The following is a 115,343-nucleotide window of genomic DNA, read 5'->3' as shown; positions in this document are numbered from 1 at the left end:
CGGCACCCGCGGCGCCGTCAGCACCGAACACTTCGGCACCCTCGACCTTTCCGGCGACGTGGAACTGGGCGGCTTGCGCCACGAAGTGCTCACCGGCGTCGACCACGAATACCGAAAAATCTTCCGCTCCGACCTGCTGCGCCAAACCACCACTGTGCGCTTCGACACCCAGAACCCGGTGTACGGCCAGGTGCCCGAGCCCACCACCGTGTCGGCCAGCGACAGCGACCAGACCGACAAGGTCTACAGCCAGTCCGCGTTCCTGCAAGACTCCATCCACCTCAACGACCAATGGATTCTCGTCGGCGGCGCGCGCTACCAGCTCTACGACCAACTCGCCGGCAAGGGCCGACCGTTCGTAAAAAACACCGACATCAACGGTCAGAAATGGCTGCCGCGCGTGGGCGTCGTGTACCAATGGAACGACGAATTTTCCCTCTATGGCGGCTACAGCGAATCCTTCAAACCCAACTCCACCATCGCCGCCCTGAGCGGCACCGCCAGCATCAACGGCCTGGACCCTGAAGAAGGCAAAGCCTGGGAAGTGGGCGCCAAACTCGACATGCCCAGCCGCCTGACCGGCACGCTGGCGCTGTTCACCATCGACAAAGAAAACGTCATGGTCACGCAGACCTACCGAACGCCCTCTGGCGCCACCGACACCTTCGCCAGCGCCGCCGGCGCCGTCACCTCACGCGGCCTGGAACTGGACATCACCGGCCAGCTCACCGACCAACTCAGCCTGATCGGCACCTACGCCTACCTCGACGCCTGGGTCACCAAAGACCCGGCATTGCAAGGCAACGACCTGGCCAACGTCGCGCGCCACACCGGCTCGTTATTCGCCGTCTACGACTTCGGTCAAGTTCTCGGCGGCGACCGCCTACGCCTAGGCACCGGCGCCCGCTACGTAGGCGAACGCGCCGGCGACGCCGAAAACACCTTCACACTCCCCGACTACACCGTCGCCGACGCCTTCGCCAGTTACGACACCAAACTCGGCGGGAAGAACGTGAAGCTGCAACTCAACGTGAAGAACCTGTTTGATAAGACCTACTACTCGTCGTCGACCAATGCGTATTTGATTTCGATTGGGGATGCAAGGCAGGTAGAGGTGGCGGGGACGGTGGAGTTTTGAAGGGGGAGAGGCGACCACTGAGTATTTGGACGGTGCGGTGTAAAGAGGCGTGCGACGCTTCTGGTTAATCGTGTAGTCCCGTGTAACTCGCGGAGCGGGTTGCTAGCTGTGCGGTCTCGAATGGCGCAGAACCTCGTTGCTGCTCGCGAGTTCGGTGAAGTCGAACCCTGTTGCGACCGAGAACCGCCCTCCTGCTTAAGTGCATCCACGGTTAGGGTTGCGCCCAAGTGGCAGTGCCTTTCGCTAGAGAAAAAGTTGGTGCTGCCCCAATCCAACGGATTTTTGAGGGCGATGCACATGACTGAACCTGCCGTTTCGGCTGGCGCCACCCATGCACGTTTCGACGAGGTACTTGCCCTTATCCAGGGCGCTCGCCAGCAGGCATTGAAAGCGGTTAATACCCAGCTTATCGAGCTGTACTGGCAAGTGGGCGCTTATATCAGTCGCAAGCTGGAGCGGGCTGAGTGGGGCGACTCTGTGGTGGCGCAACTGGCTGAGCATCTGGCGCTGACCCAGCCCACGCTGCGAGGATTTACTCGCAGCAATCTGTTTCGCATGCGCCAGTTTTATGAGGTTTATCGCGATCAGGAGAAAGTCGCGGCACTGCCGCGACAATTATCGTGGACTCATAACTTGATCATTTTCGGCCAGAGTAAACGCCCGGAAGAACGAGAGTTCTACCTGCGTATGTCCATTCAGGAAAAGTGGTCCAGTCGCGAATTGGAGCGACAGTTCAAAGCTGCCCTGTTCGAGCGCAGCGTCACCCAGCCGCCTCACGTCTCGGGAATGTTGAGACAGACCCAGCCCGCTGCGTTAGAGGTGTTCCGCGACGCCTATGTGATCGAGTTTCTAGGTTTGCCAAGCGGGCATGCCGAGAGCGAGGTACACGACGGGTTGCTCGCGCGGCTAAAGGAATTCCTTAGCGAATTGGGCCGCGACTTCTGCTTCGTCGGTTCCAAATATCCCCTGCAGGTTGGCAGCCGCGATTTTGCCTTGGACCTGCTGTTCTTCCATCGCGGTTTGAATTGCTTAGTGGCAATCGAATTGAAAGTCGGCCGCTTTGAACCGGAATACCTCGGCAAGCTCGATTTCTACTTGGAGGCGCTTGATCGCGACGTACGCAAACCCCACGAAAACCCAGCCATCGGCGTGCTGCTTTGCGCGAGTAAGGAGGACGAAGTGGTTGAGTACGCGCTGAACAGATCGCTATCGCCCGCGCTAATCGCCGAGTACCAGACGCGTCTGCCGGACAAGCACCTGTTGCAGGCGAAGCTGCATGAGTTTTATGCGTTGGATGCGGCGAGCAAAGAGGAAAAGTAGAAAGGGCTCGCTGGAGAGAGTCACCAAATCCCGCCCAATAAAAAACCCGCACTAGGCGGGTTTTTTGTCGTCCAATTACCAGTTACAGCGCTTGGAAACTTTAAGATGGTGCCCAGGGACGGAATCGAACCGCCGACACGGGGATTTTCAATCCCCTGCTCTACCGACTGAGCTACCTGGGCCAACGGGGCGCTATTAGACGGATTTGAAGCACCTCTGTCAACACGCTTTTTTAAAAATATTTAATTAATCCGGGCGCTTACGATTTTTTCTCGGAATCGCTAGGCGCGACGTAGCCTTCGGCTTGGGCGTATTCCTCGCCGGAGAGGAATTTGTCCATCTCGGCTTGGAGGAATTTGCGGTCTTCGGCATTCATCATGTTCAGGCGACGCTCGTTGATGAGCAGGGTCTGGTGTTTTTGCCATTCGTCCCAGGCTTGCTGGGAGACGTTGTTGTAGATGTCTTCGCCCTTGGCGCCTGGGTACGGCGGGCGGGTGAGACCCGGCAGGTCTTGTTTGTGTTTGCGGCAATGTACGGTGCGGGTCATGTCGGTTCTCCAGCGTTCAATTCGTCTGCGGCGCGTTTCAGTAGTTTTTTTACTGGCGCGGCAAGCCCCAGGCGGGGCGGGGTGGCGAGGTTATACCAGAGCCAGTCGGCCTCGGCCACGCTGGGAGTATTGCTCTCGACGTGGATGAGCCACGGTTCGATGGCCAGTTGGAAGTGGCTGAAGGTGTGGGTGATGCCGGCCAGTTCGCGGCGGCTGCCAAGGGTCAAGCCGCGTTGGAGGGCGAAGGTTTCCAGGGCGGCGGGCTCGCTCAGTTCGGGCAGGCTCCAAAGGCCGCCCCACAGGCCGGTGGAGGCGCGACGGTAGAGCAGAATGTCGCCGTCGCGGTTGGCGAGTATCGGCATCACGGTGTGTTTTTGCGGCAGGGTTTTGCGCGGCTTGGCGATGGGGTAGCGAATCTCCAGGCCGAGCATGTGCGCCTGGCAGCCACTTTGTAGCGGGCAGAGCAGGCAGCTGGGTTTGCTGCGGGTACAGAGCGTGGCGCCCAGGTCCATCATCGCTTGGGTGTAGTTATTGACGCGTGCATGGGGCGTGAAGCGTTCGGCGACGTCCCACAGTTGTTTGGCCACTTTCGGTTCGCCGGGGTAGCCCTCTTGGGCGACGTAGCGGGCCAGTACGCGTTTGACGTTGCCGTCCAGAATCGGCGCACGCACGCCCATGGATAGGCTGGCAATTGCGCCTGCGGTCGAGCGGCCGATGCCGGGCAGTTCGGTGAGCTGTTCGACGCTGCGGGGAAACTCACCGCCATGCTCAGCCATGACGATTTGCGCGGTCTTTTGCAGGTTGCGGGCGCGAGTGTAGTAGCCCAGGCCGGTCCATAGGTGCAGCACTTCGTCTTCGGGGGCTTCGGCCAGGGCTTTTACGGTCGGCAGGGCGGCCATAAAGCGGTCGAAGTAGCCCAGCACGGTGCTCACCTGGGTTTGCTGCAGCATGATTTCCGACACCCATACGCGGTACGGGCTGATGTTGTGCTGCCAGGGCAGGTCTTTACGGCCGTGGCGGTCGTACCAGTCGAGTACCGCGCTACTGAATCGCTCGGGGTTCATCGTTTGAACAGGCCCTTAAGTGCATCTTTGAGTTCTGGACTGACTTTGTCGCCGAGCTTCTCTTCAAGTTTTTCATTGAGTTTGTCGCCGGCCAGTTTGGCGGCCACTTTGCCCATGTTGTCTTTGTCCAGGCGGCAGGCTTTGGCGCCCAGTTCCAGCGGACCACGGCAGCGCAGCGGCCATTCGATGTCGACGTAGCGTTTGTTCACTTCGCAGGCCGGGTCGGGCATGTCGCTCTTGTCGCCATCGATGATGATGCCCACGCGGTAGTCCATGCCCAGCACGCGCAGGTCGATGTCGCCGTTGCCGTTTACGCGCAGACCCGGAATGCGCACTTTCAGGTCGGGGTTGTTGGCCACGCCGTTGCGTACGCTGAGGGTGCCGTCGAGTTGTTCGAACGGAGTGTCTTTGCTGCGTGGCTCGCTGCTCAAGGACTTGCGGTTGAGGGTGGCGATGCCTTTGCACAGTTGCTGTTCGAGGTTGGCGTCGATCAGCGCACCGTCGCTAAGGGCAAAGCTGGCGTTGCCGTTGAGGGCTTCGATCCAGGTTTTTTCGCTGTTGCCGCTGGTGCTGAAGTCGGCGTTGAGGTCGAGCAGGCCGCGCACGGGCGGTTTTTCTTTTTGCGTGGCGAGGAGTTTTTCCACCGGTACATGGCTGATGCGTTTCTGCACTCTCAACAGCGGCACAGCCGGGCGCACATCGAGGCTGGCGGTGGCGTTGAAGTTGCCGTTGTAGAGATCGCCTCGCACGTTTTCCACGGTCAGCAGGCCGTCTTTGGCGTTGGCTTTGATGCTGGCGTTTTCGATTGGCAGCTTGTCGACGGTAAGCAGGCCCAGGGCCACGTTGAGGTCGGCGGTCACTTTGCGCAGTTGGTCGATGGGCAGCACCGGCTCTTCGCTCCAGGCTTGCTGGCTCGGCGGGTTGGGCAGGTCGCTGTTGCCGTCGCGGCCAGCGCTGGCGAGGGTGCCACTGACTTCGTTCTGGCGGTTGCTGCGCGGCTCGTCTTCTTTCTTTTTCGCTGGCAGGTAGTTGTCGAGGTTGAGCTTGTCGCCCTTGAGCTGAACGCTTAAGGCCTGCTTGGCGATGTCGGTGACGGCCAGGCTGCCGGTGAAGGCGCTTTCGTCGACTTTCATTTTTAGCTCGTTGAAGGCCAGGCTGTTGGCGTTGCCTTGCAGGCGGGCGACCAGCTCGACTTTGCTCAGGGCGTTGGCATCGGCGCTGGCAGGAACCGGGTGGCCGATGCCGTCGAGGAATTCACGCAGGTTGAATTGGGCGATGGACAGGCCGCCGGTGAGTTGCGGTTCTTTGTCCAGCTCGCGCACGTTCAGCTCGCCGAGGGCGCGCAATTGGTTGGCGGAGAATTTCAGGCCGTTCCATTCGGCCACTTGCGCGCCTTGGTCGAGCAGCAGTTGGCCTTGGGCGGCAAAGGTGACGGTTTTGCCGTTCAACGGCTCGCCGGAGGCTTCGCCCGAGAGTTTCAGGTCTTCAAACTGGTAGCGCTTGAGGGCGCGGTCGAAGCGCAGTTCACCGGCCAGTTCGGTTTTGGCGCGCAGCACCGGTTGGTTGGTGCCGAGGAAGGCGGTGAGTTTCAGCGGAATGTTGGCACCTTCGCGGATGGCGCCGGTGGTGAGTTCGATGCCTTCGGCGCTGAATTGGCGGCCGGTTTTGGCGTCTTTGTAGTCGATGCGGGTGTTGGCCAGGGTCAGGCTGTCGATGTCCAGTTTCATCGGTTGCGACGGCTTGGTGTCTGGCGTGCCTTCGTTGGCTGGCGGCGTTGTTTGCGGCGCTTGGCCGGCGTCGGCGGGTGCGGCCGGTTTCGCCGGACGGCCGATGTCTTGCCAGTTGCCACGGCCTTGTTCGTCGCGGGCGAGGGTCAGGTTGAGGCCGTCGACTTTGATGTCGCTCATTTGCACTTCGCGGCGCAGCAGCGGCAATACGCGCACCGACAGGCCGATCATGCGCAAGTCGGCAAATGGCTGGTTCGGCGTGGTGGCGCTGGCCAGTGTGGCGTCATGCAGTTCCAGGCCTAGCCAGGGGAACAGGCTCCAGCCGATGTCGCCATTGAGCGTCAACTCGAGGTTGGCCTTGTCACGGGCGATCTGGCGGATTTCGTCTTTGTAGTCGTTGGGATCGAACAGGTGGGTGAGGGCGAAGCCCAGCGCCACGAGGATCAGCAAGACTCCGAGGAAGAACAAACCCAGGATTTTGCCAAACGATTTCATGGACGATTCCTTGTTGGTGAGGGCTGAAAAGCAGCGCGAAGGCGGGAAAAAACGATGCCGGAGTATAACGCCGACCAGCGGTCGCAGTGGCTGGAGGATTGGATGGGCACGCGCGGCGGTGGTTCCGCTGCTGTGCCCGGCTGACGCAGAGGGTTTACAGCGGGTGCAGAACCAAGCCGGTTTTGGCGGCCAGCGCTTGGCTTTCGAGGTGACCTTGGGGGGCGGCCAGGTGCAGTGGTTTGCCCGCTGCGTCTGCCAAGCGTTGCACTTCAGCCAACAAACGCCGCGCCACCCCACGCTTGCGGGTGACGGCACGCACGCACAGGTGCGACAAGCGCCAGACGTTTTCGCCTTTTTCCAGCAGGGCCGCGCCCAACAGTCGATCGTTGAAGCGCCCGGCGATTAGTTGTCGCCGGCTGAGGGCAGTTTCGATGAGCTCCTCGCGGCTGGCGAATGGCGCCAGCAGCCAGTCGGGTGCGTCCTGATACACCTTGTTCAGGTCGGTTAAATCCTGACTTGAGGGTTCATTTATTTCTTCTACAAGTACCGGCATGCCTGGGCTAGAGCCTCGCGGGAAAGATTGATGTGGGTCAAATGTGCGTTGTTCAACAAATGGTACGCGCAAACCTAGTCGTCGTACGTCTGTAGGCGATATCCTCTTGCGTTCTACCGCTTCACCTATCTGCCCATACTAAAAAACATAGAGAGATCCTCGAAATGACTGACGCCCTTGCAGTGGCCAGCGGCGCAGCTAAGTCTGCGTTTCTGTCCAAGGAGCGCATCATCGCTGCTCCTGGCTTCAACCGCTGGCTAGTGCCGCCTGCGGCTCTGGCTATTCACCTGTGTATCGGCATGGCGTACGGCTTCTCCGTATTCTGGCTGCCGCTGTCCAAGGCTATCGGCATTACCGCGCCAGTGGCGTGTGGCGCCGATCTGGGCTTCTTCCAACAAGTATTCGCCAGCGATTGCGACTGGCCGATTTCGATGTTGGGTTGGCTGTACACCTTGTTCTTCGTATTCCTCGGTTGCTCGGCCGCCATTTTCGGTGGCTGGCTGGAACATGCTGGCCCGCGTAAGGCCGGTGTGGTTTCCGCTGTGTTCTGGTGCGGCGGTCTGCTGATTTCCGCGCTGGGTGTGTACACCCACCAAATCTGGCTGATGTGGCTGGGTTCGGGCGTGATCGGCGGTATCGGCCTGGGCTTGGGCTATATCTCGCCGGTATCAACGCTGGTGAAGTGGTTCCCGGACAAGCGCGGTATGGCTACGGGTATGGCGATCATGGGTTTCGGTGGTGGCGCCATGGTTGGCGCGCCGCTGGCTGCACAGCTGATGGGTTACTTCGCTGGCCCGGACGGCGTCGGCGTATGGCAAACCTTCGCTGTCATGGCCGTTATCTACTTCGTGTTCATGATGGGGGGTGCACTGGCCTACCGCGTTCCGCCGACCGGCTGGAAGCCTGAGGGCTGGACGCCGCCGGTGAAGAAAGCCAACGACGAAATGATCACCAAAGGCCACGTACACGTCAGCAAAGCCTGGAAAACTCCCCAGTTCTGGCTGGTGTGGGCCGTGTTGTGCCTGAACGTGTCGGCCGGTATCGGCATCATCGGCATGGCGTCTCCGCTGCTGCAGGAAGTGTTTGCCGGTCGCCTGATTGGTACGCACCAGAGCTTTGGTGAACTGAGCCCTGAGCAACTGGCGCAGATCGCAATCATCGCCGCCGGCTTCACCGGTTTGCTGAGTCTGTTCAACATTGGCGGTCGTTTCTTCTGGTCGTCGTTCTCCGACTTGATCGGCCGCAAAACCACCTACTTTGTGTTCTTCGCCCTGGGCTTCATGCTCTACGCGCTGGTGCCGTGGACCGGTCACCTGGGCAGCGTGGCGTTCTTTGTGTTCAGCATCTGCCTGATTCTGTCGATGTACGGTGGCGGTTTCGCCACGGTGCCGGCTTACCTGGCGGACTTGTTCGGTACGCAAATGGTCGGCGCCATCCACGGTCGCCTGCTGACCGCCTGGGCGTTCGCCGGCATCCTCGGCCCGGTTCTGGTGAACTACATCCGCGAATACCAACTGAGCGTTGGCGTGGCCAAGGCCGATGCCTACGACATCACCTTGTACATTCTGGCGGGTCTGCTGGTGGTGGGCTTTATCTGCAACGCGCTGGTGAAACCGGTTGCGGCCAAGCACTTTATGACCGACGCCGAACTGGCGGCCGAGCGTGCCATTGGTAACGACAACGCCGTGCAGACCGCTGCCAATCTGGAGTGGACTGCGGATCCGAAGAGCAAGCCGTTGGTAATTGCTGCATGGCTTGCAGTAGGTATTCCCCTCGCCTGGGGTATTTGGGTGACCTTGCTGAAGACCGTGGTCTTGTTTAGCTAACCGGCTTCCGGGGCGTCGACCAGGCGGCGTTGCGTCCTCGCTTTTAATGCTCACGTACTGGAGTACGCTGCGCTTAAAAGCTCCGGGGCGCCTTGCCTGGTCTTAGCCCCGAAACCCTCCACCGCGTGTTAACGAAGCCGACCTTGCGTCGGCTTCGTTGTGTCTATCGGGTCGATAAAGTCGGCGCCGTGTTTTGGCTTCATCGTTTGGCCCTTGTCGGCCTATAATGCGGGCCCTTTCGCATTAAGATTCGTGGAGCTGGTGATGGCCGAACGTACGGCATCCGTCGAACGCAACACTCTGGAAACCCAGATCAAGGCGTCTATCAATCTGGATGGCACCGGCAAAGCACGCTTTGCCATTGGCGTGCCTTTTCTTGAGCACATGCTCGATCAGATCGCCCGTCACGGGTTGATCGACCTGGATATCGAAGCCCAAGGCGATCTGCATATCGACGACCACCACATGGTGGAAGACGTCGGTATCACCCTCGGTCAGGCGTTTGCCAAGGCCATCGGCGACAAGAAGGGCATCGTGCGTTACGGCCATTCCTATGTGCCGCTGGACGAAGCGCTGTCGCGCGTGGTGATCGATTTCTCCGGTCGCCCGGGCCTGCAAATGCACGTGCCGTACACCCGCGCCACCGTTGGCGGCTTCGATGTCGACCTGTTCCAGGAATTCTTCCAGGGCTTCGTTAACCACGCGCTGGTCAGCCTGCACATCGACAACCTGCGCGGCTACAACACGCACCACCAGATCGAAACCGTGTTCAAGGCCTTCGGCCGCGCGCTGCGCATGGCGGTGACGCTGGATGAGCGCATGGCCGGGCAAATGCCATCGACCAAGGGCTGCCTGTAATGCAGACGGTAGCCGTCATCGATTACGGCATGGGCAACCTCCACTCGGTGGCCAAGGCCCTTGAGCACGTAGGTGCCGGCCGGGTGCAGATCACCAGCGATGCCACGGTAATTCGTGAAGCCGACCGCGTGGTGTTCCCTGGCGTTGGCGCGATTCGCGATTGCATGGCTGAAATCCGTCGCCTGGGCTTCGACAGCCTGGTGCGTGAAGTCAGCCAGGACCGTCCCTTTCTCGGCATTTGTGTCGGCATGCAGGCTTTGCTCGATCACAGCGAAGAGAACGGCGGCGTCGACTGCATCGGCCAGTTTCCCGGTCAGGTGCGCTTCTTCGGCAAAGACCTGGTCGAAAACGACGAAGCGCTGAAAGTACCGCACATGGGCTGGAACGAAGTGGCGCAAACCGTCGACCACCCGCTGTGGCACAGCATTCCTGATCTGGCGCGTTTCTATTTTGTGCACAGCTTCTATATCGAAGCGGCCAATGCTCGTCAGGTGGCTGGTCGCGGTCACTACGGCGTCGACTTTGCCGCCGCCCTGGCCGATGGCTCGCGTTTCGCTGTGCAATTCCACCCGGAAAAGAGCCACACCCACGGTCTGCAGCTTTTGCAGAATTTCGCCGCCTGGGATGGTCGCTGGTAATGAGCCGCGGCAAACAGAAAGCCCCCAGCCTGACTCTGGAACCGGCGCAGGAAGCTGCGGCGGTGGCCGTACTCAAGCGCTTTCTGGAAGACCGTTTCGAGCTTGAGCTGGGCAGCTTTGAAGCCCAGGAAGTGCTCGAGGTGTTTACCCGTGAAGTGGCGCCGCTGTTTTACAACAAGGCGATTGCCGATGTGCAGGCGCACCTGGCCGACAGGTTCATGAGCATCGAAAGCGACTTGTGGGCACTCGAAAAGAGCTGACCCGTTTCCCCGAATTTCAAGACTTGAGCAGGTTCGACTGATGCTGATTATCCCCGCTATCGATCTTAAAGACGGTGCCTGCGTGCGCTTGCGCCAGGGCCGGATGGAAGACTCCACCGTGTTCTCCGATGACCCGGTGAGCATGGCCGCCAAATGGGTGGAAGGCGGTTGCCGGCGTTTGCACCTGGTCGACCTCAACGGCGCCTTCGAAGGCCAGCCGGTGAATGGCGAAGTGGTGACCGCCATTGCCAAGCGCTACCCGAACTTGCCGATCCAGATCGGCGGCGGTATTCGCTCGCTGGAAACCATCGAACACTACGTCAAAGCCGGCGTGAGCTACGTAATCATCGGCACCAAGGCCGTGAAGCAGCCGGAGTTCGTGGCTGAAGCGTGCAAAGCGTTTCCGGGCAAAGTGATTGTCGGCCTCGACGCCAAAGACGGCTTCGTTGCTACCGACGGTTGGGCCGAAGTGAGCACCGTGCAGGTGATCGATCTGGCCAAGCGTTTCGAAGCCGACGGCGTGTCGGCCATCGTTTATACCGACATCGCCAAAGACGGCATGATGCAAGGCTGCAACGTGCCGTTCACCGCCGCGTTGGCCGCTGCCACCAAGATTCCGGTGATTGCCTCTGGCGGCATCCACAACCTGGGCGACATCAAAGCCCTGCTGGACGCCAAGGCGCCCGGCATTATCGGCGCCATCACCGGCCGTGCGATTTACGAAGGCACCCTGGACGTCGCCGAAGCCCAGGCTTACTGCGACGCCTACAACGGCTGAGGACTGAACCATGGCGCTGGCCAAACGCATCATCCCTTGCCTCGACGTCGACAACGGCCGCGTGGTCAAAGGCGTCAAATTCGAGAACATCCGTGATGCCGGCGACCCGGTGGAAATCGCCCGTCGCTACGACGAGCAGGGTGCCGATGAAATTACCTTTCTCGACATCACCGCCAGCGTCGATGGCCGCGACACCACGCTGCATACCGTCGAGCGCATGGCCAGCCAGGTGTTTATCCCGCTGACCGTGGGCGGCGGCGTGCGTACCGTGCAAGACATTCGCAACCTGCTCAATGCAGGCGCCGACAAGGTGTCGATCAATACCGCCGCCGTGTTCAACCCCGAGTTCGTTGGCGAAGCTGCTTCGCGTTTTGGCGCGCAGTGCATCGTGGTCGCCATCGACGCCAAAAAGGTTTCGCTACCGGGCGAAACACCGCGCTGGGAAATCTTCACCCACGGCGGCCGCAAGCCGACCGGGCTGGACGCCGTGCAATGGGCGAAAAAGATGGAAGACCTCGGCGCCGGCGAAATTTTGCTGACCAGCATGGACCAGGACGGCATGAAAAACGGCTTCGACCTGGGCGTTACCCGCGCCATCAGCGAAACCGTCGGCATTCCGGTGATTGCTTCGGGCGGCGTGGGTAATTTGCAGCACCTGGCCGACGGCATTATCGAAGGCAAAGCGTCGGCGGTGCTGGCGGCGAGTATTTTCCACTTTGGCGAATACACCGTGCCTGAGGCGAAGGCCTATATGGCCGCCCGGGGCATTGTGGTGCGCTAAGGCGCACCCATTTCCGGCAATTCCTGTACAGGCCTGTCCTGGCTGCTAAGTTGCATAGAGCTTCGCACAGCCCGTTACGAAGCTACCGGGACTGCGCGTTACGCCTCACATACCTTCAGAAGTAGAGATTCCGAAATGTTCAAACGCCTGCTGCTTTCGCTGGTCAGCACCGTATTGGTGCTCGCTGGCAGTGCTCGTGCCGAAGTAGACCCGGATTACAGCATCGTGCTGTTGACCGAAAACTTCCCGCCTTACAACATGGCCATCAACGGCAAGAACTTCGCCCAGGAAGACAACATTGATGGCATCGCCGTCGACGTGGTCAAGGAGATGTTCAAGCGCGCCGGTATCAAATACAGCCTGACCCTGCGCTTCCCGTGGGACCGCATTTATAAGCTGGCGCTGGAAAAACCCGGCTACGGCGTATTCGTCACCGCGCGTTTGCCGGAGCGCGAAGATTCCTTCAAATGGGTCGGCCCCATCGGCCCGGACGACTGGATCATGCTGGCCAAGCCTGACAGCAAAATCACGCTGAGCAACCTTGAAGACGCCAAGCAATACAAAGTTGGCGCCTATAAAGGTGACGCCATCGCCGAGTACCTGACCGAGCACAAACTCGACCCGATCCTGGCGCTGCGCGATCAGGAAAACGCGCAAAAGCTGCGCGATGGGCAAATCGACCTGTGGGCCACCGGCGACCCGGCCGGCCGTTATCTGGCCAAGCAAGAGGGCGTGAGCGGTTTGCAAACTGTGCTGCGCTTCAACAAAGCCCAACTCTACCTGGCGTTGAATAAAGAGACCCCCGATGAGGTGGTACAGAAGCTGCAGGGTGCATTGGACAAGATGCGCAGTGAGGGCTTCGTCGACGAAATCCTCAACAGCTATCTGTAGGGCCGAATCGGCCGCGCTACCCACGGTGCGCGGCCAGACGTTCCCGTTGCAACATAGGCATTCCAAGAAGAAGAGCATTGCAACGCGGGCCACAAGCCTGCCGAGCACCGACCTATATTCTCGAGCCACGCCACGAAACGAACAGCGGCCTAACCTGCCGTGTGCCGGGTCCGTGCATGCACAGGTGAACGCTTAGCGATGCCGTCCGCGGTGTGATCGATGCGATCGCAGACAGGACAAAATCATGCTGAAAGTGTTCACCCGTTCGCTGTTGTTGGGCCTTGCACTGGCTGCAAGCACGCTGGCCCATGCCGAGCTGCCGTATGGCTACAAAGTGGTGTTGCTGACCGAAAACTTCCCGCCTTTCAACATGGCCATCGACGACAAGAACTTCGCTCGTGACGATGGTATCGATGGCATCAGCGCCGAGATCGTGCGCGAAATGTTCAAGCGCGCCGGCATCGAATACTCGCTGAGTTTGCGCTTCCCCTGGGACCGTCTTTACAAGCTGACCCTCGACAAACCCAACTACGGCCTGTTCTCCACCACCTACACCGAAGAGCGCAAGCCGCTGTTCAAATGGGTCGGCCCGCTGGCCAAAACCGGCTGGGTATTACTGGCCAAACCCGGCAGCACACTCAAGCTGAGCAACCTCAAGGAAGCGAGCAAATACACCGTCGGCGCCTACAAAAATGACGCCGTCAGCCAGCACCTGGAAAGCCAGGGCATGGCGCCGGTGAATGCGCTGCGCGACCAGGAAAACGTCAGTAAATTGATGGAAGGGAAGATCGACCTCTGGGCCACCACCGACCCGGTCGGCCGCTACCTGGCCAAGCAGGAAGGTGTGAGTGGTTTGTCCACCGCCCTGCGTTTCAACGACGCGCAGCTTTATCTGGCCATGAACGTTGATACGCCGGATGAGGTGATTGAGCGTTTGCAAAAGGCGCTGGATGAAATGCGCAAGGACGGCTTCGTGGACGACGTGACCAATAATTATCTGTAGGCCCCAAAAGCATCGCGGCTAAAGCCGCTCCCACACGCACAACTGTGGGAGCGGCTTTAGCCGCGATTCCCTGGAAGCCGTCTATCTCGCCCCTGCCACTCCCGGTCGCTATCTGCCGCTAAACGCTCGCTCCGCTCTGAGCGCTGTGTCACAAATTTCTCCAACGCTCCCTGTACGATTGCGCGCTTGCGCCGAAGCTCGGCTGCTCACAATAAAATTGTCGATAGGACATCACACCATCATGCTGAAGTTAATCTCCCGTTCGCTGTTGCTGGGCCTGGCCCTGACCGCCGCCGCTGCCCATGCTGAATTGCCGGAAGGCTATGAAGTGGTGCTGCTGACCGAGAATTTCCCGCCCTTCAACATGGCGGTCGACGACAAGAACTTCGCCCGCGACGAAGGCATTGATGGCATTAGCGCCGATCTGGTGCGCGAAATGTTCAAGCGCGCCGACATCAAATACAACCTGACCCTGCGCTTCCCCTGGGATCGTCTCTACAAGCTGACCCAAGACAACGCCAACTATGGGCTGTTCTCCACCACCCGCACCGAAGCGCGCGAAACGATGTTCAAGTGGGTGGGCCCGCTGGCCAACACTAGCGCCGTACTGATGGCCAAGCCCGGCAGCACGCTCAAGCTCAGCAGCCTCGAACAAGCCAACGCCTACAAACTCGGCGCCTATAAAAACGCCTCGGTCAGCCAATACCTGGAAGGCAAAGGCATGACGCCGGTGAACGCGCTGCGCGACCAGGAAAACGTCAGCAAATTGATGGAAGGTAAAATTGACCTGTGGGCCACTACCGACCCGGTGGGGCGTTACATGGCCAAGCAGGAAGGCGTGAACGGCTTGGTGACCGTGCTGCGTTTCAACGATAACCAGCTGTTCCTGGCGATGAACCTGAACACCCCGGACGAGGTGATCCAGCGTTTGCAGAAAGCACTGGATGCGATGCGTGCCGATGGCACCGTGGACAAGATTTCAGCTAACTATCTGTAACTAGAAAGCATCGAGGCTGAAGCCTCTCCTACAATTAATCTTCTGAGCTTCTGAGCTTCTGAGCTTCTGAGCTTCTGAGCTTCTGAGCTTTTGATCTCTGTAGGAGCGGCTTTAGCCGCGATGCTCTTTTGCCAGAGCACTCGCGGCTAAAGCAGACCGTTACTCGCTACGCGTAACGTTCAACCCTTTCAACAGGCTCAACGCCTGGCTCAACTGGAAGTCCTGATCTTGCAGGTTGGCTTTGCCGCTCTGCGCTTTCAGCTCGCTGCTGGTTTTGTCTTTGCCACCGTTGCCGTTGCCCAAGTGCCCGGCGAGGTCGGCTTCTTTGTAGCTTTCGCCGTCGTCTTCGCGGGTAATTTTGGCGCGCGCCACTTCGATGTCCGGCACGATGCCTTGCGCCTGAATCGAGCGGCCGTTAGGCGTGTAGTACAGCGCAGTGGTGATTTTCAGCGCACGGTCGTTGCTCAGCGGCAGCACGGTTTGCACCGAGCCTTTGCCAAAGCTGTTGGTGCCCATGAGGATGCCGCGTTTGTGGTCTTGCAGGGCGCCGGCAACAATCTCCGAAGCCGAGGCGCTGCCGCCGTTGATCAATACCACCAACGGCACGCCTTCGCTGGCGTCGGCCGGGTCGGCGGAGAAGCGCAGTTCGGAGTTGGCGATGCGGCCTTTGGTGAACACGATCAGGCCTTTGGTAAGGAAGTGGTCAGACACTTCCACAGCTGCCTGCAACACGCCGCCCGGGTTGTTGCGCAGGTCGAGTACCAGGCCGCGAAGTTTTTTACCGTCGTTGTCCTTCTTCAGCTTGGCCAGCGCCTTGCCGACTTCGTCGCCGCTGTTGACCTGGAACTGAGTGATGCGCAGGTAGCCGTAACCCGGTTCGAGGGTTTGGCTCTTCACGCTCTTGACCTTGATGACGGCGCGCGTCAGTTGCACGTCGAACGGCTCACCACCGTCGCGCACCAGGGTCAGCTGAATTTTCTCGCCGGCTTTGCCGCGCATCTTGTCGACGGCTTCCATCATCGACAAACCCTTGGTGGGCTCGCCGTTGATTTTTACGATCAGGTCGCCGGGTTGGATGCCCGCTTTGGAGGCAGGCGTGTCGTCGATGGGCGACACCACTTTAACGAAACCATCTTCCAGGCCCACTTCAATGCCCAGGCCGCCGAATTCGCCGCTGGTGCTTTCTTGCAGCTCCGCGAAGTCTTCCGGGCCCAGGTAGGCGGAGTGCGGGTCGAGGTTGCTGAGCATGCCTTTGATGGCATTTTCCAGCAGGGTTTTGTCGTCGACCGGTTCCACGTAAGCCGCTTTGATGCGGTCGAGCACTTCGGCAAAGGTGCGCAGCTCGTCGAGCGGCAGCGGCGCCTTGTTCGCGGCTGGCGCGCTGGCCGCAGGCGGTGCGGTGGCGGCCTCGACGTCAGTGGCGGCGTGCAGGAGCGGGGCGCCGAGCGCCAGCGCGATAGCCAGGGCCAGGGAATTAAGGCGAGACAAATGCGGCATATCGAACGAGCTCCACTATTAAGAGGTACTGGGCCTATCCCTGCGCCCGACACCATTGCGCAGGGTCGCTGGGGCGGCCCTGCTGACGAATCGCAAAATACAGCGCGGGGGTGTCCTGGCCGCCACTGGTGCCGACAGTCGCAATCGGCTCGCCAGCTTTGACGATGTCACCCGCGTCTTTCAATAAGCTTTGGTTGTGCCCGTACAGGCTGAGGTAACCGTTGCCGTGGTCGAGAATTACCAGCAGGCCCGAACCGCGCAACCAGTCGGCAAATACCACACGGCCACCGTGCACGGCGCGCACCTGGCTGCCGGCGGCGGCGCCGATTAGTACGCCGTCCCATGTTGTACGAGCGTCGTCGCCGCGTTGGGTTCCATATCGCGCAACGATGCGGCCATTGACCGGCCACGGCAGCTTGCCACGGCTGCCGGCAAACGCGCCGCCATACACAGCGCCATCGCTGGAAACTACGGGGCCGCTCGGTGCGCTGACCGGCTTCTGGCCAGGGCCGACGCGGCGGTTGGCCATGGCCAGTTGCTGTTCTTCCTGGGCACGCTTGCGCGCTTCTTCCGCCGCCTTGGCTTCACGGGCTTGGCGGGCCAGGGTTTCCTCAATGGTTTTCAGCACATTGCCCAGCGCCGCTTGTTCTTGCCGGCGGGCTTTGAGTTTCTGGTCGCTGTTTTTCGAATCGCTGTTGAGCTTGGCCAAGGCTTGCTGCCGCTCTTTGCGAACCAGAGCAAGCTTGTCGCGGCGCTCGTCCAGGGAACCTTTGCGCTCAGCGAGTTGGGCTTTTTCCGCCGCGCTTTCGCGTTCGATATTGGCCAGTTGGCGCAGGGTTTCGTTGAAGGTGTTGAGCTGGTCGAGGCGGGCTTGGCTGACGTAGTCGTAATAGGTGAGGGTGCGGGCGAATTTTTCGGGGTTTTGCTGGTTGAGCAACAGCTTCAAGTATTCCTGTCGCCCGCTCTGGTAGGCCGCCCTGGCTTGTATACCGATCAGCCTCTGCTGCTCGATACGCGCGCCCTCAAGTTTTTTTTTCTCGCCTTCGAGCCGCTGAATCTCGGTCTCGTTGTTCTTGAGCTGCTGCTCAAGGGTATTGATCTGCTTCTCCAGATCGCCCATTTCGGTTTCCGTGCCACGCAGCTGCTTTTGAATGCCGGACTTGTCGGCTTCGATTTTCTTCAGCAGTTTTTGCAGTTCGACAACGTCGCGCTGGGCAGCGTCGAGTTGCTTTTGCGCATCCGCGCGCTCGTCGGCTACGGCCGGGCATAGCAGCAGAGCAAGAACAATGGCAGTCAGGGTGCGAAGCATGGGGCGGGCGATACCGGGATGAAGACGGCCTAGTATGCCCGCGGTGCGCAGCAAAAAAAACGTCCGCGCAGTGCCGGTGGAATAAATGTCGAGTGGGCGGCGGCGTTGAGCTTCGCTTTGCTAACCGAGCCAGCGGATAGCTCACGATCAGGCAACGTCGTGCGCGCGAACGTGGGGAACCAGGCTCGTGATGCGCAGGAAGCTCGTCCGGTCACCCCAACATCGCCTTCAGTACCCCGGCGAAGTCCTGCGCACTGCACTGCTCGTCAATGTGTCGCCCTTCGCGCACCACCCATTTCCCGCCAACCATCACATCGCGCACTTGCCGATCACCGCCGGCAAACAGCCACCGGTTCAGAATGGCGTCCTGTTCGGCGCAGGCGATGTACGGGTCGGTGCCATCCAGCACGACGAAATCTGCTCGTTTGCCGACGGCCAATTGGCCAATCGGCTGACCCAGCGCTTGCGCGCCGCCGAGCCGAGCGGCGTCGTACAGGGTGCGGCCGATCATGGGCTGATCGCTGCGGTAGAGGCGGTTGCGTTTCTGGTCGCGCAGGCGCTGGCCGTATTCGAGCCAGCGCAATTCTTCGGCCACGCTCACCGACACGTGGCTGTCCGAACCAATGCCCAGCCGTCCGCCTTGGGCCAGGTAATCCACAGCCGGAAAAATACCGTCGCCCAGGTTGGCCTCGGTGGTCAGGCACAGGCCAGCGACGGCTTGGCTGGCCGCCATCTGCCGCACTTCTTCTGCGTTGGCGTGGGTGGCGTGCACCAGGCACCAGCGGGCGTCCACCGCGACGTGGTCGAACAGCCATTGCAGCGGGCGCTGGCCGCTCCAGGCCAGGCAGTCGTCCACTTCTTTTTGTTGCTCGGCGATATGGATGTGCACCGGGCTGTCGCTGGCGCTGGCCGCCAGCACCTGCTCGATTTGTGTCGGCGTAACGGCGCGCAAAGAGTGAAAGCACAGGCCCAGGCGCTGGTTTGGCTGATCGGCCAGGGCAGCCTGAAGACGTTGTTGCAACGCGAGGTAGCTGTCGCTGCTATGGATAAAGCGCCGCTGGCCTTCGCTGGGCGGCAGACCGCCAAAACCCGCGTGGGCATACAGCACGGGTAGCAGCGTCAGGCCGATCCCGCTGTCGCTCGCCGCCTGGCTGATGCGCAAGCCCAGCTCAGCCGGATCGCCGTAAGGCTGGCCGTTGACGTCGTGGTGCACGTAATGGAATTCGGCGACGCTGGTGTAGCCGGCTTTGAGCATTTCGATATACAGCTGGCGGGCAATAATTTGAATCTGCTCGGGGCTGAGTGTGGCGACCAGGCGGTACATCAGGTCGCGCCAGGTCCAGAAGCTATCGTTGGGGTTGCCGGCCACTTCCGCCAACCCGGCCATCAGGCGCTGAAACGCATGGGAATGCAGATTGGGCATGCCCGGCAGCAGCGGGCCATTCAGGCGTTCGGCGCCCTCGTCGGTGGCCTCGGTTTGAATCTGTTGCAGCACGCCATCGGCGCCTACGGTCAGGCGCACATTGCGCGCCCACCCATCGGCCAGCAAGGCGCGCTCAGCAAAGAAAGCAGGCATGTTCCGGGCGCTCCAGGGCGAATTCAGGTTGTATATACATATACAGAGGCAAACGTGAAACGTAAACTCTCGCCACCGTCGCGCCAGTCGCGAAGTTTTGCCGAGGAGATTGCTGTGTCCGCTCCACAGTCCGAGATGGCCACCCTGGCCGCGCAACTGGGCGACGAACCTGCGCCGTTGTACGCGCGCGTCAAGCAGATGATCAGCGCGCAGATTCACACCGGCGCCTGGCCGCCCCATCACCGCGTGCCGTCGGAAAGCGAGCTGGTGGCGCAACTCGGTTTCAGCCGCATGACTATCAACCGCGCCCTGCGTGAACTCACGGCCGACGGCCTGTTGGTGCGCATGCAGGGCGTCGGCACTTTTGTGGCGGAGCCCAAAGGCCAGTCGGCGCTGTTTGAAGTGCACAACATCGCCGATGAAATCGCCGCTCGCGGCCATCGCCACCATTGCGTGGTGGTGCGCCTGGAAGAAGAAAAAGCCGGCGCCGAGCGCGCCATGGCGCTGGACGTTCGCGAAGGCGAGCGGGTGTTTCACTCGGTGATCGTGCACTACGAAAACGACGTGCCGGTGCAGATCGAAGACCGCTACGTAAACGCCAGCGTCGCCCCGGATTACCTGACCCAGGATTTCACCGTTGCCACGCCGTACGCCTACTTGATGCAAATCGCCCCGATGAGCGAGGGCGAGCACGTGGTGGAAGCGATTCTGGCCGAGCCGAGCGAATGCAAGCTGCTGCAAATCGAACGCGGCGAGCCGTGCTTGCTGATTCGCCGCCGCACGTGGTCCGGACGCCGCACCGTGACGGTTGCGCGCCTGCTGTACCCAGGCTCGCGCCATCGTCTGGAAGGGCGCTTCGCCTCATGAGTTGGCAGGTGCTGCGCGCCGCTGACTACGTGCGCATGCCGTGGAAAAACGGCGGCGGCAGCACCCTTGAAATCGCCCGCGATGGCGACGGGCTTGAGGCATTCGCCTGGCGCCTGTCCATCGCCGACGTCACCCAGCCGGGACCGTTCTCGGCATTCACCGGCTATCAACGCATCATCACCGTGCTGGAAGGTGAGGGCATGCAGCTTGAAGTGGATGGCCAAATGGGCCGCCCGCTACAGGCGTTGGATGCGTACGCATTTTCCGGCGACAGCCAGGTGCAGTGCAGCTTGCTTGGCGGGGCGATTCGCGACTTCAACCTGATCTATTCACCGCAGCGTTGCAGCGCGCGATTGCAGTGGATGGCAGCGGGGGAGAGCAGCGTGTTCACCTCGGCGGCGACCGTGCTGGTGTTCAGTGCCGGGGATGGGTTGCGGGTAGACGTGAAGGGCGGGGAAGTGGAGCTGGGGCGCTACGACTGCTTGCAGGGCGGCGGTGGCCGGCTGCAAACGTTGCGGTTTCGGGCTGACTATCCGTATTGCTTGATTGAGCTTCAGTCGATCAAAAATCGAGGCTAAGCCTCTCCCACAGGGGCATATCTATTGTGGGAGAGGCTTCAGCCTCGATGCTGTTAATACAACCGATCAAACGCCAGCCACTGTCCAAACGCACCGTTTTCCACCCACGCCCGTGCGGCGGCGATGTCCGGCGCGAAGTAACGGTCTTCATCGTAGTGCGGCACTTCGCGGCGCACCATTTCCAGCACTTCAACCAGCAGCGGCGAGGTTTTCAGCGGCGCGTGCAGGTCAACGCCCTGCGCGGCGCCGAGCAGTTCAATCGCGACCACGGCGCTGCTGTTGCCGGCCATGTCGAGCAGACGGCGGGCGGCGAAGGTAGCCATGGATACGTGGTCTTCCTGGTTGGCTGAGGTCGGCAAGCTGTCGATGGAGGCCGGATGGCCAAGGGTTTTGTTCTCGGAGGCCAACGCTGCGGCGGTCACCTGGGCGATCATGAAGCCCGAGTTCAAGCCGCCTTCGCGCACCAGAAATGCCGGCAGGCCGGACAGCGCCGGGTCGACCAATTGCGCAATGCGTCGCTCCGACAGCGAACCGATTTCGGCAATCGCCAGGGCCAGCACGTCGGAGGCCATGGCCACGGGTTCGGCGTGGAAGTTGCCGCCGGACAGCACGTCGCCATCGGCGCTGAAGACCAAAGGGTTGTCGGAAACGGCGTTGGCTTCACGCAGGAAAATGTTCGCAGCAAACCGCAGATGATCCAGGCAGGCGCCCATCACTTGTGGCTGGCAGCGGAGGGAGTAGGGGTCTTGCACGCGGGTGCAGTCGGCGTGGGATTCGCGAATCTCGCTGGTGCTGCCCAGCAGCTCCCGGTAGAACGCCGCCACATCAATTTGCCCGGCCTGGCCGCGCACCGCTTGAATGCGTGGGTCGAACGGCACCGCTGAGCCTTTCAACGCCTCAACGCTCAAGCTGCCGGCCACGACGGCGGCGCTGAACAATTTTTCCGTCGCGAACAAACCGCGCAGCGCCAGCGCCGTGGACACCTGCGTGCCGTTGATCAGCGCCAGGCCTTCCTTCGGTCCGAGCACCATCGGCGTCAGGCCGGCAATGGCCAGGCCTTCAACGGCGTCCATTTCACGGCCGTTGTGACGAACGCGGCCGATGCCGATCAGCACGGCGGACATATGCGCCAACGGCGCCAGGTCGCCGGAAGCGCCCACGGAACCTTGCGAGGGAATGCACGGGTACACCTGAGCGTTGTACAGCGCGGCGAGGGCTTGGATCACTTCCCAGCGGATGCCGGAAAAACCGCGCGCCAGCGAGCCCACTTTCAGCGCCATGATCAGCCCGACGCTGGCGTCATCCAACAGCGGGCCGGTGCCGGTGCAGTGCGACAACAGCAGGTTGCGCTGCAATTTGGCCAGCGATTCAGTCGGGATCGAGGTGCGCGCCAACAGGCCAAAGCCGGTGTTGATGCCGTAAACCGTGCGCTTGTTGTCGATGATTTCCAGCACCGTGCGGTTGCTGGTGTCGACCACTGCTTTGGCGGCCGGATCGAGTTCGACAGGGCATTGCTGCTGATAAATAGCGCGTAGCTGTTCGAGGGAAAGTTGGCCGGGCTGAAGCAGCAGTGGATTCGACATGGAAGACGTCCTGGAAAAATGCCGGTGAAAGGATGACGAGCACCTATATACACTTGTATATACAGGTTAGGCAAATGGCGAGTCAAAGTCTCTTGCTTAAAGCTTTCCCACAGCAAACGCAGCAAGTTGCGCTTGAAATCACAGACGTTTCTGATCGCCACGGCGCGTTCGGGCTTTGGCGCCACGCTCGCGCCCAGCGCTACGCAGCGGCTATAATCCCCGGCTTTATCAGGCGACCCTCGGTTTGCCGTCCGACTTTTCGCGCAGGCATTGGTCCTGCGTCGTTGCAAGAGGTTTCCCGTGGCATTGACGATTCTCGGCCTTTCCGGCGCCCTCAGTCATGATCCTTCCGCTGCGCTCTATATCGACGGCAAGTTGATCGCGGCCGCCGAAGAAGAGCGCTTCGTGCGCGACAAGCACGCCAAGAACCGCATGCCCTACGAATCGGCCAAGTTCTGCCTGGAACAGGCTGGCATCAAACCGTCGGACGTCGATGTGGTCGCCATTCCCTTCGCGCCTATCAGCATTTTCGGCAAGGCGCGCTGGCACTACGCCAAGCGCTACTGGTACGCGCCGGACCGCTCGCTCGACGCCATCCTGATGGGCAATCGTCGCTACAAGCGCTACCGCAACAAGATCGTCTGGTGCCTCGAGCAACTGGGCTTCGACCCGAAAAAAGTCAAAATCGAGCCGGTCGAGCATCACCTGGCCCACGCCTCCAGCGCCTACCACTGCTCGGGCTTCACCGAGAAAACCGCGATCATGGGCATCGACGGTAAAGGTGAGTACGCCACCACCTTTTTCGGCTATGGCGAGAACGGCAAGATCCACAAGATCAAAGAATTCTTCGACCCGGATTCCCTCGGCGGCCTGTACGGCGCGATCACCGAGTTCCTCGGTTTCGAAATGCTCGACGGCGAGTTCAAGGTCATGGGCATGGCGCCGTATGGCGACGCCAGCAAATACGATTTCTCGCGCCTGGCCAAATTCGAAAACGGCGAGCTGATCATCAACACCGAATACGCCAACGTCATCGGCCTGCGTCGCTATAAAGAGAACGGCAAGGGCTTCTACTTCTCGCCCAAGCTGATCGAGTGGCTGGGTCCGAAACGCGAAGGCGACATCGCCGACGATCCGTACATCCATTACGCCGCCAGCATGCAAGCGCTGTTCGAAAAGCTCGCGCTGCAAATGATGGATTACTACCTGGGCGACATCCTCAAGGAAACCGGCAAAATTGCCTTCGCCGGCGGCTGCGCGCTGAACGTCAAACTCAACCAGCGCATCATTGCCCGCCCGGAAGTCAAAGAGCTGTTCGTGCAGCCGGCCTCCGGTGATGCCGGCACCGCCGTTGGCGCCGCCGCGTACATCTCGCACAAGCGCGGTGTGCCAGTGGAGAAAATGGAACACGTTTACCTCGGCCCTTCGTACTCCAACGAAGACGTGATCGCCGCCTGCGCGCGCCACGTGAGCAAGCCGAAGTGGAAGCAAATCGACAACATGCCGCAGCGCATCGCCGAAATCATGGTCGCCGGCAACCCGGTGGCCTGGTTCCAGGGCCGCATGGAGTTTGGTCCGCGTGCCTTAGGCGGTCGTTCGATCATTGGCTGCCCAAGCATTGCCGGCGTGGCCAACCGCATCAACGAACAAATCAAGTTCCGCGAGCGCTGGCGCCCCTTCTGCCCGTCGATGCTTGATACCGTCGGCCCGCAGATGATCAAGGTCGATCACCCGGCACCGTTCATGACCTTCACCTTTGAAGTGGCGGAAGAGTGGAAAACCCGTGTGCCGGAAGTGGTGCACGAAGACGGCACTTCCCGTGCCCAGGTGCTCAAGCGCGAATACAACCCGCGCTACTACGACATGATGAAGGCCCTGGAAGGCCTGACCGGCAACGGCGTGTCGCTGAACACGTCGCTGAACCGTCGTGGCGAACCGATGATCTGCTCGCCCACCGACGCGCTGAACATGTTCTTCGGTTCGGACCTGCAGTACCTGATCATGGAAGACATTTTGGTGATCAAGGAAGGCGCGGACGGGTATGACACGCTCAACTGAACTGCGCGTTCTGCAGTTCTGCCATGGTTATGACGGGCCGTTTCTGGACTGCGCCCGTCAGTACGCCAGTCTCTTTGACGGCACGCCTTATAAAGTCACCACCGTTTACCTGACCGGTGAACCGAGCGCCGCCGTGGAGGCGGGGTCGGGGTCGGACGAAGTGATTTTTCTCGGCTACCACAGCGCCGAGGTGCGTGGCCTGAAGTTGGCGGCCATTCGCGACATCAAACGCATCACCCGCGAACGCCAGTTCGCGTTTTGCATCGCCCACCGCTTCAAACCGGTGTACGTCGCCTTGCTCGGCAGCAACTTGCCGGTGATCGGCGTGCACCATGCGTTTGGTGACTATCGCCGGCGCTCGCGTTTTCTTTTCGCCAACTGGTTCAAACGCCGCCTGAGCTTGCTCGGGGTGTCTGACGCTGTGCGCGATGACCTGCGCGAAAGCCTGCCAGGCTGGCCGGCTGAGCGCATTGAAACCCTGTACAACCGCGTAGACCCGGCCGCCATTCAAGCCGAGCTGCTCAGCCGCGAGCAGGCCCGTGAAGCCTTGGGCCTGGCAAACGATGCGTGGATTGTCGGCAACGTCGGCCGTCTGCACCCGGACAAAGACCAAACCACGTTGCTTCGCGGTTTTGCTGAAGCCTTGCCAAACCTGCCGGCCAACAGCCTGTTGGTGATCATGGGCAGCGGCAAGCTCGAGGCTCCGCTCAAGGCGCTGGCGCAGCATCTGGGCGTGGCCGAGCAGGTGCGTTTTCTCGGCCAGGTGGCCCACGGTCGCCGCTATTTTCGCGCCTTCGATGTGTTCGCCTTGAGCTCCGATCACGAGCCGTTCGGCATGGTTTTGCTGGAAGCCATGGCCGCCGACGTGCCGGTTATTTGCACCGACTGCGGCGGCGGTGCGGAAGTGGTGGCCGGTGTCGGGCTGTTGTTTGCGCTGGGCGACGCTGCCGAGTTGGCGCGCCAGCTGCAACGCCAGGCGGCGGAAGCTGAGCGCCTGCCTGAATGCCGTGCGCGCATGGCCATGCGGTTGCGCGAGCGCTTCACCGATGAAGCCGTACGCGTGCGCTTTTGGGCCTTGCCAATGATGGCCGGGAAACGATGATTTCTCGCCCCACCGAAACCCTTTGGGCTGACCGCGCACGCGCGCTGGACCGTTACCGCTGGGAGCTGCTGCGCGAGCGCTACGGCGTAGTCGGCAGCGCGTTACGGTTCGCTCGCGAGGCGCTGGCCGACCTGCGCTTCGGCTGGCGTGCCAGGCGTTGTCTGGCCGCGCAACACGCCGCCGAGCCGTGTGACTTCTTGCTGTTGCAGTCGGCCCCCAAAGTGATCGCTTTTGCCCGCAAAAAAGCCTTTATTCAGGCCATGCGCGAGCGCGGTCATTCGTTGATCGAAACGGCGTTGCAGAGCCCACGAATGATTTGCCGCGAGCGCTTGCTCAACGCGCCGCCGCAACCGCTGCCACTGCGCTATTTCGGTTATGCCGCCTACGCGCAATGGCTGGTCAATCACCATCAGCCAGCGGTGCTGCTCAACGACCGCAACGGCAGCCTGTATTCGCCTTTTCTGCGTCTGGCCATGAACACGCGCGGCCGGCCGCTGGTGCAGTTGGCCCATGCCTCAACGGTGGAAAGCTCACGCCGCCTGGGCATGAACGACTACGACTATTACCTGCTATTCGGCCGCAGTTCGCTGGAAGCGCTGCTGGCGCGGACGTTGCGCTTTGGCGACTCGACCGCCGTGTTGGCCGGCTCGCACATGATCGACAGCGCGTATGACTTACCGTTTGCCGACCCGCAACAAAAGCGTCTGCTGGTGCTCGGCGTTGGGCCGGACAAAGAGAAAGAGCCCGGCTATCAGCGCACCTATGCCTTGCTCCGCGATTGGGCCGCTGCCAACCCGAACTGGCAGGTGTTGATCAAGCGCCACCCGCGCAGCCAGGCCGGTTATTGGCGGCCCGTGGCCGATGAGTTGCCCAACGTGCAACTGCTCGCCGCCGAATGCTCATTGGCCGAGGCGCTGGGCCAGGCGTCGGTGGTGGTTAACATCATGTCCAATGCGGTGATTGAGGCTGGCTTGGCCGGTCGCCCGGTGCTGTACGCCAACCTTAGCGAGGATGGCGACATTTTCGCCCAGGAGCGCTTTTTCGGATCGCGGATCGAAACGCCGGCCGCGCTCCAGCAGCGCCTTGAGCAGATCGTCGGTGCTTACGACGAACAGGTGAAAGTCGCTCGCGCCTTCGCGCTGTTTCATCTGTCTCATGGCTCGCAAGGCTTGGCGCAGAACGTGCGTGTCCTCGAGTGCTTGCTGCGCGATCAGCCCCTACCCGACGACATCGAGCACGCCCCTTTGAATGGCACGGATCGACCATGACCCAGTTTCTTTTTTTCTCCCTGGCCAAGCACCAAAGCATCTATTTCCAGCGCCTGCTCAACGAGACGGACCTGCAGGGCAAGGTCGTGGTGCCGGGGCAAATGCCGTGGCCGCGTCCTTGGCAATTGCCGGCCATTATTTCGCGTATCGATTGGGCGCATCTGGTGGAGGAAAAATGCCAGGAGCGGCGGGTCAAAAATAAATACGAAGGCTCGTTTTATCGCGCCTTGCTGCGCCTGGAATTAGCCTGGATCGCCCTGCGCGCCAACGCCTTGCTCAAGCGCGAAAAGCCGAAGAATTTGGTGATGTGGAACGGCTCGCACCGGTACTGCCAATTGCTGCTGGCGCTGAAGCCAGCCACCTGTGGCACGTTCTTCTTTGAAAATGGCTTATTGCCCGACACCACCACGCTGGATGCCAAAGGCGTGAACTTCCGCAACTCTGTGCCGCGCGATCAGGCGTTCTATCTCAACTACCCAGAGCCCGAGGCGGCCGACGGTGAGGACGAGGTGACGCTGATTCCACGCAAGCCGCGCGTGAGCGACCTGGTGCCTATCGAGCTGCCGCCGCGTTACGTGTTCATTCCCTTCCAGGACGACCGCGACACGCAAGTGCGCCTGTTTTCCCCGTGGGTCGGCAACATGCGTGAGCTGTTTGCTTTGGGCGAACGGCTGGCTGCGCAAACCGGCATGACCGTAGTGTTCAAAGAACACCCGTCGAGCCGCGAGGTGTACCCCGATTTGCACCAACGCACCCATGAGCGCCTGTTGTTTGCCAATGGCAATGCCACTCAGCAGTTGATCGAGCAAAGCCAGTTCGTGATCACGCTCAACTCGACGGTGGGGCTGGAGAGTTTGTTGTTGGGCAAGCCGGTGCTCACCCTCGGTCAGGCATTTTTCAATATTCCCGGCGTGGTCATGCACGCCGACTCCGCCGACGAACTGGTGGCGGCGGCCACAAGCTTCCCGGATTGGCCGCTGGATGAACGCGTGAAACGCAACTTCCTGCGCTACCTGGCGCATGACTATTGCATTAAAGGCAGCTGGCAAAACGCCGACGCTGCGCAGTTGAAACGAGTGGCACAGCGCATGTTGAACAAGGGTTGATGGATGAAAGGTATTGCAATACTGCGCAAGGTTTCGTTGCCGAGTTGGGCATGTCTGGGGTTAACGGCGCTGCTGTGCTTCGCCTGGTTTCTCCCCACTAAGCACTACCATCAGGCAATCATTACGCTGTTGTGGCTGCCGGTCATTCCGGCACTGTTTCGCGCCGATTTTCGCGCCGCACTGAAGCAACCTGAGCTGGCATTGTTCGGCTTGTTCATGGCGTGGACCTGGCTGGTGCTGGCCATTAAAGGCAGCGATGACCTGATCGGCGATTACAAGGTCACCCTTTACGTGACGTTATCGCTGCTGGGCATCGTACTGGCCTCGCAAGCACGCATCCGCATCGAGACGTGGCTGTTCGGCGCTGCCCTGTTTGGCGGCGTGCTGTCACTGGCCTCGGTAGCGCATTTCCTTTTGAACCCGCCGCCTTTTGGGCGTGTGGTTGCCTTGGGCGTTTGGAATACCGCGATCATGGCGGCTCATGCCGTGGGCGCTCTGGCACTGCTCGCCTATTTCCTGCGCCCAACGCAACGCTTGCCGATGTGGCAGTTGGGCCTGCTGGCCGTGGCAGCGCTGGGCTATGTCGCGTTTCTCGTCATCAACCAGACGCGTGGCGTCTGGCTCGCCTTGATACTGACCTTTGTTGTGATGGTGGTGGCACTGCGTTCTCGCCGCGGTTACGCGCTCATTGCACTTGGCGTCATTACGATCGCCGTTGTCGCTGTGATCTGCCCGGATGTGCTGACCCAGCGTGGCGCCTCGGCGCGTCCGACGTTGTGGGCTGGCGGTCTGAACCTGATGCTGGGCAATGGGGTGTTGGGCTACGGCTTCAACGAATACGGCATTTTTGTGCCTGAGCTGAACCGCACCTTCAAACACCCGCACAACTTGTTCCTGAACATCGGCGCGCGCGAAGGTGTCATCGGCTTGGCGTTGTACCTGACGTTGTGGGCCAGCGTGGCCTGGCGCGCCTGGGGCCACCGCGCCGAACCGCTCGGTCAGGCGGTCCTGGCGATCTGGGTGTTTGCGACGGTGTCGCTGATGACCGATGGCATCGGCGTGTGGCTCAAGCCCAATGCCGATTGGTTGGTGACCTGGCTGCCGATTGGCCTGAGTCTGGTGCTGGCCAGCCGAAAGTTGGGAAGAAATAAAACAGTCTGAACCCCTCGCTGTCACCTTTATCGAAAACGATAGGGGTGTGCGTCGACTCTCGACGCCTCATGCGAAGAGGGACGCCTTGGATGGGCGAGTTTTACCTTTCTAATAAATCGGTGCCGTTCGAATCATTCGACGCGTGTCGTAACAGCTGCTCTGGTCCGGTATTTATCGTGGCGTCCGGGCCGTCCACTAAAAATTTCCCGCTGGAGCAATACGGCCAGTTCCCGATGATGGCGTTGAACGGCTCGATCTGCCGCTTCACCTCTGTCGGCATGGCGCCCGATTACTACCTGTGCGACGACAGCAGCTTCGTTCGCAACCGTCTGCCATTGATGCTGCAAGCCGTCGAGCATGCTCGCCACCTAGTGCTTTCCCCGCGCGTGATTGAAACCTTGCTGGGCACCGTGCCGGACGCGTTGGAAGGGCGCTCGGTATTTCGCTTCGAGCGAGCAGGGCGCTGCGACGAGGCGCACCGTCATTTGAGCCCACGGCAATTCGCGCGGGCGATGCGCAACGACGACGAGATCGAGTGCAACTATTCCTGGTTCCGGCAAAAGCCCAACCGCATCGGGTTCAGTCGCAATCTACAGAAAGGCTACTTCAACGGCCGCACCGTGCCCTATGCGGGCATCCAGTTGGCCTATCACTTGGGATTTACCCAGGTGCTTCTGGTGGGTGTGGACTTGAACACCAAGGCCGGCCGCTTCTATGAGGACGGCGAAAAAGCGGTGCCCAGTCGCCTGGATGGCGACTTCGATGACTACATTCTGCCGAGCTTTCAGCTACTGGCTGAGCGTGTGATCAAACCGCAATTTCAGGTGTACAACCTGTCCGCCCAAAGCCGTTTACCGGAGCGTTTGATTCCCAAGCTACAGCGCGATCAGCTCGACGCGCTGCTGGCCCGCGCGTAAGCCGCAAGCAAATCGTCCCACGGGAAACCTTCGACCTTGCGCCGCTGTAAATAGCCGCGCAAGTGCTCGAAGTTTCGCCGCACCAGGCGCTTATTCAGCGGCGCGCGCTTGAAGCGCAAGTCGAGGAAATCAATTAGGCCGAAGTCGCCATCGGGCGTGAGCAAGATGTTGCCCAAGTGCAGCGAGCGAAAGTAAATGCCGCGCTGATGCAGGCGATAGATATAAGCCGCCAACTGCGGAAGCAGTTTCAGAAACCGGGGTTTGTCGTGGCGGAACAGGCTATCCAGCGGCTCGCCGGCCAACGGTTGATACAGGCAAGCGCTAACGGCTTTTTCGCGGTCGATCCACACGCTTTCATCAATGATCGGGGTGGCGATGCCAGCCTGTTGCAAGCGTTGCGCATTGCGGCTGAAACGTTGTGCCGAAGGAAGCAAGCGGGCCAGTAGCGGCGTGCGGCGACTGCGCATGATCTTGAGCAAGCGGCCGTCCGCCAAGCGCACCACCTTCGGCCCAAAACTGTCTTTTTCCAGAAGCTCGCCGTGGTCGAGCCAATCTTGCAATTCGTTCGCTGCTACAATCCGCATCTTTTCTCTCAAGCCAGTCGTATGAGGCGTGCCGAATGGCCAAAACCAGTGAGCAATCCAGTCTGAAAGTCTATTTGAGACTGCTCAAGTATGTGCTGCCGTATTGGGGTGCTTTTGCGATCAGTATTGTCGGTTTCGTGATTTTCGCGTCCAGCCAACCGTTGCTGGCCGACATGCTCAAACACTTTATCCGCGCCCTGGAAGGCACCAACGACACCAAGTTTCTCGGCGTTTCAATGGTCCTTGGCGTGCCGTTGTTGATTGTACTCATTGCCGTCTATCAGGGCATAGGCTCATTTCTGGGCAACTACTACCTGGCAAAAGTCTCCCGTGGCTTGGTCCACGACCTGCGGGTAGCGCTGTTTAACAGTCTGCTGACGCTGCCGAACCGGTACTTCGATAACCACAATTCCGGCCACCTGATTTCGCGTATTACCTACAACGTGACCATGGTCACCGGCGCCGCCACCGATGCTATCAAGGTGGTGATTCGTGAAGGCCTGACCGTGGTGTTTCTGTTCGGCTATCTGGTTTACAGCAACTGGAAACTGACCTCTGTATTGCTGTGCATCCTGCCGGTTATTGCGATACTGGTGACAACAGCCAGCAAGAAGTTTCGCAGCCAAAGCAAGAAAATCCAGGTGGCGATGGGCGATGTAACCCACGTGGCCTCGGAGACCATTCAGGGCTATCGCGTGGTGCGCAGCTTCGGCGGCGAAACCTACGAGAAAACCCGTTTTCGCGAAGCCAGCGAAGACAACATGAACCGCAGCCTGGGCATGACGCGCACCCAGTCGATCTACACGCCAAGCCTTCAACTCGTCATCTATATCGGCATGGCCGTGTTGATGTACCTGGTGCTGTACTTCCGTGGCGATGCCTCGCCCGCCGACCTGGTGGCCTATATCACCGCCGCCGGCCTGCTGCCCAAGCCGATCCGCCAACTGTCAGAAGTCAGCGCCACCATCCAGAAAGGTCTGGCCGGTGCGGAAAGCATTTTCGAGCAGCTTGATGAAGAGCCTGAAGTGGACGCCGGCACCGTGGAGCTGGAACGCGCCACTGGCCTGCTGGAAGTGCGCAATCTGAGCTTCCAATACCCTGGCACCGAGCGTGAGGTACTGAGCAACATTTCCTTCGTCGCCAAGCCTGGGCAAATGGTCGCCCTGGTGGGCCGCTCGGGCAGCGGCAAGTCGACGCTGGCCAATTTGATTCCGCGTTTCTATCACCACAACCAGGGCGAAATTTTGCTCGATGGTCTGGAAATCGAAACCTTCAAGCTGACCAACCTGCGCCGTCATATCGCGCTGGTGACCCAGCACGTCACCCTGTTCAACGACACCGTTACCAACAACATCGCCTATGGCGATTTGGCCGGCGCGCCGTTTGATGCCGTGCGCCAGTCGGCTGAAGATGCGTATGCGGCCGAGTTCATCGAGAAGATGCCGCAAGGCTACGACACCTTGGTGGGCGAGAACGGCGTGCTGCTGTCCGGTGGCCAACGCCAGCGTCTGGCCATTGCCCGTGCGCTGCTGAAAAACGCGCCGCTGCTGATTCTCGACGAGGCCACCTCGGCGCTGGATACCGAATCCGAACGCCATATTCAGGGCGCCCTCGACAAGGTCATGCAGGGCCGTACCACGCTGGTGATTGCCCACCGTCTGAGCACCATTGAAAAGGCCGATCTGATCCTGGTCATGGACCAAGGCGAGATCGTCGAGCGCGGCAGCCACGACGAGTTGTTGGCCCTGAACGGCTACTACTCGCGCTTGCACGCCAAGCAGTTCAAAGACGGCGACGAAGCCGAAGCCGAGCTGCTTCCGGCATGATCGGCCGCGTGTGGCGGGGCTGGCGTGAACGTGGCTGGACCCCGATCGAAGCCGACGCTTACGCCGCCGCCTGGAACCGCTTCGGCGGCAGCGTGGCCACTCATCCGCAGGTCATCGAGCGCCTCGCCGGCCTGGCGGGGCTTCCCGTGCGCTACCTCGGTTGGTTCGCCGGCGCTGAACTGGTCGCCGCCGTGCCGTGCTGGGGTCGCCACTTGGCCTTGTCCAAAGACGTGCTCAAGGCCAAGGGCAAACGCGGGCTGTTCGATCTGGGCAATGCCGAGATCATTCTGCCGGTGGCGCCCGATGTTCAGGTGCCGGTGCGCCAGCGCATGCGCTATGTCTCGGAGCTGAACAGCGGCCGGATCGACACGCTCAAGCCGCAACCTGAAGGCTTGGCGCTGGCCCGCGCCCCCGAGGATTATTCGAAAAAATTCCGCTACAACCAGCGCCGTGAACAGCGCTTGCTGGAGGAGGCGGGCGGGGTGATTCGGCCGATGCTTGATCTGACGCCTGCTGAACAGGCGAGCATTTACGCCGACCTGTTCCAGCGCCGCTGGGGCTTCGAGGCGACCGGCAAGGCGCATTTGGCCGAAGTGTTTGCCCTGCTGCGTGAATTCATGACCGGCTCGCTGATTTACCTCAACGACCTGCCCGTGGCCATCCAGGTGCTGTATCAAGTGCAGGCGCCGAGTTGGGTGAGCCTTGAATACATCAACGGTGGTGTCGACCCGCAGAACCGCGAGTTCAGCCCCGGCAGCGTGCTCAGCTTCGTCAACACCCAAGACGCCTGGGCCGCCGCCCGCGCATTGAATAAACCGCTGCGCTACTCCTTCGGCCGCGCCGACCGCGAATACAAAGACCGCTGGTGCCATAGCGTGCCGGTGTTTCAGGTATAGAGCCCCAGGTTTCCCCCATGAGCACACGCAAGCAGCAGCTTCTTAAACAGCATCGGCGCAACAAACGCCTGTTCCTCGCCATTGCCCTGGTGGTGCTGGCGCTGCTGGGACTGATCGTCGCTTGGTGGCTGGTGCCGCTGTTGCTTGTACTGGGCTGGATCGGCCACGAAGCGTGGTTTGCCGACCATTTGTTCTACTCGCCCAAAGACGATTACCTGTACCGCTTTCCCGCCGGCACGCCACGTTTTGCCGTCACGCTGGCCGACGGCACGGTGCAATTGCGCGATGCGGTGGTCGAAGGCGATACGCTGATTTTGTCGGTACGGGTGCGCGCCACGTTGCTTGGTCGCTTGCTGGATCCGCACGTTCTGGTGGGCGATGACCGCCAGGACTTCGAGCGCGGCGTGGCGGGGCGGCGTTATCTCAATGTGTCCGGTCAGGCCGCCGCCTTGGCGCAAGGACAGCTGACCATCAAGGGCCGCTTCTGCCGCCTGGCATCGGCGGGCGAGCTGTACTGCCTGAGCAACCCGGACTACGCCGAAGAGCCGGTAATGATCCTCGCGCCCCATGCCGACGACGCCGAGCTGGCCGCCTTCGGCCTCTACAGCCGCAGCAAAAATGTCAGCATCGTGACCCTGACCCAAGGCGAAATCGAAGCCGAACGCTTCCAGCAAATGGGCCTCTCGCCGGAAAACGCGGCGCGGCTCAAAGGCCATTTGCGCGCCTGGGACAGCATTACGGTGCCGCAGTGGGGCGGCGTGCCCGCCACCCATTGTCTGCAACTGGGTTATTACTGCCTGCAATTGCCGGCGATGGCCGCCGAACCGGACCAAGCCTTTGGCTCGCGCGAGTCGGGCGAAAGCGATGTGCGCAGCGTGCGGCGGCTCAATCCGCTGCGCTTGCCGAGTGACAGCGATGGCGTGCCGAGCTGGAGTAATTTGCTAGCTGATCTGGTGTTTGCCCTGGAGCACTTCCGCCCGAGCGTTGTGGTTACGCCGCACCCGGAGTTGGATCCACACGCCGACCACGTCGCCACCACCGAGGCCCTGCGTCAGGCTATCGCCCGTAGCACCTGGAAACCGCACACCCTGTTGTTCTACGCCAACCACCTGCACGACAACGACCGTTGGCCCATGGGCCCGGCGGGCAACGGCATTGCTTTGCCGCCCGCCATCTACGCGCTGCCGGCGGACCTGCTGTGGAGCCCGGTACTGAGTGCGGCCACGCAGATCGACAAAGCCATGGCGCTGGGCATGCAGCACGATTTGCAAGGGCGGCCGCCGCTGAAAAAGCGCCTGCGCCGCGTTATTCAACAGCTCCTCGCCGGGCGCCGCTGGCCGGCCACCGGTGAGGATGAGTTCTTTCGCAAAGCGGTCCGACGGCACGAGCTGTTCTGGGTCCGCCGTTTACCTGATTGAGGCGCAGCGCCCGGCCGCTTGAGGCCGGGCGCGTACCTCGCTGTGCTATATTTTTTGCCGCGTTTAAGCGTCCCCGGAGAGTCCATGAAGTTGTCCATGCCCCGTTTTGATCAGGCCTCAGTTTTAGTGGTCGGTGATGTCATGCTCGACCGCTACTGGCACGGCGGCACCTCGCGGATTTCCCCGGAAGCGCCGGTTCCCGTGGTGCGCGTTGACCAGATCGAAGACCGTCCCGGTGGCGCCGCCAACGTTGCGCTGAACATCGCCGCCCTGGGCGCGCCGGCTCGTCTGGTGGGCGTGACCGGCGAAGACGAAGCCGCCGTCAGCCTTGCCGACAGCCTGCAGGCCGCTGGCGTGAGCGCCCAGTTCCAACGTATTGCCGGCCAGCCGACCATCGTCAAACTGCGGGTCATGAGCCGTCATCAGCAACTGCTGCGCATGGACTTCGAAGAACCGTTCAGAACCGACACCGTGGCGCTCACCGCCTCGGTCGAAAGCCAGCTCAACGGCATCAAAGTGCTGGTGCTATCGGACTACGGCAAAGGCGCGCTGAAGAACCACCAGGAGCTGATCCAGGCCGCCCGCGCACGCAACATTCCGGTGCTGGCCGACCCCAAGGGCAAAGACTTCGCCATCTACCGTGGCGCCAGCCTGATCACCCCGAATCTCAGCGAATTTGAAACCATCGTCGGCCGCTGCGCCGACGAAGCCGAGCTGGTCGCCAAGGGCGCCGAGCTGATGCGCGAACTGGAATTGGGCGCCTTGCTGGTGACCCGTGGCGAGCACGGCATGACCCTGCTGCGTCCCGATCATCCGGCCCTGCATCTGCCAGCCCGCGCCCGTGAAGTGTTTGATGTAACCGGCGCCGGCGACACCGTGATTTCCACCTTGGCCGCCTCCATTGCAGCCGGTGAGGAACTGCCGCAAGCCGTGGCGTTGGCCAACCTGGCCGCTGGCATCGTAGTCGGCAAACTGGGCACCGCCGCCATCAGCGCACCCGAACTGCGCCGCGCCGTGCAGCGTGAAGAAGGCTCCGAGCGGGGCGTGCTGACCCTGGATCAACTGCTGACCAGCATCGACGACGCCCGCGCCCATGGCGAAAAAATTGTCTTCACCAACGGCTGCTTCGACATCCTCCACGCCGGCCACGTGACCTACCTCGAACAAGCCCGCGCCCAAGGCGACCGCCTGGTGCTGGCAGTGAATGACGACGCGTCGGTTAGCCGCCTGAAAGGCCCGGGTCGGCCGATCAATTCGGTCGACCGCCGCATGGCCGTGCTCGCCGGTCTGGGCGCCGTGGATTGGGTGGTGTGCTTCAGCGAAGACACCCCGGAAAACCTGCTGCGTGCGGTTAAACCGGACGTGTTGGTGAAAGGCGGCGACTACGGCGTTGAGCAGGTTGTCGGTGCCGATATCGTCAAAGCCTACGGCGGCGAAGTGCGGGTGTTGGGGTTGGTGGAAAACAGCTCCACGACGGCCATCGTTAATAAGATTCGCGAGCGCAAATAATCCGTTGGCCGAGGTGCGCATGGCGCAGCCCACCGAGGGGCCTCCCCCCCTACGTCATTCCCGCGAAAGCGGGAATCCAGGCGCGGTGATTGACTGGTTTACTCCGAATCGCTTTTGCGCAGGCGCACCGCATCGCGGCTAAAGCCGCTCCTACAGTAGATCTGCACATCGGCAACGAATCGGTGGTGCCTGGGCAGCTTCAGCCGCAAGGCGCACTGCGTCCTCCCTTTGGCTGACCTGCCAATCACCCCCGGCGTAGCGGTCATAGGCGCGGCGTTTTGACGCGCGCATGCTGCGGGCATCTTCATCCTGGACGGAAAGATGCCCATGAATGCCGATGTACAAGGCCGCGCTCTGGCCCTTCTCAATCGCATGGCGCAGGCCGATTGGCCTGATCGCCTGAACCTGCGCAAGCCCTTTGAAAAACTCGTTTACAGCGGCAGCCGTGCCAGCTTTCGCATGGCCGCTGACCGCGCGCAAAAAGGCGGCAGTCGCACGCCGCGCAAGGTCGACCCGGACGCGCTGTTTGATTTGTCCCTTAGCGAAGAGCAGCAAATGCTCGTCGATATGCTCGCCGGTTTTGCCAGCGACGTGCTGCGCCCAGCCGCCCACGACGCCGACGCCAATGCTGCCGTCCCCGCTGAATTGCTCAATCAGGCGCAAGACCTGGGACTGACGTTTTACGGCGTCAGCGAAGCCCACGGCGGCATGGCCGGCGAGCGCACCACGGTGAGCAATGCCTTGATCGCCGAAGCGTTGGCCAAGGGCGATATGTCCCTGGCTGCCGCGTTGCTGGTGCCGTTGTCGGCCGCCAATTGCATTCGCCGTTGGGGCTCGCCTGAGCAGCAGCAACGCTGGTTGCCGGCGTTTGTGGGCGAAGCCAGTGCGCCGGTGATGGCCATTGCCGTCAACGAGCCCGAGGCGCTGTTCGACCCGCTCAAGCTGGGCACCAAAGCCAAGCGCAAGGGCAAGCATTACACCCTCAGCGGCGAGAAATGCCTGGTGCTGCGTGGGTTGGACGCCAGCCACTTGATCATCGCCGCGCGCGCCGAAAATGGTCCGGCGCTGTTTATCGTCGAGGCCGGCAGCAAAGGGCTGCAACGTTTCCCCGAGCCGGGCATGGGGCTCAAGGCCGGCGCCACGGCGCGGGTCAAACTCAAGGGCGTGAAAGTGCCGGCTGAACAGCGCCTGAACGCCGAGCACTTCAGCTACCAAAGCTTTCTGGACCACGCCGCGCTGGCCTGGTGTGCACTCGCCGTGGGCACTGGCCAGGCGGCGCTGGAGTACGTGACGACCTACTGCAACGAACGCATCGCTTTTGGTGAACCCATCAGCCACCGCCAGGGCGTGGCGTTTATGATCGCCGACATCGCCATTGAACTGGACGCCATGCGCATGTTGGTCTGGCGCGCCTGCGCCCGCTCCGAGCAAGGGCTGGAATTCCACCGTGAGGCGTACCTGGCGCGCCTGTTTTGCGCAGAAAAAGCCATGAAAATCGGCACCGACGCCGTGCAGTTGTTAGGCGGCCATGGCTTTACCAAAGAACACCCAGCCGAGCGCTGGTACCGCGACCTGCGCGCCGTGGCCGTAATGGCCGGCGGCCTGCAACTGTGAGCAGGGAGTTACGCACATGAACCTGGAAACCCCGAAAAAATTCTCTGGCCTGGTGCATCAGGCGCACCAAGTGGCGGCCAACTATTTCCGGCCGATTTCGCGTAAATACGACAAGGCTGAACACGCCTACCCGAAAGAACTCGACCTGCTCGCCGCGCTACTGGACGGCATGAACGCTGGCTCGCCAGACGCCATTGGCGCCACCTCGGCGAGCAAGCGCGGCGCGGCTAAATCGGTGGAAGAGGGCGTGAAAAACGGCGGTAATCTGTCGGCGCTGCTAGGCGTGATGGAGTTGTGCTGGGGCGACGTCGGCTTGCTGCTGGCCATGCCGCGCCAAGGCTTGGGTAACGCTGCCATTGCCGCTGTGGCCAACGACGAACAGTTGCAACGCTTCAACGGTACCTGGGCGGCGATGGCGATCACCGAGCCGAGCTGCGGCTCCGACTCCGCCGCCATTCGCACCACAGCGCGCAAGGACGGCGACCACTACGTGCTCAACGGCGAAAAAATCTACGTCACCTCCGGCGAGCGGGCTGACTCGGTGGTGGTCTGGGCCACCCTGGACAAAGCCCTGGGCCGCGCGGCGATCAAGTCATTCGTGGTCGAACACGGCACGCCCGGCATGAGCGTGACGCGGCTGGAGAAAAAGCTCGGCATCAAAGCGTCGGACACCGCCTCCATCAGCTTCAACGACTGCCGGGTGCCGGCTGCCAACCTGCTCGGCAATCCGGAAGTGGACGTGCAGAAAGGTTTTGCCGGGGTGATGGAAACCTTCGACAACACGCGGCCGCTGGTGGCCGGCATGGCCATCGGCGTGGCAAAAGCGTCGCTGGACCGCACGCGCGAATTGCTCAAAGACACCTTTCGCTTCGACTATGCCAAGCCCTTGCTTGCCGTCAGCCATGCCGAGGCGACGCTGTACCGCCTGGAAGCCGAGTGGGAAGCCGCGCGGCTGCTCACCTTGAAAGCGGCGTGGATGGCCGATAACAAGCTGCCCAACTCAAAGGAAGCGTCCATCGCCAAAGCCAAGGCCGGACGCGTGGCGAACGAAGTGACGCTTAAATGCGTGGAGCTGGCGGGTGCATTGGGCTATGGCGAGGACGAGCTGCTAGAGAAATGGGCGCGGGATTCGAAGATTCTCGACATCTTCGAAGGCACCCAGCAGATACAACTGCTGATCGTGGCGCGGCGGTTGCTGGGGAAAAGCTCCAGCGAGTTGAAGTAGCGCGTTAATCAAAAGCATCGCGGCTAAAGCCGCTCCCACAGGTCGTGCGTTTCTGTGGGAGCGGTTGGGCGGCATTCCGATTAGCCGCGAGCTTTTCAGCTAGCCACCGCTCTCGCCTGGGGCTTTTTTGCGCCCAATCCTTGCTGGGCAACCCAGTCTTTCCAGCGAACCCGTTCTTCTCGCACTAACCACCCTTCCTGCGGGGCAAAGCTTTCGGCGAGGAAAATACCGCGCGTGCTGGCCGGCACCAGCGCGCCTTGCTTGAGGGTAAGCAGCTCCGCGCTCGGTTTGCCCTGGTTCAAGGGAATCAGATAGAGGTCGGGTTTGGTGCGGTCGAGGCGGGCGACCAGTTTGCCGTCTTCCAAACGCTCGTCGACGTGAAACAGGCTGAGCTGACGCGCCTCTTTCGGCAGTTCCAGGCGCAGGTCGTAAACCAACTGCAACGACGAAGTCGGCACGTGCACATAGGCGCGCGGGCGTTCGATCAGGGTCAGGTTGCCACAACGAATCGGCCGCGCCGCGCCGGATAACGGACTTAGGCTGAAGCTCGTCGACTCGCGGTAACGCAGGGCGCTGTGATATGGCGTGGGCAGCCAGGTATCGCCAAAGCGCCCACCCAACCAGCCTTCCGGTGTTTCCAGCAAGCATTCTTCGGCGACTTCCTGAATGGCGGTCAGCAGCGGCAGGTTGAGTTCGTGGGCCGGCACGTAGCCGGAAATCAGCTTGAGCACCACATCGCCACGGTCCAGACGGCGCTGGCGAACCAGTACCCAGTAATCGCGGCCTTGCCAGTTCAGCGTCAGGCGAACAGACACGCCCAAGTTGGCCAGATCGACTTGAAACCGCTCGGCGTTATCCAGCGGCAGGGGCTGGCGGCGATCCAGCACCTGGGAAAAATTCAGCGGTGGGCCAATGCCCTGGTAGCTCAGGCCGGTGGCGCTGGCTTCGACATGCAGCGCCAAGGTTTTGAAATCAGTGGGGGCCTTGCGGACGAGGACCTTCGGCATATCGGCTCCTTCCTGGGGACAGCTACTGCGCATGCTCGCTGATGATTGTTACGGCTCAGCGAATGGCGGTCGTTATTGTTTTAACCCCGCCCGAGAGAGTGGATAACGGACGCGGCTGTAGAGACGTTGTGTGACAGGTGCAGCGGATTGATGGTTCCGACTATCGCGCTGGCGACAGCCGGGTGCGCAAAGGCCAATTCGAAGCTGGCACGCACCGGATCAATGCCCGGTTCCAGACATACATGCCCGCTGGCCAGGGCTTTCTTCAGCAGAATGCCTTTGCCGTGCTGCCAAGCGTAGTCGAGCACCGGACGTTCGCCCTGCTCATTGAGGTTGTAGGTGACCATGGCGCAGTCGCCGTGCTCCAACGCCAACAAGCCGCCTTCGACGGTTTTGCCGGAAAAGCCGTAAGCGCCGATTTTGCCCTCTGCCTTTAGCGCCGCCAGGGTTTGATACACCTCATGTTGGTGCAGCACGTCGAGGTCGTTGCCGTCGGAATGCACCAGCACCAGGTCGATGCGGTCGGTTTCCAGGCGCGTGAGGCTGCGCTCCACCGACAGTCGGGTGTGGGCGGCGGAGAAATCATGATGCGAAAGGCCGTCGGTAAATTCTTCGCCGACCTTGCTGACAATCACCCATTCATCACGCTGGCCACGCAGCAGCGGCCCCAGCCGCTCTTCACTGCGGCCATAGGCGGGCGCGGTGTCGATCAGGTTGATGCCCAGCTCGCGCGCCAGGCTCAGCAGCAGGCGCGCTTCGTGGTCGTCGGGAATCTGAAAACCATTCGGGTATTTCACCCCTTGGTCGCGGCCCAGCTTGACGGTGCCCAGCCCTAGCGGCGACACCCGCAGGCCGGTGCTGCCGAGCGCGCGATGCAGATCGTGCAGGGTTTTCTGGCTCATGGCAGCAGCGCCTCCCAGGCCGTGGGCGCCACGGATGGGCGTGGCAATTCGGGCAGGGCCGGGTGATTGCCGGGCTGCACGTTGTCGCGTTTCAGCGCAGCCAGCACGCGGTCGGCGAAGTCGGGGGCGAGCGCCAGTTTAGTGGGCCAGCCGATCAGCAGGCGTTTGCTCTCGGTGAGGAAGGCGTTGTCGGGGCGAACCAGACCGCTTTGCGCAGGCTCGGCGCGGTCGACGCGCAAGGTGGCCCAATGCGCTTGACTGAAATCGACCCACGGCAGCAGGTTGCTCAGCTCTTTCTGCGCGGCGGCAATTTGCGCCTGGCCGTCGCGAGCCACGCCGTCGGCTTCGGCGAGGTCGCCGCCCAAGTACCACAGCCATTGGCCATCAGCGGTGGGGTGGCTGGTGACGGTGACGCGCGGCTTGGGCCCGCCGCCGAGGCAATGGGCGTACAGCGGTTTGAGTGTCGGCCCCTTGACCATCACCATGTGCAGCGGCCGGCGCTGCATCAACGGTTGGCTCTGGCCGAGCGCCGTGAGCAATGCGGCGTTGCCGGCGCCAGCGCTGAGCACCACGCGTTGGGCACGTATTTCACGCCCGTCGACCGTAAGGCCCGCCAGCTCGCCGTTTTCCAGCAGCGGTTCGATGTGTTCGCCGCTGAGCAAGCTGTCGCCCGCCAGTTCGGCCAGGCGCTGGATCAGGCTCGGCACATCCAACACCAGCTCATTGAGGCGGTACACCTTGCCTTTGAATTTGGGGTCTTGCAGGGCGGGCGGCAGGTCGGCGCCTTTGACTTGATCGACGCGCGAACGCACGGCTTTGCTGGCGAAAAAACTGGTCAGGTTGCCGGCCAGGGTGCCGGGAGACCACAGGTAATGCGCGTTGGAAAGCACGCGCGCGCCGCGCAAGTCCAGCTCGCCGCTGCCCTCCAGCGCCTCGCGCCAGCGGCGCGGCATATCGGCGATGGCTTCGGATGCGCCGGTCAGCGCGCCGTGTAACGCGTACTTGGCGCCGCCGTGAATGATGCCCTGCGACTTCACGCTCTGCCCGCCGCCCAGGCTGGCGCTTTCAACCAATAGAGTGGCGAAACCTTGTTGGCGCAAGCGCGCATTGAGCCACAGGCCGGCAATGCCGCCGCCAACGATGAGAATGTCAGTACTAAGGGCTTGGGACATGGGAGCTGCCTTCAGAAAAACAGGGCGGCAGTATAACGCTGGGTTTCGAGGGTAGGGCGGCTTGCTATTTCCGTAGGAGCGAGCTTGCTCGCGAAGCACTTCTGGCACGAGGCCCATTCGCGAGCAAGCTCGCTCCTACAAAAGCGCGTTGGCGTCAGTGCCCGGTCGTGCTGGAAAACAACTGAATAACCACAACCCCCGCCACGATCATGGCCATGCCCAACATCGCCGGTACATCGAGCTTCTGGCTGTAAATAATCGCCGCCGCGATGCTCACCAGCACGATGCCCAACCCGGCCCACACCGCGTACGCCACGCCGACCGGAATGCTGCGCACCACCAGCGTCAGCATCCAGAAGGAAATGGCGTAGCCAACGATCACCAGCACCAATGGCAGCGGCTTGTTGAAGCCGTCGATGGCTTTCATTGAGGTGGTGGCGATCACTTCCGAGGCAATGGCGATGCCGAGGTACAGGTAACCGGACATGGCGGCGCTCCTTATATAGGCGACTGTTTCGATGGCGGGATTCTAAGCGCTGTGGCGATGGGATAAAGTCATTAGCTATCGGGTTTGGAGATAGGTTGCCGCCATGCAGTGGAACTTCGAGCAGTTGCGGTTGTTTGTCAGCGTGGCGGAAAGCCAGTCGTTCTCGGCGGTTGCCCGGCGTTTGGGGCGTGCGCAGTCGGCGGTGAGCAGCGCTATTGCGCTGTTGGAGGCCGACTTGGGCATGTTGCTGTTCGACCGCAGCAGCGGCCGTCAACCGCGTCTCACCGAGGCCGGACAGGTGCTGCTGGAAGATGCGCGGGAAATCTTGCGCCAGTGCGAGCGCTTGGAAGGTCGCGCGATGGGATTGGTAAAGGGCGAAGAAGCGTGCCTTCGTCTGGCACAAGATGAGGCCATGCCCTACCAACCTGTACTCGATAGCCTTGAAGCGCTGGCCCGGCAATTTCCGCGCCTGGAAGTGCAGTTGTCCAGCGGCGCGCAGGGCGATGTGGCGGGGAAACTGCTGGACCGGCGCGCTGACCTTGGCTTGCTGTTCCACCACGAAAACATGCCGCGCGCCTTGGAGCGTCAGCGCCTGGGCACGATCGAGATGGTCACCGTGTGTGGCGCCGGGCACGCCCTGGCCAAGGCGCACTACGTTGACCGACATGCGCTGGCGCAACACCGCCAACTGCTTATGGCGCCGCAGGAACGGCACTACCCGGGCGGCGAGCAAATCAGTCCGGCTGTGTGGCGCACCGACAGCTTCTATTCCATGGCTGAGCTGGTGATGCGTAACTTGGGCTGGGCCTGGCTGCCGCGCCACGTCGCGCAATACCCGACCTATCTCAATCAATTGGTGGAACTGCGCAGCGACTGGACGCCGCCACCGCTGGTGGTCGAATTGGTCTGTCGCCGCGACGAAGCCTTGGGGCCCGCCGCCGTGTGGCTGGCCGACTGCTTTGCTGAGCACCTGCAAGCAATCGGCTAAGCGAGGCGCTTCATCTTGATGGTGAACTCAGTAAACTGCGCGGCATGAATAGAACCCTCTACACCGTACTGTTTCACCTGGCCCTGCCGCTGATTGCGCTGCGTCTGTTGCTTCGCGCCCGCAAGGCGCCGGCCTACGGCCAACGCGTCAATGAGCGCTTCGCTATCGGTTTGCCGCCGCTGAAAACCGGCGGCATATGGGTGCACGCCGTGTCGGTGGGCGAGAGCATCGCCGCCGCGCCGATGGTGCGCGCTCTGCGCCAGCGTTATCCGCAGCTGCCGATCACCGTCACCTGCATGACGCCCACGGGCTCCGAGCGCATTCAGGCGCTGTTTGCTGGCGACCCGCTGATTCAACATTGCTATCTGCCGTATGACTTGCCGTGGGCGGCGGCGCGTTTTCTCGACCGCGCGCAGCCGAGGTTGGCGATCATCATGGAAACCGAGCTGTGGCCCAACCACATTCACCAGTGCGCGCGGCGGGGCATTCCGGTGGCGCTGGCCAACGGGCGCCTGTCTGAACGGTCGGCGCGCGGCTATGGGCGTTTCGCCAAGCTGACTGCGCCGATGCTGGCCGAAATGAGCTTGCTGGCCGTGCAAACCGACGCCGAAGCCGAGCGCTTTCGCAGCTTGGGCGCGCGGCCTGAATGCGTAACGGTTACCGGCTCGATCAAGTTCGACCTCAGCATTGACCCCGAACTGCTGCAACGCGCCCACGCGCTGCGCATTGAATGGCAGGCCGAAGGCCGTCCGGTGTGGATCGCCGCCAGCACCCATGCCGGCGAAGACGAAATCGTGCTGGCCGCCCACCAACGCTTGCTCGCCGAGCGCCGCGATGCGCTGCTGATTCTGGTGCCGCGCCATCCTGAGCGCTTCAACAGCGTGTTCGAGTTATGTGGCAAAGCCGGTCTGAACACCGTGCGCCGCTCCACCGCCGCGCCGGTCAACGACACCACGCAAGTGCTGCTCGGCGACACCATGGGCGAGCTGCTGTTTCTCTATGCCCTGGCTGATGCCGCGTTGGTCGGCGGCAGCCTGGTCGCCAGTGGCGGGCATAACCTGCTGGAACCGGCCGCGCTCGGCAAACCGGTATTGAGCGGACCGCATCTGTTCAACTTCCTCGATATTGCTGCGCAATTGCGCGATGCCCAGGCCTTGCGCGAAGTGAAGGACGCCGAGGCGCTGGCGGAAGCGGTCGGCGAACTGTGGCAACAACCGCAGCAGGCTGCGCAAATGGGCGCGGCGGGGCTGGCAGTGATGCAGCGCAACAAGGGCGCGCTTGAGCGGTTGCTTGTCGGCCTGGGCGCGTTGTTGAAGTAAGACGGTGGCCAGGCAATCGCATCGCGGCTAAAGCCGCTCCTACAGGCTGTGCAACCTGTGGGAGCGGCTTTAGCCGCGATGCTTTTTGACTGCTCCAGCCGCCCGTAAAAAAACCGCCCATCTCGGGCGGTTTTTTTCTTCTTAGAAGCGGAACACTTCAGTCTTGGGAATTTGCGGCGGCTCTGGCGGTGGCCAGGCAATCGCATCGCGGCTAAAGCCGCTCCTACAGGCTGTGCAACCTGTGGGAGCGGCTTTAGCCGCGATGCTTTGTGACTGCTCCAGCCGCCCATAAAAAAACCGCCATCTGGGGCGGTTTTTTTTCTTCCTAGAAGCGGAACACTTCGGTCTGCTGCCTAACCGGCGCCGCCTTCGGAATTTGCGGGGGTTCCGGCGTTTTGGCCGGTGTGGGCACCGCCGCTGGCTTACGCGTTTCTTCGGCGATGGGCTGCTCCGACATCGGCTTGATGGCCGTCGCCAATTGCTCGGCCAAGCGCCGCAGCACCACGCTTTGCGCCCGCACCTGATCGGCCGAGCCGCCCAGGTGGGGTTCTTCGATATGAATCAGGCGGCTGTCACGCAGTTGGCCGCGACGGTCCAGCAAGCGCCACTGCGCATCCAGCACCGCTGGCTGCAGCGGGCCTGAGTCCATGCGGCTGATGGTCAATTCCACTTGAACGTCGGGCACGAACCCAGCACCGCCAGGCGCCATTACCAGGCGTTGGGTTTCCAGGCGCGAGGCCAGTTGGCGCAGCAATACTTGATCGATATCCGCGCCCAGCGCTCCGGCCCAGCGGGCTTCAGTGGCGGGCGTCAGGCTGCCGTCTGGTTGGCGTTGCAGCAGGGTGGGTTGTTGCAGGTAGTCGGCGATGGACACCGGCCCCAGCAGCACCGCGACGCCTTTGTTGGCGACGGGCATTTTCGGGTTGCCACTGTCGAGTTGGTACAACGTCACTGGTTGCTGAGCGACGCAGCCGACCATGCTCAACAGGCTGGTCAGTAAAAGCAGCGAGGAAATTCGCAACGAAATCATCTATCTCATCCAGGCAGCGGCGCGGGGCCGCTTGCAGTCAAAACACTGGGCCAAGGCCGGCTATCATCCGACAAAGCTGCCTGTGACTCCAGCCTTGCGAAGGTTACGGCGTGCTTCGCGATGGCGATTTAGAGCGGTGCAGGGAGGCAAAACGCGCCGATCTGGTAGCGAACGGCGCGCTTCAAGCGGCAATGCGCGCCCTTCGTGTAGTTACGCCTCGACGAGCAATCCATCGACACGCTGGAAGCCACGGGGCAGTTTGTTGCCGCGGCGGCCGCGTTCGCCTTTGTAATGCTCCAGATCGTCGGCTTTCAGCGACAGGGTGCGCTTGCCGGCTTGCAGCACCAGCGTGGCGCCTGCAGGCAACACGGCCAGTCCGGTGACGAACTCTTCGCGATTGGCGACGCGATCACCCGGTACGCCGATGATTTTGTTGCCCTTGCCTTTGCCCAGTTGCGGCAGGTCGGCGACTTTGAACAGCAGCAGGCGGCCTTCGGTGGTCACCGCCGCCAGCCAATCTTCCTCGCGGTTCGCCACCGGCTGCGGCAGCAACACTTTAGCGCCGTTGGGCAGGCTGAGCAGGGCCTTACCGGCCTTGTTCTTGGCTTGCAGGTCTTCACCTTTCACCACGAAGCCGTAGCCGGCGTCGGAGGCGATGACGAACAGTGCGTCGTCCTCGGGCAGCAACACGCATTCGAACGTGGCGCCTGGCGGTGGCGTCAGGCGGCCGGTCAACGGTTCGCCCTGGCCCCGTGCGGACGGCAGCGAATGCGCCGCCAGCGAGTAGCTGCGCCCCGTCGAGTCGATAAATACCGCGTACTGGTTCGAGCGCCCCGGTGCCGAGGCTTTGAATTCGTCGCCGGCTTTGTAGGAGAGCGAGGTGGCGTCGATGTCGTGACCTTTGGCACAGCGCACCCAGCCTTTTTCTGACACCACCACGGTGACCGGTTCGGTGGGCATCAGCTCGGTTTCCGACAGCGCTTTGGCTTCGGCGCGCGCCACGATGGGCGAGCGGCGGTTGTCGCCGTAGGTTTCGGCGTCGGCGATCAGCTCGCTGCGCACCAGTTTGCGCAGCTTGGTTTCGCTGCCCAGCAGGGCCTGCAGCTTGGCTTGTTCTTTGGCGAGTTCTTCCTGTTCGCCACGGATTTTCATCTCTTCCAACCGTGCCAATTGGCGCAGGCGGGTGTCGAGGATGTAATCGGCCTGGGTGTCGGTCAGCGCAAAGCGCTCCATCAGCACCGACTTGGGGTGGTCCTCGGTGCGGATGATATGAATGACTTCATCCAGGTTGAGGAAGGCGATCAGCAAGCCGTCCAACAGGTGCAGGCGGCGCTCGACTTTATCCAGACGGAATTGCAGGCGACGGCGCACGGTGCCGATGCGGAACACCAGCCATTCGCTGAGCAGGTCGCGCAGGTTTTTCACCTGCGGTTTGCCGTCCAAGCCAATGATGTTGATGTTCACCCGGTAGCTGGATTCCAGCTCGGTGGTGGCAAACAGGTGCTGCATCAGCTCGTCGGCATCGACGCGGTTGGAACGCGGAATGATGACGATGCGGCACGGGTGTTCGTGGTCCGACTCATCGCGCAGGTCAGCGACCATTGGCAGCTTTTTCGCCTGCATCTGGCCGGCGATCTGTTCCAGCACTTTGGCGCCCGACACTTGGTGCGGCAGCGCGGTAACAACGATGTCGCCATCTTCCACGCGGTACACCGCGCGCATACGCACCGAGCCTTTGCCGGTTTCGTAGATTTTCAGCAGGTCGGCGCGCGGGGTAATAACTTCGGCTTCGGTCGGGTAATCCGGGCCGAGGACGTGTTCGCAGAGCTCTTCAACCGTGGCCTTAGGCTCATCGAGCAGGCGAACGCAGGCGCTCGCCACTTCACGCAGGTTGTGCGGCGGCACGTCGGTGGCCATGCCCACAGCAATACCGGTGGTGCCATTGAGCAGCAGGTTGGGCAGGCGCGCCGGCAGTACAGCGGGTTCGTCGAGCGTGCCGTCGAAGTTCGGCACCCAGTCGGCGGTGCCTTGGCCCAATTCGGTGAGCAGCACTTCCGAGTAACGCGACAGGCGCGCTTCGGTGTAGCGCATGGCGGCGAAGGATTTCGGATCATCCGGCGCGCCCCAGTTGCCCTGGCCGTCGACCAGCGTGTAGCGATAGCTGAACGGCTGGGCCATCAGCACCATGGCTTCGTAGCACGCGGAGTCGCCGTGGGGGTGGAACTTACCCAGCACGTCACCGACGGTACGCGCCGATTTCTTGTGCTTGGAATCGGCGTCCAGGCCCAGCTCGCTCATGGCGTAAATGATGCGCCGCTGTACCGGCTTCAGGCCGTCGCCAATGTGCGGCAGGGCGCGGTCCATGATTACGTACATGGAATAGTTGAGGTAGGCCTGCTCGGTGAAGTCGGCCAGGGAGCGCCGCTCCACGCCGTCCAGGCTCAGGTCTAGAGAGTCGCTCATGCGTGCCTCATTGTGTGGTGGTCTGGCGCAGCACCAAGGTGCCGTCGCGCTGGGTGAATTCCAGTTGTTTGAGTGCGCTCATGCCCAGCAGCACTTCGTCGCCCTGCATGCCGGGCGCCACCAGGGCGCGCACGTTGTGCAGCACGATCTCGCCCAATTGCAGGCTGTCGATTCGGGTGCGGTAACCGGTGCTCATGCCGTTGGCAGTGCTCACGGTTACCGGCGCGCCGCGTTCCAGTTTGAGGCTGTCGGCTATTTCGCCGGGAATGGCCACGTCGGTGGCGCCGGTGTCGAGCATAAACAGCACGGTGTTGCCATTAATGGCGCCGGTAGAAACAAAGTGGCCTTGGCCATTTCCGGCCAGGCGCACTTCGATAAAGCCCTGGCCGTGGGACGAGCTCGGCACCTGGTTCGGGTTGTGCTTTTTCTCTTCCCACTGCCCGAAAAAGTGCGTGGCCAACGCCAGGCCGGCGCCCCAGAACAGCACCCACATCACGCGACCGGCGCGGCGGCCGACGGTTTGTTCGGTCACGGCTTGGCGCTCCAGCCATCAGCCGGCGCGGCAAACCGCCAGACGATAGGGCGGTCTTCACCGTCGCCACGGGCTTTGTTGCCGTTGTCGACGCCGATCCAGGCACCTTTTTCGTCGATGGTCAGCGCTTCAGCCATGCCCCACGGCTCGTCGTACTTGCGCGCATCGGTCAGCGCTTCGCTGGCGAACGACCAGCAGCGCTCGGCTTCGCCGGTATCCACGGCGCGGCGGCAGATGCGGTGGGTCAGGCGCTCTAAGGTGTACAGATGGTTTTTGTACAGGGCCAAGTCGCCGAAGTCTTTGGGCATGGGTTTGGTGCCCATTTGCGGCGGCGGCAACTCGTCGCCGCCCTCGCTCATCAGCACACAGCCGCCGGCACATTTCCAACTGCCTTCGGATTTGTGCAGCACCAGCAAACCCCGGCGCTCGCGCTCGGCCGCCAGCCACAGACGCTCGGCCTTGGCGTCGATGGCGAGGCCTTCAAACAAGGCGTTGAAATGCAGCAGCATGCCGCGAGCCCGGGCCTGTCGAACCAGGCTCGGCGGCAGGTTGAGCCATTCGCCGGTGCCGGCCGGTGGCAGCATGAGCACCGCCGACGCGGCCTCACTGACCAGGTAGCGATTGCCCTTGGCGTCGCAACTGATGCCTTCGAAATCCAGCGCGCCGCCACGGGTCAGGCTGGCGAGCCAATTACGTACGCGTGTGCCCCAGGGCAGCGGGCTTTGCGGCGCGGGCGGCGCGTCGAACAGTTCCACCTCGGCCTGAAGCACGGCGCCTTTGCTGGTGAGACGGTAAACGCGATCATCGTCGCGGTCGGACACCGTCCATAACGCATCGCCGCACCAGGCCAGGCCAGATAAATTGCCGGTTGGCATGCCGTCCACCGCCTGTTCGCTGAGCAGTTTCAGCTCTTCGAAAGGCGGCGTAGGGGCCGGCGCTTGCTCGGGTTCGGCGGCATCCATGGCCACCACCGGTTGCGGCTTGGCGGCCGCAGGTGGAGGCGAGGTTTGCGCGAAAACGGGAGCAGCTATCAGCAGCAGGGCCGCGAACAGCTGGCGCATCAGGTCAGAACCTCGGCCAGGTCGCCCTTGGATTCCAGCCAGGTTTTGCGGTCGCCCGCGCGTTTTTTCGCCAGCAACATGTCCATCAATTCCTGGGTCAGCTCGAAGTCTTCCAGGGTCAACTGCACCAGGCGGCGCGTATTGGGGTCCATGGTGGTTTCGCGCAGTTGCGGCGGGTTCATTTCACCCAGACCTTTAAAGCGCGTGACCTGCGGCTTGCCGCGTTTTTTCTCGGCCACCAGGCGGTCGAGAATGCCATCGCGCTCGGCTTCGTCGAGGGCGTAGTAAATTTCTTTGCCCAGGTCGATGCGGTACAGCGGCGGCATCGCGACATACACGTGGCCGGCATCGACCAGCGCGCGGAAGTGCCGCACGAACAAGGCACAAAGCAAGGTGGCGATGTGCAGACCGTCCGAGTCGGCGTCGGCGAGGATGCAAATTTTGCCGTAGCGCAACTGCGAAAGGTCCGCCGCGCCGGGGTCGACGCCAATGGCGACGGCAATGTTGTGCACTTCCTGGCTGGCCAGCACTTCGCCGCCGTCCACTTCCCAGGTGTTCAGAATTTTGCCGCGCAGCGGAAGAATGGCTTGGAATTCTTTGTCTCGCGCTTGCTTGGCCGAACCGCCAGCGGAATCACCTTCCACCAGAAACAGCTCGGAGCGCATTGGGTCCTGACCGGCGCAGTCGGCCAGCTTGCCAGGCAACGCCGGGCCTTGGGTGATGCGTTTGCGTTCGACTTTCTTACCGGCTTTCAGGCGGCGCCCGGCGTTGCTGATGGCCAGTTCCGCCAATTGCAGACCGAGTTCCGGGTGTTGGTTCAGCCACAGGCTAAAGGCATCTTTGACCACGCCGGAAACAAAGGCCGACGCTTCACGGGAGGACAAGCGCTCTTTGGTCTGCCCGGAGAACTGCGGCTCCTGCATCTTCATCGACAGCACAAAAGCGATGCGTTCCCACACGTCTTCCGGCGCCAGCTTCACGCCGCGCGGCAGCAGGCTACGGAATTCGCAAAACTCGCGCATCGCATCCAGCAGGCCTTGGCGCAGGCCGTTTACATGGGTGCCGCCTTGGGCGGTAGGAATCAGGTTGACGTAGCTTTCCTGCACGCTTTCGCCGCCTTCGGGCAGCCACAGCAAGGCCCAGTCAACGGCTTCTTTATTACCGGCCAGGCTGCCGCAGAACGGCTCGTTGGGCAGACGCTCAACTTCAGCGACGGAATCGGCCAGGTACGAGCGCAGGCCATCTTCGTAGAACCATTCAATTTTTTCGCCGCTGGCTTTGTCTTCAAAGCTCACCGACAGGCCCGGGCACAGCACGGCCTTGGCCTTGAGCACGTGCTTGAGGCGGCTGACGGAGAATTTGTGCGAGTCGAAGTATTTGCCGTCGGGCCAGAAATGCACGCTGGTGCCGGTATTGCGCTTGCCAACGGTGCCGATCACTTCCAGATCAGTGGCTTTGAAGCCGTCGGCGAAGGTCATGCGGTATTCGTTGCCGTCGCGTTTTACCCGCACTTCCACGCTGGTGGACAGGGCGTTGACGACCGAAATACCCACACCGTGCAGGCCACCGGAGAACTGGTAGTTTTTGTTCGAAAACTTACCGCCGGCATGCAGTTTGGTCAGGATCAGCTCAACGCCCGGCACGCCTTCTTCAGGGTGGATGTCCACCGGCATCCCGCGGCCGTCGTCGCACACTTCCAGCGAGTTGTCTTCGTGCAGGATTACCTGCACCGATCTGGCGTGGCCGGCCAGGGCTTCGTCGACGCTGTTGTCGATCACTTCCTGGGCCAGGTGGTTGGGACGGCTGGTGTCGGTGTACATGCCCGGGCGCTTGCGCACCGGATCGAGGCCGGAAAGGACTTCGATGGCGTCTGCGTTGTAAGAGCTGGAACCTTGCTGGGCCATGGGGTCTCGTTCGTCAGTCGTTAAATGTCGGAAAAGTCGAAATCGCGCCAGGTGCTCGAGGCAAACCCGGCAAACGCCAGCAAGGCCGGCAGGCGCTGGGCAAAACCCTGGAAGCCATGGTCGCCACCTGCCTGAATGCGCAGGGCGCAGTCCCGGTAGAAGGTCTGGGCGTGCCGATAATCAAGGGTTTCGTCGGCGGTCTGCAACCACACCTGATAGCGGGCGGGGTCGGCGGGCGCCGGCACTTCCAGTTCGCTCAAAGCGGTGACGTGGTCGAGGGTCAGTTCCCAGGTTTCGCCGGTGTAATGGTTGGTCTGGGTGCCCAGATGGCCGGCGAACAGGCGGTGAGGGTTGACCGCCGGGTTGATCACCAGCGCCTTCAAACCGTGGCGCTCGGCCAAGTGGGTCGCATAGTAGCCGCCAAGGGAGCTGCCGACCAGCGTCGGGCGGCCCAGCTCCATAATGGCTTCCTCCAGCTGCGCCATGGCCTGGCGCGGGTGGTGATGCAGCGCAGGCATACGCACCTGATCGGCCCAGCCGAGGCGCTGCATGACGCCACTCAGCTGGCTGGCTTTGTGCGACGCCGGGGAGCTGTTGAGGCCGTGTATATAAAGAAGGGTGGGGGTGTCGGTCAGCACGCGGGCGACTCCATAAAACCGTAGCGGCGCACTTTAGCAAAGATGGTGTGGGCGTTGGTTGGGTCGTTGTGCGTTGGGCTGTCGCGCCGCGCGGCGGTCAGTAACCCTTGATGGTGTAATCGACCACGAAATGAATGCCGGTGACGCGGGAAACGCCGGTCTCCAGGCGGCCATCGTCGTGCAGGCGCAGCCAGCGGTAGCCCGGCGCGGTGTCGTCGACCTGAAACTCTTCGCTACCCGGTGCAAATTGCACACAGGTGGACGGCGAGGCCAGCAGGCGCACGTCGTTGCGCATCTGGTCGAATTCCTGGTGGATGTGTCCCCACAGCACCGCCTTCACTTGTGGAAAACGGTCGAGCACCGCGAACAGTTCATCCGGATTGCGCAAGCCGATCGGCTCCATCCAACGGCAGCCGATGGACACCGGGTGGTGGTGGAAACACACCAAATGATGACGGTCCGGGGCTTCGCTCAGGGCATTGACCAGCAGGTTCAGTTGCGCTTCTTCGAGGTAGCCAGGAACGGCGCCAGGAATGGAGGAGTCGAGCACCGTCACGCGCCAATTGCCGACATCCAGCACTGGCGCCATCAGCTCGGTGCCTACGCAGGCCTCTTGCATGGCCGGCAATTCGTCGTGGTTACCCGGAAACCAGCGCGCGGCGCCAGCCAGCACGGCGGTCATTTCACGGAAGCGGTTGTAGGATTCCAGCGTGCCATCTTGAGAAAGATCGCCAGTGGCAAGCATCAAATCGATGTGCGGCTGCTCGAGCTGCACGCGTTCGATGACTTTTTCCAGGCTGTGACGGGTGTCCATGCCCAGCAGTTTGCCGTCCGCTTCTGCAAATAAATGGCTGTCGGACAGCTGCACCAGCAGCACCGACGAATCAGCAGAGGGAATGGACGAGCTCGGCAAGGCCGTCTCCTTGAGCGGTTTGGTGAGAATTATGATTGTTTAGCACGCTACCGGTAAAGGCAGGATGCGGACATGGGTCACAGTTAAGTGGCGCGGTAGAGCGAAAAGTTCTCTTTCGAGAACGTCACTGCGTGACGCCGCATGGGCTAAACGCAGGGACGTCTACCGCACAGGTTCCAGTTCGTGACCGCAAGCCAGGCAATGACTGAGCCATTCGCCGAGGAATAGGTTCAACTGGGTTTTCTCATCCGGCTGATGCATCGCCGCATTGGGGTACGCGTAAATGCTGCGAAACCGCCGCGCATTCTCGGCGCTAACCACTTCGGCCATGCGCGCATCGTGGTACACGCGCACTTCGAGCCGTGGAATCGGCAACCACGGCAAGCTGTGTTCCTGCCTTACCTGCAACGTGGTGGTGTAGGGGCAAGCCTCCAACACATCCAGCGCCAGCACACCGAGCAAGCGTTCGCCCTGGCTCAACGCCACGCGCCGCGAGCCGCGCTCGTCGCGCATGGCCGGCAGCAGCCGCATCAGCCGCGCGTAGTTGGCCTCGCAGGCGGCTTGCAGTTCGATCAGGTCGACGCGGTAGCGGTCGCGCAGCAGGGTTACGCCCACATTCCCCTCACTTCAGCACGGTTAAGTGCCAGCCATTGAATGGCAATGATCGTCGCCGCGTTATAAATCTGCCCATCGCGAACCGCCGCCAGGGCGTCTTCGAAGGGCACTACGTGCACGCGTATGTCTTCGCCTTCTTCTTCCAAACCGTGCACCCCGCCGGCATTGCTGCTGTCGCAGCGACCGATGTACAGGTGCACTTTTTCATCCGAACCGCCTGGCGAAGGGAAGTACGAGGGCAGGGGCCACAAGGCACCCAACTCCAGATTGGCTTCTTCCACCGCTTCACGGCGGGCGACTTCTTCGGGCTGCTCATCCTTGTCGATCAACCCGGCCACCAGTTCCAGCAGCCACGGATTGACGCCTTTGGTCATGGCGCCGACGCGAAATTGTTCGATCAGCACCACGTTGTCGGCCTTGGGGTCGTACGGCAGCACGCAGACCGCGTCGTGGCGCACGAACAGCTCGCGGCTGATTTTCGGGCCCATCTCACCGGAGAACTGGCGATGGCGCAGGTGCAGGCGGTCGACCTTGTAGAAACCCTTGAAGCAGTTTTCCCGCTCAATGATTTCTACGTCATCCGGGCCTGGCGTGAAGGTCTTGGTCATCGGTTACCTATTCGCTACTGAAACGTCGATTGCTGTCATCCTAGCTTGCCTCGGCGAGCACCGCAGCCCCTTTCAAGAATGCCGACGGGCTGAGAGGATAGCCGCCTGCGCAAAAGCCACAAACGCCGAACTCATGTCGGCAACGGCAGTCGAAGCCCGACACTTGCTGTTTTCCACCCGCGTAAATTTGCCTCCGCCAAGGAATGCCATGTCCCTGTTGAAAGCCTGTTCACCGCTCGCTCTGGCCCTGCTGCTCGGCGGCTGCGCCAGCCTGTTTCAGCCCGACTTGACCGACAAGCTGGACGTTAAACGCACGGCCTGGGAACACACTCAGCCGGGTTGCCAAGGCAGCGATTGCCCGTTGGTCAATATCGACACCGTGAGCTTTGCCGACGAGCCGCAACTGACCGCCTTGATTGACCAGCGTCTGCGCCAGATGACCATCAACACCCCCGACGCCACCTTGCCGGCCACCCTGCAGAGCTACGAAAAAAGCTTTCTGCAATCAGCCGAGCCGGGTTGGTCGAGCTACCTGCAAGCCAAAGTACGCGAGCAGCATGACGGCCTGGTGATTATCGAATTGTCGAGCTACCTGTTCACCGGCGGCGCCCACGGCATGCCAGGTCGGCAGTTGATCAACTACGACCGCAAATTGCACAAAGTGCTGACCCTGCAAGACATTCTGATTCCGGGCCAGGAAGCGGCCTTCTGGCAAGCGGCCGAGTTGGCGCACAAAGGCTGGTTGATGGCCAACAAGCTCGACCAGGATCCTGAATTCATCAAAACCTGGCCGTTCCTGCGTACCGACAACATTGGCCTGACCTTCGGCGCCGTCAGCCTGATGTACGACGTGTACAGCATTGCGCCGTACGCTTCCGGGCATCCGGAGTTGAAAATTCCGTACCCGCGTTTGAATGGCATTGTTAAGCCGCAGTATTTCCCGGGTCGCGGCTAACTCGAAACGCATCGCGGCTAATCGGAATGCCGCCCAACCGCTCCCACAGGAACCGCAAACCTGTAGGAGCGGCTTCAGCCGCGAGCTTTTTACGCCCGCGCTGCCACCATTCTGGCGCTCACGCTGCCCAACGCAAACTGCAACACGCCCGCCACGATCAGCGCCGGTAACGTCGCGCCCAGTTCTGGATAGAAGTTAGCCAGCAGATGGTAAGTCGCCACGCCACCCGCCCACGCTGCCAACGCAGACCAGCGCAGAGCGTGCTGCATAACCGCGCTGGCGCGGCGACGCAGGATGAAGTGGTCGACCAGCACCACGCCGAACAGCGGCGCAAATACCGAACCGATCAACAGCAGGAAATTCTGGTACTGCGCCAGCGGGGCCACGCAGGCGATCACGGTGCATATCACGCCGATGGCCAGCGCCAGATGCTCCACTTTCACGCGCACAAACGTGCCGCTGGAAACGGCAGCCGAGTGAACGTCGGCGAACGCGTTTTCCGATTCATCCAGCAAAATCAGCAGCAACGGAATACCCAGGCCTGCCCCTGCCAATGCCAGCAGCAGCGCGTTCGCTTCACCGCTCGGCGCGAACGCCAGGGTGTACGCCACGCCCAGGCCCATCAGCCACACGTTGCCAATAAAGAAACCCACGGCGGTGCCGCCGAATACGCTGCCGGCGCGTTTGCCGAAGCGCGAGTAGTCGGCAATCAGCGGCAGCCACGACAGCGGCATGGCGATAGCGATGTCGAAACCAAGGGCGAATGGCAACGTGCCGTCACCGCGCTGCGCCCACAGGGTGGCGAGATCGGCTTTGGCGAACAGGTTCCAGGTCAGCCAAACGCAGGCGCCGAGCAACAGCCAGATGCCCCACTTGCGCAGCACTTGCCGCACGAACGTGAGCGGCCCAGTAACGGCTAGCAAGGTGACGAGCGCACCGAACAACAGGGTCCAGAGCAGCGGCTGCGTCCAAAGACTCTCTTCGCCGAACGCGCGGGTGGCCAGCAGGCTGGCGGCGTCGCGCATCACGATGATTTCGAACGAGCCCCAGCCAATCAGCTGCAGCAAATTCAACAGCGCCGGCAGGCTGGCGCCCTGGTTGCCGAGGCTGAGTTTGATCGCGGCCATGGAGGCCAGGCCGGTGTCGCTGCCAATCACGCCAACGGCCGCCAGCAGCAACACGCCGACGGCGGTGCCCAGGGCGATTGCCAACAAGCCGAAGGCCAGGCCCAGGCCGGGGGCGAGGAGGGCGCCGGTTTGCAGCACCATCAGGCCGATGCCGAGGGAAAACCACAGGGAAAACAGATCACGTGCGCCGAACACGCGCTGGTTGGCCGGGACGGCGAGATCGGGGGAATAGGTGCTGGGTGTGTTCACGGCTTTTTGTTCTCGGGGGACGCGTTGGTGGTGAGTGTGGGGTTCGGCTGGCTGGCCGGTTCCCCTCACCCTAGCCCTCTCCCCGCTGGAGCGAGGGGACTGATCGTTGAGGTGTCGCAAATGTTCGCCGTAGCCTCGATCCGCCCCCTCTCCCCTCGCGGGAGAGGGTTGGGGTGAGGGGGGGACGTTGCTGCCGCCTTAGACTTTTTTGTAAAGCTGACTACCTTCCTGCTTGAACCGCTCAGCCTGCTCCTGCATGCCTTGCTGCACGTCGATATCCACCGCCTCGATGCGTTGATTGGCGGCGTATTCACGCACTTCCTGGGTGATTTTCATCGAGCAGAATTTCGGCCCGCACATGGAGCAGAAATGCGCCACCTTGGCCGAGTCCTTGGGCAAGGTTTCGTCGTGGTAGGCGCGCGCCGTGTCGGGGTCCAGGCCGAGGTTGAACTGATCTTCCCAGCGGAATTCGAACCGCGCCTTTGAAAGCGCGTTGTCGCGGATTTGCGCACCCGGATGGCCCTTGGCAAGGTCGGCGGCGTGGGCCGCGATCTTGTAGGTAATGATGCCGGTCTTCACGTCATCCTTGTTCGGCAAGCCCAGATGTTCCTTGGGCGTGACGTAGCAGAGCATGGCGCAGCCGAACCAGCCGATCATGGCGGCGCCGATGCCGGAAGTGATGTGGTCGTAGCCCGGTGCGATGTCGGTAGTCAGCGGGCCGAGGGTGTAGAACGGCGCCTCGTCACAGCACTCCAGCTGCTTGTCCATGTTCTCTTTGATCAGTTGCATCGGCACGTGGCCGGGGCCTTCGATCATGCATTGCACGTCGTGCTTCCAGGCGATTTTGGTCAGCTCGCCGAGGGTTTCCAGTTCACCGAACTGCGCGGCGTCGTTGGCGTCGGCAATCGAGCCGGGGCGCAGGCCGTCGCCAAGGGAGAACGACACGTCGTAGGCCTTCATGATTTCGCAGATGTCGTCGAAGTGCGTGTACAGGAAGTTCTCTTTGTGGTGCGCCAGGCACCACTTGGCCATGATCGAGCCGCCGCGCGAAACGATGCCGGTCACCCGTTTGGCGGTCAGCGGCACGTAGCGCAAGAGCACGCCAGCGTGAATGGTGAAGTAGTCCACGCCTTGTTCGGCTTGTTCGATCAGGGTGTCGCGGAACAACTCCCAGGTCAGGTCTTCGGCCGCGCCGCCGACCTTTTCCAGCGCCTGGTAGATCGGCACGGTGCCGATGGGCACGGGCGAGTTGCGGATGATCCATTCGCGGGTTTCGTGAATGTGCTTGCCGGTGGACAAGTCCATGACCGTGTCCGAACCCCAGCGAATGCCCCAGGTCAGCTTGGCCACTTCTTCTTCAATAGAAGAACCCAAGGCGCTGTTGCCGATGTTGCCGTTGATCTTCACCAGGAAGTTGCGGCCGATGATCATTGGCTCCAGTTCGACGTGGTTGATGTTGGCGGGAATGATGGCGCGGCCGCGGGCGATTTCTTCGCGCACGAACTCGGCGGTGATTTCTTTGGGAATGCTGGCGCCGAAGCTATGACCGGGGTGCTGTTGGTCGAGCAGGCCGGCGGCGCGGTGTTCCTGGAGTTTCATGTTCTCGCGAATGGCGACGAACTCCATCTCCGGGGTGATGATGCCCTGGCGTGCGTAGTGCATCTGGCTGACGTTGGCGCCCGCTTTGGCGCGGCGCGGGTTGCGCACGTGGGCAAAGCGCATGGCCGTGAGTTCAGGATTGCTCAGGCGTTCCTGGCCAAAATGGGAGCTAAGGCCGGGCAGGCGCTCGGTGTCGCCACGGGCTTCGATCCACGGCGAGCGAATGTCGGCGAGGCCTTTGCGCACGTCGATTTGCACGGCGGGGTCGGTGTAGGGGCCAGAGGTGTCGTACACCAGAACGGGGGCGTTAATCTCTCCACCGCTCTCTGTCCCTGAAAACCCGGTCGGGGTGACGTCAAGGCTGATTTCCCGCATCGGCACGAGAATGTCCGGGCGCGAGCCCTGCACGTAAATCTTCTGCGAGCGGGTGAAGGGTTGTACCGATTGCTGATCGACCTGGGCGCTCTCGCTCAAGTTTTTTAGTTGTTGTTTTGTGCTCATCAAGGCTCTCCAACGTCATCCTGAACGGGATTGTCGGAGTGGACCTGAAGGGGCAGAGGTGCACCGGGGCTGGTGCCAGAGGACTCGCAAACGGACGGCAGGCGAGCAATCTTGTTCCCTACGCAGGCGTTAACCTGATCAGGTTCAACGGGATCCGGATTAACCGATCTCAGCCTTTCACTCAAGGCACCCCGACAAGAACTCGGCCACTCTAAACAAGGGGCGGAAGAAAACCAACCCCGAAGTCAAAAAAGTCTGACTGATGCGTCGGATCGTGACGACGCCAACGTCGCCTAAAGATGATTGTTGCGGGCAAGCAACATAGCTTGTCGCAAACTACACTCACGGCGCGTTCAGGGCGCTTGACCCCCTGCATCGCGCCCCTTAGCCTTGCCCATCACCGCCCCGCTGCCGCTGGTTCAGGGGCCACACCAATTAGGATGATTAGCATGCTGCGCAGACTTTCCCTGGCACTTGCCGTGGCTTCAGCATCAAGCGGCGCTGCCTGGGCAGCGGAAGCACCCCTGTCAGCCAAGACAGACCTGGTGAGCGTTTATCAGGAAGCGGTCAACAACAACGCCGACCTGGCCGCCGCTCGCGCCGACTATGAAGCCCGTAAAGAAGTGGTGCCCCAGGCCCGCGCCGGGCTGCTGCCGAATATCTCCGGCGGCGCCAACATGAGCAACAGCCGCACCAAGGTCGAGACTTCTGCCGGTGACCCGAGCCTGAGCCGCAGCGGCACCGTGTACCAGGCGACCCTGAGCCAACCGATTTTCCGCGCCGACCGCTGGTTCCAACTCCAAGCCGCCGAAGCCATTGACGAGCAAGCCTCGCTGGAACTGTCCGCCACCGAACAGAACCTGATTCTGCAAACCGCTGAAGCGTATTTCGCTGTGCTGCGCGCGCAGGACAACCTGGCCTCGACCAAGGCCGAAGAAGCGGCGTTCCAGCGCCAGCTCGACCAGGCGAATGAGCGCTTCGATGTCGGCCTCTCGGATAAAACCGACGTGCTCGAAGCCCAGGCCAGCTTCGACACCGCCCGCGCCAACCGCATTCTGGCGCAGCGCTCGGTAGACGATTCGTTCCAGTCGTTGATTACCCTGACCAACCACGACTACAACTCGGTTGAAGGCATCAAGCACACGTTGCCGGTGCTGGCCCCTGCGCCGAACGACGCTAAAGCTTGGGTCGACACCGCCGCCCAGCAGAACCTCAACCTGCAAGCCAGCAACTTTGCCGTTGATGCAGCCGAAGAAACCCTGCGTCAACGCAAGGCCGGCCACGCGCCGACCGTTGATGCCGTGGCGCAATACCAGCGCGGCGACAACGACAGCTTGGGCTACGTCAACAGCGGCACCTTTGGCGCGCCGCGTTATAACGGCGACGTTGAGCAACGCAGCATTGGCCTGCAACTGAATATCCCGATCTACAGCGGCGGCCTCACCAGTTCGCAAGCGCGTGAGGCTTACCAGCGGCTGAACCAGGCCGAGCAGCAGCGCGAAAGCCTGCGTCGCCAGGTGGTGGAAAACACCCGCAACCTGCACCGCGCGGTGAACACCGACGTGGAAACCGTGCAGGCGCGTAAGCAGTCGATCATCTCCAACCAGAGCGCCCTGGAAGCCACCGAAATCGGCTACCAGGTGGGTACGCGCAACATCGTCGACGTGCTCGACGCCCAGCGTCAGCTCTACAGTTCGGTGCGCAACTACAACAACGCGCGCTACGACTACATTCTCGACAACCTGCGCCTGAAGCAGGCCGCTGGTACCTTGAGCCCGGCGGATCTGGAAACGCTGGCGCGCTTCCTCAAGCCCGACTACAACCCGGACAAAGATTTCTTGCCGCCGGATTTGGCCAAGTCGGCTGAGCAGAATCTGCGCGCCAAACCTGACTACTGATTGATGCCCAATAAAAAGCCCCGCCAAGTGCGGGGCTTTTTTTGGCTCATCCGACCGGCTTCTGGGGCGTCGGCCATGCTGCGTTGCATCCTCGCTTTTGGTGCTCACGTACTTGAGTACGCTGCGCTCAAAAGCTCCGGGGCGCCTTGCCTGACCTCAGCCCCGAAACCCTCGACCGAGTAACGGCCGCCATTTATAAGAGCTCGGCCTGTCCGTCTCCTACCGTCTGATTGCCTTGCGGGCGACGATTCCGGTCACCGCCACAACCGCACACGGCAACCACACCCACCGCGCCTCAGACGCCAGTACCGCCAGCCCGCGTTCGCTGAAGAAGCCGTTGATAAACGGCGACACGGCAATCGGCCGCCAGGGCGCGAAGAAGCGTTGTTCGCTCCAGGGCCATAACCACGCGACGCCCAGGCCGCCGTTGGTGAAGGCATCGAGCACGCTGTGGGAGGCGGCGGCCAGCGCCAGGAACACGCCTGCTTTGATCCGGCCGCTGTTGAGCAGTGGCGCGAATATCAGGCCCAGCACGCCTATCAGTGCGGCAAACAGCAGGGAGTGACTGGCGCCGCGATGGCCAAAGCTGTCGGCGTAAGCGATGCCGAATTTGAATGCCAGCACGTCGGCATCCGGCAGGCAGGCGGCGAGCATGCCGGCCAACAGCAGACGCGTGGGGATAACCCGGCTGCCCAGCGCCAGGCCAATGGCCAGGACGGGCAGCGGGTGGGTGATAAGGGTGGTCAAGGACGCGCGGGTTGTTCGTGCATGCGCGCCAGTTGGCGTTCAAGCAGTGACGGGTACGGTTCCAGCAAACGCTCGACGCAGCACGCGCCTTCCGGGCTGGCGATCGGACGAATGCGTACGCGTTGGCGCAACAGCACGTCGTCGCCAATGCTGCGCTCGACGAGCAGCAGGTTGCGGCTGTGTTGCGACAGCGCCAGCGCATCTTGCGCGGTGTCGCTGAGCAGCAGGTCGCCTTGGCTAAGGTCGCCGAGGTCTTCGCCGGCGGTAAGGCCGAGCTGCAGTTGCAGGGTGATGCCGCTGTCGGCCACTTCGATTTGCAGGGCATGGCCGAGGGCGCGCATCAGCTCGCCGCAGCAGATGGCGTGGGTGAGGTAATCCTCGCCGCTGTCGTCGCTGTTGAATAGCATCAGGCTGCTGCCGTCTTTCAGGGTGTGCAGCACGCCGTTGTACAGCGAGGCAGCCTGGTCGAGGCAGTCGCGATAGCGTTGCAGCAGATCCATCAAGCGCGCACGCGGCAAGCGGCGCAGTTGTTCTTGGGCGCCGAGCTGAATGGCCAGTACGGCAGTCAGCTCAGGCTTGTTTTGCTCGGGGGCGTAATCGTCTTCTTCAACATCGAGCACAGGATCCTGCAGGTCGGCGAACGGGTCGTCTTCGTCCAGCGGCGCCTGAATCGGTTTTACCCGCAGCGGTGATTGCACGCGGCGCGGTGGCTCGCGCAGGTCGTCATCGTCGCTGTCGTAACTGTCATCGCGCAGGTCGCGCACTTCGAATTCAGGCTCGTCGTCGGCATCTTCGTCTACGTAGGCGTCGTCGTCTTCGGCGAAGGTGCGCTCGTCGTCTTCGTAGTCGTCCTCGTCATATTCAGGCTCTGGCGGCGCGACCGGTTTCGGTTTCTCCGGCACCAGGCGCGATTGCAGCTGGCGGGCCAGATCGCCGATTTCATCGTTGCGACCAGCAGCGGGCGCCGGATCATCCGGGTCGCGCAGCCACAGGCGCAGCTGCATCAGCGGCGTGGAAATGTGACGTCCCAGGCGCAGGCTCAGGCTCAAGGTCAGGGCCAGCAGAATCAGGCTGAGCAAGCCCATGCTTTGCAGGCTGATGGTCATGGGCTGCTGGAATTGCTGCATGTCCAGGCTGATGCGCAAGTGGCCAGCGATCACTTCCTGAAAGGTAATGGGCGTGGAATACAGGCCTTCGGTTTCACCCAACATGCTCTGCGTGGGCCGCGAGCCGGCTTCGGCGAGGATGCGGTTGTCGACGCTATAAATAGCGGCGTGGGCCACCAGCGGGTTTTTCACCAGGTTATTGAGCAGCACGTTGAGGCTGAGAATGTCGTTGGACACCAGCAGCTCGGTGGCCGAGGCGGCCGTTTGAATGGTCAGGCTCTGGCCCAGCGCATCGGCTTGCTGCTGCATCGCCTGCTTGAACTGCATGCCCATCACTAAGGCATAGATGACCAGCGCCGCGGCCACCAGCAACAGGCTGTGACTGGCAATGCGCAAGGCCAACGGCACGCGGCGCTGGCGCAGCGCGTGGAAGATCAGCAGGAAGAAGTTGTCGGGTTTTACAGGCGCGGGCCGGTTCACAGAGCGCGGCTCTTTTCGAAATGGAATTGGCGCGCAGTATAACGAGGGCATGGGGGAGGGCAAAGCGCTGTGCGTGCCCGTATAGCGGTGAAAGTGGTTAGAATGTGCGCCTTTTCCTCACCCTCAACGCCCTGTGTGCGCCCTATATGGGCAATGCGTTGACGCTTCTGCCGTGCCTTGTGGAGGTCCGCCTTGCGCGAAATCGTTCTGATCAATATCACCGGCGAAGATCGCCCGGGTCTGACGGCCGCCATTACTGGCGTGCTGGCGCAGGGTGGCGTGAACATTCTCGACATCGGCCAGGCCGTTATCCACAACACCTTGTCGTTCGGCATTCTGGTGGAAATTCCCGGCACCGAGCAGGGCTCCGTGGTGCTCAAGGACGTGCTGTTCACCGCCTACAAACTTGATCAGCAAGTGCGCTTCACGCCCGTCTCCGAGGCCGACTACCAGCAATGGGTCAGCGGCCAGGGCAAAGCCCGGCACATCGTTACCCTGCTGACGCGCCGCGTGACTGCCGAGCAATTGCAGCGCGTGAGTTCGATCACCGCCAAATACGGCTTGAACATCGACCACATTGACCGTCTTTCCGGGCGTATGCCGCTCGACACGCCCGCCGACCAGAGCAAAGGCTGCATCGAGTTTTCCGTGCGCGGTGAGCCGGCCGATCCGGGCGCGCTGCGGGCCGAGTTCCTCAGCGTCGCGCAGGAACTGAACGTTGATATCGCCTTCCAGCAAGACTCGGTATTCCGCCGCAACCGCCGCCTGGCGGTGTTCGACATGGACTCGACGCTGATTGAAGCGGAAGTGATCGACGAGCTGGCCAAGGTGGCGGGCGTGGGCGAGAAAGTATCGGAAATCACCGAGCGCGCCATGCGCGGCGAACTGGATTTCCGCGCCAGCTTCAAAGAGCGTTTGGCCTTGCTCAAAGGCCTGCCGGAAAGCGAACTGGCCGCCATTGGCGCCTCGCTGCGCCTGACCGAAGGCGCCGAAACGCTGTTCACCGAACTCAAGCGCCTAGGCTACAAAACCGCGATTCTCTCGGGCGGCTTCAGCTATTTCGCCAAGCAACTGCAAGCCAAACTGGGCATTGATTACGTGTTTGCCAACGAGCTGCAGATCGAAGACGGCAAACTGACCGGCGTGGCGATCGAGCCGATTGTCGACGCTCAGCGCAAAGCCGATTTGCTGCGTCAGCTGGCCGAACAGGAAGGCGTGAGCCTGGAGCAAACCATCGCCGTGGGCGACGGCGCCAACGACTTGCCGATGCTGGCGATTGCCGGTTTGGGCGTTGCCTTCCGCGCCAAGCCGCTGGTGAAACAGTCGGCCAAGCAGGCGATTTCGACCCTTGGGTTGGACGGCGTGCTGTATCTGCTGGGCTATCGGGATCGCGACGGCCAGGCGTAGGCCCTCGGTCATCTGTAGGAGCGGCTTTAGCCGCGATGCTTTTGACGCTAGGAACATCGCGGCTAAAGCCGCTCCTACAGGGTGCCGATGGCCATAAAAAAACCGGGCACATGGCCCGGTTTTTTTATGGCGCGAACATCACGCTTTATCACGCTCCAGCAACGGCTTGAGGAAGTGACCGGTATGCGATTGCGGCATCTCGGCAACTTCTTCCGGCGTGCCGCAGGCAATGATCTGCCCGCCGCGTGAACCGCCTTCCGGGCCCAGATCGACCAGCCAGTCCGCGGTTTTGATCACGTCCAGGTTGTGCTCGATCACCACCACTGTGTTGCCGTGGTCGCGCAGGCGATGCAGCACGTCGAGCAGTTGCTGAATGTCGGCAAAGTGCAGGCCGGTAGTGGGTTCGTCGAGGATGTACAGGGTCTTGCCGGTGTCGCGCTTGGATAGCTCGCGCGACAGCTTTACCCGCTGCGCTTCCCCGCCCGAGAGCGTGGTCGCCGATTGCCCCAGCTTGATATACGACAGGCCCACATCCACCAGGGTTTGCAGCTTGCGCGACAGCGCCGGCACGGCATCGAAGAACGGTCGCGCTTCTTCAATGGTCATTTCCAGCACTTCGTGGATGTTCTTGCCTTTGTATTTGATTTCCAGGGTTTCACGGTTGTAGCGCTTGCTCTTGCACACGTCGCACGGCACGTAGATGTCCGGCAGGAAGTGCATTTCCACCTTGATCAGGCCATCGCCTTGGCATGCTTCACAGCGGCCGCCTTTGACGTTGAAGGAGAAACGTCCTGGCCCGTAGCCGCGCGAGCGCGCTTCCGGCACACCGGCAAACAGTTCGCGAATCGGCGTGAACAAGCCGGTATAGGTCGCCGGGTTGGAACGCGGGGTGCGGCCAATCGGGCTCTGGTCGATGTCGACGACCTTATCCAGATGCTGCAAGCCGTCGATGCTGTCGTGCGGCGCCGCTTCCAGCGTGGTCGCACCGTTCAGCGCAGTGGCGCTGAGGGGGAACAGCGTGTTGTTGATCAGCGTCGATTTGCCCGAGCCGGAAACCCCGGTGATGCAGGTGAGCAGGCCAATCGGAATTTCCAGGTCGACGTTGCGCAGGTTGTTGCCGCGTGCGCCTTTGACCTTGAGCGACAGCTTCTTGTCGCGCGGCGTGCGCTTGGCCGGGTACTGGATTTTGGTGCGCCCGGACAGGTACTTGCCGGTCAGCGAATCCGGGTGCGCCATGACTTCTGCAGCGGTGCCCTCAGCGACGATGTTGCCGCCGTGCACGCCCGCGCCGGGGCCAATATCGACCACGTAGTCGGCCATGCGAATGGCGTCTTCATCGTGCTCGACCACGATCACCGTGTTGCCGATGTCGCGCAGGTGCCGCAGGGTCGCCAGCAAGCGTTCGTTGTCGCGCTGGTGCAGACCAATCGACGGCTCGTCGAGGATGTACATCACCCCCACCAGGCCCGCGCCGATCTGGCTGGCCAGGCGGATACGCTGCGCTTCACCTCCGGACAAGGTGTCGGCGCTGCGGTCGAGGGTCAGGTAGTCGAGGCCGACGTTGACCAGAAACTGCAGGCGCTCGCGAATTTCCTTGAGGATTTTCTCGGCGATCTCGCCTTTGCGCCCGGTCAGGGCCAGGCTGCCGAAGTATTCCGTGGCATCGCCAATCGGCAGGCCACTGACGGCCGGCAAGTTGCGCTCGCCGACAAACACGTGCCGCGCTTCACGGCGCAGGCGCGTCCCACGGCAATCCGGGCACGGCTGGGTGCTGAGGAACTTGGCCAGTTCTTCACGCACGGTGGTCGATTCGGTTTCCCGGTAGCGCCGCTCCAGATTCGGCACGATGCCTTCGAACGGGTGGGCGCGTTTAACGATGTCGCCACGGTCGTTCAGGTAGCGGAAGTCGACGTTGGCGCTGCCGCTGCCGCTCAAGATGACTTTCTTGTGCTCGGTGCTGAGGCTGTCGAACGGCTTGTCGAGGCTGAAGCCGAAGTGTTTGGCCAGCGAGCCGAGCATCTGGAAGTAATAAACGTTGCGCCGGTCCCAGCCGCGAATGGCGCCTTCGGCCAGGGTCAGCTCGCCATTGACCAGGCGTTTGGTGTCGAAAAACTGCTTCACGCCCAGGCCGTCGCAGGTCGGACAGGCGCCGGCCGGGTTGTTGAAGGAGAACAGCTTGGGTTCCAGCTCGCTGATGGAGTGGCCGCACACCGGGCAGGCGAAGCGCGCGGAAAAGACCATTTCCTCCCCTTCTTCGTCGTCCATCGGCGCCACGAACGCCAGGCCGTCTGCCAGCTTCAACGCGGTTTCAAACGACTCGGCCAGGCGCTGCTGCAGGTCGCCACGGGCTTTGAAGCGGTCGACCACGGCGTCGATGGAGTGCTTCTTCTGTTTATCCAGTTTGGGCAGTTCGTCCAGCTCATACAGCTTGCCGTTCACCCGCACACGCACGAAACCCTGGGCACGCAGCTCGTCAAAAACGGCCAGGTGCTCGCCTTTGCGCTCGCGAATGATCGGCGCCAGCAGCATCAGCTTTTTGCCTTCGGGCAGGGCCAATACCTGGTCGACCATCTGGCTGACGGTTTGCGCTTCCAGCGGTAGATCGTGGTCCGGGCAACGCGGCGTACCCACTCGGGCGTAGAGCAGGCGCAGGTAGTCGTAGATTTCGGTGATGGTGCCGACGGTGGAGCGCGGGTTGTGCGACGTGGATTTTTGCTCGATGGAAATTGCCGGCGACAGGCCTTCGATGGTGTCGACATCGGGCTTTTCCATCATCGACAGAAATTGCCGCGCGTACGCCGACAGCGACTCGACATAGCGGCGCTGACCTTCGGCATACAGCGTGTCGAAGGCCAAAGAAGATTTACCAGAGCCGGAAAGGCCGGTGATGACGATCAGTTTGTCCCGTGGCAGGGTCAGGTCGATATTTTTCAGGTTGTGGGTTCGGGCCCCACGAATCAGGATCTTGTCCAATTGCAGCCTCGCTTGGCGGGCGAAAACGGATGAGTATACGGGCCTTGTCAAGCCAGCCGGAAGCGCCGGCCTGTGCGATGCCGGATACGGGCTGTTAGAATCGGCGCGCATTTTCTTGAGGTACTTCCATGCACGATCCGCACAGCGAACGCATGAGTGGCAGCGAAACCCGCGCAGCGAGTGGGTTGTCGCTGGTCTTTGCGTTCCGAATGCTTGGCATGTTCATGGTCCTGCCGGTGCTGGCCACCTATGGCATGGACCTGGCCGGCGCAACGCCGGCACTGATCGGTCTTGCCATCGGCGCCTACGGGCTGACCCAGGCCGTCTTGCAGATTCCCTTCGGCATCATCTCTGACCGCATCGGCCGCCGTCCGGTCATTTATTTTGGTCTCATCGTTTTTGCGGCGGGTAGCGTGCTGGCCGCCAATGCCGACTCCATCTGGGGCGTGATCGCCGGTCGCGTGCTGCAAGGCGCCGGGGCGATTTCCGCCGCCGTGATGGCGCTGCTGTCCGACCTGACCCGCGAGCAACACCGTACCAAAGCGATGGCCATGATTGGCATGAGCATCGGTTTGTCGTTCGCGGTGGCGATGGTGGTGGGGCCGCTGCTCACGCGCGCCTTCGGGTTGTCGGGCCTGTTTCTGGCCACCGCCGCCATGGCGCTGGTGGGCATTGTGCTGGTGGCCTGGTGGGTGCCGCGCTCGGCCGGGCCGTTGCAGCACCGTGAATCCGGTGTGGCGAAAGACGCCCTCGGCAAAACCCTGCGCCACCCGGACTTGTTGCGCCTGGATGTGGGCATCTTCGTTTTGCATGCGGTATTGATGGCCAGTTTCGTCGCATTACCGCTCGCTTTGGTCGAGCGCGCCGAACTGCCGAAAGAACAGCACTGGTGGGTATACCTGACCGCGCTGCTGGTCGGTTTCTTCGCCATGATCCCCTTCATTATTTATGGCGAGAAAAAGCGCCAGATGAAGCGCGTACTGCTCGGCGCCGTTGCTGTGCTGCTGGGCTGCGAAGTGTTCTTCTGGCTGGCCGATGGCACCTTGCACGAATTAGTGGTCGGTACCGTGGTGTTCTTCACCGCGTTCAACCTGCTGGAGGCCTCGCTGCCGTCGCTGATCAGCAAGGTTTCGCCGGCTGGCGGCAAGGGCACGGCGATGGGCGTTTACTCCACCAGCCAGTTCCTCGGCGCGGCGCTGGGCGGCATTCTGGGCGGCTGGTTGTTCCAGCACGGCGGCCTGGATACGGTGTTCTTAGGATGTGCTGCCCTCTGTGGGATCTGGCTGATTATTGCTGTTACTATGCGCGAACCTCCGTATGTCACTAGCCTGCGCTTGCCGCTTTCGCCCGCTGCGGTGCGCGATGCTGGCTTGGTCGAGCGCCTTGTAGCAGTGACCGGAGTAACAGATGCAGTTGTGGTGGCTGACGAAGCCGCCGTGTATATCAAATTCGATTCCGAACAATTGGATCGCCCCGCGCTCGACGCTTTGCTCGACGCGCGTGCCGATTCCTAGGAGAACGTTATGGCCCGTGGGGTTAACAAAGTCATTCTGGTCGGAACCTGCGGCCAGGACCCGGAAACACGCTACATGCCCAACGGCAACGCGGTCACCAACCTGAGCCTGGCTACCAGCGAGCAGTGGACCGACAAGCAGAGCGGCCAGAAAGTCGAAAAAACCGAATGGCACCGTGTCGCGCTGTTCGGCAAGGTCGCTGAAATCGCCGGCGAATACCTGCGCAAAGGTTCGCAGGTGTACATCGAAGGCAAACTGCAAACCCGCGAGTGGGAAAAAGACGGCGTAAAACGCTACACCACCGAAATCATCGTCGACATGCAGGGCACCATGCAGCTGCTGGGCGGCCGTCCTGATAACGGCGGTGGCGATTCCGCCCCCCGTCAACAGCGTCCAGCACCGCAGCAGCGCGAGCAGCAAGCGCCGCGCGAGTCGCGCCCGGCACCGCAACCGGCGGCCCAGCCAGCGCCGAACTACGACAGCTTCGACGACGACATTCCGTTCTGATCAGGCATTTCTGACGTATGCAAATGCGCCTGATGCTTCTGGGCGGCGGCAATGCCCTTGGGCAGGCGCTGATCCGCCTGGGAGCCGAAGATGATATCGGCTTCCTCGCGCCGCGCCCCCCCGAGGGCGGCTGGGATGCCACCAGCCTGACCTTGTTGCTCGATGAAACCCGTCCCGACGTGGTGGTAAACCTCGCGTACTACTTCGACTGGTTTCAGGCCGAAACGGTGGGCGCCGAGCGTTTCGCCCCGCAAGAGCGCGCCGTCGAGCGCCTCGCCGAACTTTGCCAACATCACTCCATTCGCCTGGTTCAGCCGTCGAGCTACCGCGTTTTCGACGGTTCGCGCGCGACTGCCTACAGCGAAAAGGAAGAGCAGGTACCGCTTGGTCTGCGTGGTCAGGCGTTGTGGCGCATTGAACAGAGCGTGCGGGCGGCGTGCCCACGGCATGTGCTGATTCGCTTTGGCTGGTTGCTCGACGCCAGTGTCGATGGCTTGCTGGGCCGTTTTCTGGCCCGCGCCGAGCACGAGTCGGAGCTGTTTCTGGCCGATGATCGACGCGGCAATCCGACGCCCATCGACGACGCGGCCCGTGTGCTTATTGCCGTCATCAAGCAACTCGACTGCCAGGCGCCGCTGTGGGGCACGTACCACTACGGTGGTTACGAAGCGACCACCTCGCTGGCCCTCGGCCAGGCGGTGCTCACCGAAGCCCGTAACTTCCGGCAACTGGCGGTACAGGAAGTGGGCGCTCAAGCCCACGCCGCGCGCCCGGATGCGGCTGACGAACCGCAGCACGCCGTGCTGGCCTGCAAGAAAATTCTCCACACCTTTGGCATCAAACCGCGCGCCTGGCGTGCCGGCTTGCCGAGTCTTCTGGACCGTTATTACCGCCATGCCTGATCGTCCCGTTCTGATTACCGGGGGCGCTGGTTTTATCGGCTCCAACCTCGTCGATGCCCTGTTGGCCAAAGGCTATGCAGTGCGCGTGTTGGATGATCTATCGATGGGTAAGCGCAGCAATCTGCCGCTGGACAACCCACGGCTGGAATTGCGCGTTGGCAGCGTGGCCGATGCGGCGTTAGTGACACAGGCGGTGCAAGGCTGCCAGGCCGTGGTGCACTTGGCCGCAGTGGCCTCGGTGCAGGCCTCGGTGGACGATCCGGTGAGCACGCACCAGAGCAATTTTGTCGGCACCCTGAATGTGTGTGAGGCCATGCGCCAACACGGCGTGAAGCGCGTGCTGTTTGCCTCCAGCGCGGCGGTGTATGGCAACAACGGCGAGGGCTTGGCGATTGATGAAGATACGCCAAAAGCGCCGCTCACCCCGTATGCCGTCGACAAATTGGCCAGCGAGCAGTACCTGGACTTCTATCGCCGCCAGCACGGCCTTGAGCCGGCGATCTTCCGCTTTTTCAATATTTTTGGCCCACGGCAGGATCCTTCTTCGCCGTATTCCGGGGTCATCAGCATCTTTATTCAGCGCGCCCAGCAAGGGCTGCCGATCACCGTATTCGGGGACGGCGAGCAGACCCGCGATTTCTTTTATGTGGGTGATCTGATCGACCTGCTGGTGCAGGCACTGGAACTGCCCGGCGCAGAAGAGGGCGCGGCCAACGTGGGCCTTAATCGCGCCACCAGCCTCAACCAGTTGCTGGAGCATATTCGCGCTGTGGTTGGCGATTTGCCTGCCGTCTCGTACGCGCCGGCACGTGACGGCGACATCCGTCATTCCCGAGCCAACAACGGGCGGCTGCTAAGCCGCTACCACGTCGGCGAGCCAACACCGATGGACGTCGGCCTGGCCGAGCTGCTCGGCCGCTAAGCCCGCGCTTAGTGCTTGCGCAGTTGGTACAGCCCTCGGCTCTGCGCCACCACCTCACCGCTGTCATCCACCAGCGCCAACTCCAATACGTACTCGGCCTTGCCCGTTTCGGCGGCTTCGGCTTGCAGACGCTCGATGTCGGCGGCGTCCAGGCGCGCTTCCACGCGGATATCGCCGGTCGCCGGACGGCGAAAGCGCAGGTTCATTTCCTTGATGATCGGGTAGAAGCGCTGGGTGTCGAAGCTGGTGAGAAACAGCGCGCCGCCGGGTATTTCCGCGAGGGTGAAAAGGGCGCCGGCGTACATGCTGCCGATATGGTTCTGGTTGCCGGCCAGTGGCATGCACAACCGCACAAAGCCTGGCTCCAGCACCTCGGCCTTCAACTGGCTGCGTTTGACGAACGCGATCTGCTCTTCAGTGAGCTGCCGCGCAACCTCAAGGGGAAATGCCATGGCCGGAGTCTCTTCTTATTAGGGAAGGCCCCAGCCTAGCGTGTAGCCGGCGCACCACAATGACCGCGGCGCTCGCTGCGCCTGACTAAAAGTGACGTCACACGCCCTGGGTTTTCAACCAGCCGAGCAGTTGCGCCAGTGGCATCGCGCCACTTTGGCGTGCGACTTCTTTGCCGTTTTTGAACAGCAGCAAACTTGGAATCGAGCGAATGCCCAACTGCGCGGAGAGCTGTTGGTTGGCTTCGCTGTCGAGCTTGGCCAGGCGCGCCCGGCCGAGCAACTGCCCGGCGGCTTGCTTGAACGTCGGCGCAAACGCCTGGCACGGGCCGCACCAACTGGCCCACACGTCCACCAGCAGCGGCAGGTCGCCTTTAATCTGGCTGGCGTAGCTGGCTTGGGTGAGATCGAACGGCGTGCTCAGCAACACCGGCTCTTTGCAGCGGCCGCAGCGCGGGCTGTCGCCGGTGCGGTCGGAAGGAATGCGATTAAGGCCGTTGCAGTGCGGGCAGGGAATGACGAGAGGGTCGGACATGTCTGACTCCAGAGGCTATACGCGCTATCTGGAGCCGCAGGCCGGCGCTTTCAAGCGGTGAGACCGATATAGATGTTGTACGCGCTGATCAGCGTGATCAGGCTGCCGATCATGATCAGCAACGTTTTCGCATGCAGCTTTTTGCACAGCAAGGCCGCGAAGGGCGCGGCGAACAAGCCGCCGAACACCAAACCCGCCACCAGCAACCAGGTGCTCGGTTGGCCGGCCAGCAGAATGAACGAGGTGGCGCTGGCGATGGTCAGGAAGAACTCGGCGAAGTTCACCGAGCCGATGGTGGTGCGCGGGTCGCTGCCCGAGCCAATCAGCGTCGTGGTAACCACCGGACCCCAGCCGCCGCCACCCGCTGCATCAACGAAACCACCAAACAGCGCCAGCTTGGCGATGTGTTTGGGCTCGCGTTTTTCCACGATGTGCTTGAACGCCTTGCGCAGGATGTACAGGCCCATGATCAGCAAGTACGCAGAAATAAAGGGCTTGAGCACCTTGCCGTCGAACTGGGTGATGATCACCGCGCCGAGCACGGCACCGATCATGCCGGGAATCAGCAAACGCAAAAATAGCGACTTGTTTACGTTGCCCAGCTTCACGTGGGAGATGCCAGACAGGCCCGTGGTGAACACTTCGGCGATGTGCACGCTGGCGCTGGCCGCAGCAGGCGAGGCGCCCGCGCTGAGCAAGAAGGTGGTCGCTGTAATGCCGTAGGCCATGCCCAACGCGCCATCGATAGCCTGGGCGAAAAAGCCCACGGCCACCGCGCTCCAGAACAGCGGGCTGGTCAGCGCGCCCTCGATAATTTCCAGGCCGCTGCTCTCGTGGTTACCAAAGAACAGGCGCCACGCCAGAAAGCCCAGCAGGCTCACCAGAATCGCCACCGCCAGCCACATGGCAATGCGCAATACCGGGTGATTGGCGGGATGGGAGACGTAGTCTTCAACCGGCGGCAAGCCCATTGCCTGGTGTTCGGTATTGAGAGGGCTTGCGGAGTAATCGAGTTCGCGGATTTTCATCTACAGCGGAGCCTTAAGCGGGGCGAGCGGTTAGCCGTTCGGTGGCGCAACGATAGAGAGCTTTGCTTAGAGAGTCTAAGACTGATTGGGCAGGTTTATATGCCATCTAGGAATTTAGCGGTTACAAGCATGGCGCTGAAGACATGCCGTTGTAGGAGCGGCTTTAGCCGCGATGCGCTTGACTGTGCCGCCGCCTCAACCCGTTGCTGTATCTGTGTACCCGCCTGCGAACCCACTAGCCTTCAGGTTCACAACAAGGAGATCACCATGCAGACCCTCGGCGTTCTAGGCGGCATGAGTTGGGAATCGACTGTCACGTATTACCGCCTGCTCAACGAAGGCGTTCGCGACCAGCTCGGCGGGCTGCATTCCGCGCCGCTATTGCTGCATTCAGTAGATTTCGCCCAGATAGCCGCCATGCAAAAAAGTGGTGACTGGCAGGGCGCCGGCGAAGTGTTGGCGCAGGCCGCCAAAGGCCTGCAAAGCGCTGGCGCGACCGCATTGCTACTGGCGACAAACACCATGCACAAAGTGGCGCCGGCCATCGAGGCGGCGGTAGGCATTCCGTTGCTGCACATCGGCGATGCGGTGGGGCAAGCGTTGCAAACGCAAGGGATCCGGAAAGCGGCGCTGCTCGGCACACGCTTCACCATGCAGGAAACGTTTTACCGTGACCGCCTCAGCGAACGCTTCGGCATCGAGGTACTGGTGCCTGCGCTCGAAGCGCAGTCCGAAATTGACCGAATCATTTTTCAGCAGCTCTGCCTGGGCCAGTTTCCGGAAGCGTCGCAACGCTACTACCTCGATTGCCTGGCCGAACTGAAAGCCCAGGGCGCCGAGGCGGCGATTTTGGGCTGTACGGAAATTGGTCTGCTACTCGAAGGCTGCGAGGCGCCGCTGCCTTTGATTGATAGCACCCATGAGCATGTGCGGATGGGGCTCGATTGGCTTTTTATAGACGCCGAGGTAGGGCCGCTGGGCTAAGGCCAGACAAGGCGCACCCGAGCCGAACAGCGCAGCGTAGTCAACTACGTGAGCATGTGAGGTGAGGGAGCAACGCAGTATGGCCGACGACCAGCGGCCCGGCGTGTAATCACGAAGAGCAGCTGATTTCCAAATGCTTCCCCCACTCCGGCGGCCGCTCGGCGAACCGTTCCATGCCCGGCTGCTCGTCAAACGGCTTGCTCAATACCTCGTGCAGCAGCCGCACTTCGCTGTAGTCACCGCGTTCGGCGGCTTCGATCGCTTGCTGTGCCAGGTAGTTGCGCAGGATGTATTTCGGGTTGACCGCGTGCATCCGCGTGCGCCGCTCGGCGACGTCTAGATCGCCGCAGCGGGCGAGGTAGTCGGCGGCCCAGGCGTCGAAGCCGGCCAGGTCGACGAAGTCTTCGCGCAAGCGTTTCAACGCATCGGCCGGGGCGCTGTCGCCCAGTTCGCGGAAGAAACGGCTGTAGTCGACCGGGCTGGTCTGCATCAGCTGCAACAGCCGTTCGATCAGGCCGTTGTCGTCATCATGCGGTTGGTACAGGCCCAGGCGTTTACGCATCAGGTCGAGGTAGTGCGCCTGGTACAGCGGCAGGAACAGGTTGAGGGTTTCGCGCAGCGCTTCAACGCTGATAAACGGCGTGAGCGCCTGGGCCAGCGCCGACAGGTTCCAGTGCGCGATGGGCACCTGGTTGCTGAAGGAGTAGCGGCCGCTGTCGTCGGAGTGGTTGCAGATAAAGCGCGCGTCGAAGTCGTCGAGAAAGGCGAACGGGCCGTAGTCGAAGGTGATGCCTAAAATCGACATGTTGTCGGTGTTCATCACCCCGTGGCAGAAGCCATAGGCCTGCCAGTAGGCGATCATTTCGGCGTTGCGCTCTAGCACCTCGCGGAACATCGCCAGGTACGGCTCCGGTTGCTCCAGGCACTGGGGAAAATGGCTGCGCAGCACGTGCTCGCCGAGCACCTTCAACTGTTCTTCCTGCTTGGTGTAATAGAAGTACTCGAAGTGGCCGAAGCGCACATGGCTGGGGGCCATGCGCAGCACCATGGCCGCCGTTTCTTTCTTCTCGCGCCACACCGGTGTGCTCGACCCCACCACACACAGCGCGCGGCTGCTGGGAATACCGAGCGCGTGCATGGCTTCAGAGGCAAGGAACTCGCGGATCGAGGAACGCAACACCGCACGGCCATCGCCCATGCGCGAGTACGGGGTTTGCCCGGCTCCCTTGAGGTGCAAATCCCAATGCTCGCCCGCATCGTTTACCACCTCGCCCAGCAGCAGCCCACGACCGTCGCCCAGGCGCGGGTTGTACGAGCCGAACTGGTGACCGGAATACACCATGGCGCGCGGCTCGGCGCTTTCCCAGAGTTTGTGGCCAGCGAAGATTTCAGCGAATTCCGCTTTCTCCGCTTCGTTTGGGTCCAGATCCAGCAGCGCCATGGCGGCCGGGCTGGCGACCACCAGACGTGGTTCGTCGATGGGCTCTGGAAGCACTTCAGTGGAAAACGCATCGCCGAGACGGGCGAAGCGGTTATCGAAATTCAGATCGGCGAGGGTTTTCAAAGGCGTTGTCCGAAAAGGCTGGGATCGGAAATGATGTGGACAGCTATCGCCAGCTACGGGTCAATAAACCTGCCGAACAGCATCGCGGCTAAAGCCGCTCCCACAGAACACGAAACCTGTAGGAGCGGCTTTAGCCGCGATGGGTTTAATGTCACGGCGCCGGTTTTGGCGCTTGCGCTTCCTCAGCCGCTTCCACCTGATGTTCCTTTCCCTCGGCATTGGTCAGGAAAATTTCCATCTTCGGCGTGGAGCTGGAGTTGATGTTGTTGTCGCGGAACAACTGGTCGATACGGCGGTTCAATTCGTCGGTGGCCAGGCCGCGGTCGCCCAGTTCGCGCACATAAATTTTCAGCTCGTGATCCAAGGTGCTGGCGCCGTAGGCGGTCAGTTGCACGGTGGGCGCCGGGTCGCGCAGCACGCGGGAGTTTTCCTGGGTGGCTTGCAGCATCAGCTTGCGCACCAGCTCCAGGTCCGAGCCGCGCTGCACGTTAAAGGTCAGCACGATGCGGGTGATGGTGTCGGTCAGCGTCCAGTTGATCAGCTGACTGGTCAGAATGGTCTGGTTCGGCACGATCACCGCTTTACGGTCGCCGTCAGTGATGTGCGTGGCGCGGATACGAATGCGGTTCACCGTGCCGGTCACGGTGCCGATGGTCACAAGGTCGCCGATGCGCACCGGACGTTCGAACAGCAGAATGATGCCGGAAATGAAGTTGGCGAAAATCGCCTGCATACCGAAACCGATACCGACCGACAGCGCCGCCACTAACCATTGCAACTTGTCCCAACTCACGCCCAGGGTCGACAGCGTGCTGACGATGCCGATGCCGGCAATCGCATAAGAAAGCAGCGTGGTGGTGGCATACGCGCTGCCTTGCGCCAGTGACAGGCGCGACAGCACCAACACTTCCAGCAGACCGGGCAGGTTATTGGCCAGGGCGATGGTCACGCCGATGATCAACAGCGCGCCGAGTACATCCAGCAGGCTGATGGGCAACTGCGTGGCAGCAGCGCCCGTGCCGGCGGCGTATTGGTAGAGGGTGACGTTGTCGAGGTAGGCGAACACGCTGATCAGGTCGGCCCAGACCAAATACAGGCAACCGATAAAGCCGGACAGCAGCGCCAGGCGAATCAGGCGCAACGACTGTTGGTTGACCTGCTCGATGTCCAGCCGCGCGGTTTCCACCGGCACTTCTTCGCCGTCGACGTTCTCCTTGGCCTGCGCCTGACGTTTCGCCAGGGCACGGGCATAGGCCAGACGCCGTGCCGCCACAGCCAGGCCGCGCACGAACGCGGCTTCGATAATCAGCCAGACGATCAGCAAATACAGGGTGTTGATCAGCCGATCCGTGAGCTTGAGCGAGGTGTAGTAGTAGCCAAAGCCGACCGCGATGATCAGCGCAAACGGCAACAGGGTGAACGCCGTACCGATCACCAGACGGAACGGTGACGCGTGTTCACGCAACGGCTCGGTGAGCAGCAATTTGCCCAGCAGCCAGGTCATCAGGCAAAAGCAGGTGAGCACGATGATGATGCCGATCACGTCTTCGGCCAGTGAGGCGGGTTGCTGCTCAGCCACGCTCACCACCGCGACCAGGGCCATTACCACCAGCCCGAGTTTGCGCACCTGGTTGCTAATAAACGCCACCTGCGGGCGCGGCCAGCGGAAGTGCAGCTCGGCCATGCCACCCGGCGCCAGAATGCGGTACAGCGTGTAGAACACCAGCCAGGCCTGGGCCATTTCCAGCAGCGCGCCGCCCAGTGCGGCGTTCAGTCCACGGGCATCCACCCGCAGCGCCAGCCCGCCCAACGCCAGCAGCAGCGACACCGGCAAAGCCAGCAAGATGTTCAGCAGCAATGCCAAGGGCGTGTGCAGCTGGCTGTCGCGTTTGTAGTGGCCGATGTCTTCGTGCAGTTCGCCGAGCTTGCGATAGATGGTGCTGCGCTGCCAGATCAGCAGGCCACTGACCAACGCCAGCGGCAGGAAGAACCACGGGCGCTCACCCAGGGCTTCGAACAACTGCTTGAGCCCATCGCCCCACGGCAGGTCAGCGAGCTGACTTTGCAGGTAACGCGGCGCCACGCGCAGCCAGGAAAAGTCCAACGGCTTGTTGCTCGGAATCCAGAACATCTGCTCTTCAAGCGTGGCGCGCAGGGCTTTGGCTGTGGCTTGCAGTTGCTTTTGGTTAAGTTGCAGGGTGATCGATTCGTTGAGCAGCGCATTGAGCTCGCGGCTCAAGCGCTCAAGCAGTTCGGCGCGGGTGTTGGCCAGGTCCAGCAGCGTGCGGCGCACCTCCGGCGTCACCTGCTCGGCAGGTTGTTTGGCCAACAGACTGTCGACATAGGCTTGCGGCGAGCCGTATTGGTCGCGGGTCTGGTCGAGGTTGAACTGGTAGAGCCTGATGTCGGCAATCTCGTCGGCCAGGTCCTGATTCATCGTCAGTTGCGGCAACGATTCTTTCTGCTGATAAAGAATCTTCGAGAGCAGCAGGCTGCCCTTGAGCACGTTGATCTGTTCTTCCAGCGACTGATCGGCCTGGTTGACGCTGTCGAGTTGCTGCTTGGTCAGCAGGTTCTGTTTGGTCAGGTCGTTGAGGCGGTCGGTGGCGCGCAGCAGGTAGTCGGAGAGCTTGAGGTTCTCAGCGCTTTCCAGGGCTACCACGCTGTCGGAGCCGGCGTTCTGCGCCTCCTTGGATAATTCCACCAAGGTTTTTTCCGACTGCGCCCGGCGTTTTTCGCTGATCAAGGTTTGCAGGTCATTGCTGCGTTGTTCGGCACGGGCGATGCGTTCCACCAGCAAGTCGCGCTGGATGTTGCCCAAGTCTTGCAGCACGTTGTTGCCCGCCAGCTCGGCGCGGCGCAAGGCCATTTTTGCCACCAGGGCTGCCTGCTCGGCGTTCAGTTGGTCGCGGCGTTCAGGGCTCAGTGGCTTGTTGGCCTCTTTGCCCACCTTGAGCAGGTTGCCGATCTCCTGCATGCGCGTCTGCCCGTTACTGATCTCCGCCTGGGCGCGTTCGGGCCGGGTTTGCGCGGTAAGAATGTCGCTATTGGCCACGGCCAGCGCTTTTTGCCAGTCGCTGAGCTGGGTGCTGATGTCGGTCAGTTTTTGTTCAAGCTGCGGAATGCTCAGCGCGCCGTAACGCTCGCGAAAAGCGTCCGGCGGGTTGGCTTTGAGTTTGGCCAGGTCGCGCTGGCTATCGGCGGTGAGCTTTGGCGCCTCGGCGAGCTTTTGCTTGAGCTGGGTCAAGCGAACTTCGGCGTCGCCTTTTTCCGCTAGCAGTTCCAGGGTGTTTTCCAGGATCTGCTTGATAGTCGAGGCATCAGGCTCGGCCAGTTTGCGTGCGGCCAGGCCATCCAAGTTGCGCTGAACATCGGCGCTGCTCGGCGGTTCGGCGGCATGCAAAGACGGAATGATCAGCGCGAGGCCAAGCAGGCTGGCCGTAAGAAGGGTACGGAGCGAAGTAGGAAACAGAGACATGGTCGCCAATCGTGCGGCTCGGGAAGCGAGCAGTTTAGAGGAACAGGCCGGGGCCGGGGCGGCTGCCTTCGGGGAATTTGACGCCGACCTTGCGAATCTTGTTGCCTTCCATGGCCGCGACGGTCCAGGTCAGGCCATTCCATTCAACCTGGTCGCCTATAACCGGCTCGCCGCCAATTTCGTGGGCGATGAACCGGCCCAGCGGCATGCTGCCATCCACGTCGCCGATTTTCAGGCCATACAGTGCAGCAATGGCGCTGAGTTCCGCGTCGCCTTCGAGCACAAAGTCGCCGAAGAAGCGCAGGTCCAGTCCGCGTTTCGGCGCCTGGCTGAACAGCTTGCCGAGGGCGGGCAGGTCGTGTTCGTGGCCGACTACGCAGAGCATGTCGCCGGCTTCAAGCGTGGTACTACCGGACGGGTGCAGCAGCTCGGTGCCGCGGAACAGCGCGGCAATGCGCGTGCCGTCGGGCATCTTCAATTCGCGCAGGGCGGCGCCGATGCACCACTTCTCCGCGCCCAACCGGTACACGAACAGCTCCCACTGACTGGTGGGGTGCACTTCAAGGCCTGCGCGGGAGATTGGCGCCGGCTCCGGCGGAACGGTTACCCGTAGCCACTTCGCCACCCACGGCAAGCTGGTGCCTTGCAACACCAGCGACACCAGCACAATGAAGAACGCCAGGTTGAAATACAGCTGCGCGTGTTCCAGACCGGCCATCAACGGGAACACAGCCAGAATGATCGGCACCGCGCCGCGCAGGCCGACCCAGGCGATAAACAGTTTTTCGCGGTCATGGAAGGCCTTGAACGGAAACAGGCCCACGGCCACCGACAGTGGCCGGGCGACCAGAATCATCCACAACGCCAAGGCCAGGGCCGGCAAGGCGATAGGCAGCAAGTCGGCGGGCGTGACCAGCAGGCCGAGCACCAGAAACATGCCGATCTGCGCCAGCCAGGCGAGGCCGTCGAGCATATGCAAAATACCGTGGCGCGAGCGAATGGCCTTGTTGCCCAGCACCAGACCGCACAGGTACACGGCAAGAATGCCGCTGCCATGCAGTGCGTTGGTCAGGGCAAAGGTCAGCAGGCCGCCGCTGACCACCAGCAACGGATACAAACCGTGCGCCAGGTGAATGCGGTTGACCAGCTTGAGCACCACCCAGCCGCCGCCAAGACCAATAACAGCACCGATGCCGAATTCGCGCAGCAGATGCAGTAACAGGCCAAAGCCGAATTCATCCTGGCCGCTGGCGAGCATGTCGATCAGCGTAACGGTGAGAAACACCGCCATGGGGTCGTTGCTACCGGATTCTATTTCCAGGGTAGCGTTTACCCGCTCGTTCAGGCCTTTGCCGCCCAGCAACGAGAACACCGCAGCGGCGTCGGTCGAACCGACAATCGCGCCGATCAGCAGGCCCTGCATCAGGTTGAGATTGAACAGCCAGGCGGCGGCCATGCCAGTGAGGCCGGTGGTGATCAGCACGCCAACGGTGGCCAGCGACAAGGCCGGCGACAGCGCCACGCGGAAGCTCGACACGCGGGTACGCAAGCCGCCGTCCAGCAGGATTACCGCCAGGGCGAGGTTGCCCACCAGATAGGAAAGGGGGTAGTTGCTGAAACCGATGCCGCCCGGGCCATCGACGCCGGCCAACATGCCGACGCCCAGAATGATCACCAAAATCGGGATGCCCAGACGCGAAGAAAGCGAGCTCACCAAAATGCTCGCGCCTACCAGCAATGCGCCGATCAGGAACAGGCTATTGATGGCGGTGGCATCCAAAGGCGGAACTCCAGGTAAACGGGTTTAGATCGAAAGTAGCTTAGAGCATGCAGCAGGCATGCCAGACGATTCTAACCCGCGTTTTCCTGCGCCTGTCAAAAAAAAGCCCCGCGTTGGGGCGGGGCAATCGTTACTGACTCGGTTGTGTTGCTTTTTGTAGGAGCGAGCTTGCTCGCGAAGCGGTGTCGGGCCGTTCGCCAGCAAGCTGGCTCCTACAAAATCAGAACGAGGCGTCCTTAAAACCAAGCATCCTGCATCGCCAGGCACGTATCGTCCTTAGCCTCCAGAATCGCCAGGTCGTGATGCATGCTCGGCACTTCCCAGGTGAGGAAGTAGCGCGCGGCCTGCAGTTTGCCGGTGTAGAAGTCGTGGTCCTGGGCGTTGCCTTTGGCCAGGCCTTCTTCGGCGCGGATGGCTTGTTCCAGCCAGCGCCAGCCAATCACCAGGTGGCCGAACACTTTCAAGTACAGCGCCGAGTTGGCCAGGCTTTCGTTGACCTTGCCCTGCATCAGGTCGCCCAGCAGCGCCAGGGTGACCGTCGACAGGCGCGACAACAGATGCTCCAGCGGCTCACGCAGGGCGTTGAGCGATGGATGCGCTTCGGCGCGCTGGCAGCAGGTTTGAATCAGTTTCACCAGTTGCTTGAGCGCCGCGCCGCCATTCATCGAAACCTTGCGGCCCAACAGGTCGAGGGACTGGATGCCGTAGGTGCCTTCGTGAATCGGGTTCAGGCGGTTGTCGCGGTAGTACTGCTCCACCGGGTATTCGCGGGTGTAGCCGTGGCCGCCGAGAATCTGGATCGCCAGTTCGTTGGCCTTCAGGCAGTAGTCCGACGGCCAGGATTTAACAATTGGCGTCAGCAGGTCGAGCAGTTCCAGCGCGGTTTTGCGCTCTTCTTCAGTGCTCAGGGTTTGCGTGTCGTCGAACAGGCGTGCGGCGTACAAGGCCAGGTCGAACGAGCCTTCCACGTAAGCCTTTTGGGTTAGCAACATGCGGCGCACGTCGGCGTGTTCGATGATCGCCACCTGCGCGGTGGTTGGGTCTTTGCCGTCGGGCAGGCGACCTTGTGGGCGCTGGCGGGCATAGTCGAGCGAGTACAGGTAGCCGGCGTAACCGAGCATCACCGCGCCCATGCCGACGCCGATACGCGCCTCGTTCATCATCTGGAACATGTACGACAGGCCCGCGTGCGGCTTGCCGACCAAGTAGCCCACGCACTCGCCGTTATCGCCGAAGTTCAGCGCGGTGGAGGTGGTGCCGCGCCAGCCCATCTTGTGAAACAGGCCAGCCAGAATCACGTCGTTGCGCTTGCCCAGCGAGCCGTCGTCGTTGACCAGGAACTTGGGCACGATAAACAGCGAGATGCCTTTTACACCGGGCGGTGCGTCCGGCAGCTTGGCCAGCACCATGTGCACGATGTTTTCCGACAGCGGGTGGTCGCCGCCGGAGATAAAGATTTTGTTGCCCTTGATCCGGTAGCTGCCGTCACCGGCCGGCTCGGCACGGGTGCGCAGGTCCGATAGGGAAGAACCGGCGTGCGGTTCGGTGAGGGCCATGGTGCCGAAGAAGCGGCCGTCGATCATCGGCTGCAGGAAGCGCTGCTTTTGCTCTTCGGTGCCGAAGCTTTCGATCAGGTTGGCCGCGCCCATGGTCAGGAACGGGTACGAGGTGGTCGCTGCGTTGGCCGACTGGAAGTGGCAGAAGCAGGCTTGCGACAGCAGCGTCGGCAATTGCATGCCGCCGGCTTCGAAGTCGCGCGAGGCATTGAGAAAGCCCGCTTCGAGGAAGGCGTCGACCGCAGGCTTCACTTCCGGAATCAGCACCGCTGCGCCGTCTACGAACTGTGGCTCGTGCTCGTCGTTCTTGCGGCAGTGCGGCGCGAACAGGTTTTCGGCGATGCTGCGGGCGGTGTCGATGGCAGCATCGAAGGTTTCGCGGCTGTGCTCGGCGAAACGCTCGCGTTGGGTCAGGGCTTCGGCATCCAGCACTTCGTAGAGTTCGAAGGCCAGGTTACGGGAGCTGAGCAGAGTCTCGGACATGCGGCGTACCTGTTGTGATGGGACGGTTTTATTCAACGTTGCCGGAGTCTATTGCGCGCGGCGGGCAGCGCCTAGCTTCATACAGGGGAGTGATAAAGCAGCAAAACCCAGTCGCCATCCGCACAGGGCGGGCTGGTAAACTTCGCCGCCTCAGCGCGCCCCGAGGATCTTCTCGCATGAACTACCGCCACGCCTTCCACGCCGGCAACCACGCCGATGTGCTCAAGCACCTGATCATCAGCCGCATCATTGCGCTGCTGGCGCGCAAGGAAGCACCGTTCGTGTGCCTCGACAGCCACGCAGGCTTGGGCCTGTACGACCTCAAGGGCGATGAAGCGAGCCGCACCGGTGAGTGGCTCGAAGGCATTGCCCGGCTGTGGAACGCCGACGACTTGCCGGCCAGCACCGACGATTATTTCGACGTGCTCAAGGCCATGAACCCGGACGGCGAGCTGCGCTACTACCCCGGTTCGCCCGAACTGGCGCGCCAGCTCACCCGCGACCAGGACCGCGTACTGCTCAACGAAAAACACCCGCAAGATGGCCAATTGCTCAAAGAAAACATGCGCGGCGACCGGCGCGTGGCTGTGCATCTGGGCGAAGGCTGGCACGTGCCGCGCGCCTTGCTGCCGGTGGCCGAGAAGCGCGCGCTGCTGTTGATCGATCCACCGTTTGAGCAAAGCGACGAACTGGACCGCTGTGTCACCGCGCTGAACGAAAGCATAGGCCGCATGCGCCAGACCATCGTTGCCATCTGGTACCCGATCAAGGATGAACGCCAGCTCAAGCGCTTCTACCAAAGCCTGGGCAAATCCACCGCGCCGAAACTGCTGCGCGCCGAACTGTTCGTGCACAGCCCGGACGACGCCACGCGCCTGAGCGGCTCGGGGCTGGTGATCGCCAACGCACCGTGGGGGCTGGAGGAGGAGCTGAAAGAACTGCTGCCGTGGCTGGCCAAGACGTTGGCGCAAAGTGAGGGGAATTGGCGGTTGGATTGGTTGATTGCGGAATAAGCGAACGCTGCGAGCGTCCGGTTGTTCGTAGGCGCGAGCTTGCTCGCGAACCCTGCAAACGGACATTTGCGTTAGGGCGCAAATTGCTTCGCGAGCAAGCTCGCTCCTACGGGGGAATGTGGACTCTTCCGCTATTTCCCCCGCTTCGGATCCACGTAGTAACTCACCTGCTGCCGTGGATTCAAATATTCGCGCGCCGCTTCATCCAGCTCCGACACCCTCACGCTTTTGGCAATCGCCAGCTGCGGCTCTTGCTCCAGGTTGAGGATCAATGCCTCGGTTTTCGGCACGTTCGGCTCGTAGACGATCACCGTCGGTTTCAGCGGCAAGGTCGGGTGCATGCCGAGTACCAGGCCGAAGCGGCCGTCCTCGAGTTGCACCAGACTCCCCGGCGGGTAAACGCCCATGCAGCGGATAAAGGCTTTCAGCGCCACCTGGTCGAAGCGTTCTTTGTATTGCTTGAACATCCGCGCCAGCGCTTCGTGGGGGCTGATGGCGTCGCGCGGGTTCTGCGGGTTGCAGAGGTTGTCGAAAAAGTTGGTGATGCTCACCACCCGGCTCAGGCGGCCAATGGCGGCTTCATGCAATTGGTTGGGGTAACCGCTGCCGTCGCAGTACTCGTGGTGCTCAGCGATGATGCGCAGCACGTCGTCGTCGAGCATCAGCTTCTGCCCACGGCGCCGGCCGAATTCGGTGTGCATTTGCAGAAACTGCTGCTCGGGGCGGTTCAGCGGTTCGGTTTTGAGCAGCACTTTGCTTGGCACGTCCATCTTGCCCATGTCGTGCAGCAGCGCGCCGAGCCCCAGGGAATGACAGGCCTCGCTGTCGTAGCCCAACTGGCGGCCGAGCATCATCGACAGCACCGTCACGTTCAGCGCATGGGAGTAGGCATCTTCAGCGGCCTTGCCGTTGATGCTGTGCAGCACCACGCCGTCCTCGGCCATCATGGTGCCAACCAATTCGCGCACCACTTCGCCGGCTTGTTTGAGCACATCTTCGGGGGCGCGGTGCAGGGTTTTGGTCAGTTCTTTGACCAGTTGGCTGGTGTGGATGAACTTGCGGTCCACCTCGGCCAGGCGCTTGCGCAGTTTGCTTAGCTTTACGGCGCGGGCCTGGGCGGCCAGCTCTTCGGCGCTGGGCGGCTGCGGCGCGGCGGGCGGCGCTTCAACGATGGGTGGCGGCAGTTCGTCCGGGTGCGGCAGCGGCTCGCAGTCGCTGCGCGCCGGGTCGTAACGCACACGCGGCAGGCCCAGCTGAAGCAACGCGTCGAGCTGGGCCTGGTCTTTGATTTTGAAACTGCTGAAGGCGAAGTCGTGCTCCCACCAACCCAGGTCCAGTTGGACGAAGAGGCCGACGCACAGCTGTTCGGGCGCGATGTACTGTTTGCGGGAATCGGACATGCAAAGACTTAGGCTTGGGTCAATAAAGCCTAAGTCTAGCCGGCCTTTGCCGGCGAAGCAGCCTGCCTAATGGCTAACAGCCAGCTATTGCTTGTTGGCGCTCTTGCGGTTGACCTGTTCGGCGGCGTGGATAATGTCGGCACCAATCACGCTTTCGTACTGCTTCCACACCGGCTGCATGGCCGAACGCCAGGTGCTGCGCTCTTGCTCGGTGAGGCTGATGAGGTGGGTTTTGCCCTGGCTCAACTGCTGGCGCGCGGCGACGTTCTGCTGCTCGGCGGCGTTGTTCACGGCAAAGGTCACTTCTTCGATGATGCCTTCCAGCTCAGTGCGCGTGGCATGCGGAATGGCGTACCAGAACTTGGTATTGGCCACCAACATGTAGTCGAGCACGCCGTGGTTGGTTTCGGTCATGTACGGCTGAAACGGCGCATATTTCTGGCTGTACAGGTTCGACCAGGTGTTTTCGGTACCTTGCACTTTGCCGTCTTGCATGGCTTGCAGTGTGGCGGCGAACGGCAGTTTTACCGGCGTAGCGCCAAGGGCGTTGAACTGGCTCTCGATCACGGGCGAGGGCTGAATGCGGAAGGCCAGGCCTTTGGCGTCGGCCGGATTGTTCAGCGCTTTGGTGGCCGACAGCTGCTTCATGCCGTTGTGCCAATAGGCCAGGCCGGTGATGTTGTGTTCCTGCATGGCGCTTAGCAACTGACGGCCTTTGGCGCGTTGCTGGAAGCGGTCGACGGCGGCGAGGTCATCGAACAGGAACGGCAGGTCAAAAATCTGCAACTGCTTGTTGTACTCGCTGAACTTGGCCAGCGAAGGCGCGAGAATCTGCACCTTGTTATCGCGCAAGGCTTGCAGCTCATCGGCGTCGCCAAACAGGCTGGAGTTGGGGTAAATCTCGACGGTGACTTTGCCGGCCAGGCGTTCTTCGGCGAGCTTTTTGAACAGCAGCGCGCCTTGGCCCTTGGGCGTGTCTTCAGCGACTACGTGGGAAAACTTGATGACGATTGGCGCGTCGTCGGCCAGCACGGCACTGGCGAAGCTCAATAACGCGGCGAAACCTACAACCAGGCGGCAGCGCCCGAGGGTTAACGTGTTCATGCGGACTCTCTCTTTTTTATAGGCGCTTGCGATGCGGCTGCGCGCGCAGCAACGGCGGAAACGGCTGGCAGAGAGTCATCCTACAAGTTGCGTATTACAGGCGCACTTAGACGTTCGCAAGGGCGTGAACCGGTCGTTGGTTGCAGGCACCAACGACCGATAGCCGGCCTGTTTTACAGCAAGCACACCCCTGTGCCGCCCAACCCGCAATAACCATTCGGATTCTTCGCCAGGTACTGCTGGTGATAAGCCTCGGCGTAGTAGAACGCCGGCGCCTCGATGATTTCCGTGGTAATGGCACCAAAGCCGGCAGCTTCCAATTGCTTCTGGAAAGCGGCCTGGGTTGTCAGCGCGGCATCCAGTTGCGCTGGGCTGGTGGCGTAGATGGCCGAGCGATACTGGCTGCCCACATCGTTGCCCTGACGCATGCCTTGCGTTGGGTTGTGCGCTTCCCAGAACACTTTCAACAGCGCGTCGTAACTGGTCACCTTCGGATCAAACACCACCAACACCACTTCGGTGTGGCCGGTCAGGCCCGAGCAGGTTTCGTCGTACGTCGGGTTTGGCGTGTGGCCACCGGCATAACCTGCCGCCGTGGAGTAAACGCCCGGTTGCTGCCAGAAGCGCCGCTCGGCGCCCCAGAAACAGCCGAGGCCGAAAATCGCGGTTTCCATACCAGCAGGGAAGGGACCTTGCAGCGGGTTGCCGTTGACGAAGTGCTTCTCCGGCACGGGCATCGGGCTTTCACGGCCGGGCAGGGCTTGCTCGGCGGTCGGCAGGTCGAGCTTGTGGGCGAGAATTTGCGAACGCAGCACCATGGCAGGCTCCTGATGGGGTGGTTGATTGAAACGTAGCAGTTGCAGCGTGGGTTTAGAGTCCGCTCGGGGCGAGACGTTACAGCCGATTCAGTTTTGCGGGCGACACGGGTAACGGCGCAGGCTGTCGAGCAGGTCGCGGCCGGGAATCGGGCGGTCGAACAAGTAACCCTGGCCGATATCGCATTTGTGTCGGCGCAAGAAGCTCAACTGGGCGGCCGTTTCGATGCCTTCAGCGACGACTTTGAGCTTGAGGTTGTGGGCCATGGCGATCACCGCGGAGGTGATTTCCATGTCGTCCTGATTTTCCGGGATGTCTTTGATAAAGCTGCGATCGATCTTGATCACGTCGATGGGGAATTTCTTCAGGTAGCTGAGCGACGAATAGCCGGTGCCGAAGTCGTCCATGGCCAGGGTCAGGCCCAGGCTTTTCAGGCGATTGAGCTGCTGGCGCGTGTCGTCGGTGGCTTCCAGCAGCAGGCTTTCGGTCAGTTCCAGTTCCAACAGGTGCGGCGCCAGCAGTTCTTCCTGAAGGATGTCGGCTATCGAGCCCACCAGATCGGGGTCGGAGAACTGCTTGGGCGACAGGTTGATCGCCACCTGAATGTCGCCCAGGCCCAGTGCGGAAAGCTGCTTGCTCATGCGGCAGGCCTGGCGCGCCACCCATTTGCCGATGGGAATGATCAGGCCGGTGTCTTCGGCCACGCTGATGAACTGGTCCGGGTTGATCATGCCTTTTTCCGGATGGTTCCAGCGCAGCAGCGCCTCCATGCCGGTGAGCTGGCCGGTGCGCAGGTCGAGCTTGGGCTGGTAGAACACCTCGAGTTCGTTCTGGGTTAGGGCGCGACGCAGGTTGTTTTCGACGAACAGCTTGTAGTTGGCTTCGGCATTCAGCACTTCGGTGAACACCTGCACCTGGTGTTTGCCGTTGGCCTTGGCTTTGTGCAGCGCCAGGCCCGCGTGCTTCATCAGGGTGTGGGAATCTTGCCCATGCAGCGGCGCGCAGGCCAGGCCGACCGAGCCGGTGACGCTGATCAGCTGGTTGTCGACGAACAGCGGTTTATCCAGGGTTTGCAGCACTTGCCCGGCGATGCGCTGGCCTTCGGCGACGTCGCAGTTGTCCAGCAACACGGCAAATTCGTTACTGGCGAAACGCGCGAGGCTGCTGTTGGCGTTGAGGCTGTTGCGCAGGCGGCGGGCCAGGCTCATGAGCAGCTTGTCGCCGGTCTGGTGGCCGAGGCTGTCGTTGATGCGCTTGAAGTTGTCGATGTCGACCAGCAGCAAGCTGGTGGGCTGATCGCTGTTGCGCGAAAAGCGCTCTTCCATGCTGCGGATAAAGGCCGGACGGTTGCCGAGGCGGGTGAGGTTGTCGGTGTAGGCCAGGCGCTCGATGCGCTGCTGGGCGAGTTTGCTCTGGGTGATGTCTTCGTAAATGCCGATGTAATGGGTCAGATCACCGTCGCCGCCGTACACCTTGGAAATCGACAGATGCCCCCAGTAGGGTTCCAGGCTTTTGCGCCGGCTGCGGAATTCGCCGTTCCAGCTGTTCTGCTGGGCCAGGTTGGAATGGGCATCGAACAGCAGATCGCTGAGATTGCCCAGCGCCGGCAGGTCGGACAAGCGCCGGCCTTGCACTTCTTCCGGGCTGAACTGGGTAATGGCGGTGAAGCTCGGGTTGACGTACTCGACGATGCCTTCGCGGTCGATCAGCAAAAAGGCGCTGGCGCTTTGCTCGACGGCGCGGCGGAACAGCTGCAGTTCACTGCTGGCGCTGCGTCGCTGCTGGTTGACCAGGGCATGGGCGAACTGGTCGGCGAGCTCGCCGGCAAAAGCAATTTCATCAGCCTGCCACACACGCTCGGTGCCCACGTGTTCCAGGCACAGCACCGCCACCACTTCGCCGGCCACGCGCACGCTGGCATCGAGCATGGCGCTGACGCCACGGGGCAGCAGGTGGGTTTCAGCCAGCTCACGGGTGCGTGGGTCGCGCATGGCGCTGTGGGCGTCGATGGCGCGGCCGCTGTGCAAGGCGGCGAGGTAGTGCGGATATTTGCTGGCGTTGATCGCGGTGGGCAGTTCGTGTTGGCCGATGTCGGTGCTGTACATCGTGATCGGTTCGAGCTGCTCTTGGCGCAGGTACCACAGGCTGGCGCGGGCGACACTGAAGGTCTCGCAGGCGGCCTTGGTAATCAGCTGCGCGGCCTCAAACACCTGGTTGTCCGAGCTGTAACGGTGGCGCGCCAGGCGCACGATCATGCTCTGCTGGGCGCGGCTGCGAACCAAGTGCTGAAGGTGTTCTTCCTGAGAGCGTTGATACAGTTCGAGGGAGGCTTGCAGGCGATTGTTCTGGATTTGCAGCTCTGACTGCTGCGGCTGGCGGTCGGGGAACAGCGGCTCGTCGGCCGGCAATATATAGCCGCGCAACAGTTGGCGACCGTGCTGCTTGAAGGCTTCACCCAATTCAACCAGATGCAGCATGCCGATGGGGGTGTGCAGCTTGTAGTGCACTTTGTAATGCGGGCTGTCTTTGAGTTGCAGTTGGATGGTGTCGTGCAACTGGTAGCGTTCTTCCGGCTCCATAAGGCTGGCGTAGGGTGAACCCACCAGGCCACAAAGCTCACCGGCAGCGAGGCCCAATTGGCTTTCGCACGCGGCGTCTAAAAACAGAAGAGTCCAGCTCGCCTCATTAAGCCGCTCGAAACGCAACATGCCAAGCCGTGAAGGCACTGGCAACTGCGTCACAACCTCGACCGCCGGACGGCTGGCGGCATCGGTATGGCTTTTCATCGGGAGACTCGCTTCCAGTATGCTGAACGAGTGGCTCAGGGCCACTTCATCGGTAAGGGTGCATCATGCGAACAAGACTGACAAGGCGGCTGGGAATATTGCCTGCAATCGCTGTGGTATTGCTCGCCGCGTCTAGCGCGCAGGCGGCAGAGCCGGAGGCAGAATTGAGTGGTGCCGAACAGGCACGCTACCTCAATGAATTAAAGAAGCTCTACCTCACCAGCGACGAGCGCCAAGCGTTGTTGGCGCAGAGCAACGAACTGCTCGACACCTACGCCGTGCGCGCAGCATTTCAGGTCGGCCAGGCCGAGCGTCGCGACCAGGTGTACCAGCTCAGCGTGGGGGCGCCTGGGGAATTGCTGATCCAGCAGAAAACCCGTGAAGCCGAAGGGGTAAACGTGGCCGTGCGCAATCAGCGGCTGGAGGTGTTTGGTGTCGATCCGTACATCAAATACGAGTGCCTGCCGAGCGAGCAGGTCTGCACCTTGAAAAACCCCCAGGACGGCAGCCCGTGGCTGACCATTCGCCGGGATCATCAAGGCGCGGCGCAGTTGGCCAAGGCGTTGTCGTTTCTGCTGCGTAATATGCAGAAAGGCTGATCTTCACGCCTTTACACCGTCGTCCCCGCGAAGGCGGGGACCCAGAATCTTGCGTTGATACGCAATGTTTATCCCATCCAAAATTCTGGATTCCCGCCTGCGCGGGAATGACGGTGGGCTTCAATAGGTTTCTGTCTCCCCCAAAAAACACGCAAAAAAAACCCCGCCAAACGGCGGGGCTGAGGTACGAGCGTGGCATGCCCGAAAGTGTGAAACGTTTTAGCCTTACAGCAGCATGGTGCGGATGTCGCCCAGCACGTCGCTCAGACGTTTGGTGAAGCGAGCGGCAGCCGCGCCGTTGATCACGCGGTGGTCGTAAGACAAGGACAGCGGCAGCATCAGTTTCGGCTGGAACGCTTTACCGTCCCACACTGGCTGCATGGTGGCCTTGGAGACCCCGAGAATCGCCACTTCCGGCGCGTTGACGATCGGCGTGAAGCCGGTGCCGCCAATGTGGCCGAGGCTGGAAATGGTGAAGCAGGCGCCTTGCATGGCGTCGGCCGAGAGCTTCTTGGTGCGCGCTTTTTCCGCCAGTTCAGCGGCTTCGGCAGCCAGTTGCAGCAAGCTCTTTTTGTCGACGTCCTTGATCACCGGCACCAGCAAGCCATCCGGTGTGTCGACGGCGAAGCCGATGTTGACGTACTTCTTGCGGATGATCGCTTTGCCAGACGGCGCCAGCGAACTGTTGAAGTCCGGCAGCTCTTTGAGCAGGTAGGCGCAGGCTTTGAGCAGCAGCGGCAGCACGGTGAGTTTGACGCCCGCTTTCTCGGCCACGGCTTTCTGCGCAATGCGGAAAGCTTCCAACTCGGTGATGTCGGCGGAGTCGAACTGGGTCACGTGCGGCACGTTGAGCCAGCTGCGGTGCAGGTTGGTGGCGCCAACTTGCATCAGACGCGTCATCGGTACTTCTTCAATTTCACCAAAGCGGCTGAAATCGACTTCCGGAATCGGCGGAATGCCCGCGCCACCGGTAGCGCCGGCAGCCGGTGCTTCCTTGGCCTTCTGCATCATGGCTTTGACGTAAACCTGCACGTCTTCTTTCAGCACACGACCGTGCGGACCGCTGGCGGTTACCGCGCTCAGCTCAACGCCGAACTCACGGGCCAGTTGGCGCACAGCCGGGCCGGCGTGGGTTTTGGCGCCGTCTTTGGCCGGTGCCGCCGGGGCAGCCGGAGCCGCCTCGGCTTTGGCAGGTGCAGCAGCAGGAGCGGGCGCGGCTTCGGCTTTGGCGGCCGGAGCAGCGGCCGGCGCTGCTGCTGGAGCAGGCGCGGCAGCCGGTGCAGCACCTGCCACTTTCAGTTTGAGGATCGGGTCGCCGGTGCCGACTTCGTCGTCCAGCTTCACGCTCAGGCTTTCCACCACGCCGGCAGCCGGCGATGGGATTTCCATGCTGGCCTTGTCGGATTCCAGCACCAACAAGGACTGGTCGGCTTCAACCGTGTCACCGACCTTTACCAGCAGCTCGATGATTTTGGCTTTGCCCGAGGAGCCGATGTCCGGAACGTTGATGTCCTGAACCGAACTGCTGGCCGCCGCTGCCGGAGCAGCTGGTGCAGGAGCAGGTTCGGCGGCTTTGGCAGGCTCGGCAGCCGGAGCGGCTTCGGCCTTGGCCGCTGGTTCGGCAGCGGCTGGCGCTGCTTCGGCGCCTTCCACTTCCAGTTCCAGCAACTCATCGCCTTCTTTCAGGCGATCGCCGAGTTTGACCTTGAGGCTTTTCACCACGCCGGCTTTAGGCGCAGGAATTTCCATGCTGGCTTTGTCCGACTCAAGGGTCAGCAGGCTTTGATCGGCTTCAATGCGATCACCCACCTTCACCATCAATTCGATGACTTCGCCCTCGCCACTGCCAATGTCGGGCACGCGGATTAATTCACTCATCGTTGTGCTCCCTTAGCAGTCCAGTGGGTTGAGTTTTTCGGGGTTGATGCCGAACTTGACGATGGCTTCTGCCACCACCTTCGGTTCGATATCGCCGCGATCTGCCAGGGCTTCGAGAGCGGCCAGCACCACGAAGTGACGGTCGACTTCGAAGAAGTGACGCAGCTTCTTGCGGCTGTCGCTACGGCCGAAACCGTCGGTGCCCAACACTTTGTATTCCTTGACCGGCACCCACTGACGAATCTGTTCAGCGAACAGCTTCATATAGTCGGTGGAAGCAATGACCGGACCTTTACGCCCGCCCAGGCATTCTTCGACGTAGGTTTTCTTCGGCTTCTGGCCAGGCTTCAGGCGGTTGCTGCGCTCAACGGCGAGGCCGTCGCGACGCAGTTCGTTGAAGCTGGTGACGCTCCAGACATCAGCGCCGATGTTGAACTCGTCGCGCAGAATCTTCGCTGCTTCACGCACTTCACGCAGGATGGTGCCCGAACCGAGCAACTGCACGTGATGCGCCGCGTCGCGCTTGTCTTCTTCGAGCAGGTACATGCCCTTGACGATGCCTTCTTCCACGCCAGCCGGAATGGCGGGCTGGGCGTAGGACTCGTTCATCACGGTGATGTAGTAGAAAACGTCCTGTTGCTCTTCGGTCATCTTCTTCATGCCGTCCTGAATGATCACCGCCAGCTCGTAGCCGTAGGTGGGGTCATAGGTGCGGCAGTTCGGAATGGTGCCGGCCAGCATGTGGCTGTGACCGTCTTCGTGCTGCAGGCCTTCACCGTTCAGCGTGGTACGGCCAGCGGTGCCGCCGATCAGGAAGCCACGGGTGCGGCTGTCGCCAGCGGCCCAGGCCAGGTCGCCAATACGCTGGAAGCCGAACATCGAGTAGAAGATGTAGAACGGCAGCATCGGCTGGTTGTGGCTGGAGTACGAAGTACCGGCGGCGATAAACGACGACATGGCGCCGGCTTCGTTGATGCCTTCCTCGAGAATCTGGCCCTTCTTGTCTTCGCGGTAGAACATCACCTGGTCTTTATCCACCGGCTCGTAGAGCTGGCCGACCGAGGAGTAGATACCGAGCTGACGGAACATGCCTTCCATGCCGAAGGTACGGGCTTCGTCCGGAATGATCGGCACGATGCGTTGACCGATTTCCTTGTCTTTCACCAGCTGCGACAGGATGCGCACGAAGGCCATGGTGGTGGAAATTTCGCGGTCGCCACTGCCGTCCAGAATGGCCTTGAGGCTTTCCAGTGGCGGGGTCGGAATGCTGAAGCTCTTGGCACGACGCTGTGGCACGAAACCGCCCAGTGCGGTACGACGCTCGCTGAGGTAGCGGGCTTCGGCGCTGCCGGGTTCCGGTTTGAAGAACGGCAGGTTTTCCAGCTCTTCGTCTTTCACCGGAATGTCGAAGCGGTCGCGGAATTTCTTCAGGCTGTCGACATCGACTTTCTTGGTGTTGTGCGCGGTGTTCTTGGCTTCGCCAGCACCGGTGCCGTAACCCTTGATGGTCTTGGCCAGAATGACGGTTGGCTGCTCTTTATGGTTAACCGCCTGGTGATAGGCCGCGTACACCTTGTACGGGTCGTGACCGCCACGGTTGAGCTTCCAGATTTCGTCGTCGGAAAGATCAGCAACCATCGCCTTGAGCTCAGGCGAGTTGAAGAAATGTTCACGTACGAACGCGCCGTCTTTGGCTTTGTAGTTCTGGTACTCGCCGTCGATGACTTCGTCCATACGGCGTTGCAGGATGCCGTCGGTGTCTTTGGCCAGCAGAGGGTCCCAGAAACGGCCCCAGACCACTTTGTTCACGTTCCACTGGGCGCCGCGGAACACGCCTTCGAGTTCCTGAATGATCTTGCCGTTACCGCGTACCGGGCCGTCGAGGCGCTGCAGGTTGCAGTTGATGACAAAGATCAGGTTGTCGAGTTTTTCGCGGCCAGCCAGGGAAATGGCGCCGAGCGATTCCGGCTCGTCGCACTCGCCGTCGCCCATGAAACACCAGACTTTCTGCTTGCCAGCCGGGATGAAGCCACGGCTTTCCAGGTACTTCATAAAGCGTGCCTGGTAGATCGCCTGAATCGGGCCAAGGCCCATGGATACGGTCGGGAACTGCCAGAAATCGGGCATCAGCCACGGGTGCGGGTACGACGACAGGCCGTTACCGTCTACTTCCTGGCGGAAGTTGTTCATCTGGTCTTCGCTGATGCGGCCTTCCATGAAGGCGCGGGCGTAAACGCCTGGCGAGGCGTGGCCCTGGAAGTAGATTAGGTCGCCGCCGTGTTCGTCGGTCGGGGCCTGGAAGAAGTAGTTGAAGCCGATGTCGTACAGCGTGGCGCTGGAGGCGAAGCTGGAGATATGGCCGCCCAGGTCCGAATCGCGCAGGTTGGTGCGCATCACCATCGCCAGGGCGTTCCAACGTACCAACGAGCGAATGCGGCGTTCCATGAACAGGTCGCCAGGCATGCGTGCTTCGTGGGTCACGGGGATGGTGTTGCGGTATGGCGTGGTGATGGCGTAGGGCAGTTGCGCACCGCTGCGGGTGGCCAGTTCGCCCATACGGGTCATCAGGTAATGAGCACGGTCTTCACCTTCACGGTCGAGGACGGATTCAAGCGCGTCCAGCCATTCCTGGGTTTCGACGGGATCGAGGTCTTGCATGGCTTGCTCCATGGCGGAAAGGCTTCCAGAATCGAAAACCTTGTGTTCGTTGCCGGCCTTTTGGGCGGGCACGTGAATTCTTGGATTTACCGGAGGTAGGACCGGCCGCGTGTAGTTTTACTACAAATCGACGGAGGTTTCAGCCCTTGGGACACATTCTTTAGTAGTAAAACTACATTGTGTACACATTACAACGCAAAAATCGCGACAATCCGGGGCTCTCAGCGGTTTGTATGTGATAGCAGATCAAACAGGATAGATCATGAACCTGCCGCCGCTCGTCGCCTTGCCGCCCTCCCTTATTTCTTTCGTCCAACGCGCTGACCAATCGTTCCGCAACGCCCTCGGCGAAGCAGCGGGGCAGTTCGATGCCTGGCCGGCAGAGCGCGTGGAGGCGTTCAAACGCGTCGTGGGCGCCAGCGATTTCGTCAGCGAGCAAGCCACCCGCGACCCGCACATGCTGCTGGCCCTGGCCGAAAGCGGTGAGCTGGAGCGGCCGCTGCAACCGGGCGAGTTGCGCGCGCAAATGGCCGAGGCCGTAAATGCCAGCAGCGACGAAGCGCAACTGGGGCACGTGCTGCGCCGCCTGCGTAATCGTCAGCAAGTGCGGATCATCTGGCGCGACGTCAACCGCCTGGCCGACCTGGCGCAAACCTGCCGTGACCTGTCCGACCTGGCCGACGCCAGCATCGACCTCACCTATCAATGGTTGTACCCGCGGCACTGCGAACAATTCGGCACGCCTATGGGCGGGCGCAGCGGCGAGCCGCAGCACATGGTGGTGCTGGGCATGGGCAAGTTGGGCGCGGTGGAGTTGAACCTGTCTTCCGACATCGACCTCATTTTTGCCTACCCCGAAGGCGGCGAAACCGAAGGCGTGAAGCGCTCGCTGGATAACCAGGAATTCTTTATCAAACTCGGCCAGCGGCTGATCAAAGCGCTGGATGCCATCACCGTCGATGGCTTTGTCTTCCGCGTCGACATGCGCCTGCGCCCCTACGGTTCAGCCGGCTCGCTGGTTTTCAGCTTTAACGCGCTGGAGCAGTACTACCAAGACCAGGGCCGCGACTGGGAACGCTACGCCATGATCAAGGCCCGCGTGGTGGGCGGCGACCAAGCCGCAGGCGCGCAGTTGCTCGACCTGCTGCGCCCCTTCGTTTACCGCCGTTACCTCGACTTTTCCGCCATCGAAGCGCTGCGCGCGATGAAGCTGCTGATTCAGCAGGAAGTGCGGCGCAAGGGCATGGCCGACAACATCAAACTCGGCTCCGGCGGCATTCGCGAGGTGGAGTTCATTGCCCAGGCGTTCCAGCTGATCCACGGCGGCCGCGACCTCAGCCTGCAACAGCGGCCGCTATTAAAGATGCTGAAAACCCTGGAAGGGCAGGGCTACTTGCCACCTGCCGTGGTCGCCGAAATGCGCGACGGCTACGAGTTTCTGCGTTACACCGAGCACGCCATCCAGGCCATCGCCGACCGCCAGACGCAAATGCTGCCGGACAACGACGATGACCGCACCCGCGTTGCCTTCATCATGGGCTTTGACACCTGGGCCGCGTTCCACGAGCGCCTGATGTATTGGCGCGAGCGCATCGCCTGGCACTTCGGGCAGGTGATTGCCGACCCGGATGAAGACGAAAACGGCGAGGCTGACCTGTGCGTTGGCAGCGAGTGGCTGCCCCTGTGGGAAGACGGGCTGGACGAGGAAAGCGCCTGCCGGCAACTGGCTGACGCCGGCTTCAGTGACGCGGCCGCTGCGCTGCACCGCCTGGCTGGTCTGCGCAATGGCAATCAGGTGCGCGCCATGCAGCGTCTGGGGCGTGAGCGCCTGGATGCCTTTATTCCGCGTCTGCTGGCGCAGGCGGTGGAGCACGAAAATCCCGACCTGGTGCTCGAACGCGTATTGCCGTTGATTGAAGCGGTGGCGCGGCGCTCGGCCTATCTGGTGCTGCTCACCGAAAACCCCGGCGCGTTGCAGCAACTCTTGACCCTGTGCGCGGCGAGCCCGTGGATTGCCGAACAGATCAGTCGCTTCCCGCTGCTGCTGGACGAATTGCTGAATGAAGGCCGCCTGTTCAAGCCGCCGTTGGCGCCGGAGCTGGCCGCCGAATTGCGCGAGCGCCTGACGCGCATTCCGGAAGACGATCTTGAGCAGCAAATGGAAGCCCTGCGCCATTTCAAACTGGCGCACCGGCTTCGCGTGGCCGCGTCGGAAATCTCCGGGGCGCTGCCCTTAATGAAGGTAAGCGATTACCTGACGTGGCTCGCCGAAGCCATTCTGGAGCAAGTGCTGGCGCTGGCCTGGCGTCACACGGTGGCCAAGCACGGTACCCCGCAGCGCGCAGACGGTGGCCTGTGTGATCCGGATTTCATCATCGTCGGCTACGGCAAGGTCGGCGGTATCGAGCTCGGGCACGGCTCGGACCTCGATCTGGTGTTTATTCACGACGGCGACCCGCAGGCCGAAACCGACGGCGCCAAGCCCATCGATGGCGCGCAGTTCTTCAACCGCCTGGGGCAGCGCATCATTCACCTGCTCACCGCGCAAACCAACTCCGGCCAGTTATATGAAGTGGACATGCGCTTGCGCCCCTCCGGTGCGGCGGGCTTGCTAGTCAGTTCCCTGGGCGCGTTCGAGCGTTATCAACAGAACGAAGCCTGGACCTGGGAACACCAGGCGCTGGTGCGCGCGCGCGTATTGGTCGGCAGCGAACGGGTGGGTAAAGCGTTCGAAGTGGTGCGTGCGCATGTGCTCGGTCGTAGCCGTGATCTGGACAAGCTGCGCGCTGAAGTCAGCGAGATGCGCGCCAAGATGCGCGACAACCTGGGCAGCAAGCAAACCGCTGGCGGCACGGCGGCAAACACCTTCGAGGCCGCTGCGCCGTTCGATCTCAAGCAGGATGCCGGTGGTATCGTCGATATTGAATTTATGGTGCAATACGCGGCCTTGGCTTGGTCCGGCGCGTATCCGCCGCTGTTGCAGTACACCGACAACATTCGCATTCTGGAAGGCCTTGAACGCCTGGGCTTGATGCCCGCAGCCGATGTCACGCTGCTGCAGGAAATCTATAAAGCCTACCGCTCCGCCTCGCACCGCCTGGCATTGCAAAAGCAGCCAGGCACCGTCAGCGGCGAGCAATTCCAGCATGAACGCCAGGATGTGATGCGCGTCTGGCGTGAACTGGGGCTCAGTTGAAACGCCCCGCAGCGGCACAACCGAATCAAGCAAACCGAACCCTTAATTCTCGTATTTCAAGCAACCCTACTGAAGCAAATTTCTGAGGAGCTGAACGATGTCGATGGCCGATCGTGATGGTGTGATTTGGTATGACGGCGAGCTGGTGCAATGGCGCGACGCAACCACCCACGTGCTGACCCATACCCTGCATTACGGCATGGGTGTTTTCGAAGGCGTTCGCGCTTACAACACCCCGCAGGGCACCTCGATTTTCCGCCTGCAAGCGCACACCGACCGCCTGTTCGATTCGGCTCACATCATGAACATGAAGATGCCGTTCACCAAAGAGCAGATCAACGAAGCCACCCGTGCGGCCGTGCGTGAAAACAACCTGGAATCCGCTTACATCCGCCCGATGGTGTTCTACGGGTCTGAAGCCATGGGCATCCGCGCCGACACCCTGAAAGTGCACGTGATCGTCGCCGCCTGGCATTGGGGCGCGTACATGGGCGACGAAGCCCTGCAAAAAGGCATCAAGGTGCGCACCAGCTCCTTCACTCGCCACCACGTCAACATTTCCATGACCCGCGCCAAGGCCAACGGCAACTACATCAACTCGATGCTGGCTTTGCAGGAAGCGGTGTCGGCCGGCGCCGACGAAGCCATGTTGCTGGACCCGGAAGGCTACGTAGCCGAAGGCTCGGGCGAGAACATCTTCCTGATCAAAGACGGCGTGCTCTACACCCCTGAAGTGACGTCGTGCTTGAACGGCATTACCCGCAGCACCGTGCTGACCCTTGCCGGCGAGCTGAATATTCCGGTGGTGGAAAAACGCATCACCCGCGACGAGGTGTACATCGCTGACGAAGCGTTCTTCACCGGCACCGCCGCTGAAGTAACGCCGATTCGCGAAGTCGACGGCCGCAGCATCGGTATCGGCAGCCGTGGTCCGGTCACCGAAAAACTGCAGAAAGCCTACTTCGACCTGGTAACTGGCCAGACCAGCGCCCACGCCGAATGGCGCACCGCCGTTAAATAACGCCGCGACAACCGCTATCAAGCAGTGACAGGGAGGCTTAACCGCCTCCCTGCTCATTTGCGGAGTTTGAATGAACATACTGATCGTAGGGCCGAGCTGGGTAGGCGACATGGTGATGGCGCAGACCCTGTTCCAGTGCCTGAAGCAACGCCACCCCGACTGCCACATCGACGTGCTGGCGCCCGACTGGAGCCGCCCGATTCTTGAGCGCATGCCCGAAGTGCGCAGCGCGTTGAGCTTTCCCCTTGGCCATGGGGCGCTGGAGCTGGGCGTTCGTCGGCGCATCGGCAAGTCCCTGGCGGGCCAGTACGATCAAGCCATTGTGCTGCCCAATTCGCTGAAATCGGCGCTGGTGCCGTTTTTCGCAGGCATCCCCAAACGCACCGGCTGGAAAGGCGAGCTGCGTTACGGCGTGCTCAACGATGTGCGCAAACTCGACAAAGAACGCTACCCGCTGATGATCGAGCGCTTTATGGCGCTGGCCTACGAGCGCGGCGCCGAGCTGCCCAAGCCGTACCCGCAACCGAACCTGCGCATCGAGCCGCAAAGTCGCGACGCCGCGTTGGCCAAGTTCGGCCTGAGCCTGGACCGTCCTGTGCTGGCGCTGTGCCCGGGCGCCGAGTTTGGCGAGTCGAAAAAATGGCCGGCTGAGCACTACGCGAAAGTAGCCGAGCTGAAAATTCGTGCCGGCTGGCAGGTGTGGCTGTTCGGTTCGAAAAACGATCACGCCGTTGGCGAGGCTATCCGCGCCCGGCTGATTCCCGGCCTGCGCGAAGAAGCCCGCAACCTGGCCGGCGAAACCTCGCTGGCCGAAGCCATCGACTTGCTGTCCTGCGCCTCGGCCGTGGCCTCCAACGACTCTGGCTTAATGCACGTGGCGGCTGCGCTGAACCGTCCGCTGGTGGCGATTTACGGCTCTACCTCGCCGGGCTTTACGCCGCCGCTGGCCGACCAGGTGGAAATCGTGCGCCTGGGCATCGAATGCAGCCCATGCTTCGACCGCACCTGCCGCTTCGGCCACTACAACTGCCTGCGCGAACTGAAACCACGGCCGGTGATGGAAGCGCTGGGGCGGATTGCGCCAGACCCGGTCGAGGTCGATTGATGCGGGTTCTGCTGATTAAAACCTCGTCGCTCGGCGATGTGATACATAGCCTGCCGGCGCTCACTGATGCGGCGCGCGCCATTCCCGGTATTCAGTTCGACTGGGTGGTGGAAGAAGGCTTCGCGGAAATTCCTGCTTGGCACCCCGCCGTGGCGCAGGTGATTCCGGTGGCGATCCGCCGCTGGCGGAAAAACCTTTGGCAAACCTTCAAGAATGGCGACTGGAAACGCTTCAAACAGCGCCTCGGCGAAACCCGTTACGACCTGGTAATTGACGCCCAGGGCCTGCTGAAAAGCGCCTGGCTGACGCGCTACGTCAACGGCCCCATCGCCGGTTACGACCGCGACTCGGCGCGCGAGCCGATTGCCTGCCGCTTCTACGACCGCACCTATGCCGTGCCGCGTGAGCAGCATGCGCTGGAGCGCATTCGCCAGTTGTTCTCCCAGGCGCTGGACTATCCGCTGCCGGCAGCCATTGGCGACTACGGCCTCAACCGCGCCTTGCTGGCCGACCCCGGCGCGCCGCCGTATTTGCTGTTTCTGCACGGCACCACGTGGGCCAGCAAGCACTGGCCGGAAGCGTACTGGCGCAGTTTGGCCGAGCAAATGAGCGAGCTGGGTTACGCCATTCGCCTGCCGTGGGGCAACGAAGCCGAGCAGCAACGCGCCGAGCGGATCGCCGCGGGGTTGGAAAACGCCGTGGTACTGCCCAAATTAAACCTGGCGGGCGTGGCGAAAGTGATCGCCGGGGCGCAAGCCTGCGTGGCGGTGGACACCGGCCTCGGCCATCTGGCCGCCGCGTTGGATGTGCCGACCATTTCGCTGTACGGCCCGACCTTGCCGGGCCGTGTCGGCGCCTATGGCCGTTCGCAGATTCACCTGTGCGCCACCGGCTCGAATGCCGGTCTGGGTGATCGCGAAAAACCCTGTTTCGATGACCTGCTGCCCGAGCGTGTGGCCACCGAGTTACAAGCCCTGCTCTTGGCGCCGGAGACTGTGTAATGCAACTGGCTTTTGTGCTCTACAAATACTTCCCCTTCGGCGGCCTGCAGCGTGACTTCATGCGTATCGCCCTGGAGTGCCAGCAGCGTGGCCACAGCATTCGCGTCTACACCTTGATCTGGGAAGGCGACATTCCACCCGGCTTCGAAGTGCTGGTGGCGCCGGTGAAAGCCTGGTTCAACCACCGTCGCAACGAAAAGCTGCTGGCCTGGGTGCAGGCCGACCTGGCCAAGCGCCCGGTCGACCGCGTGGTCGGCTTCAACAAAATGCCGGGCCTGGACGTGTACTACGCCGCCGACGGCTGCTTTGAAGACAAAGCGCAAAACCTGCGCAACGCCCTGTACCGTAAATGGGGCCGCTACAAGCACTTCTCCGACTACGAGCGCGCCGTGTTCGCCCCCAGCGCAAAAACCGACGTGCTGATGATTTCCGAGGTGCAGCAGCCGCTGTTCGTCAAACACTACGGCACGCCCGCCGAGCGCTTTCATTTGCTGCCGCCGGGCATTGCCGCCGACCGTCGCGCGCCGGCCAATGCCGCCGACATTCGCGCTGAGTTCCGCCGTGAATTCAACCTGGGCGACAACGACTTGCTGCTGGTGCAAATCGGCTCCGGCTTTAAAACCAAAGGCCTGGACCGCAGCCTCAAGGCCGTGGCCGCGTTGCCCAAAGAACTGCGCAAACGCACGCGGCTGATCGTGATCGGTCAGGACGATCCCAAGCCGTTCCTGCTGCAAGTGGCGGCGCTGGGCATTGGCGAGCAGGTGCAGATTCTCAAAGGTCGCAGCGACATCCCGCGCTTCCTGCTCGGCGCTGACCTGCTGATTCACCCCGCCTACAACGAAAACACCGGCACCGTGTTGCTCGAAGCGTTGGTGGCGGGATTGCCGGTACTGGTTACCGATGTGTGCGGCTATGCCCACTACATCGAAGAAGCCGATTGCGGGCGCGTTATCCCCAGCCCGTTCGACCAGGAACGGCTGAACAGCACCTTGCGCGCCATGCTCGAAGACGACGCGCAACGTGCAGCCTGGGCGGCCAACGGCCTGGCCTTCGCCGACAGCGCCGACCTCTACAGCCTGCCGCAACGCGCAGCCGATGTGATTCTGGAGGCGCGCCCATGAAGCTGATGCTGACTGAACCGTTCAAACACTTGTGGGCTGGGCGCGACGCCTTCACCGAAGTCGAGCGCCTGGACGGCCAGGTGTACCGCGAGCTGGAAGGCCGCCGTACGTTGCGCACCGAAGTCGATGGTCGCGGCTATTTCGTGAAAATTCACCGTGGCATTGGCTGGGGCGAAATTTTCAAAAACCTGTTCACCGCCAAGCTGCCAGTGCTCGGCGCCGGACAGGAACTGAAAGCCATCGAACGCCTGACCGAAGCGGGCGTGCCGACCATGACCGCCGTGGCCTACGGCGAGCGCGGCGCCAACCCGGCGGCGCAGCACTCGTTTATTGTCACCGAAGAGTTGGCGCCGACCGTCAGCCTTGAAGATTTCAGCATCGACTGGATCAAGCAGCCGCCCGCGCCTCGGCTCAAGTGGGCGCTGATTGACGAAGTGGCGCGCATGACCGGCACCATGCACCGCGCCGGCGTCAACCACCGCGACTGCTACATCTGCCACTTCCTGCTGCACACCGATAAGCCGGTGACAGCCGATGATTTCAGACTCTCGGTCATCGACCTGCACCGCGCCCAAAGTCGCGAGAAAATCAGCCGCCGCTGGCGCGATAAAGACCTCGCCGCCCTGTACTTCTCGGCGCTGGATATCGGCCTGACGCAACGGGACAAACTGCGTTTCCTGCGCACCTACTTCAAAGCCGCCAACGGCACCGGTTCGCTGCGCCAGATTCTGCGCGAGCAGGCGAGCCTGCTGAGCTGGCTGGAACGCAAAGCGGCGAAACTCTACGACCGCAAACAGCGCTACGGGGACGCGCTCTGATGGCGTCGTGGCACCTGGACCCGAACTACCAACACTTGGTCGCCGACTTCGGTGGACTCGACGAAGTGTTCGCCCTGACCGGCCAGCGCATGACGCGCGACCCGATTTCCGAAGTGATCCGCGTCGAGCGCGACGGCGTCGGGTATTACGTGAAGCGTTACCGCAGCGCCGGCAAGGGCCTGCGTCCATACCTGGCGCGCCTGCGGGTGCGCAGCGAGTGGCAAAACCTGCAACGCTTCGCCGACTGGGGCTTGCCCACCGCCGAAGTGGTGGCGCGTGGTTTCGAGCGGCGCAATGGCGCGTTTGTGCGCGGCGCCATGATCACCCGCGAGTTGCCCAATACCGACGACCTCGGGCGCATGGCCAAAAAGGGTGATGCACGGCTGCAAGACCCGGCCTGGGTCGATGGCGTCAGCCGGCAATTGGCCCACGGCACGCGCGTGATGCACGACCATCACTTCACCCACAACGATTTGAAATGGCGCAACTTGCTGGTCGACGACCAGCGCACGCTGTTTTTTATCGACTGCCCCAACGGCGCGTTCTGGCGTGGGTTTATCCTGCGCTACCGGATCATCAAAGACCTCGCCTGCCTCGACAAAGTGGCCAAGTACAAGCTGTCGAACACCCAGCGCCTGCGCTTCTACCTGCAATACAGTGGGCACGCCCGGCTTAACCAAGCGGACAAAAAACAGATCCGCAAGATCGTGAAATTTTTTGAGGGTCGGGAATGAAGGATTTTATCGCCGCTGAAGACCGGGCGATTCTAGCCGCCCACCAGCTCGACAGCTTCGACGCGCTGTGGGCGCTGGAGCTGGAGGCGGTGGACGAGCCGAACACCGAGCGGGGCGGTTACAGCTCGGTGTCGCGATTGGTGCTGGGCGATCACGCCTACTACCTCAAACGTCAGACGAACCACCTGACCCGCAGCCCGCTGCGCCCCTTCGGCGAACCGACCTTTGCCCGCGAGCTGCGCAATATCGAGCGCTACCAGAAGCTCGGCATTCCAGCCCTGCACGCGGCGTTTTTCGCCCAGCGCCGGGTAGACGGCAACGAGCAAGCGATTCTGCTGACCCGAGCGCTCGATGGCTGGAATGATCTCGAATACTGGCTACGCGACTGGAACAACCACAGCGAAGCCCAGCGCATGGCCATTTTGCGCGCGTGCGGCGAACTGGCCCGCCGCCTGCACAGCGCCCATCAGATGCACGGCTGCTTTTACCCCAAGCATATTTTCCTGCGTGAGTCGGCCGACGGCTTCGACGCGCAGTTGATTGATCTGGAAAAAACCCGTCGCCTGGTCTTCGGCAAACGCGACCGCATCAAAGACCTCGAGCCGTTGTTGCGCCGTGCCAGCAGTTGGAGTCAGGAAGAAATCTGGCACCTGCTGCTCGCCTACGTGGGCGACAAAGGCAGCGCGCAGACGTGGAGCAAACGCCTCGGCGCCCGCAGCGCCCACAAGGCAGCGCGCAAATGAGCCTGAGCCAACTGAACGGCGCCGGCCGCACCCCAGCGCTGCCCATCACCGTGCAGGTGGGCGGCGAACCGTTGCAATTGCACACCTTGCTGCGCGTGCTGCCGGGGCACCGTTATGTCGGTGTAGCCACCTGGCGCGGGCGCGAGGTGTTCGCCAAATTGTTGGTCGGCCCCAAGGCGGAACGGCGTTTTCATCGCGAGTCCAAAGGCGTGCATTTGCTCCTCGACCAGGGGCTGCTGACGCCTGCGCTATTGGCCGAACGCTTTGAGCCAGGCGAGGGCGGCTGGCTGCTGTTCGAATACCTGGATAACGCCCAGAGCATCGGCGATGCCTGGCGTCTGGTTGAGCACGAAGCGCCAGCCTCTGACGGCCAGCAAGCGGTGCTGGCCCAAGCGCTGGAGGCCATCGGCAAATTGCACAGCAAAGGCCTGTGGCAAGCCGACCTGCACCCCGACAACCTTTTGCAGCACAACGGTCAGCTGTACCTGATTGATGGCGGCGGCGTGCAAGCGCAAGTGCCGGGCCAGCCGTTGGGCCGGGACGAAGTGCTGCGCAACCTCGGCGTGTTCTTCGCCCAGTTGCCCGGCAACCTGGAACCGTTTCTGGAAGAACTGCTGATTCACTACCTGCTGGTCAACGGCGAGCACGCCTTGCCACTGGAGAAACTGCTCGGCGAAATCGCCAACGTGCGTCGCTGGCGCGTGCGCGACTACCTGAAAAAAGCCGCCCGTGATTGCAGCCTGTTCAGCGCCCACATCGGCGCGTTTGGCGCGCGGGTTGTGCGACGCCAGGCCGAGCCGCGCTTGCAAGCCTTGCTCAGTGCACCGGATGCCGCCATCGACAGCGGCCACCTGTACAAAACCGGCGGGGCCGCCACCGTGGCGCGGGTTGAGCTGAATGGCGAACCGTTGGTGGTTAAACGCTACAACGTCAAAAGCTTCGCCCATTGGCTGAAACGCTTCTGGCGCCCAAGCCGCGCGTGGCACAGCTGGCTGGAAGGCAATCGCTTGCTGGTGCTGGGCATCGCCACGCCGTTGCCGCTCGCCGTGATCGAACATCGCTGGTGCTGGTTGCGCAGCCGCGCGTATCTGGTGACAGCCTACTGCGGCGAAGAAGACCTGATCGCCCGCTTCGCGCCCTACCTGAACAGCTCGCCGCCCGAACAGGAACTGCTGCAACTCGACCGCTTGTTCGCCGCGCTGATCCGCGAGCGCATCAGCCATGGCGACTTCAAAGGTCACAACCTGTTCTGGCACCAGGAGCAGTGGACATTGATCGACCTCGACGCCATGCAACAACACCGTAACCAAAGCAGCTTCGCCAGCGCCTACGCCCGCGACCGCGCGCGGTTCTTGCGTAATTGGCCGGCGGGATCGGCGTTGTATCAGTTGCTGGATGAGCGTTTGCCGGTGCTCTAAAAGAAATAGATAACTGTGGGAGCGGCTTTAGCCGCGATGCTCTTGATCTCTTCGTTTCCAGGAATCGCGGCTAAAGCCGCTCCCACAGATCACACATCTCCCGTATCACGCAATCCGTTTGGGAACCTGCCGGCACCTAAAAGCATCGCGGCTAAACCGGAACGCCGGCCGGCCGCTCCCACAGATGGCATATCTCTGTGGGAGCGGCTTTAGCCGCGATCTTTTGATCCTGAAAACCCAGTCACTCGAACTGGTAAGAAGCCCCCACCCCCGCATACCAACTGCGCCCCGGCGCTGCCTCGTAGTACCGGCTATTGCCGTCTCCTACGATCACCGAGCCCACGTATTGCTTGTCGAACAGGTTGTCCAGCCGCACCAGTTGGTGAACCGTCCAGGCGCCATGTTTTTGCTCGAAGCGCGCGCGCCAGTTGAACACGCTGTACGCCGGCGCGGGCTTGGCGCTGTTGCTGTCTTCGACGTAGACCTTGCTGCGGTAAAGGCCTTCGACGGCGGTGCTGATGCCGTCGATGGGCTGCCAGTCGAGTTCTGCGAACAAAGTGGTGCGCGGAACGCCGGGGAGGTTGTTGCCGCTGTCGATGGCGCGGGTGCCGCTGACGAAGCTGGAGTCGTACTGCGCTTGCAGATACGTGTAGGCGAGGTTCGCGCGCCAATGCTCGCTGAGCTCACTTTCCACGCCCAACTCGAAACCGCGTCGTAATGTGCGGCCGGCGTTCTGGTAGCTGGTGCGGCCATTGCTGTTGGCAAAGACCACGATTTCGTCGTCGGTCTCGATTTGAAAGACCGCTGCATTGATGCGCGTGGCGCTGCCGGCCACTGCTTTAAGGCCGACCTCGTATTGAGTGCTGGTGGACGGGTCGAGGTTGTAATTGACCCCCGAAACGTTGTTCGGCGCGTACGCGAGTTCGCCCTGGGTGGGCGTTTCAAATCCTCTACCCACGCTGACATAACCGTTCAGCTCAGGCGTAAAGGCATATCCAACGCTGAAGGCCGGGCTTGCCTGTTCGTAACGCCGATTGCCGCTGTCATCGCCATTAATCAGGTAATGATCGTCGACGTCGATTTCCACGGTGCTGTAGCGCACGCCGCCCTGCAACGTCCAGTCGCCAACCTGCCAAGTGGCTTGGGCGTAAGGGTCGAGGCTGGTGGCGGTGTCCTTTTCATCGCGGCGCAGGGCGCCTTTTACACCCAGTTGGTCGCCGTTGAAGTTTTGGTAACCCTGGCGGTCGTCTTCGCTCTGGTCGTAGTCAAGGCCAAACACCACATCGACTTCACCGACCGGTTGCAGCCAACGCAGGCTGCCGCCGTGGAAGCGTCGGTCGAACGACACAACGCCGCCGCCGTTGGCGTTTGACGGAGTAATAACGGTTGTCTGCCCGACGAATTTGGGAATCGACAAATACTGAACCACGCTGCGCCTGCCCGCATACGCCGTAGCCTGCAACGTCGCGTCGCCAAAATAGCGCTCGTAGTTCGCGCCAACTTGCTGGTGATCGATGCTTTTGCGCGTGTTGTAAAGCTCGGCGTTGCCCGTCACCGAGCGCGGGTCGGCCTTGTATGCGTCCCAGCTCTGGCCGAGCGGATCCTGCGTGCCGTTCTGCTCCAGGCTGCTGAAAATCAGCGCGAGCTTGCTGTCGTCGTCCGGTTTCAGGTTGAGCTTGGCGAAGGTCTGGTCGCGGCGGGCGGCGCTGTGGTCGCGGTAGCCGTCGGTGTCCATGCGCGAAGCGTCCAAGAGAAAACCGGCATTTTCATTCGCGCCTTCAGCGCTCAGGTGATTTTTGTTCAGGCCGTCGCTGCCAAAAATGGTCTCGGCACCCACGGTCGGCGGCCCTTCAGGGTCACGCGAAAAGACCTGAACCACGCCCCCCGCGTTGCTGCCATACAGGGTAGACGCTGGCCCGCGCAGCACTTCTATGCGCTCGGCGGTGTCCAGATTGAAGGTCGCCGCCTGGCCTTGGCCATCGGCGGTACTGGCTGGAATGCCGTCGGTGATCAGCTTGATGCCACGCACGCCAAACGCCGATCGGGCACCGAAACCGCGTGAGGAAATTTGTAGGTCTTGCGCGTAGTTCTGACGGTTTTGTACCACCAGTCCCGGCACGCGACTAAGCGCCTCCGAGGCGTTGATGCCCAACTGACCATCGCTGATTTGCTGGCGATCTACGCTGTCTACCGAGAAGGGCAGGTGAAAGCTGTCGCTCGCTTGGCGAGAGCCGCTGACCACCAGCGGATCGAGCTGTACGGTTGGAACGGCTTGCTCGGCGTTGGCGGTGGCGACGGCGAGCGCGGTGAGTAGCAGGGTGTAAGGCGGGATTCGATTCAATGCAGTCATGGCCGGTTTTATACAGGTCAGTGAAAACCGCAAACGATGCGGAATGGGCATAGTGGGCGATTATCGGCACAAAAGTCACCCCAGCGCAGCCGCTCTGGCGCCGGATGTTGCACCCTTGCTCGCCGTTTTGGCCGCCCACGTTGGGTTGCCAATCTGATTGCTAATTGCCCGGCGCGACCGGGCAAACGAACACGAGGAACAGTGCATGACAGATCCCATAACCGTTGGCGCCCGGCGCCCCGGCAAAGCCGCCCGCTGGCTGGTCATGGCCGTGGGCATCGCCATTGCCTTGGTCGGCTTGTACCTGATTGGGGGCGGCGCTTACCTGGCGGTGCTCGGCGGCAGCTGGTACTTCGGCTTGTGCGGTTTGGCGACCCTGGGCGCCGGTGTGCTGATTGCCAAGCGCAATCCGAACGGGGCTGCGTTGTTTGCCGTGATCGTGGTGCTCTCGGCTATTTGGGCAGTGTGGGAAACCGGCCTGGAATTCTGGCCGCTGGTGTCGCGGCTGTTTGTCTTTGCCGTGATCGGTCTGGTCGTCGCGCTGCTTTACCCGACGCTGGTACGTCTGTCGCCAGAGCTGCACGACGAGCCCGGGCGCTTTTCCTACGTATTGAGCGCTGTGCTGGCCGTCGCGATTGTCGCCACCTGCGCTTACGCCTTTGTGCCCACGCCAATGGTGGCGGCCGACAGCGATACGCCTGTCACACCCGTGGTCAAAGGGCAGGAACAGAAAGACTGGAAACACTGGGGCAACACCACCCATGGCGACCGCTTCGCCGCGCTCGACCAGATCAACAAAGACAATATCGATAAGCTGCAAGTGGCCTGGACCTTCCGCACCGGCGACCTGCCTGAAAGCACCGGCTCCGGCGCTGAAGACCAGAACACGCCGCTGCAAATCGGCGACACGCTTTACCACTGCACCGCCTACGGCAAGGTGTTCGCGCTGGATGTGGACAGCGGCAAAGAGCGTTGGCACTTCGACCCCAAAGGCTCGGCGCCCAACTGGCAGCGCTGCCGGGGCCTGGGCTATTTTGAGGACGCGCCGAGCGAGCAGCCTGCCGCTCAAAACGCGGCAGCAAGCACGGCGCCGAGTGCGCCGGTTGCCTGCGCCAAGCGCATCTTCCTGCCGACTATCGACGCCCGCCTGATCGCCTTGAACGCCGAAACCGGCGAGCCATGCAGCGACTTCGGCAACCAGGGCACCGTCGACCTGACCACGGATATGGGCGAGGTCAAACCGGGCTACTACCAGCAAACCTCAACTCCGTTGGTGGCCGGCAATGTGGTGGTCGTGGGCGGGCGCGTCGCCGACAACTTTTCCACCGAAGAACCGCCAGGCGTGGTGCGCGCCTTCGATGTGCACACCGGCGCATTGGTCTGGGCGTGGGACCCGGGCAACCCGCAAACCACCCAACGTCCACCCGTAGGGCAAACCTACACGCGCGGCACGCCGAACGTGTGGTCGGCCATGGCTTATGACGAAAAACTCGGCCTGATCTACCTGCCCACCGGCAACGCCACGCCGGATTTCTGGGCCGGCAGCCGCACCGAGCTGGACGATAAATACAGCTCGTCGGTAGTGGCCGTCGAAGCCGCCACCGGCGCCGTTCGTTGGCACTTCCAAATGACCCACCACGACCTGTGGGACTTCGACATCCCGGCCCAGCCGCTGCTTTACGATGTGCCAGACGATGCCGGCGGCACCCAGCCGGCGCTGGCGCAAATCACCAAACAAGGCGAAATTTTCCTGCTCAATCGCGCCACTGGCGTGCCGATTGCCAAGGTCGACGAACGCCCCGTGCCGCAAGGCAACGTGCCGGGCGAGCGCTACTCGCCGACGCAACCGTTCTCGGTCGACATGCCCTCGATTGGCAACCAGCAGCTGTACGAAGCCGACATGTGGGGCGCCACCGTTTTCGACCAGTTGCTCTGTCGCATCCAATTCAAAAGCATGCGTCATGAAGGTGTGTACACCCCGCCAGGCCTGGACCCCGCCTTGCAATTTCCCGGCTCCTTGGGCGGCATGAACTGGGGCAGCGTGTCGGTGGACCCGAACACCCACTACATGTTCGTCAACGACATGCGCCTGGGCTTGGCCAACTACATGATCCCGCGCGACAAAATTGCCGCTGGCGCCAGCGGTATCGAAATGGGCGTGGTGCCGCAGGCTGGCACCCCGTTCGGCGCGATGCGTCAGCGCTTTCTGTCAGTGGCTGGCATTCCGTGCCAGAAACCACCGTTTGGCACCCTGTCCGCCATCGACCTGAAAACCCGCAAGCTGGTCTGGCAAGTGCCGGTCGGCACCGTGCAAGACACCGGCCCGCTGGGCATCAAAATGCACCTGCCGATTCCTATCGGCATGCCGACGCTGGGCGCCTCCATGGCCACCCAGTCGGGCCTGTTGTTCTTCGCCGGCACCCAGGATTTTTACCTGCGCGCCTTCGACAGCGGCAACGGCAAGGAAATCTGGAAATCCCGTCTGCCGGTCGGCAGTCAATCCGGCCCGATGACCTACGTGTCACCGAAAACCGGCAAGCAATACATCGTCATCAGCGCCGGCGGCGCCCGTCAGTCACCGGAGCGGGGGGATTACGTCATTGCGTATGCGTTGCCGGATAAGTAGCGGATCAAATTGAGCGCTACGAGCCGATGACTCCGTAACCCCGAGCCATCAGCGCAGCTAACAGCGGAATGATCAGCAGGAGCAGCAGTTCGATGCGAATGACCATGGTCACCAGCATCGCTTGCTTGGCGCTGATGGTGGGCAGCTCGCCGGCTTTGAGGGTGTTGCGCCAGTTAAGGAAGACGAAGGTGGGCACGATGGAGATCAGGCCGACCAGAATGAACAGGCCGAACTTGGCGTGAAACACGCTGTTGTTCAGGTAGTAGTCCAACCCTTTGCCGTACCACATCACGCGCGCCGCCCCGGTTGCCAGCACCAGGCCAGCGGTGGCGCCGTAGGCGATGTCGATGCGGATCAGGCTGCGGGCGCGGCTCAGGTCCAGCGGCAGTTTGAACAGTTGGTGTTCGAGGGTGAGCAGGGCGAACAGCAGGAAGATCGATAGGTAGTGCAAGTACGCAGCGATGGCGGCGGCCATGTTGGGTTCTCTCAGTCTGGGGAAAACGTATTTCTCCTGTAGGAGCTAGCTTGCTAGCGAACCGTACAATCCTCATTTTCAGGCGTTTGCAGGGTTCGCGAGCAAGCTCGCTTCTACAAAAGCGGCGCGGTATTAGGCGTTGTTCAGTTCAGCCCTTTGCCGGCAAATTCTTCAAACTCCACACGATTACGTCCGTTGCCCTTGGCGTGGTACAGCGCTTTGTCCGCACGTTTGAGTGCCCGTTCGGGGTTTTCCTGCGGCTCGGCCAGCGCGCAGCCGACGCTAATGGTCAGGGCCAGTTCCACATCACCCGCTGGTATGGGCGTGCGTGTCACGGCGGTGCGGATACGCTCGCCGATCAGGCGTAACTCCTGTTCGTCGTGCACTTGCGTGAGCACCACAAATTCCTCGCCGCCGCTGCGGGTCACGACGTCTTGCGGGCGCACCGCGGCGGCAATGCGGCGAGCACTTTCCCATAGCACTTTGTCGCCGGCGTCGTGGCCATGAGCGTCGTTTACCCGTTTGAAATAGTCGAGGTCGCAGAACAGCAGCCCCAGATGCATACCGCGTTCCTCGGCGCGCGATTGTTCGCGGGGCAGGAAGTGTTCGAGACCGGCGCGGTTCCACACTTGGGTGAGCGTATCGAGCATGGTTTTGCGTTGTTCGCGACTCAACGCGGCGCGCAGCTGCACGGTTTGCTCGCTGACATGGCGCAGCTTCAAATAGCCTTCGGCCAAAGTGGCCATGTCGCGCAACCGCTGTTTCTGTTTGCGGTTGAGGGTTTTGGGCGCCGGGTGCAGCAGGCAGAGGGTGCCAATGGCGTGGCCATCCTGTGCAAACAAGGGTTGCCCGGCGTAAAAGCGCAGCCACGGCGGACCAGTGACCACAGGGTTGTCGGCGAAACGTAGGTCGGTGTGGGTGTCTTCGACGATAAACACGTCATCTTGCAGAATCGCGTGGCCGCAGAACGACACGCTGCGGGGCGTTTCAGGAACCTCCAGGCCGAGGCGCGCCTTGAACCATTGACGCTCGCGATCTACCAGGCTGATGAGCACGGTCTTGACCTCGAACATCTCGCTGACGATGCGCACCAGCACGTCGAGATAAGGGTCGGCCGGCGTATCGAGCAGCTCCTGGTTATCCAGTACTTCCTGACGAACAAGTTCGTTAACGGGATTCTTCGGTATGAGCATTCGCTGATCCTTCGGGACTTGGCGAAACGAACCACAGGTCGTGGCGGGTCAGGTAATAAGCATAGACACCCAAACACAGGCTTCGTAGTCCCATGAAAGCCAGAAACGCCAACCACAGCCCATGATTGCCGAAATCCTGCAGCCACCAGGCCAGCGGCAGGGCGAGCGCCACGCTGAGCAGCATGGAGTCGCGCATTTCCCGTGCACGGGTGGCACCGATAAACAGGCCGTCGAGCAAGTAACTCCACACGGCCACCAGCGGCAAAGCCGCGAGGTACGGCAGGTAAATGTCAGCGGTGTGGCGCACGGCGGCGATATCGGTTTGCAGGGCGATAAACACATGACCGCCTACGGCAAAGCACAGCGCAAATACCAGACTGGCAATCAGCGACCAGCCGCCGGCCACCACCAGACTACGCAGCAGGCCTTGCCGGTCACGACTGCCTAACGCGTGGCCGCACAGGGCCTCGACGGCATGGGCAAACCCGTCGAGGGCATAGGCAGTCAGCAGTAAGCCATTAAGAAGCAGGGCGTTGGCCGCGACGGTTTCATCGCCCAGTCGCGCGCCTTGTACCGTGAGCAGGAAGAACACGCCCTGCAGCGCCAGTGAGCGGATAAAAATGTCGCGGTTCACCGCCAGCAGTGGCCGCCAATTTCGCCACAACGTCATCGCCGCCCAATGGGTGCGCCCCGGATAGCGCCGCAGCGCCCCGCTGGTTAGCGCCAAGCCCAACAGCGCGCCGCCCCATTCGCTGAGCACCGCCGCCCGCGCAGCGCCGACAACGCCCCAGTCGAGCCCCAGCACAAACCACAACGACAGCACGATATTCAGCACGTTAGTGCCCAGCAGAATCGCCAACGGCGCCCGCGCGTTCTGGGCGCCGAGGAACCAACCTATCAGCGCGAAATTGGCCAGCGCAGCGGGTAGGCCCCACAGGCGCGTGTGGAAGAACGCGCGGGTTTGTTCATCCAGTTCAGCGGAAGGATTCATCAGCCCCAGCGCCATGTCGCCAAACGGCAGCGCGAGCAACCCCAGGGTCAGCGCCAGCAGCGCCGCCAACACCAAGCCTTGCACCAACACCTGCCGCAACGCACCGCCGTCGGCACGGCCACTGGCCTGCGCCGCAAAGCCGGTGGTGCCCATGCGCAGGAAACCGAGAATGCCGACGATCATCACGTACAACGTACTGCCCACCGCCACGGCGCCGAGCTGGTGGGCGTGGGGCAGATGGCCGACCACCGTGCTATCGACCAATGCCACCAGCGGCACAGAAATATTGGAGAGGATCATCGGAGCGGCCAGCGCCCAGACTTTCTGGTGAGTGGGGGTGTGGTTCCAGGCGTGGCGCAGCATCGGGGACTCCTGTGGACGCCGCAGTATAGAGGCCGGCCCGAGCACGCCATAGGTGCTTATACGAGCGGTGAATATGGCTAAACGGTTGATGCTAGCGGCGGTGGCTGGCCTACGCTGAAAGTACGGACTTCTTTCCGGGAGGTGTTGCCATGACTATAAGAACAAGAAAATTCATGATCGCGGTTGGGCTGTTGGCGGTTTGCTTGGTGTATGGCGCGGCGGCGGTGCGGGTTGAGTTGGCGCGGCAGGGTCCGCCGGTGGCGTCGATTTCGTGTAAGCAGGATCAGTGTGTGCCGCATACGGGGTGGTTGAGTTCAATGCGGTGAGGGGGTGGCTTGAGGGCCGGGCTTAGCCTCGATCTGGCGGTCTGCGGTTGGACTTCGCAGGTATTCTTTGCCGTGTGCGCTGAGCGTTTTTGTTTGGCGCCTTATGCGCGAGCGGGCGAGCTTCTCTGACGCGTTCGTTATCAAACCCCCGTCATTCCCGCGCAGGCGGGAATCCAGAGTTTCAAGCCGTACACGGTAGATCGGCAAAGGTATTGTCTGCCGCGTTCGTTATCAGATCCTCCGTCATCCTCGCGAACGCGGGGA

The 115,343-nt window shown here is 61.8% G+C and carries 91 protein-coding genes, 1 tRNA gene and 1 riboswitch (1 of these 93 only partly in view); of the genes, 47 read left to right on the top strand and 45 right to left on the bottom strand.

Annotated elements, in window-relative coordinates; genetic code table 11:
- A protein-coding gene (locus tag ACZZZU_RS11930; protein WP_463550704.1) for a TonB-dependent siderophore receptor crosses the window boundary here: on the top strand, positions 1-1,138 show its final stretch. Its footprint begins 1,286 nt before the window's first position; the window shows 1,138 of its 2,424 coding nt (coding positions 1,287-2,424); the start codon falls outside the window, past its left edge; it ends in the stop codon at positions 1,136-1,138.
- Positions 1,139-1,435: 297 nt separating this feature from the next.
- Complete coding sequence (locus tag ACZZZU_RS11925) at positions 1,436-2,458, top strand: PDDEXK nuclease domain-containing protein (RefSeq protein WP_463552133.1); 1,023 nt, start codon at positions 1,436-1,438, stop codon at positions 2,456-2,458.
- A 106-nt stretch (positions 2,459-2,564) separates the two neighbouring features.
- Here the strand turns inward: ACZZZU_RS11925 and ACZZZU_RS11920 are convergent.
- From ACZZZU_RS11920 to ACZZZU_RS11900, 5 genes are all read right to left on the bottom strand, one after another.
- Positions 2,565-2,640: transfer RNA gene (locus ACZZZU_RS11920), tRNA-Phe, on the bottom strand.
- 77 nt (positions 2,641-2,717) lie between these two features.
- Complete coding sequence (locus ACZZZU_RS11915) at positions 2,718-3,005, bottom strand: oxidative damage protection protein (RefSeq protein WP_122493348.1); 288 nt, start codon at positions 3,003-3,005, stop codon at positions 2,718-2,720.
- Positions 3,002-4,069 (bottom strand): A/G-specific adenine glycosylase, encoded by a 1,068-nt coding sequence (gene mutY / locus ACZZZU_RS11910; protein WP_463550703.1) that lies wholly within the window; start codon positions 4,067-4,069, stop codon positions 3,002-3,004. Before mutY ends, ACZZZU_RS11915 begins: the two co-directional genes overlap by 4 nt.
- A complete protein-coding gene (locus tag ACZZZU_RS11905) occupies positions 4,066-6,291 on the bottom strand; it encodes an AsmA family protein (protein ID WP_463550702.1) in 2,226 nt (741 codons plus the stop codon). Before ACZZZU_RS11905 ends, mutY begins: the two co-directional genes overlap by 4 nt.
- A gap of 154 nt (positions 6,292-6,445) precedes the next feature.
- Positions 6,446-6,844: an acetyl-CoA sensor PanZ family protein gene (locus ACZZZU_RS11900; RefSeq protein WP_463550701.1), complete on the bottom strand. Its 399-nt coding sequence runs from the start codon at positions 6,842-6,844 to the stop codon at positions 6,446-6,448.
- Positions 6,845-7,008: 164 nt separating this feature from the next.
- Between ACZZZU_RS11900 and ACZZZU_RS11895 the strand changes: the two genes are divergently transcribed.
- From ACZZZU_RS11895 to ACZZZU_RS11855, 9 genes are all read left to right on the top strand, one after another.
- Complete coding sequence (locus ACZZZU_RS11895; protein WP_463550700.1) at positions 7,009-8,670, top strand: OFA family MFS transporter; 1,662 nt, start codon at positions 7,009-7,011, stop codon at positions 8,668-8,670.
- A 264-nt stretch (positions 8,671-8,934) separates the two neighbouring features.
- A complete protein-coding gene (gene hisB, locus ACZZZU_RS11890; protein ID WP_122493343.1) occupies positions 8,935-9,528 on the top strand; it encodes an imidazoleglycerol-phosphate dehydratase HisB in 594 nt (197 codons plus the stop codon).
- A complete protein-coding gene (hisH, locus tag ACZZZU_RS11885; RefSeq protein ID WP_463550699.1) occupies positions 9,528-10,166 on the top strand; it encodes an imidazole glycerol phosphate synthase subunit HisH in 639 nt (212 codons plus the stop codon). The genes hisB and hisH overlap by 1 nt, the downstream gene beginning before the upstream one ends.
- On the top strand, positions 10,166-10,426 hold the full coding sequence (locus ACZZZU_RS11880) for a DUF2164 domain-containing protein (protein ID WP_122449509.1): 261 nt from the start codon (positions 10,166-10,168) through the stop codon (positions 10,424-10,426). The genes hisH and ACZZZU_RS11880 overlap by 1 nt, the downstream gene beginning before the upstream one ends.
- A gap of 40 nt (positions 10,427-10,466) precedes the next feature.
- Positions 10,467-11,204: a 1-(5-phosphoribosyl)-5-[(5-phosphoribosylamino)methylideneamino]imidazole-4-carboxamide isomerase gene (hisA, locus tag ACZZZU_RS11875; protein WP_122493340.1), complete on the top strand. Its 738-nt coding sequence runs from the start codon at positions 10,467-10,469 to the stop codon at positions 11,202-11,204.
- 10 nt (positions 11,205-11,214) lie between these two features.
- Positions 11,215-11,985, top strand: coding sequence for an imidazole glycerol phosphate synthase subunit HisF (hisF, locus tag ACZZZU_RS11870; RefSeq protein WP_122449511.1), 771 nt, complete (start codon positions 11,215-11,217; stop codon positions 11,983-11,985).
- A gap of 135 nt (positions 11,986-12,120) precedes the next feature.
- Positions 12,121-12,876: a substrate-binding periplasmic protein gene (locus tag ACZZZU_RS11865; protein WP_463550698.1), complete on the top strand. Its 756-nt coding sequence runs from the start codon at positions 12,121-12,123 to the stop codon at positions 12,874-12,876.
- Positions 12,877-13,120: 244 nt separating this feature from the next.
- Positions 13,121-13,879 carry a substrate-binding periplasmic protein gene (locus tag ACZZZU_RS11860; RefSeq protein ID WP_122493338.1) on the top strand — a complete coding sequence of 253 codons (759 nt, stop codon included), beginning with the start codon at positions 13,121-13,123 and terminating at the stop codon, positions 13,877-13,879.
- Positions 13,880-14,120: 241 nt separating this feature from the next.
- Entirely contained in the window at positions 14,121-14,876 is a 756-nt protein-coding gene (locus ACZZZU_RS11855; protein WP_122493337.1) for a substrate-binding periplasmic protein, read from the top strand.
- Positions 14,877-15,035: 159 nt separating this feature from the next.
- On the opposite strand, the gene ACZZZU_RS11850 is transcribed toward ACZZZU_RS11855, so the two are convergent.
- The 3 genes from ACZZZU_RS11850 to ACZZZU_RS11840 form a co-directional block, all read right to left on the bottom strand.
- Positions 15,036-16,373, bottom strand: a complete 1,338-nt coding sequence (locus tag ACZZZU_RS11850) for a S41 family peptidase (protein WP_463550697.1) — start codon at positions 16,371-16,373, stop codon at positions 15,036-15,038.
- A gap of 34 nt (positions 16,374-16,407) precedes the next feature.
- Complete coding sequence (locus ACZZZU_RS11845; protein ID WP_463550696.1) at positions 16,408-17,682, bottom strand: murein hydrolase activator EnvC family protein; 1,275 nt, start codon at positions 17,680-17,682, stop codon at positions 16,408-16,410.
- 211 nt (positions 17,683-17,893) lie between these two features.
- Positions 17,894-19,258 (bottom strand): formimidoylglutamate deiminase, encoded by a 1,365-nt coding sequence (locus ACZZZU_RS11840; RefSeq protein ID WP_463550695.1) that lies wholly within the window; start codon positions 19,256-19,258, stop codon positions 17,894-17,896.
- A 135-nt stretch (positions 19,259-19,393) separates the two neighbouring features.
- On the opposite strand from ACZZZU_RS11840, the gene hutC reads away from it, so the two are divergent.
- Both hutC and ACZZZU_RS11830 read left to right on the top strand, forming a co-directional pair.
- The gene (gene hutC / locus ACZZZU_RS11835; protein ID WP_463536972.1) at positions 19,394-20,125 is read left to right on the top strand and encodes a histidine utilization repressor; all 732 of its coding nucleotides are present in this window, start codon (positions 19,394-19,396) and stop codon (positions 20,123-20,125) included.
- Positions 20,122-20,703, top strand: a complete 582-nt coding sequence (locus ACZZZU_RS11830) for a HutD/Ves family protein (protein ID WP_463383964.1) — start codon at positions 20,122-20,124, stop codon at positions 20,701-20,703. The genes hutC and ACZZZU_RS11830 overlap by 4 nt, the downstream gene beginning before the upstream one ends.
- Before the next feature lie 53 nt (positions 20,704-20,756).
- On the opposite strand, the gene hutH is transcribed toward ACZZZU_RS11830, so the two are convergent.
- Positions 20,757-22,286 (bottom strand): histidine ammonia-lyase, encoded by a 1,530-nt coding sequence (gene hutH, locus ACZZZU_RS11825; RefSeq protein ID WP_463550694.1) that lies wholly within the window; start codon positions 22,284-22,286, stop codon positions 20,757-20,759.
- Positions 22,287-22,586: 300 nt separating this feature from the next.
- Here hutH and ACZZZU_RS11820 point away from each other — a divergent pair, with 300 nt between their 5' ends.
- The 6 genes from ACZZZU_RS11820 (at position 22,587) to ACZZZU_RS11795 (ending at position 29,889) form a co-directional block, all read left to right on the top strand.
- Positions 22,587-24,344, top strand: a complete 1,758-nt coding sequence (locus ACZZZU_RS11820) for a carbamoyltransferase family protein (RefSeq protein ID WP_463383962.1) — start codon at positions 22,587-22,589, stop codon at positions 24,342-24,344.
- Positions 24,328-25,446, top strand: a complete 1,119-nt coding sequence (locus ACZZZU_RS11815) for a glycosyltransferase (protein WP_463550693.1) — start codon at positions 24,328-24,330, stop codon at positions 25,444-25,446. The genes ACZZZU_RS11820 and ACZZZU_RS11815 overlap by 17 nt, the downstream gene beginning before the upstream one ends.
- Positions 25,443-26,714: a capsule biosynthesis protein gene (locus ACZZZU_RS11810; RefSeq protein ID WP_463550692.1), complete on the top strand. Its 1,272-nt coding sequence runs from the start codon at positions 25,443-25,445 to the stop codon at positions 26,712-26,714. The genes ACZZZU_RS11815 and ACZZZU_RS11810 overlap by 4 nt, the downstream gene beginning before the upstream one ends.
- The gene (locus ACZZZU_RS11805; protein ID WP_463550691.1) at positions 26,711-27,820 is read left to right on the top strand and encodes a capsular polysaccharide export protein, LipB/KpsS family; all 1,110 of its coding nucleotides are present in this window, start codon (positions 26,711-26,713) and stop codon (positions 27,818-27,820) included. The genes ACZZZU_RS11810 and ACZZZU_RS11805 overlap by 4 nt, the downstream gene beginning before the upstream one ends.
- Positions 27,821-27,823: 3 nt before the next feature.
- On the top strand, positions 27,824-28,981 hold the full coding sequence (locus tag ACZZZU_RS11800) for an O-antigen ligase family protein (protein ID WP_463550690.1): 1,158 nt from the start codon (positions 27,824-27,826) through the stop codon (positions 28,979-28,981).
- A gap of 80 nt (positions 28,982-29,061) precedes the next feature.
- Positions 29,062-29,889 carry a lipopolysaccharide core biosynthesis protein gene (locus ACZZZU_RS11795; RefSeq protein WP_463550689.1) on the top strand — a complete coding sequence of 276 codons (828 nt, stop codon included), beginning with the start codon at positions 29,062-29,064 and terminating at the stop codon, positions 29,887-29,889.
- On the opposite strand, the gene ACZZZU_RS11790 is transcribed toward ACZZZU_RS11795, so the two are convergent.
- Positions 29,859-30,473: a lipopolysaccharide kinase InaA family protein gene (locus ACZZZU_RS11790; RefSeq protein WP_463550688.1), complete on the bottom strand. Its 615-nt coding sequence runs from the start codon at positions 30,471-30,473 to the stop codon at positions 29,859-29,861. The two genes, ACZZZU_RS11795 and ACZZZU_RS11790, sit on opposite strands and share 31 nt — an antisense overlap.
- 35 nt (positions 30,474-30,508) lie before the next feature.
- On the opposite strand from ACZZZU_RS11790, the gene msbA reads away from it, so the two are divergent.
- The 6 genes from msbA (at position 30,509) to ACZZZU_RS11760 (ending at position 38,961) form a co-directional block, all read left to right on the top strand.
- Positions 30,509-32,299, top strand: coding sequence for a lipid A export permease/ATP-binding protein MsbA (gene msbA / locus ACZZZU_RS11785; RefSeq protein ID WP_463550687.1), 1,791 nt, complete (start codon positions 30,509-30,511; stop codon positions 32,297-32,299).
- Positions 32,296-33,195: a GNAT family N-acetyltransferase gene (locus ACZZZU_RS11780; RefSeq protein ID WP_463550686.1), complete on the top strand. Its 900-nt coding sequence runs from the start codon at positions 32,296-32,298 to the stop codon at positions 33,193-33,195. Before msbA ends, ACZZZU_RS11780 begins: the two co-directional genes overlap by 4 nt.
- A gap of 17 nt (positions 33,196-33,212) precedes the next feature.
- Positions 33,213-34,613 carry a PIG-L deacetylase family protein gene (locus tag ACZZZU_RS11775; RefSeq protein ID WP_463550685.1) on the top strand — a complete coding sequence of 467 codons (1,401 nt, stop codon included), beginning with the start codon at positions 33,213-33,215 and terminating at the stop codon, positions 34,611-34,613.
- 84 nt (positions 34,614-34,697) lie between these two features.
- Positions 34,698-36,122, top strand: a complete 1,425-nt coding sequence (hldE, locus tag ACZZZU_RS11770) for a bifunctional D-glycero-beta-D-manno-heptose-7-phosphate kinase/D-glycero-beta-D-manno-heptose 1-phosphate adenylyltransferase HldE (RefSeq protein WP_463550684.1) — start codon at positions 34,698-34,700, stop codon at positions 36,120-36,122.
- Between the two features lie 321 nt (positions 36,123-36,443).
- Positions 36,444-37,736, top strand: coding sequence for an acyl-CoA dehydrogenase family protein (locus ACZZZU_RS11765; RefSeq protein WP_463550683.1), 1,293 nt, complete (start codon positions 36,444-36,446; stop codon positions 37,734-37,736).
- Positions 37,737-37,752: 16 nt separating this feature from the next.
- A complete protein-coding gene (locus ACZZZU_RS11760; protein WP_122449533.1) occupies positions 37,753-38,961 on the top strand; it encodes an acyl-CoA dehydrogenase family protein in 1,209 nt (402 codons plus the stop codon).
- Between the two features lie 95 nt (positions 38,962-39,056).
- Here the strand turns inward: ACZZZU_RS11760 and ACZZZU_RS11755 are convergent, their stop codons facing one another.
- The 4 genes from ACZZZU_RS11755 to ACZZZU_RS11740 form a co-directional block, all read right to left on the bottom strand.
- Positions 39,057-39,968, bottom strand: a complete 912-nt coding sequence (locus tag ACZZZU_RS11755; protein WP_463550682.1) for a metal ABC transporter ATPase — start codon at positions 39,966-39,968, stop codon at positions 39,057-39,059.
- Between the two features lie 80 nt (positions 39,969-40,048).
- Positions 40,049-40,870: an aldo/keto reductase gene (locus ACZZZU_RS11750; protein ID WP_463550681.1), complete on the bottom strand. Its 822-nt coding sequence runs from the start codon at positions 40,868-40,870 to the stop codon at positions 40,049-40,051.
- Positions 40,867-42,042, bottom strand: coding sequence for an NAD(P)/FAD-dependent oxidoreductase (locus tag ACZZZU_RS11745; RefSeq protein ID WP_463550680.1), 1,176 nt, complete (start codon positions 42,040-42,042; stop codon positions 40,867-40,869). Before ACZZZU_RS11745 ends, ACZZZU_RS11750 begins: the two co-directional genes overlap by 4 nt.
- A gap of 154 nt (positions 42,043-42,196) precedes the next feature.
- On the bottom strand, positions 42,197-42,529 hold the full coding sequence (locus tag ACZZZU_RS11740; RefSeq protein ID WP_122493315.1) for a DMT family transporter: 333 nt from the start codon (positions 42,527-42,529) through the stop codon (positions 42,197-42,199).
- A gap of 103 nt (positions 42,530-42,632) precedes the next feature.
- Between ACZZZU_RS11740 and ACZZZU_RS11735 the strand changes: the two genes are divergently transcribed.
- Together ACZZZU_RS11735 and waaA are read left to right on the top strand one after the other, a co-directional pair.
- Positions 42,633-43,517 (top strand): LysR family transcriptional regulator, encoded by an 885-nt coding sequence (locus ACZZZU_RS11735; RefSeq protein ID WP_463550679.1) that lies wholly within the window; start codon positions 42,633-42,635, stop codon positions 43,515-43,517.
- Positions 43,518-43,561: 44 nt separating this feature from the next.
- Positions 43,562-44,836, top strand: a complete 1,275-nt coding sequence (gene waaA / locus ACZZZU_RS11730; RefSeq protein WP_463550678.1) for a lipid IV(A) 3-deoxy-D-manno-octulosonic acid transferase — start codon at positions 43,562-43,564, stop codon at positions 44,834-44,836.
- 325 nt (positions 44,837-45,161) lie between these two features.
- Here the strand turns inward: waaA and ACZZZU_RS11725 are convergent, their stop codons facing one another.
- The 9 genes from ACZZZU_RS11725 to ACZZZU_RS11685 form a co-directional block, all read right to left on the bottom strand.
- Positions 45,162-45,866, bottom strand: a complete 705-nt coding sequence (locus tag ACZZZU_RS11725) for a PqiC family protein (protein ID WP_463550677.1) — start codon at positions 45,864-45,866, stop codon at positions 45,162-45,164.
- A gap of 210 nt (positions 45,867-46,076) precedes the next feature.
- Positions 46,077-48,329 carry a DNA topoisomerase IV subunit A gene (gene parC / locus ACZZZU_RS11720; RefSeq protein WP_463550676.1) on the bottom strand — a complete coding sequence of 751 codons (2,253 nt, stop codon included), beginning with the start codon at positions 48,327-48,329 and terminating at the stop codon, positions 46,077-46,079.
- A 7-nt stretch (positions 48,330-48,336) separates the two neighbouring features.
- On the bottom strand, positions 48,337-48,822 hold the full coding sequence (locus ACZZZU_RS11715; protein WP_463552132.1) for a retropepsin-like aspartic protease family protein: 486 nt from the start codon (positions 48,820-48,822) through the stop codon (positions 48,337-48,339).
- A gap of 35 nt (positions 48,823-48,857) precedes the next feature.
- Entirely contained in the window at positions 48,858-49,823 is a 966-nt protein-coding gene (locus tag ACZZZU_RS11710; RefSeq protein WP_463542252.1) for an esterase-like activity of phytase family protein, read from the bottom strand.
- A gap of 98 nt (positions 49,824-49,921) precedes the next feature.
- A complete protein-coding gene (gene parE, locus ACZZZU_RS11705) occupies positions 49,922-51,826 on the bottom strand; it encodes a DNA topoisomerase IV subunit B (RefSeq protein WP_463550675.1) in 1,905 nt (634 codons plus the stop codon).
- Positions 51,827-51,846: 20 nt separating this feature from the next.
- A complete protein-coding gene (locus ACZZZU_RS11700; RefSeq protein WP_463550674.1) occupies positions 51,847-52,464 on the bottom strand; it encodes a YqiA/YcfP family alpha/beta fold hydrolase in 618 nt (205 codons plus the stop codon).
- A 97-nt stretch (positions 52,465-52,561) separates the two neighbouring features.
- Positions 52,562-53,377, bottom strand: coding sequence for a 3',5'-cyclic-AMP phosphodiesterase (cpdA, locus tag ACZZZU_RS11695; RefSeq protein ID WP_463550673.1), 816 nt, complete (start codon positions 53,375-53,377; stop codon positions 52,562-52,564).
- Positions 53,378-53,539: 162 nt separating this feature from the next.
- A complete protein-coding gene (locus ACZZZU_RS11690) occupies positions 53,540-53,992 on the bottom strand; it encodes a DUF1249 domain-containing protein (protein ID WP_122449547.1) in 453 nt (150 codons plus the stop codon).
- Positions 53,983-54,600 (bottom strand): NUDIX domain-containing protein, encoded by a 618-nt coding sequence (locus tag ACZZZU_RS11685; protein ID WP_463550672.1) that lies wholly within the window; start codon positions 54,598-54,600, stop codon positions 53,983-53,985. Before ACZZZU_RS11685 ends, ACZZZU_RS11690 begins: the two co-directional genes overlap by 10 nt.
- A 208-nt stretch (positions 54,601-54,808) precedes the next feature.
- Between ACZZZU_RS11685 and ACZZZU_RS11680 the strand changes: the two genes are divergently transcribed.
- Positions 54,809-55,555 (top strand): RsiV family protein, encoded by a 747-nt coding sequence (locus tag ACZZZU_RS11680; RefSeq protein WP_463550671.1) that lies wholly within the window; start codon positions 54,809-54,811, stop codon positions 55,553-55,555.
- 89 nt (positions 55,556-55,644) lie between these two features.
- Here the strand turns inward: ACZZZU_RS11680 and cytX are convergent, their stop codons facing one another.
- Both cytX and thiC read right to left on the bottom strand, forming a co-directional pair.
- On the bottom strand, positions 55,645-56,931 hold the full coding sequence (cytX, locus tag ACZZZU_RS11675) for a putative hydroxymethylpyrimidine transporter CytX (RefSeq protein ID WP_463550670.1): 1,287 nt from the start codon (positions 56,929-56,931) through the stop codon (positions 55,645-55,647).
- A gap of 198 nt (positions 56,932-57,129) precedes the next feature.
- Positions 57,130-59,031, bottom strand: coding sequence for a phosphomethylpyrimidine synthase ThiC (thiC, locus tag ACZZZU_RS11670; protein WP_463383945.1), 1,902 nt, complete (start codon positions 59,029-59,031; stop codon positions 57,130-57,132).
- A gap of 98 nt (positions 59,032-59,129) precedes the next feature.
- Positions 59,130-59,235: riboswitch (TPP riboswitch) on the bottom strand.
- 245 nt (positions 59,236-59,480) lie between these two features.
- Between thiC and ACZZZU_RS11665 the strand changes: the two genes are divergently transcribed.
- Positions 59,481-60,929: a TolC family outer membrane protein gene (locus tag ACZZZU_RS11665; RefSeq protein WP_463550669.1), complete on the top strand. Its 1,449-nt coding sequence runs from the start codon at positions 59,481-59,483 to the stop codon at positions 60,927-60,929.
- Positions 60,930-61,148: 219 nt separating this feature from the next.
- On the opposite strand, the gene ACZZZU_RS11660 is transcribed toward ACZZZU_RS11665, so the two are convergent.
- Positions 61,149-61,676, bottom strand: coding sequence for a metal-dependent hydrolase (locus ACZZZU_RS11660; protein WP_463550668.1), 528 nt, complete (start codon positions 61,674-61,676; stop codon positions 61,149-61,151).
- On the bottom strand, positions 61,673-63,262 hold the full coding sequence (locus ACZZZU_RS11655; protein WP_122493300.1) for an AhpA/YtjB family protein: 1,590 nt from the start codon (positions 63,260-63,262) through the stop codon (positions 61,673-61,675). Before ACZZZU_RS11655 ends, ACZZZU_RS11660 begins: the two co-directional genes overlap by 4 nt.
- A 192-nt stretch (positions 63,263-63,454) precedes the next feature.
- On the opposite strand from ACZZZU_RS11655, the gene serB reads away from it, so the two are divergent.
- The gene (gene serB / locus ACZZZU_RS11650) at positions 63,455-64,669 is read left to right on the top strand and encodes a phosphoserine phosphatase SerB (RefSeq protein WP_122493299.1); all 1,215 of its coding nucleotides are present in this window, start codon (positions 63,455-63,457) and stop codon (positions 64,667-64,669) included.
- Positions 64,670-64,807: 138 nt separating this feature from the next.
- Here the strand turns inward: serB and uvrA are convergent, their stop codons facing one another.
- Entirely contained in the window at positions 64,808-67,642 is a 2,835-nt protein-coding gene (gene uvrA, locus ACZZZU_RS11645) for an excinuclease ABC subunit UvrA (RefSeq protein WP_122493298.1), read from the bottom strand.
- A 128-nt stretch (positions 67,643-67,770) separates the two neighbouring features.
- Here uvrA and ACZZZU_RS11640 point away from each other — a divergent pair, with 128 nt between their 5' ends.
- The 4 genes from ACZZZU_RS11640 to ACZZZU_RS11625 are packed head-to-tail and all read left to right on the top strand — an operon-like array spanning position 67,771 to position 71,487.
- The gene (locus ACZZZU_RS11640; RefSeq protein WP_463383941.1) at positions 67,771-69,156 is read left to right on the top strand and encodes an MFS transporter; all 1,386 of its coding nucleotides are present in this window, start codon (positions 67,771-67,773) and stop codon (positions 69,154-69,156) included.
- 9 nt (positions 69,157-69,165) lie between these two features.
- A complete protein-coding gene (locus ACZZZU_RS11635) occupies positions 69,166-69,663 on the top strand; it encodes a single-stranded DNA-binding protein (RefSeq protein WP_122449558.1) in 498 nt (165 codons plus the stop codon).
- Positions 69,664-69,680: 17 nt separating this feature from the next.
- Entirely contained in the window at positions 69,681-70,565 is an 885-nt protein-coding gene (locus ACZZZU_RS11630) for a sugar nucleotide-binding protein (protein ID WP_463550667.1), read from the top strand.
- Positions 70,558-71,487 carry an NAD-dependent epimerase/dehydratase family protein gene (locus tag ACZZZU_RS11625; protein ID WP_463550666.1) on the top strand — a complete coding sequence of 310 codons (930 nt, stop codon included), beginning with the start codon at positions 70,558-70,560 and terminating at the stop codon, positions 71,485-71,487. The genes ACZZZU_RS11630 and ACZZZU_RS11625 overlap by 8 nt, the downstream gene beginning before the upstream one ends.
- Before the next feature lie 8 nt (positions 71,488-71,495).
- Here the strand turns inward: ACZZZU_RS11625 and ACZZZU_RS11620 are convergent, their stop codons facing one another.
- The 3 genes from ACZZZU_RS11620 to ACZZZU_RS11610 form a co-directional block, all read right to left on the bottom strand.
- Positions 71,496-71,939, bottom strand: a complete 444-nt coding sequence (locus tag ACZZZU_RS11620) for a YiiD C-terminal domain-containing protein (RefSeq protein WP_122493294.1) — start codon at positions 71,937-71,939, stop codon at positions 71,496-71,498.
- Positions 71,940-72,036: 97 nt separating this feature from the next.
- Complete coding sequence (trxC, locus tag ACZZZU_RS11615) at positions 72,037-72,471, bottom strand: thioredoxin TrxC (protein ID WP_463383939.1); 435 nt, start codon at positions 72,469-72,471, stop codon at positions 72,037-72,039.
- Positions 72,472-72,521: 50 nt separating this feature from the next.
- Positions 72,522-73,499, bottom strand: coding sequence for a sulfite exporter TauE/SafE family protein (locus ACZZZU_RS11610; protein ID WP_463540207.1), 978 nt, complete (start codon positions 73,497-73,499; stop codon positions 72,522-72,524).
- 267 nt (positions 73,500-73,766) lie between these two features.
- Here ACZZZU_RS11610 and ACZZZU_RS11605 point away from each other — a divergent pair, with 267 nt between their 5' ends.
- Positions 73,767-74,483: an aspartate/glutamate racemase family protein gene (locus ACZZZU_RS11605; protein ID WP_463550665.1), complete on the top strand. Its 717-nt coding sequence runs from the start codon at positions 73,767-73,769 to the stop codon at positions 74,481-74,483.
- Between the two features lie 109 nt (positions 74,484-74,592).
- On the opposite strand, the gene selO is transcribed toward ACZZZU_RS11605, so the two are convergent.
- The 4 genes from selO to ACZZZU_RS11585 all read right to left on the bottom strand — a co-directional run bounded on the left by selO (position 74,593) and on the right by ACZZZU_RS11585 (position 83,344).
- Positions 74,593-76,047 (bottom strand): protein adenylyltransferase SelO, encoded by a 1,455-nt coding sequence (selO, locus tag ACZZZU_RS11600; RefSeq protein ID WP_463550664.1) that lies wholly within the window; start codon positions 76,045-76,047, stop codon positions 74,593-74,595.
- A 151-nt stretch (positions 76,048-76,198) separates the two neighbouring features.
- Positions 76,199-79,525, bottom strand: a complete 3,327-nt coding sequence (gene mscK / locus ACZZZU_RS11595) for a mechanosensitive channel MscK (protein ID WP_463550663.1) — start codon at positions 79,523-79,525, stop codon at positions 76,199-76,201.
- Between the two features lie 34 nt (positions 79,526-79,559).
- Positions 79,560-81,305, bottom strand: coding sequence for a potassium/proton antiporter (locus ACZZZU_RS11590; RefSeq protein ID WP_122493288.1), 1,746 nt, complete (start codon positions 81,303-81,305; stop codon positions 79,560-79,562).
- A 236-nt stretch (positions 81,306-81,541) separates the two neighbouring features.
- Positions 81,542-83,344 carry an acyl-CoA dehydrogenase gene (locus tag ACZZZU_RS11585; protein WP_463550662.1) on the bottom strand — a complete coding sequence of 601 codons (1,803 nt, stop codon included), beginning with the start codon at positions 83,342-83,344 and terminating at the stop codon, positions 81,542-81,544.
- 176 nt (positions 83,345-83,520) lie between these two features.
- Between ACZZZU_RS11585 and ACZZZU_RS11580 the strand changes: the two genes are divergently transcribed.
- On the top strand, positions 83,521-84,357 hold the full coding sequence (locus tag ACZZZU_RS11580) for a 23S rRNA (adenine(2030)-N(6))-methyltransferase RlmJ (RefSeq protein ID WP_122493286.1): 837 nt from the start codon (positions 83,521-83,523) through the stop codon (positions 84,355-84,357).
- 131 nt (positions 84,358-84,488) lie between these two features.
- Here ACZZZU_RS11580 and ACZZZU_RS11575 read toward each other — a convergent pair whose 3' ends face one another.
- The 4 genes from ACZZZU_RS11575 to ACZZZU_RS11560 form a co-directional block, all read right to left on the bottom strand.
- Positions 84,489-85,757, bottom strand: coding sequence for an HD-GYP domain-containing protein (locus tag ACZZZU_RS11575; RefSeq protein ID WP_463550661.1), 1,269 nt, complete (start codon positions 85,755-85,757; stop codon positions 84,489-84,491).
- Between the two features lie 84 nt (positions 85,758-85,841).
- Positions 85,842-86,861 (bottom strand): TRAP transporter substrate-binding protein, encoded by a 1,020-nt coding sequence (locus ACZZZU_RS11570; RefSeq protein WP_463550660.1) that lies wholly within the window; start codon positions 86,859-86,861, stop codon positions 85,842-85,844.
- A gap of 173 nt (positions 86,862-87,034) precedes the next feature.
- Positions 87,035-87,679 carry a peptide-methionine (S)-S-oxide reductase MsrA gene (msrA, locus tag ACZZZU_RS11565; protein WP_463383931.1) on the bottom strand — a complete coding sequence of 215 codons (645 nt, stop codon included), beginning with the start codon at positions 87,677-87,679 and terminating at the stop codon, positions 87,035-87,037.
- An 87-nt stretch (positions 87,680-87,766) separates the two neighbouring features.
- A complete protein-coding gene (locus tag ACZZZU_RS11560) occupies positions 87,767-90,463 on the bottom strand; it encodes a putative bifunctional diguanylate cyclase/phosphodiesterase (protein WP_463550659.1) in 2,697 nt (898 codons plus the stop codon).
- A gap of 164 nt (positions 90,464-90,627) precedes the next feature.
- Between ACZZZU_RS11560 and ACZZZU_RS11555 the strand changes: the two genes are divergently transcribed.
- Complete coding sequence (locus ACZZZU_RS11555) at positions 90,628-91,062, top strand: hypothetical protein (protein ID WP_463383929.1); 435 nt, start codon at positions 90,628-90,630, stop codon at positions 91,060-91,062.
- Positions 91,063-91,287: 225 nt separating this feature from the next.
- Here ACZZZU_RS11555 and aceF read toward each other — a convergent pair whose 3' ends face one another.
- Together aceF and aceE are read right to left on the bottom strand one after the other, a co-directional pair.
- Positions 91,288-92,940 carry a dihydrolipoyllysine-residue acetyltransferase gene (gene aceF / locus ACZZZU_RS11550; RefSeq protein WP_463550658.1) on the bottom strand — a complete coding sequence of 551 codons (1,653 nt, stop codon included), beginning with the start codon at positions 92,938-92,940 and terminating at the stop codon, positions 91,288-91,290.
- Between the two features lie 12 nt (positions 92,941-92,952).
- Positions 92,953-95,598: a pyruvate dehydrogenase (acetyl-transferring), homodimeric type gene (gene aceE, locus ACZZZU_RS11545; protein WP_122493392.1), complete on the bottom strand. Its 2,646-nt coding sequence runs from the start codon at positions 95,596-95,598 to the stop codon at positions 92,953-92,955.
- A gap of 262 nt (positions 95,599-95,860) precedes the next feature.
- On the opposite strand from aceE, the gene glnE reads away from it, so the two are divergent.
- The 9 genes from glnE to ACZZZU_RS11500 all read left to right on the top strand — a co-directional run bounded on the left by glnE (position 95,861) and on the right by ACZZZU_RS11500 (position 106,755).
- The gene (gene glnE / locus ACZZZU_RS11540; RefSeq protein WP_463550657.1) at positions 95,861-98,794 is read left to right on the top strand and encodes a bifunctional [glutamate--ammonia ligase]-adenylyl-L-tyrosine phosphorylase/[glutamate--ammonia-ligase] adenylyltransferase; all 2,934 of its coding nucleotides are present in this window, start codon (positions 95,861-95,863) and stop codon (positions 98,792-98,794) included.
- A gap of 97 nt (positions 98,795-98,891) precedes the next feature.
- Positions 98,892-99,815 carry a branched-chain amino acid transaminase gene (locus tag ACZZZU_RS11535; protein ID WP_122450663.1) on the top strand — a complete coding sequence of 308 codons (924 nt, stop codon included), beginning with the start codon at positions 98,892-98,894 and terminating at the stop codon, positions 99,813-99,815.
- A 70-nt stretch (positions 99,816-99,885) separates the two neighbouring features.
- On the top strand, positions 99,886-100,920 hold the full coding sequence (waaF, locus tag ACZZZU_RS11530) for a lipopolysaccharide heptosyltransferase II (protein WP_463550656.1): 1,035 nt from the start codon (positions 99,886-99,888) through the stop codon (positions 100,918-100,920).
- The gene (gene waaC / locus ACZZZU_RS11525) at positions 100,920-101,921 is read left to right on the top strand and encodes a lipopolysaccharide heptosyltransferase I (RefSeq protein ID WP_463550655.1); all 1,002 of its coding nucleotides are present in this window, start codon (positions 100,920-100,922) and stop codon (positions 101,919-101,921) included. Before waaF ends, waaC begins: the two co-directional genes overlap by 1 nt.
- Complete coding sequence (locus ACZZZU_RS11520) at positions 101,921-103,042, top strand: glycosyltransferase family 4 protein (protein WP_463550654.1); 1,122 nt, start codon at positions 101,921-101,923, stop codon at positions 103,040-103,042. The genes waaC and ACZZZU_RS11520 overlap by 1 nt, the downstream gene beginning before the upstream one ends.
- Entirely contained in the window at positions 103,039-103,860 is an 822-nt protein-coding gene (rfaP, locus tag ACZZZU_RS11515) for a lipopolysaccharide core heptose(I) kinase RfaP (protein WP_463550653.1), read from the top strand. The genes ACZZZU_RS11520 and rfaP overlap by 4 nt, the downstream gene beginning before the upstream one ends.
- A complete protein-coding gene (locus tag ACZZZU_RS11510) occupies positions 103,860-104,594 on the top strand; it encodes a lipopolysaccharide kinase InaA family protein (RefSeq protein ID WP_463550652.1) in 735 nt (244 codons plus the stop codon). The genes rfaP and ACZZZU_RS11510 overlap by 1 nt, the downstream gene beginning before the upstream one ends.
- Complete coding sequence (locus ACZZZU_RS11505) at positions 104,591-105,337, top strand: lipopolysaccharide kinase InaA family protein (protein WP_463550651.1); 747 nt, start codon at positions 104,591-104,593, stop codon at positions 105,335-105,337. Before ACZZZU_RS11510 ends, ACZZZU_RS11505 begins: the two co-directional genes overlap by 4 nt.
- Positions 105,334-106,755, top strand: coding sequence for a lipopolysaccharide kinase InaA family protein (locus tag ACZZZU_RS11500; RefSeq protein WP_463550650.1), 1,422 nt, complete (start codon positions 105,334-105,336; stop codon positions 106,753-106,755). Before ACZZZU_RS11505 ends, ACZZZU_RS11500 begins: the two co-directional genes overlap by 4 nt.
- A 241-nt stretch (positions 106,756-106,996) precedes the next feature.
- On the opposite strand, the gene ACZZZU_RS11495 is transcribed toward ACZZZU_RS11500, so the two are convergent.
- Positions 106,997-109,105, bottom strand: a complete 2,109-nt coding sequence (locus tag ACZZZU_RS11495) for a TonB-dependent receptor family protein (protein ID WP_463550649.1) — start codon at positions 109,103-109,105, stop codon at positions 106,997-106,999.
- A gap of 205 nt (positions 109,106-109,310) precedes the next feature.
- Here ACZZZU_RS11495 and ACZZZU_RS11490 point away from each other — a divergent pair, with 205 nt between their 5' ends.
- Positions 109,311-111,731 carry a glucose/quinate/shikimate family membrane-bound PQQ-dependent dehydrogenase gene (locus ACZZZU_RS11490; RefSeq protein WP_463550648.1) on the top strand — a complete coding sequence of 807 codons (2,421 nt, stop codon included), beginning with the start codon at positions 109,311-109,313 and terminating at the stop codon, positions 111,729-111,731.
- Between the two features lie 16 nt (positions 111,732-111,747).
- Here ACZZZU_RS11490 and ACZZZU_RS11485 read toward each other — a convergent pair whose 3' ends face one another.
- From ACZZZU_RS11485 to ACZZZU_RS11475, 3 genes are all read right to left on the bottom strand, one after another.
- Positions 111,748-112,206 carry a DUF2214 family protein gene (locus ACZZZU_RS11485; protein WP_463550647.1) on the bottom strand — a complete coding sequence of 153 codons (459 nt, stop codon included), beginning with the start codon at positions 112,204-112,206 and terminating at the stop codon, positions 111,748-111,750.
- 143 nt (positions 112,207-112,349) lie between these two features.
- On the bottom strand, positions 112,350-113,399 hold the full coding sequence (locus tag ACZZZU_RS11480; RefSeq protein ID WP_122493268.1) for a sensor domain-containing diguanylate cyclase: 1,050 nt from the start codon (positions 113,397-113,399) through the stop codon (positions 112,350-112,352).
- Positions 113,374-114,753: an MATE family efflux transporter gene (locus ACZZZU_RS11475; protein ID WP_463550646.1), complete on the bottom strand. Its 1,380-nt coding sequence runs from the start codon at positions 114,751-114,753 to the stop codon at positions 113,374-113,376. The genes ACZZZU_RS11480 and ACZZZU_RS11475 overlap by 26 nt, the downstream gene beginning before the upstream one ends.
- Positions 114,754-115,343: the final 590 nt, after the last annotated feature.

The sequence above is a fragment of the Pseudomonas sp. AC136 genome (assembly GCF_979258585.1).
The sequence above is the reverse complement of the archived record's forward strand: the minus strand, read 5'-3'. Positions and strand labels throughout refer to the sequence as shown.

What these genes read in the sequence shown, in the direction of transcription:
- ACZZZU_RS11925 (WP_463552133.1), top strand. Translation starts at nt 1,436, where the DNA reads ATGACTGAACCTGCCGTTTCGGCTGGCGCCACCCATGCACGTTTCGAC.
- ACZZZU_RS11915 (WP_122493348.1), bottom strand. Translation starts at nt 3,005, where the DNA reads ATGACCCGCACCGTACATTGCCGCAAACACAAACAAGACCTGCCGGGT.
- mutY (WP_463550703.1), bottom strand. Translation starts at nt 4,069, where the DNA reads ATGAACCCCGAGCGATTCAGTAGCGCGGTACTCGACTGGTACGACCGC.
- ACZZZU_RS11905 (WP_463550702.1), bottom strand. Translation starts at nt 6,291, where the DNA reads ATGAAATCGTTTGGCAAAATCCTGGGTTTGTTCTTCCTCGGAGTCTTG.
- ACZZZU_RS11900 (WP_463550701.1), bottom strand. Translation starts at nt 6,844, where the DNA reads ATGCCGGTACTTGTAGAAGAAATAAATGAACCCTCAAGTCAGGATTTA.
- ACZZZU_RS11895 (WP_463550700.1), top strand. Translation starts at nt 7,009, where the DNA reads ATGACTGACGCCCTTGCAGTGGCCAGCGGCGCAGCTAAGTCTGCGTTT.
- hisB (WP_122493343.1), top strand. Translation starts at nt 8,935, where the DNA reads ATGGCCGAACGTACGGCATCCGTCGAACGCAACACTCTGGAAACCCAG.
- hisH (WP_463550699.1), top strand. Translation starts at nt 9,528, where the DNA reads ATGCAGACGGTAGCCGTCATCGATTACGGCATGGGCAACCTCCACTCG.
- ACZZZU_RS11880 (WP_122449509.1), top strand. Translation starts at nt 10,166, where the DNA reads ATGAGCCGCGGCAAACAGAAAGCCCCCAGCCTGACTCTGGAACCGGCG.
- hisA (WP_122493340.1), top strand. Translation starts at nt 10,467, where the DNA reads ATGCTGATTATCCCCGCTATCGATCTTAAAGACGGTGCCTGCGTGCGC.
- hisF (WP_122449511.1), top strand. Translation starts at nt 11,215, where the DNA reads ATGGCGCTGGCCAAACGCATCATCCCTTGCCTCGACGTCGACAACGGC.
- ACZZZU_RS11865 (WP_463550698.1), top strand. Translation starts at nt 12,121, where the DNA reads ATGTTCAAACGCCTGCTGCTTTCGCTGGTCAGCACCGTATTGGTGCTC.
- ACZZZU_RS11860 (WP_122493338.1), top strand. Translation starts at nt 13,121, where the DNA reads ATGCTGAAAGTGTTCACCCGTTCGCTGTTGTTGGGCCTTGCACTGGCT.
- ACZZZU_RS11855 (WP_122493337.1), top strand. Translation starts at nt 14,121, where the DNA reads ATGCTGAAGTTAATCTCCCGTTCGCTGTTGCTGGGCCTGGCCCTGACC.
- ACZZZU_RS11850 (WP_463550697.1), bottom strand. Translation starts at nt 16,373, where the DNA reads ATGCCGCATTTGTCTCGCCTTAATTCCCTGGCCCTGGCTATCGCGCTG.
- ACZZZU_RS11845 (WP_463550696.1), bottom strand. Translation starts at nt 17,682, where the DNA reads ATGCTTCGCACCCTGACTGCCATTGTTCTTGCTCTGCTGCTATGCCCG.
- ACZZZU_RS11840 (WP_463550695.1), bottom strand. Translation starts at nt 19,258, where the DNA reads ATGCCTGCTTTCTTTGCTGAGCGCGCCTTGCTGGCCGATGGGTGGGCG.
- hutC (WP_463536972.1), top strand. Translation starts at nt 19,394, where the DNA reads ATGGCCACCCTGGCCGCGCAACTGGGCGACGAACCTGCGCCGTTGTAC.
- ACZZZU_RS11830 (WP_463383964.1), top strand. Translation starts at nt 20,122, where the DNA reads ATGAGTTGGCAGGTGCTGCGCGCCGCTGACTACGTGCGCATGCCGTGG.
- hutH (WP_463550694.1), bottom strand. Translation starts at nt 22,286, where the DNA reads ATGTCGAATCCACTGCTGCTTCAGCCCGGCCAACTTTCCCTCGAACAG.
- ACZZZU_RS11815 (WP_463550693.1), top strand. Translation starts at nt 24,328, where the DNA reads ATGACACGCTCAACTGAACTGCGCGTTCTGCAGTTCTGCCATGGTTAT.
- ACZZZU_RS11810 (WP_463550692.1), top strand. Translation starts at nt 25,443, where the DNA reads ATGATTTCTCGCCCCACCGAAACCCTTTGGGCTGACCGCGCACGCGCG.
- ACZZZU_RS11805 (WP_463550691.1), top strand. Translation starts at nt 26,711, where the DNA reads ATGACCCAGTTTCTTTTTTTCTCCCTGGCCAAGCACCAAAGCATCTAT.
- ACZZZU_RS11800 (WP_463550690.1), top strand. Translation starts at nt 27,824, where the DNA reads ATGAAAGGTATTGCAATACTGCGCAAGGTTTCGTTGCCGAGTTGGGCA.
- ACZZZU_RS11795 (WP_463550689.1), top strand. Translation starts at nt 29,062, where the DNA reads ATGGGCGAGTTTTACCTTTCTAATAAATCGGTGCCGTTCGAATCATTC.
- ACZZZU_RS11790 (WP_463550688.1), bottom strand. Translation starts at nt 30,473, where the DNA reads ATGCGGATTGTAGCAGCGAACGAATTGCAAGATTGGCTCGACCACGGC.
- msbA (WP_463550687.1), top strand. Translation starts at nt 30,509, where the DNA reads ATGGCCAAAACCAGTGAGCAATCCAGTCTGAAAGTCTATTTGAGACTG.
- ACZZZU_RS11780 (WP_463550686.1), top strand. Translation starts at nt 32,296, where the DNA reads ATGATCGGCCGCGTGTGGCGGGGCTGGCGTGAACGTGGCTGGACCCCG.
- ACZZZU_RS11775 (WP_463550685.1), top strand. Translation starts at nt 33,213, where the DNA reads ATGAGCACACGCAAGCAGCAGCTTCTTAAACAGCATCGGCGCAACAAA.
- hldE (WP_463550684.1), top strand. Translation starts at nt 34,698, where the DNA reads ATGAAGTTGTCCATGCCCCGTTTTGATCAGGCCTCAGTTTTAGTGGTC.
- ACZZZU_RS11765 (WP_463550683.1), top strand. Translation starts at nt 36,444, where the DNA reads ATGCCCATGAATGCCGATGTACAAGGCCGCGCTCTGGCCCTTCTCAAT.
- ACZZZU_RS11760 (WP_122449533.1), top strand. Translation starts at nt 37,753, where the DNA reads ATGAACCTGGAAACCCCGAAAAAATTCTCTGGCCTGGTGCATCAGGCG.
- ACZZZU_RS11755 (WP_463550682.1), bottom strand. Translation starts at nt 39,968, where the DNA reads ATGCCGAAGGTCCTCGTCCGCAAGGCCCCCACTGATTTCAAAACCTTG.
- ACZZZU_RS11750 (WP_463550681.1), bottom strand. Translation starts at nt 40,870, where the DNA reads ATGAGCCAGAAAACCCTGCACGATCTGCATCGCGCGCTCGGCAGCACC.
- ACZZZU_RS11745 (WP_463550680.1), bottom strand. Translation starts at nt 42,042, where the DNA reads ATGTCCCAAGCCCTTAGTACTGACATTCTCATCGTTGGCGGCGGCATT.
- ACZZZU_RS11740 (WP_122493315.1), bottom strand. Translation starts at nt 42,529, where the DNA reads ATGTCCGGTTACCTGTACCTCGGCATCGCCATTGCCTCGGAAGTGATC.
- ACZZZU_RS11735 (WP_463550679.1), top strand. Translation starts at nt 42,633, where the DNA reads ATGCAGTGGAACTTCGAGCAGTTGCGGTTGTTTGTCAGCGTGGCGGAA.
- waaA (WP_463550678.1), top strand. Translation starts at nt 43,562, where the DNA reads ATGAATAGAACCCTCTACACCGTACTGTTTCACCTGGCCCTGCCGCTG.
- ACZZZU_RS11725 (WP_463550677.1), bottom strand. Translation starts at nt 45,866, where the DNA reads ATGATTTCGTTGCGAATTTCCTCGCTGCTTTTACTGACCAGCCTGTTG.
- parC (WP_463550676.1), bottom strand. Translation starts at nt 48,329, where the DNA reads ATGAGCGACTCTCTAGACCTGAGCCTGGACGGCGTGGAGCGGCGCTCC.
- ACZZZU_RS11715 (WP_463552132.1), bottom strand. Translation starts at nt 48,822, where the DNA reads ATGTGGGTGCTGTTCTGGGGCGCCGGCCTGGCGTTGGCCACGCACTTT.
- ACZZZU_RS11710 (WP_463542252.1), bottom strand. Translation starts at nt 49,823, where the DNA reads ATGGATGCCGCCGAACCCGAGCAAGCGCCGGCCCCTACGCCGCCTTTC.
- parE (WP_463550675.1), bottom strand. Translation starts at nt 51,826, where the DNA reads ATGGCCCAGCAAGGTTCCAGCTCTTACAACGCAGACGCCATCGAAGTC.
- ACZZZU_RS11685 (WP_463550672.1), bottom strand. Translation starts at nt 54,600, where the DNA reads ATGACCAAGACCTTCACGCCAGGCCCGGATGACGTAGAAATCATTGAG.
- ACZZZU_RS11680 (WP_463550671.1), top strand. Translation starts at nt 54,809, where the DNA reads ATGTCCCTGTTGAAAGCCTGTTCACCGCTCGCTCTGGCCCTGCTGCTC.
- thiC (WP_463383945.1), bottom strand. Translation starts at nt 59,031, where the DNA reads ATGAGCACAAAACAACAACTAAAAAACTTGAGCGAGAGCGCCCAGGTC.
- ACZZZU_RS11665 (WP_463550669.1), top strand. Translation starts at nt 59,481, where the DNA reads ATGCTGCGCAGACTTTCCCTGGCACTTGCCGTGGCTTCAGCATCAAGC.
- ACZZZU_RS11640 (WP_463383941.1), top strand. Translation starts at nt 67,771, where the DNA reads ATGCACGATCCGCACAGCGAACGCATGAGTGGCAGCGAAACCCGCGCA.
- ACZZZU_RS11635 (WP_122449558.1), top strand. Translation starts at nt 69,166, where the DNA reads ATGGCCCGTGGGGTTAACAAAGTCATTCTGGTCGGAACCTGCGGCCAG.
- ACZZZU_RS11630 (WP_463550667.1), top strand. Translation starts at nt 69,681, where the DNA reads ATGCAAATGCGCCTGATGCTTCTGGGCGGCGGCAATGCCCTTGGGCAG.
- ACZZZU_RS11625 (WP_463550666.1), top strand. Translation starts at nt 70,558, where the DNA reads ATGCCTGATCGTCCCGTTCTGATTACCGGGGGCGCTGGTTTTATCGGC.
- ACZZZU_RS11620 (WP_122493294.1), bottom strand. Translation starts at nt 71,939, where the DNA reads ATGGCATTTCCCCTTGAGGTTGCGCGGCAGCTCACTGAAGAGCAGATC.
- trxC (WP_463383939.1), bottom strand. Translation starts at nt 72,471, where the DNA reads ATGTCCGACCCTCTCGTCATTCCCTGCCCGCACTGCAACGGCCTTAAT.
- ACZZZU_RS11610 (WP_463540207.1), bottom strand. Translation starts at nt 73,499, where the DNA reads ATGAAAATCCGCGAACTCGATTACTCCGCAAGCCCTCTCAATACCGAA.
- ACZZZU_RS11605 (WP_463550665.1), top strand. Translation starts at nt 73,767, where the DNA reads ATGCAGACCCTCGGCGTTCTAGGCGGCATGAGTTGGGAATCGACTGTC.
- mscK (WP_463550663.1), bottom strand. Translation starts at nt 79,525, where the DNA reads ATGTCTCTGTTTCCTACTTCGCTCCGTACCCTTCTTACGGCCAGCCTG.
- ACZZZU_RS11585 (WP_463550662.1), bottom strand. Translation starts at nt 83,344, where the DNA reads ATGTCCGAGACTCTGCTCAGCTCCCGTAACCTGGCCTTCGAACTCTAC.
- ACZZZU_RS11580 (WP_122493286.1), top strand. Translation starts at nt 83,521, where the DNA reads ATGAACTACCGCCACGCCTTCCACGCCGGCAACCACGCCGATGTGCTC.
- ACZZZU_RS11575 (WP_463550661.1), bottom strand. Translation starts at nt 85,757, where the DNA reads ATGTCCGATTCCCGCAAACAGTACATCGCGCCCGAACAGCTGTGCGTC.
- ACZZZU_RS11570 (WP_463550660.1), bottom strand. Translation starts at nt 86,861, where the DNA reads ATGAACACGTTAACCCTCGGGCGCTGCCGCCTGGTTGTAGGTTTCGCC.
- msrA (WP_463383931.1), bottom strand. Translation starts at nt 87,679, where the DNA reads ATGGTGCTGCGTTCGCAAATTCTCGCCCACAAGCTCGACCTGCCGACC.
- ACZZZU_RS11560 (WP_463550659.1), bottom strand. Translation starts at nt 90,463, where the DNA reads ATGAAAAGCCATACCGATGCCGCCAGCCGTCCGGCGGTCGAGGTTGTG.
- aceF (WP_463550658.1), bottom strand. Translation starts at nt 92,940, where the DNA reads ATGAGTGAATTAATCCGCGTGCCCGACATTGGCAGTGGCGAGGGCGAA.
- aceE (WP_122493392.1), bottom strand. Translation starts at nt 95,598, where the DNA reads ATGCAAGACCTCGATCCCGTCGAAACCCAGGAATGGCTGGACGCGCTT.
- glnE (WP_463550657.1), top strand. Translation starts at nt 95,861, where the DNA reads ATGAACCTGCCGCCGCTCGTCGCCTTGCCGCCCTCCCTTATTTCTTTC.
- ACZZZU_RS11535 (WP_122450663.1), top strand. Translation starts at nt 98,892, where the DNA reads ATGTCGATGGCCGATCGTGATGGTGTGATTTGGTATGACGGCGAGCTG.
- waaF (WP_463550656.1), top strand. Translation starts at nt 99,886, where the DNA reads ATGAACATACTGATCGTAGGGCCGAGCTGGGTAGGCGACATGGTGATG.
- waaC (WP_463550655.1), top strand. Translation starts at nt 100,920, where the DNA reads ATGCGGGTTCTGCTGATTAAAACCTCGTCGCTCGGCGATGTGATACAT.
- ACZZZU_RS11520 (WP_463550654.1), top strand. Translation starts at nt 101,921, where the DNA reads ATGCAACTGGCTTTTGTGCTCTACAAATACTTCCCCTTCGGCGGCCTG.
- rfaP (WP_463550653.1), top strand. Translation starts at nt 103,039, where the DNA reads ATGAAGCTGATGCTGACTGAACCGTTCAAACACTTGTGGGCTGGGCGC.
- ACZZZU_RS11510 (WP_463550652.1), top strand. Translation starts at nt 103,860, where the DNA reads ATGGCGTCGTGGCACCTGGACCCGAACTACCAACACTTGGTCGCCGAC.
- ACZZZU_RS11505 (WP_463550651.1), top strand. Translation starts at nt 104,591, where the DNA reads ATGAAGGATTTTATCGCCGCTGAAGACCGGGCGATTCTAGCCGCCCAC.
- ACZZZU_RS11500 (WP_463550650.1), top strand. Translation starts at nt 105,334, where the DNA reads ATGAGCCTGAGCCAACTGAACGGCGCCGGCCGCACCCCAGCGCTGCCC.
- ACZZZU_RS11495 (WP_463550649.1), bottom strand. Translation starts at nt 109,105, where the DNA reads ATGACTGCATTGAATCGAATCCCGCCTTACACCCTGCTACTCACCGCG.
- ACZZZU_RS11490 (WP_463550648.1), top strand. Translation starts at nt 109,311, where the DNA reads ATGACAGATCCCATAACCGTTGGCGCCCGGCGCCCCGGCAAAGCCGCC.
- ACZZZU_RS11485 (WP_463550647.1), bottom strand. Translation starts at nt 112,206, where the DNA reads ATGGCCGCCGCCATCGCTGCGTACTTGCACTACCTATCGATCTTCCTG.
- ACZZZU_RS11480 (WP_122493268.1), bottom strand. Translation starts at nt 113,399, where the DNA reads ATGCTCATACCGAAGAATCCCGTTAACGAACTTGTTCGTCAGGAAGTA.
- ACZZZU_RS11475 (WP_463550646.1), bottom strand. Translation starts at nt 114,753, where the DNA reads ATGCTGCGCCACGCCTGGAACCACACCCCCACTCACCAGAAAGTCTGG.